The 115,343-nt window shown below is 36.4% G+C and carries 109 protein-coding genes, 1 tRNA gene, 1 pseudogene and 1 riboswitch (1 of these 112 cut by a window edge); of the genes and pseudogenes, 73 read left to right on the forward strand and 38 right to left on the reverse strand.

All coding sequences use genetic code 11. The annotated features are described in order from the left end of the window. Positions 1-205: 205 nt before the first annotated feature. Positions 206-302: transfer RNA gene (locus BTHG_RS26635), tRNA-Sec, on the reverse strand. A 139-nt stretch (positions 303-441) separates the two neighbouring features. Here BTHG_RS26635 and selB point away from each other — a divergent pair. The 4 genes from selB (at position 442) to htpG (ending at position 5,567) form a co-directional block, all read left to right on the forward strand. After that, on the forward strand, positions 442-2,313 hold the full coding sequence (selB, locus tag BTHG_RS02685; protein ID WP_010282022.1) for a selenocysteine-specific translation elongation factor: 1,872 nt from the start codon (positions 442-444) through the stop codon (positions 2,311-2,313). Between the two features lie 11 nt (positions 2,314-2,324). After that, positions 2,325-2,558 carry a SelT/SelW/SelH family (seleno)protein gene (locus BTHG_RS27605; protein ID WP_083849034.1) on the forward strand — a complete coding sequence of 78 codons (234 nt, stop codon included), beginning with the start codon at positions 2,325-2,327 and terminating at the stop codon, positions 2,556-2,558. A gap of 88 nt (positions 2,559-2,646) precedes the next feature. After that, positions 2,647-3,573, forward strand: coding sequence for a CBASS cGAMP-activated phospholipase (locus BTHG_RS02690; protein WP_010282024.1), 927 nt, complete (start codon positions 2,647-2,649; stop codon positions 3,571-3,573). Positions 3,574-3,686: 113 nt separating this feature from the next. After that, entirely contained in the window at positions 3,687-5,567 is a 1,881-nt protein-coding gene (gene htpG / locus BTHG_RS02695; protein ID WP_010282026.1) for a molecular chaperone HtpG, read from the forward strand. Positions 5,568-5,702: 135 nt separating this feature from the next. Here htpG and BTHG_RS02700 read toward each other — a convergent pair whose 3' ends face one another. Next, complete coding sequence (locus BTHG_RS02700; RefSeq protein ID WP_010282028.1) at positions 5,703-6,245, reverse strand: transcription repressor NadR; 543 nt, start codon at positions 6,243-6,245, stop codon at positions 5,703-5,705. A gap of 14 nt (positions 6,246-6,259) precedes the next feature. Next, positions 6,260-7,387 (reverse strand): IscS subfamily cysteine desulfurase, encoded by a 1,128-nt coding sequence (locus tag BTHG_RS02705; RefSeq protein ID WP_010282030.1) that lies wholly within the window; start codon positions 7,385-7,387, stop codon positions 6,260-6,262. Between the two features lie 154 nt (positions 7,388-7,541). Here BTHG_RS02705 and nadB point away from each other — a divergent pair, with 154 nt between their 5' ends. Genes nadB through nadA form a run of 3 tightly spaced genes read left to right on the forward strand, consistent with a single transcriptional unit; the run spans position 7,542 to position 11,074 of the window. Next, a complete protein-coding gene (gene nadB, locus BTHG_RS02710) occupies positions 7,542-9,095 on the forward strand; it encodes an L-aspartate oxidase (protein ID WP_010282032.1) in 1,554 nt (517 codons plus the stop codon). Positions 9,096-9,118: 23 nt separating this feature from the next. After that, entirely contained in the window at positions 9,119-9,946 is an 828-nt protein-coding gene (gene nadC, locus BTHG_RS02715) for a carboxylating nicotinate-nucleotide diphosphorylase (protein ID WP_010282035.1), read from the forward strand. Positions 9,947-9,961: 15 nt separating this feature from the next. After that, a complete protein-coding gene (gene nadA, locus BTHG_RS02720) occupies positions 9,962-11,074 on the forward strand; it encodes a quinolinate synthase NadA (RefSeq protein WP_010282037.1) in 1,113 nt (370 codons plus the stop codon). Between the two features lie 63 nt (positions 11,075-11,137). Here the strand turns inward: nadA and ilvD are convergent, their stop codons facing one another. Next, on the reverse strand, positions 11,138-12,817 hold the full coding sequence (ilvD, locus tag BTHG_RS02725; protein ID WP_010282044.1) for a dihydroxy-acid dehydratase: 1,680 nt from the start codon (positions 12,815-12,817) through the stop codon (positions 11,138-11,140). A 382-nt stretch (positions 12,818-13,199) separates the two neighbouring features. On the opposite strand from ilvD, the gene gndA reads away from it, so the two are divergent. The 9 genes from gndA to BTHG_RS02765 all read left to right on the forward strand — a co-directional run bounded on the left by gndA (position 13,200) and on the right by BTHG_RS02765 (position 22,423). Further along, the gene (gene gndA / locus BTHG_RS02730; protein WP_010282045.1) at positions 13,200-14,612 is read left to right on the forward strand and encodes an NADP-dependent phosphogluconate dehydrogenase; all 1,413 of its coding nucleotides are present in this window, start codon (positions 13,200-13,202) and stop codon (positions 14,610-14,612) included. 172 nt (positions 14,613-14,784) lie between these two features. Next, positions 14,785-16,053 (forward strand): nickel pincer cofactor-dependent isomerase, group 22, encoded by a 1,269-nt coding sequence (locus tag BTHG_RS02735; protein WP_010282047.1) that lies wholly within the window; start codon positions 14,785-14,787, stop codon positions 16,051-16,053. 95 nt (positions 16,054-16,148) lie between these two features. After that, entirely contained in the window at positions 16,149-16,919 is a 771-nt protein-coding gene (locus BTHG_RS02740) for an SDR family oxidoreductase (RefSeq protein ID WP_010282048.1), read from the forward strand. Between the two features lie 131 nt (positions 16,920-17,050). Continuing rightward, positions 17,051-17,851, forward strand: a complete 801-nt coding sequence (gene larE / locus BTHG_RS02745) for an ATP-dependent sacrificial sulfur transferase LarE (protein WP_010282050.1) — start codon at positions 17,051-17,053, stop codon at positions 17,849-17,851. 151 nt (positions 17,852-18,002) lie between these two features. Continuing rightward, on the forward strand, positions 18,003-19,475 hold the full coding sequence (locus BTHG_RS02750) for a gluconokinase (protein ID WP_026021667.1): 1,473 nt from the start codon (positions 18,003-18,005) through the stop codon (positions 19,473-19,475). A gap of 74 nt (positions 19,476-19,549) precedes the next feature. After that, a complete protein-coding gene (gene larB, locus BTHG_RS02755; RefSeq protein ID WP_010282053.1) occupies positions 19,550-20,299 on the forward strand; it encodes a nickel pincer cofactor biosynthesis protein LarB in 750 nt (249 codons plus the stop codon). A gap of 5 nt (positions 20,300-20,304) precedes the next feature. Next, complete coding sequence (gene larC / locus BTHG_RS24145; protein WP_010282054.1) at positions 20,305-21,165, forward strand: nickel pincer cofactor biosynthesis protein LarC; 861 nt, start codon at positions 20,305-20,307, stop codon at positions 21,163-21,165. 10 nt (positions 21,166-21,175) lie between these two features. Continuing rightward, the gene (gene larC, locus BTHG_RS27785; RefSeq protein ID WP_332306425.1) at positions 21,176-21,262 is read left to right on the forward strand and encodes a nickel insertion protein; all 87 of its coding nucleotides are present in this window, start codon (positions 21,176-21,178) and stop codon (positions 21,260-21,262) included. 183 nt (positions 21,263-21,445) lie between these two features. Continuing rightward, complete coding sequence (locus BTHG_RS02765; RefSeq protein WP_010282055.1) at positions 21,446-22,423, forward strand: ring-cleaving dioxygenase; 978 nt, start codon at positions 21,446-21,448, stop codon at positions 22,421-22,423. Positions 22,424-22,530: 107 nt separating this feature from the next. Here BTHG_RS02765 and BTHG_RS02770 read toward each other — a convergent pair whose 3' ends face one another. Beyond that, the gene (locus tag BTHG_RS02770; RefSeq protein WP_010282056.1) at positions 22,531-23,364 is read right to left on the reverse strand and encodes an AraC family transcriptional regulator; all 834 of its coding nucleotides are present in this window, start codon (positions 23,362-23,364) and stop codon (positions 22,531-22,533) included. A gap of 169 nt (positions 23,365-23,533) precedes the next feature. On the opposite strand from BTHG_RS02770, the gene BTHG_RS02775 reads away from it, so the two are divergent. The 9 genes from BTHG_RS02775 to glgA all read left to right on the forward strand — a co-directional run bounded on the left by BTHG_RS02775 (position 23,534) and on the right by glgA (position 34,545). Further along, positions 23,534-24,391, forward strand: a complete 858-nt coding sequence (locus tag BTHG_RS02775; protein ID WP_232284416.1) for a sugar phosphate isomerase/epimerase family protein — start codon at positions 23,534-23,536, stop codon at positions 24,389-24,391. Between the two features lie 53 nt (positions 24,392-24,444). Then, a complete protein-coding gene (locus BTHG_RS02780; RefSeq protein WP_010282058.1) occupies positions 24,445-25,992 on the forward strand; it encodes a glycoside hydrolase family 43 protein in 1,548 nt (515 codons plus the stop codon). A gap of 248 nt (positions 25,993-26,240) precedes the next feature. Continuing rightward, the gene (locus BTHG_RS02785; protein ID WP_052307729.1) at positions 26,241-26,624 is read left to right on the forward strand and encodes a hypothetical protein; all 384 of its coding nucleotides are present in this window, start codon (positions 26,241-26,243) and stop codon (positions 26,622-26,624) included. After that, positions 26,614-27,129, forward strand: coding sequence for a hypothetical protein (locus BTHG_RS02790; protein ID WP_010282062.1), 516 nt, complete (start codon positions 26,614-26,616; stop codon positions 27,127-27,129). Before BTHG_RS02785 ends, BTHG_RS02790 begins: the two co-directional genes overlap by 11 nt. Positions 27,130-27,421: 292 nt before the next feature. Beyond that, positions 27,422-28,435, forward strand: a complete 1,014-nt coding sequence (locus BTHG_RS02795) for a glycoside hydrolase family 15 protein (protein ID WP_010282065.1) — start codon at positions 27,422-27,424, stop codon at positions 28,433-28,435. Positions 28,436-28,870: 435 nt separating this feature from the next. Beyond that, positions 28,871-30,814 carry a 1,4-alpha-glucan branching protein GlgB gene (gene glgB, locus BTHG_RS02800; RefSeq protein ID WP_010282068.1) on the forward strand — a complete coding sequence of 648 codons (1,944 nt, stop codon included), beginning with the start codon at positions 28,871-28,873 and terminating at the stop codon, positions 30,812-30,814. Further along, positions 30,811-31,965: a glucose-1-phosphate adenylyltransferase gene (locus tag BTHG_RS02805; RefSeq protein ID WP_010282071.1), complete on the forward strand. Its 1,155-nt coding sequence runs from the start codon at positions 30,811-30,813 to the stop codon at positions 31,963-31,965. The genes glgB and BTHG_RS02805 overlap by 4 nt, the downstream gene beginning before the upstream one ends. A 24-nt stretch (positions 31,966-31,989) precedes the next feature. After that, complete coding sequence (gene glgD / locus BTHG_RS02810) at positions 31,990-33,096, forward strand: glucose-1-phosphate adenylyltransferase subunit GlgD (RefSeq protein ID WP_010282079.1); 1,107 nt, start codon at positions 31,990-31,992, stop codon at positions 33,094-33,096. Positions 33,097-33,108: 12 nt separating this feature from the next. Further along, positions 33,109-34,545, forward strand: coding sequence for a glycogen synthase GlgA (gene glgA / locus BTHG_RS02815; RefSeq protein WP_010282081.1), 1,437 nt, complete (start codon positions 33,109-33,111; stop codon positions 34,543-34,545). Positions 34,546-34,566: 21 nt separating this feature from the next. Here glgA and BTHG_RS26640 read toward each other — a convergent pair whose 3' ends face one another. Both BTHG_RS26640 and BTHG_RS26645 read right to left on the reverse strand, forming a co-directional pair. Further along, entirely contained in the window at positions 34,567-34,713 is a 147-nt protein-coding gene (locus BTHG_RS26640) for a hypothetical protein (RefSeq protein ID WP_157256109.1), read from the reverse strand. A gap of 51 nt (positions 34,714-34,764) precedes the next feature. Then, the gene (locus BTHG_RS26645) at positions 34,765-34,929 is read right to left on the reverse strand and encodes a hypothetical protein (protein WP_010282083.1); all 165 of its coding nucleotides are present in this window, start codon (positions 34,927-34,929) and stop codon (positions 34,765-34,767) included. Positions 34,930-35,082: 153 nt separating this feature from the next. On the opposite strand from BTHG_RS26645, the gene BTHG_RS02830 reads away from it, so the two are divergent. Beyond that, a complete protein-coding gene (locus BTHG_RS02830; protein WP_010282086.1) occupies positions 35,083-36,012 on the forward strand; it encodes an SDR family oxidoreductase in 930 nt (309 codons plus the stop codon). A 37-nt stretch (positions 36,013-36,049) separates the two neighbouring features. On the opposite strand, the gene BTHG_RS27610 is transcribed toward BTHG_RS02830, so the two are convergent. From BTHG_RS27610 to BTHG_RS26120, 3 genes are read right to left on the reverse strand one after another with little or no spacing between them, the layout of a single operon-like run. Continuing rightward, a complete protein-coding gene (locus BTHG_RS27610; RefSeq protein WP_269719482.1) occupies positions 36,050-36,184 on the reverse strand; it encodes a hypothetical protein in 135 nt (44 codons plus the stop codon). Between the two features lie 58 nt (positions 36,185-36,242). Then, positions 36,243-37,178, reverse strand: coding sequence for a glycosyl hydrolase family 18 protein (locus BTHG_RS24150; protein WP_010282088.1), 936 nt, complete (start codon positions 37,176-37,178; stop codon positions 36,243-36,245). A gap of 8 nt (positions 37,179-37,186) precedes the next feature. Continuing rightward, positions 37,187-37,375, reverse strand: a complete 189-nt coding sequence (locus tag BTHG_RS26120) for a hypothetical protein (protein ID WP_010282089.1) — start codon at positions 37,373-37,375, stop codon at positions 37,187-37,189. Positions 37,376-37,519: 144 nt separating this feature from the next. Between BTHG_RS26120 and BTHG_RS02845 the strand changes: the two genes are divergently transcribed. After that, positions 37,520-40,006: a DEAD/DEAH box helicase gene (locus BTHG_RS02845; protein WP_010282090.1), complete on the forward strand. Its 2,487-nt coding sequence runs from the start codon at positions 37,520-37,522 to the stop codon at positions 40,004-40,006. Positions 40,007-40,062: 56 nt separating this feature from the next. On the opposite strand, the gene BTHG_RS02850 is transcribed toward BTHG_RS02845, so the two are convergent. Beyond that, on the reverse strand, positions 40,063-40,695 hold the full coding sequence (locus BTHG_RS02850) for a LysE family transporter (RefSeq protein ID WP_010282091.1): 633 nt from the start codon (positions 40,693-40,695) through the stop codon (positions 40,063-40,065). 280 nt (positions 40,696-40,975) lie between these two features. Between BTHG_RS02850 and BTHG_RS02855 the strand changes: the two genes are divergently transcribed. The 35 genes and pseudogenes from BTHG_RS02855 to BTHG_RS03035 all read left to right on the forward strand — a co-directional run bounded on the left by BTHG_RS02855 (position 40,976) and on the right by BTHG_RS03035 (position 80,341). Then, entirely contained in the window at positions 40,976-42,250 is a 1,275-nt protein-coding gene (locus BTHG_RS02855) for a biotin/lipoyl-binding protein (RefSeq protein ID WP_042341400.1), read from the forward strand. Continuing rightward, a complete protein-coding gene (locus BTHG_RS02860) occupies positions 42,234-42,914 on the forward strand; it encodes an ABC transporter ATP-binding protein (protein ID WP_010282096.1) in 681 nt (226 codons plus the stop codon). Before BTHG_RS02855 ends, BTHG_RS02860 begins: the two co-directional genes overlap by 17 nt. Next, entirely contained in the window at positions 42,911-44,122 is a 1,212-nt protein-coding gene (locus BTHG_RS02865) for an ABC transporter permease (RefSeq protein WP_010282098.1), read from the forward strand. Before BTHG_RS02860 ends, BTHG_RS02865 begins: the two co-directional genes overlap by 4 nt. Before the next feature lie 131 nt (positions 44,123-44,253). Next, a complete protein-coding gene (locus BTHG_RS02870; protein WP_010282101.1) occupies positions 44,254-44,706 on the forward strand; it encodes a CBS domain-containing protein in 453 nt (150 codons plus the stop codon). 94 nt (positions 44,707-44,800) lie between these two features. Next, entirely contained in the window at positions 44,801-45,616 is an 816-nt protein-coding gene (locus BTHG_RS02875; protein WP_010282104.1) for an alpha/beta hydrolase, read from the forward strand. A gap of 198 nt (positions 45,617-45,814) precedes the next feature. After that, on the forward strand, positions 45,815-47,101 hold the full coding sequence (locus BTHG_RS02880; RefSeq protein WP_010282107.1) for an SPFH domain-containing protein: 1,287 nt from the start codon (positions 45,815-45,817) through the stop codon (positions 47,099-47,101). 35 nt (positions 47,102-47,136) lie between these two features. Beyond that, entirely contained in the window at positions 47,137-48,216 is a 1,080-nt protein-coding gene (locus BTHG_RS02885) for a hypothetical protein (RefSeq protein WP_010282110.1), read from the forward strand. Further along, complete coding sequence (locus BTHG_RS02890) at positions 48,210-49,043, forward strand: TPM domain-containing protein (RefSeq protein WP_010282112.1); 834 nt, start codon at positions 48,210-48,212, stop codon at positions 49,041-49,043. Before BTHG_RS02885 ends, BTHG_RS02890 begins: the two co-directional genes overlap by 7 nt. Positions 49,044-49,239: 196 nt before the next feature. Next, the gene (locus BTHG_RS02895) at positions 49,240-50,127 is read left to right on the forward strand and encodes a phosphotransferase family protein (RefSeq protein ID WP_052307730.1); all 888 of its coding nucleotides are present in this window, start codon (positions 49,240-49,242) and stop codon (positions 50,125-50,127) included. Between the two features lie 35 nt (positions 50,128-50,162). Further along, entirely contained in the window at positions 50,163-50,345 is a 183-nt protein-coding gene (locus BTHG_RS02900) for a hypothetical protein (RefSeq protein WP_010282114.1), read from the forward strand. A gap of 2 nt (positions 50,346-50,347) precedes the next feature. After that, positions 50,348-51,463, forward strand: a complete 1,116-nt coding sequence (locus BTHG_RS02905) for a neutral/alkaline non-lysosomal ceramidase N-terminal domain-containing protein (RefSeq protein WP_010282115.1) — start codon at positions 50,348-50,350, stop codon at positions 51,461-51,463. Between the two features lies 1 nt (position 51,464). Next, on the forward strand, positions 51,465-52,445 hold the full coding sequence (locus BTHG_RS02910; RefSeq protein WP_010282116.1) for a CgeB family protein: 981 nt from the start codon (positions 51,465-51,467) through the stop codon (positions 52,443-52,445). A 16-nt stretch (positions 52,446-52,461) separates the two neighbouring features. Further along, entirely contained in the window at positions 52,462-53,184 is a 723-nt protein-coding gene (locus BTHG_RS02915) for a DapH/DapD/GlmU-related protein (RefSeq protein WP_010282118.1), read from the forward strand. Further along, on the forward strand, positions 53,168-54,280 hold the full coding sequence (locus BTHG_RS02920) for a DegT/DnrJ/EryC1/StrS family aminotransferase (protein ID WP_010282119.1): 1,113 nt from the start codon (positions 53,168-53,170) through the stop codon (positions 54,278-54,280). The genes BTHG_RS02915 and BTHG_RS02920 overlap by 17 nt, the downstream gene beginning before the upstream one ends. Continuing rightward, entirely contained in the window at positions 54,273-55,229 is a 957-nt protein-coding gene (locus tag BTHG_RS02925) for a Gfo/Idh/MocA family protein (RefSeq protein ID WP_010282120.1), read from the forward strand. The genes BTHG_RS02920 and BTHG_RS02925 overlap by 8 nt, the downstream gene beginning before the upstream one ends. Before the next feature lie 1,030 nt (positions 55,230-56,259). Then, positions 56,260-56,418 (forward strand): annotated as a pseudogene (locus tag BTHG_RS27885) (HAMP domain-containing protein); the annotation flags it as partial. Between the two features lie 123 nt (positions 56,419-56,541). Continuing rightward, entirely contained in the window at positions 56,542-57,360 is an 819-nt protein-coding gene (locus BTHG_RS27890; RefSeq protein WP_408605270.1) for a methyl-accepting chemotaxis protein, read from the forward strand. A 364-nt stretch (positions 57,361-57,724) separates the two neighbouring features. Further along, positions 57,725-58,993, forward strand: coding sequence for a Na+/H+ antiporter NhaC family protein (locus BTHG_RS02935; RefSeq protein ID WP_232284429.1), 1,269 nt, complete (start codon positions 57,725-57,727; stop codon positions 58,991-58,993). Positions 58,994-59,669: 676 nt separating this feature from the next. Beyond that, positions 59,670-60,755, forward strand: a complete 1,086-nt coding sequence (locus BTHG_RS02940; RefSeq protein WP_010282123.1) for an AIPR family protein — start codon at positions 59,670-59,672, stop codon at positions 60,753-60,755. Positions 60,756-61,108: 353 nt separating this feature from the next. Then, positions 61,109-61,810 carry a vancomycin resistance response regulator transcription factor, VanR-F/VanR-M family gene (gene vanR / locus BTHG_RS02945; RefSeq protein ID WP_010282128.1) on the forward strand — a complete coding sequence of 234 codons (702 nt, stop codon included), beginning with the start codon at positions 61,109-61,111 and terminating at the stop codon, positions 61,808-61,810. Next, entirely contained in the window at positions 61,803-62,909 is a 1,107-nt protein-coding gene (locus BTHG_RS02950; RefSeq protein WP_010282129.1) for a sensor histidine kinase, read from the forward strand. The genes vanR and BTHG_RS02950 overlap by 8 nt, the downstream gene beginning before the upstream one ends. Before the next feature lie 96 nt (positions 62,910-63,005). Continuing rightward, positions 63,006-63,899, forward strand: coding sequence for a VanY-A/VanY-F/VanY-M family D-Ala-D-Ala carboxypeptidase (vanY, locus tag BTHG_RS02955; protein ID WP_010282130.1), 894 nt, complete (start codon positions 63,006-63,008; stop codon positions 63,897-63,899). A gap of 148 nt (positions 63,900-64,047) precedes the next feature. Then, entirely contained in the window at positions 64,048-64,827 is a 780-nt protein-coding gene (locus BTHG_RS02960) for an SDR family NAD(P)-dependent oxidoreductase (protein ID WP_010282131.1), read from the forward strand. A gap of 2,064 nt (positions 64,828-66,891) precedes the next feature. Further along, positions 66,892-67,305, forward strand: a complete 414-nt coding sequence (locus BTHG_RS02970; protein ID WP_010282133.1) for a hypothetical protein — start codon at positions 66,892-66,894, stop codon at positions 67,303-67,305. Positions 67,306-68,190: 885 nt separating this feature from the next. Then, positions 68,191-68,859: a Type 1 glutamine amidotransferase-like domain-containing protein gene (locus tag BTHG_RS02980; RefSeq protein ID WP_010282134.1), complete on the forward strand. Its 669-nt coding sequence runs from the start codon at positions 68,191-68,193 to the stop codon at positions 68,857-68,859. A 247-nt stretch (positions 68,860-69,106) separates the two neighbouring features. Then, a riboswitch (SAM riboswitch) is annotated at positions 69,107-69,208 on the forward strand. Between the two features lie 226 nt (positions 69,209-69,434). Beyond that, a complete protein-coding gene (locus BTHG_RS02985) occupies positions 69,435-69,764 on the forward strand; it encodes a hypothetical protein (protein WP_010282136.1) in 330 nt (109 codons plus the stop codon). 537 nt (positions 69,765-70,301) lie between these two features. Beyond that, positions 70,302-71,540, forward strand: a complete 1,239-nt coding sequence (locus tag BTHG_RS02990; RefSeq protein ID WP_010282140.1) for an acyl-CoA dehydrogenase family protein — start codon at positions 70,302-70,304, stop codon at positions 71,538-71,540. A 92-nt stretch (positions 71,541-71,632) separates the two neighbouring features. After that, positions 71,633-73,012, forward strand: coding sequence for an LLM class flavin-dependent oxidoreductase (locus BTHG_RS02995; protein WP_010282143.1), 1,380 nt, complete (start codon positions 71,633-71,635; stop codon positions 73,010-73,012). Positions 73,013-73,068: 56 nt separating this feature from the next. Continuing rightward, entirely contained in the window at positions 73,069-74,256 is a 1,188-nt protein-coding gene (locus BTHG_RS03000; protein ID WP_010282145.1) for an acyl-CoA dehydrogenase family protein, read from the forward strand. Between the two features lie 136 nt (positions 74,257-74,392). Then, positions 74,393-75,472: a sugar ABC transporter substrate-binding protein gene (locus BTHG_RS03005; protein ID WP_010282146.1), complete on the forward strand. Its 1,080-nt coding sequence runs from the start codon at positions 74,393-74,395 to the stop codon at positions 75,470-75,472. 90 nt (positions 75,473-75,562) lie between these two features. Next, complete coding sequence (locus tag BTHG_RS03010; RefSeq protein WP_010282149.1) at positions 75,563-77,089, forward strand: sugar ABC transporter ATP-binding protein; 1,527 nt, start codon at positions 75,563-75,565, stop codon at positions 77,087-77,089. Positions 77,090-77,194: 105 nt separating this feature from the next. Next, positions 77,195-78,055: an ABC transporter permease gene (locus BTHG_RS03020; RefSeq protein WP_187370749.1), complete on the forward strand. Its 861-nt coding sequence runs from the start codon at positions 77,195-77,197 to the stop codon at positions 78,053-78,055. Next, a complete protein-coding gene (locus BTHG_RS03025; protein ID WP_010282152.1) occupies positions 78,048-79,064 on the forward strand; it encodes an ABC transporter permease in 1,017 nt (338 codons plus the stop codon). Before BTHG_RS03020 ends, BTHG_RS03025 begins: the two co-directional genes overlap by 8 nt. A 119-nt stretch (positions 79,065-79,183) precedes the next feature. Continuing rightward, entirely contained in the window at positions 79,184-79,474 is a 291-nt protein-coding gene (locus tag BTHG_RS03030) for an FAD-dependent oxidoreductase (protein ID WP_010282154.1), read from the forward strand. Positions 79,475-79,990: 516 nt separating this feature from the next. Then, positions 79,991-80,341 (forward strand): hypothetical protein, encoded by a 351-nt coding sequence (locus BTHG_RS03035; protein WP_010282157.1) that lies wholly within the window; start codon positions 79,991-79,993, stop codon positions 80,339-80,341. Positions 80,342-80,418: 77 nt separating this feature from the next. Here the strand turns inward: BTHG_RS03035 and BTHG_RS03040 are convergent, their stop codons facing one another. After that, positions 80,419-80,676: a hypothetical protein gene (locus BTHG_RS03040; RefSeq protein WP_010282158.1), complete on the reverse strand. Its 258-nt coding sequence runs from the start codon at positions 80,674-80,676 to the stop codon at positions 80,419-80,421. A gap of 137 nt (positions 80,677-80,813) precedes the next feature. On the opposite strand from BTHG_RS03040, the gene BTHG_RS26650 reads away from it, so the two are divergent. Beyond that, positions 80,814-81,041: an alanine--tRNA ligase-related protein gene (locus BTHG_RS26650; RefSeq protein ID WP_010282160.1), complete on the forward strand. Its 228-nt coding sequence runs from the start codon at positions 80,814-80,816 to the stop codon at positions 81,039-81,041. A 49-nt stretch (positions 81,042-81,090) separates the two neighbouring features. After that, positions 81,091-81,996, forward strand: a complete 906-nt coding sequence (locus BTHG_RS24160; protein WP_010282162.1) for a DHHA1 domain-containing protein — start codon at positions 81,091-81,093, stop codon at positions 81,994-81,996. A 40-nt stretch (positions 81,997-82,036) separates the two neighbouring features. On the opposite strand, the gene ytvI is transcribed toward BTHG_RS24160, so the two are convergent. The 4 genes from ytvI to BTHG_RS03065 all read right to left on the reverse strand — a co-directional run bounded on the left by ytvI (position 82,037) and on the right by BTHG_RS03065 (position 88,373). Further along, positions 82,037-83,086, reverse strand: a complete 1,050-nt coding sequence (gene ytvI, locus BTHG_RS03050; protein ID WP_010282164.1) for a sporulation integral membrane protein YtvI — start codon at positions 83,084-83,086, stop codon at positions 82,037-82,039. Between the two features lie 217 nt (positions 83,087-83,303). Further along, positions 83,304-85,751 (reverse strand): DNA topoisomerase IV subunit A, encoded by a 2,448-nt coding sequence (gene parC, locus BTHG_RS03055; protein ID WP_010282166.1) that lies wholly within the window; start codon positions 85,749-85,751, stop codon positions 83,304-83,306. A 6-nt stretch (positions 85,752-85,757) separates the two neighbouring features. Further along, positions 85,758-87,740 carry a DNA topoisomerase IV subunit B gene (gene parE / locus BTHG_RS03060; protein WP_087947059.1) on the reverse strand — a complete coding sequence of 661 codons (1,983 nt, stop codon included), beginning with the start codon at positions 87,738-87,740 and terminating at the stop codon, positions 85,758-85,760. Between the two features lie 219 nt (positions 87,741-87,959). Continuing rightward, positions 87,960-88,373, reverse strand: a complete 414-nt coding sequence (locus BTHG_RS03065; RefSeq protein ID WP_010282174.1) for a CoA-binding protein — start codon at positions 88,371-88,373, stop codon at positions 87,960-87,962. Between the two features lie 288 nt (positions 88,374-88,661). Here BTHG_RS03065 and plsY point away from each other — a divergent pair, with 288 nt between their 5' ends. After that, a complete protein-coding gene (gene plsY / locus BTHG_RS03070) occupies positions 88,662-89,270 on the forward strand; it encodes a glycerol-3-phosphate 1-O-acyltransferase PlsY (RefSeq protein WP_026021674.1) in 609 nt (202 codons plus the stop codon). A gap of 40 nt (positions 89,271-89,310) precedes the next feature. Here plsY and BTHG_RS03075 read toward each other — a convergent pair whose 3' ends face one another. Then, a complete protein-coding gene (locus BTHG_RS03075; protein ID WP_010282183.1) occupies positions 89,311-91,095 on the reverse strand; it encodes a S9 family peptidase in 1,785 nt (594 codons plus the stop codon). 188 nt (positions 91,096-91,283) lie between these two features. Here BTHG_RS03075 and BTHG_RS03080 point away from each other — a divergent pair, with 188 nt between their 5' ends. Continuing rightward, positions 91,284-92,471: a CapA family protein gene (locus BTHG_RS03080; RefSeq protein ID WP_010282184.1), complete on the forward strand. Its 1,188-nt coding sequence runs from the start codon at positions 91,284-91,286 to the stop codon at positions 92,469-92,471. A 28-nt stretch (positions 92,472-92,499) separates the two neighbouring features. Here the strand turns inward: BTHG_RS03080 and BTHG_RS03085 are convergent, their stop codons facing one another. The 6 genes from BTHG_RS03085 to acnA all read right to left on the reverse strand — a co-directional run bounded on the left by BTHG_RS03085 (position 92,500) and on the right by acnA (position 97,581). Continuing rightward, on the reverse strand, positions 92,500-92,931 hold the full coding sequence (locus BTHG_RS03085; RefSeq protein WP_010282190.1) for an acyl-CoA thioesterase: 432 nt from the start codon (positions 92,929-92,931) through the stop codon (positions 92,500-92,502). A gap of 333 nt (positions 92,932-93,264) precedes the next feature. After that, a complete protein-coding gene (gene tlp / locus BTHG_RS03090; RefSeq protein WP_010282191.1) occupies positions 93,265-93,498 on the reverse strand; it encodes a small acid-soluble spore protein Tlp in 234 nt (77 codons plus the stop codon). Between the two features lie 162 nt (positions 93,499-93,660). Further along, positions 93,661-93,798 (reverse strand): acid-soluble spore protein N, encoded by a 138-nt coding sequence (locus BTHG_RS03095; RefSeq protein ID WP_010282192.1) that lies wholly within the window; start codon positions 93,796-93,798, stop codon positions 93,661-93,663. 101 nt (positions 93,799-93,899) lie between these two features. Continuing rightward, positions 93,900-94,031 carry an FbpB family small basic protein gene (locus BTHG_RS03100; RefSeq protein WP_010282194.1) on the reverse strand — a complete coding sequence of 44 codons (132 nt, stop codon included), beginning with the start codon at positions 94,029-94,031 and terminating at the stop codon, positions 93,900-93,902. A 160-nt stretch (positions 94,032-94,191) separates the two neighbouring features. Then, entirely contained in the window at positions 94,192-94,716 is a 525-nt protein-coding gene (locus BTHG_RS03105) for a TlpA disulfide reductase family protein (protein WP_010282195.1), read from the reverse strand. 156 nt (positions 94,717-94,872) lie between these two features. Beyond that, the gene (gene acnA, locus BTHG_RS03110) at positions 94,873-97,581 is read right to left on the reverse strand and encodes an aconitate hydratase AcnA (protein ID WP_010282197.1); all 2,709 of its coding nucleotides are present in this window, start codon (positions 97,579-97,581) and stop codon (positions 94,873-94,875) included. Between the two features lie 220 nt (positions 97,582-97,801). On the opposite strand from acnA, the gene sspO reads away from it, so the two are divergent. Then, a complete protein-coding gene (gene sspO, locus BTHG_RS03115) occupies positions 97,802-97,951 on the forward strand; it encodes a small acid-soluble spore protein O (protein WP_010282199.1) in 150 nt (49 codons plus the stop codon). Positions 97,952-97,990: 39 nt separating this feature from the next. On the opposite strand, the gene BTHG_RS03120 is transcribed toward sspO, so the two are convergent. Continuing rightward, positions 97,991-98,245: a hypothetical protein gene (locus BTHG_RS03120; RefSeq protein ID WP_010282202.1), complete on the reverse strand. Its 255-nt coding sequence runs from the start codon at positions 98,243-98,245 to the stop codon at positions 97,991-97,993. A 125-nt stretch (positions 98,246-98,370) separates the two neighbouring features. On the opposite strand from BTHG_RS03120, the gene BTHG_RS03125 reads away from it, so the two are divergent. Further along, positions 98,371-98,514, forward strand: a complete 144-nt coding sequence (locus BTHG_RS03125; protein ID WP_010282204.1) for a small acid-soluble spore protein P — start codon at positions 98,371-98,373, stop codon at positions 98,512-98,514. A gap of 38 nt (positions 98,515-98,552) precedes the next feature. Here BTHG_RS03125 and selA read toward each other — a convergent pair whose 3' ends face one another. Continuing rightward, complete coding sequence (selA, locus tag BTHG_RS03130) at positions 98,553-99,953, reverse strand: L-seryl-tRNA(Sec) selenium transferase (protein ID WP_010282205.1); 1,401 nt, start codon at positions 99,951-99,953, stop codon at positions 98,553-98,555. Between the two features lie 150 nt (positions 99,954-100,103). On the opposite strand from selA, the gene BTHG_RS26655 reads away from it, so the two are divergent. Further along, on the forward strand, positions 100,104-100,481 hold the full coding sequence (locus BTHG_RS26655; RefSeq protein WP_010282206.1) for an Hsp20/alpha crystallin family protein: 378 nt from the start codon (positions 100,104-100,106) through the stop codon (positions 100,479-100,481). Positions 100,482-100,521: 40 nt separating this feature from the next. Here BTHG_RS26655 and BTHG_RS03140 read toward each other — a convergent pair whose 3' ends face one another. Next, positions 100,522-101,781 (reverse strand): SpoIID/LytB domain-containing protein, encoded by a 1,260-nt coding sequence (locus BTHG_RS03140; RefSeq protein WP_010282207.1) that lies wholly within the window; start codon positions 101,779-101,781, stop codon positions 100,522-100,524. Positions 101,782-101,913: 132 nt separating this feature from the next. Between BTHG_RS03140 and BTHG_RS03145 the strand changes: the two genes are divergently transcribed. Further along, the gene (locus BTHG_RS03145; RefSeq protein WP_010282211.1) at positions 101,914-102,345 is read left to right on the forward strand and encodes a DUF2621 domain-containing protein; all 432 of its coding nucleotides are present in this window, start codon (positions 101,914-101,916) and stop codon (positions 102,343-102,345) included. A gap of 42 nt (positions 102,346-102,387) precedes the next feature. On the opposite strand, the gene BTHG_RS03150 is transcribed toward BTHG_RS03145, so the two are convergent. From BTHG_RS03150 to BTHG_RS03160, 3 genes are read right to left on the reverse strand one after another with little or no spacing between them, the layout of a single operon-like run. Then, positions 102,388-102,903, reverse strand: a complete 516-nt coding sequence (locus tag BTHG_RS03150; RefSeq protein ID WP_010282213.1) for a CcdC family protein — start codon at positions 102,901-102,903, stop codon at positions 102,388-102,390. Positions 102,904-102,928: 25 nt separating this feature from the next. Next, positions 102,929-103,294 (reverse strand): response regulator, encoded by a 366-nt coding sequence (locus BTHG_RS03155; protein ID WP_010282216.1) that lies wholly within the window; start codon positions 103,292-103,294, stop codon positions 102,929-102,931. A 41-nt stretch (positions 103,295-103,335) separates the two neighbouring features. Beyond that, complete coding sequence (locus BTHG_RS03160) at positions 103,336-104,043, reverse strand: cytochrome c biogenesis CcdA family protein (RefSeq protein ID WP_010282217.1); 708 nt, start codon at positions 104,041-104,043, stop codon at positions 103,336-103,338. A 210-nt stretch (positions 104,044-104,253) separates the two neighbouring features. On the opposite strand from BTHG_RS03160, the gene BTHG_RS03165 reads away from it, so the two are divergent. Further along, positions 104,254-104,427 (forward strand): aspartyl-phosphate phosphatase Spo0E family protein, encoded by a 174-nt coding sequence (locus tag BTHG_RS03165; RefSeq protein WP_010282218.1) that lies wholly within the window; start codon positions 104,254-104,256, stop codon positions 104,425-104,427. Positions 104,428-104,435: 8 nt separating this feature from the next. Here the strand turns inward: BTHG_RS03165 and BTHG_RS03170 are convergent, their stop codons facing one another. Then, positions 104,436-106,220: an ABC transporter ATP-binding protein gene (locus BTHG_RS03170; protein ID WP_010282219.1), complete on the reverse strand. Its 1,785-nt coding sequence runs from the start codon at positions 106,218-106,220 to the stop codon at positions 104,436-104,438. Further along, positions 106,217-107,971 (reverse strand): ABC transporter transmembrane domain-containing protein, encoded by a 1,755-nt coding sequence (locus BTHG_RS03175; protein ID WP_010282220.1) that lies wholly within the window; start codon positions 107,969-107,971, stop codon positions 106,217-106,219. The genes BTHG_RS03170 and BTHG_RS03175 overlap by 4 nt, the downstream gene beginning before the upstream one ends. 153 nt (positions 107,972-108,124) lie before the next feature. Here BTHG_RS03175 and BTHG_RS03180 point away from each other — a divergent pair, with 153 nt between their 5' ends. Next, positions 108,125-108,514, forward strand: coding sequence for a VOC family protein (locus tag BTHG_RS03180; protein ID WP_010282221.1), 390 nt, complete (start codon positions 108,125-108,127; stop codon positions 108,512-108,514). 87 nt (positions 108,515-108,601) lie between these two features. Here the strand turns inward: BTHG_RS03180 and BTHG_RS03185 are convergent, their stop codons facing one another. The 4 genes from BTHG_RS03185 to BTHG_RS03200 all read right to left on the reverse strand — a co-directional run bounded on the left by BTHG_RS03185 (position 108,602) and on the right by BTHG_RS03200 (position 111,853). Further along, on the reverse strand, positions 108,602-108,826 hold the full coding sequence (locus BTHG_RS03185; RefSeq protein WP_010282222.1) for a YneF family protein: 225 nt from the start codon (positions 108,824-108,826) through the stop codon (positions 108,602-108,604). A 90-nt stretch (positions 108,827-108,916) separates the two neighbouring features. After that, positions 108,917-109,357 carry a sporulation inhibitor of replication protein SirA gene (sirA, locus tag BTHG_RS03190; RefSeq protein ID WP_010282224.1) on the reverse strand — a complete coding sequence of 147 codons (441 nt, stop codon included), beginning with the start codon at positions 109,355-109,357 and terminating at the stop codon, positions 108,917-108,919. A gap of 145 nt (positions 109,358-109,502) precedes the next feature. After that, complete coding sequence (gene tkt / locus BTHG_RS03195) at positions 109,503-111,506, reverse strand: transketolase (RefSeq protein ID WP_010282225.1); 2,004 nt, start codon at positions 111,504-111,506, stop codon at positions 109,503-109,505. A gap of 116 nt (positions 111,507-111,622) precedes the next feature. Then, positions 111,623-111,853: a DUF896 domain-containing protein gene (locus BTHG_RS03200; RefSeq protein WP_010282226.1), complete on the reverse strand. Its 231-nt coding sequence runs from the start codon at positions 111,851-111,853 to the stop codon at positions 111,623-111,625. Positions 111,854-112,261: 408 nt separating this feature from the next. On the opposite strand from BTHG_RS03200, the gene lexA reads away from it, so the two are divergent. Beyond that, positions 112,262-112,888, forward strand: coding sequence for a transcriptional repressor LexA (gene lexA / locus BTHG_RS03210; protein WP_010282227.1), 627 nt, complete (start codon positions 112,262-112,264; stop codon positions 112,886-112,888). A gap of 182 nt (positions 112,889-113,070) precedes the next feature. Here lexA and glnA read toward each other — a convergent pair whose 3' ends face one another. The 3 genes from glnA to BTHG_RS03225 form a co-directional block, all read right to left on the reverse strand. Then, entirely contained in the window at positions 113,071-114,405 is a 1,335-nt protein-coding gene (glnA, locus tag BTHG_RS03215; protein WP_010282230.1) for a type I glutamate--ammonia ligase, read from the reverse strand. Positions 114,406-114,456: 51 nt separating this feature from the next. Beyond that, positions 114,457-114,858 (reverse strand): MerR family transcriptional regulator, encoded by a 402-nt coding sequence (locus BTHG_RS03220; RefSeq protein ID WP_010282235.1) that lies wholly within the window; start codon positions 114,856-114,858, stop codon positions 114,457-114,459. Positions 114,859-114,972: 114 nt separating this feature from the next. Then, positions 114,973-115,343, reverse strand: partial view of a methionine gamma-lyase family protein gene (locus tag BTHG_RS03225; RefSeq protein ID WP_010282238.1) — the 3' portion only. 910 nt of this gene lie beyond the right edge of the window; only the last 371 of its 1,281 coding nucleotides appear in the window; the start codon falls outside the window, past its right edge — the gene reads right to left on this strand; it ends in the stop codon at positions 114,973-114,975.

The raw sequence follows: 115,343 nt of genomic DNA on the forward strand, positions 1-115,343 counted from the left end.
ATGGACAAAAGAAGCTGACTTAAAAAATGGAATTGCAATAAAAAAACTGGGTAGAAAGGAAGTCTCCTTATTCTACCCAGTTTTATTTTTTGACTTTTATATTTTATTCAGCTAAATCATTCAACGTCTGCAGTTTTACCCATTCAAATAAAAAAACTTCTTTTCATAATCTATTGTTTGAAGAAGAACGAGTACCTAAAAGACTTGGCGGGACTGTGTGGGAATCGAACCCACCGGAGACGACACGCGCCTCCCTCAGGGTTTTGAAGACCCAGGGGGACACCAGTCACCCAGCCAACCCCAAAATAGATTACATTACATTATATACAAGAATCTCTTTTTAAGGCAAATAATAATCTTCTAACTTGTATTTATCACGTGATACCGAGTAAAGTAGAAGGTAGAGTAAACGGGAAAAATGAAAAGTGAGGAGGGAGAAAAATGGCTGATGCCTTTTATACAATCGGAATGGCAGGACATATTGACCATGGAAAGACAACCCTTACAAAAGCATTAACAGGGGTTGACACTGATCGTTTAAAAGAAGAAAAAGAACGGAATATATCCATTGAGCCTGGTTATGCACCACTTCTATTAGATAACGGGATTCACGTATCGATTGTGGATGTCCCTGGACATGAGCGATTTATTAGACAAATGATTGCAGGCGTTGCAGGGATTGACCTTGTCTTACTTGTGATTGCAGCGGATGAAGGTGTCATGCCACAAACAAAGGAACATCTCCAGATTTTGAACTTTTTGGGGATTAAAAAATGCATGGTCGTCGTTTCAAAGATTGGCAGAGTGGAAGAAGATTTACTTGAACTCGCTGTCGATGAAATAAAAGACTTACTTACTGAAACAAATTATCAGGATGCACCGATTCTATTTGTTGATAGTGTAACAAGCAAAGGAATCCCTGAACTAAAGCAATCCATTCAACAAGAAATCATGAGCCTTGAACAAAGAGATAGTAACGGCTCATTTCGCTTGCCAATTGACCAAGCCTTTACTGTTCAAGGACATGGAACAGTTGTTAGAGGAACAGTATTCGAAGGAGTTGTTACGAAAGATCGCCAGTTAACATTATTGCCATCGGGGAAAAAGATAAAAATACGCCAACTCCAAGTACATAATCAAGAAACAGAAAAAGCACAAGCTGGGCAACGTGTTGCACTAAATATTACAGGTGCAACAAAGGACGAAATAAACCGTGGTGATGTGCTTGTTGATTCAGATAACTTTCAAGTGACAAAGACAATTGATATATCACTACAGCTAGTTTCCAAACTATCAATCCCACTTAAGCAGCGCTCACCAGTCAAGTTGCATGTTGGAACGACAGAAGCATACGGCAAAATAATCTTTTTTGATCGCAATGACGTACAAGAATCAGATGAAGAGATATTATGTCAGATACGGCTTAAGGATGATATTGTCGTCCGTCGTGGGGACAGATTTATTTTACGTAGACCTACTCCTATTGAAACACTTGGTGGCGGATGGGTCATTCAGCCCCTTGCGCATAAATACCGCTTTGGCCAAGAAACTATTACAATGCTAAATAGACAAAAGGAACGTTCACCTTCAGAGATCATTGAGGATTTGCTTCATCAGCATAAGCTATTATCCAAACTTCAGCTTATTCAATTATCCTCCCTACATGAGGAGGAGGTTGAAGCGATTTTATCGACTGGAAAATACATCGAAATACATGAGAATGCCTATACTTCAAAACGAATCATTTCAGAACTAAATGAAGCTATCCTTAACAAATTGAAGGAATATCACGAAGAGTATCCTCTACGAATAGGTATGAGTAAAGCTGAACTTCTTCAAATACTTGGACAACAAAAATATCTCGTTGAACATTGTGTAAACGAACTTATACAAACGAACGATATAAAAAAGGATGAGCAATATTTATCGACATCTACTTTCCAGCCGTGTCTTCCAAAAGGGCCAATGGAGAATTTAGTAGAAACACTCCTTAATGATGGTATCCAACCAAAAAAATGGACAGATTATACAAAGGAAGCATCTATTACGAATCGAGAAGCCAATGAACTAAAAACGTACCTACTAAAAACGAATCAAGCATTTTTACTTTCCGAAGAAACATTGATACACAAAATTGCTTTTGACAAAGCTGTTAACCAGTTAAGAGAAAAGACAGCTGACATTTTTAATTTGTCAGAGGCAAAAGAAATACTATCACTCTCACGTAAATATCTCATTCCTTTTTTGGAACTACTCGATAATCAGCATTTTACAACTCGCCAAGAAGGGAAGCGGGTATGGGTAAATAATTAGGAGGTTTTATTATGTACAAGGTATCAGTCGAATTTTGTATGCAGTGAAACTACGCACCAAAAGCCGCAGGTCTTGCGGAAAAACTCTTAACACATTTCAGACAAAACATTTCTACCTTCGAACTCATTCCTTCCTCAGGTGGAGTATTCGAGGTAACTGTTAATGAAGAAAAAATCTTCTCCAAAAAAGAAATAGGTAGGTTCCCAACAACTGAAGAGATTATTACACTAATGGAAACTATGTAAGATGCCCTTTATAGAGGCATCTTTTTTTGCTTATACCTTTATAACAGAAGGGAATACTAGTAAGAAAACTCTTTAAAAGGGGAAAGTTATGAAAATCCTATGCATTGATGGGGGCGGAATTCGCGGAGTGTTTGCTGTTGCCATTTTACGTGCAATTGAAAAAGAATATGATAAACCGATATCAACTATGTTCGATATGATTGCCGGAACAAGTACAGGTGCAATTATCGCAGCTTCTGCCACGCTAGGACTAGGCATGGACGAGGTAGAGGAAAGCTATATTAAATATGGCAAAAAAATCTTCACAAAACAATCGCCATTCGGGTTTCTTAAAAGTGTGTACAGTGATCGGTTTTTACGGCATTATATGCAAGAGACATTCGGTGAAACAACATTGTTTGACATAAAAAAACCTTTGCTCATCCCGACTGTTGATGTCACTCATGGAAATCCATTTGTCCACCGGTCGAATTATGGAAATGCTGAACAGGAGGATCCCTCTATTAAGCTTTGGGATGTTGTACTATCTTCGTGTTCAGCACCCGTCTTTTTTCCACCTAATAATATAAACAATCATTATTTAGCAATCGATGGGGGACTTTGGGCTAATAATCCGTCACTTGTTTGTATTACGGAGGCACAGCACTACTTTAAAAAGAACTTACGAGACATTCATATTATGTCGATTGGAACAGGTTTGCAAAAGATTGATTTTTCCATTGAAGCAAAAAAAGAATGGGGGGTTAGTAAATGGCTACCATTTCATCTTCCATCCTTAAGAATGACACCAAAATTACTTGATCTTGCTTTACACTTATCATCAGAATCTGTAACCTATCATTGTCAACATCTGCTTCGTGATAACTATTTTCGAATCAATGTTGACCTTGGTCAGGAGGTTCCATTCGATGCCCCTGAACACATTGATTTCCTAAGTGAGCTTGGAAGTGATTCTTATCGAAAACATAGAAAAGAAATTGCTTCTTTTTTGACAAAGAAAGAGCCATCTAATTGACAGAGATAAAAATATATGGTATTTAAAAAATGGGCGTTAGCACTTAGGTCCATTGAGTGCTAATTTAATATAGAACAAATAGTCAAAGTTTTTATCGGAAAGGGGAACTAACAATGGCGAAGAAACAATTTAAAGCAGAGTCAAAAAGATTATTAGAGATGATGATCAACTCTATTTATTCGCAGCGCGAAGTATTCTTACGGGAGTTACTCTCAAACTCCAGTGATGCGATTGACAAAATCTACTATAAATCATTAACTGACGACCGCTATCAATTTGACAAGGATAGCTATTTCATTAAAATCACTCCTGATAAGGAGAACAGAACCCTTACAATTTCTGATACAGGAATCGGAATGACAAAGGAAGAACTTGAAACAAATCTTGGGACAATCGCAAAAAGTGGGTCCCTAGCGTTTAAAAAAGAAACTGAAATTAAAGATGGCCATGACATTATTGGACAGTTTGGCGTTGGATTTTATGCTGCTTTTATGGTTGCTGATGTCGTAACTGTTTATAGTAAAGCACTTGGTAGTGAAGAAGCATACAAATGGGAATCAACGGGTGCAGATGGATACACCATTGAAACTGTGGACAAAGACACTGTTGGAACTGATATCATTTTAAAAATCAAGGAAAACACGGAAGACGAATCTTATGACGAGTTCTTAGAGCAATATCGTTTACAATCAATCATTAAAAAATACTCTGATTTCATTCGTTATCCAATTAAGATGGATGTTACAACTAGTAAGTTAAAAGAAGGCACTGAATCTGAATACGAGCAGGTTACAGAGGAACAAGTCATTAACAGTATGGTTCCAATTTGGAGAAAAAACAAAAGCGAACTAACTGATGAAGATTATGAAAAATTCTATAATGAAAAGCACTATGGTTTCGATAAGCCATTAAAACATATTCATATCAGTGTTGACGGTACAATCCGTTACAATGCCATTCTCTATCTTCCTGAAAATATTCCGTTTGATTATTACTCAAAGGAATATGAAAAAGGGCTGGAACTCTATTCGAACGGTGTTCTTATTATGAACAAATGTGCCGACCTACTACCAGATTACTTCAGCTTTGTGAAGGGATTAGTAGATTCTGAGGATTTATCACTTAATATTTCAAGAGAAATGCTTCAGCAGGATCGGCAATTAAAGCTAATTGCGAAAAATATTAATAAGAAAATCAAAAGTGAATTACAAACCATGTTAAAAAATGAACGTGAAAAATATGAAACGTTCTATAATAGCTTTGGTCGACAATTAAAGTTTGGTGTGTATAGTGATTTTGGAAGCAATAAAGATACACTACAAGACTTGTTACTATTCTATTCTTCCAAAGACAAAAAGCTTGTCACATTAGATGAATATGTTTCAAGAATGCCAGAGGATCAAAAGTTCATTTATTATGCTACTGGTGAATCTGTTGAACGTATTGATAAACTTCCACAAACAGAACTTGTTGCTGATAAAGGCTATGAAATTCTTTATTTCACTGAGGATATTGATGAGTTTGCCATTAAAATGCTCATGAAATATAAGGAAAAAGAATTCAAATCTGTTTCTAGTAGTGATTTGGGCTTCGAACCAAATGAAAGTGACAAAGCAACAGAAGAAGAGCAAAATGAAAACAAAGAACTATTTGAGTACATGAAAAATGCTTTGAGTGGTAAGGTAACAGATGTAAGAATCTCAAAACGTTTAAAAACACATCCAGTTTGCCTATCAACTGATGGCGAAATCTCCATTGAAATGGAAAAAGTCTTAAATGCGATGCCAGATAATCAAAATATTAAAGCTGACAAAGTATTGGAAATTAACGTACATCACGAAGTTTTCCATTCATTAAAAAATGCATTTGAAACAGATAAAACAAAACTAGATTTGTACACTCACTTATTATATAACCAAGCGCTTCTAATCGAAGGTTTGCCAATCCAAGACCCAGTTGAGTTTACAAATGATATTTGTAAGATTATGGTTTGATTTTTGGCTGATTATTTATCATTATAGCCAATAGAGGATTTATGGCCGTTAAATAGGAGTTTTTGCAAACTGGCTTTTTAATAACCAAATTAATGAAAATCCGAAAAGAGCAACAAAATTTTTGTTGCTCTTTGCTTACTGTTCACTCAATAAGATATTTACTTCACGTAATGCTTCACACGCTGTATCTAATGTTTCTACTGAATCGGCTTCAATCGTATGCAAATGTACGCCATTCGTTAACAACGAGAGAAGGGAAGCGTTAGTTTCAGATACTTTCTCAATAAACCGTTTGACCTCGAAACGATTTCTAATCATCAGTGACCCAGTTAATTCCCCATATACAGGGTGTTCCACAATAACGTCGCGAACAGTTACACCATGATCGACCAAAATATTTAATTCTTCCGCCGTCTGCTCTGATGTGTGTTTACACGCGATAATGCGTGAAAAGTTTTCCTGCTTTGTTTGTTCCTGTAAATAAATATAACCTTGGCTTGTAGCAACAATTGGTTCATTTTTCGCTTTTAATAACGAAATATCTTGAACAATTACTTGACGACTCACATTGGCTCGCTTAGATAACTCCTCACCAATAATTGGGGTCTGGCTTTCCTTTAACCAATTGACTATGGTTTCTCTCCGTTTTTCCCCTAAAAGCTTTTTATCTCCACTCATAAATTTCACTCCAATTAAAGCTGGCTAGTAATTTTTTGTAAAACTTCAATGACCTTATCAATATCTTCATTTTTCGTCATATGTCCGAAAGATAAACGAATAAGCTGTTTGGCTTCGTCTTCGGATTTTCCAATTGCTAACATCGTTTTAGAAGGACTCTGTTTGCCAATTTGACATGCGCTTCCAGTAGATATTGCAATTCCATAACGATTGCATTCAAGCATGACATATTGCCCTTGTGCGCCCGAAACTGACAATCCAACGATATGAGAAAGTTGATTGGTCGTATGTCCTTCAACAATTATCTCATGTTTCAATTTGGATAAACCCGTTAAAAGCCGTTCACGTAAACCAGAATATTTTCTACTATTTGCTTCCATTTCACTACAAATCACCTGTGCAGCGGTGATAAAGGACGCAATTCCTGGTACATTCACAGTTCCAGGACGGAACCCATTTTCATGTGTAGTACCAGGCACTTGGATTCTCCACATAACAGAAGGGCGTATATAGCAAGCACCAACACCCTTTGGGCCATTTATTTTATGACTTGAAATGGACAAACTATCAATATTTGCTTGTTTTACATCAATTGGAACCTTCCCAAAAGCTTGGACACAGTCAGTATGAAACAAAATATTTCGTTCTTGAAGGAACTTTCCAATTTCTATAATTGGTTGAATCGTCCCAATTTCAGGGTTTGCAAACTGAATAGACACCAGTATGGTTTTATCCGTAATCGCTGATTGCAAATCCTCCAAATGCACCTGTCCATACCGGTCACAAGGGAGGTAGGTAACCTCGAAACCCTCTGTTTCGAGCTGCTTACATACATTATGAACAGATGAATGCTCCGTTGAACTTGTAATCAAGTGATTACCTTTATCTCGATGAGCATCAAGAAGGGAGCGAATGGCTAAGTGATTTGATTCAGAGCCTCCACTTGTAAAATAAACCCCTTCAGCATCACCATTTATTTTATCAGCTAGCTCTTTACGACACAATTCAAGAAGCTGTTTTGCATGTGAACCGATATCATGTAAACTGCTCGGATTTCCAAAATACTTTCTTGAAACCTCTGTATATACCTGTAAAGCTTCCTCGCAAATCGGAGTCGTTGCTGCATTATCTAAGTAAATCATCGTCTCTACCATCCTCTCAATCTATCTAAATCAACTGTAACATAAAAAATATCTTGTCATTAGTCTATATTTGTGTAAATATAGGTGTCAAGACAGTTGTAAACTAAATTTATTTTTGTTGTTAAAATTCCTTGTAGTAAGGAGGCCATATCGTATGGCAAATAGCAGTGTCATTATTATTGGTAGTGGTATTTCAGCCCTGACAGCTGCTTACCAATTAAGTACGGAAAAGAATGTGATAATTATCACAAAATCAAAAATGACAAATAGTAATTCAATTATGGCTCAGGGTGGTATTGCTTCAAGTATAGGAAAAGACGATTCATGGCGTTCTCATTTTAATGATACACTCACTGCTGGTTGTTACCACAATAATGAGAATGCTGTTGAAATTTTAGTTAAAGAGGGACCCCACTATTTGTCGGAGTTAATGAATGGCGGCATGAGATTTGATAGGGACAAGGAACAAAATCTACTACTTGGCAAAGAAGGGGCCCATTCCACAAGACGAATTTTACATGCCGGTGGAGATGCCACGGGTAGAGCATTGGTATTGCATATGCTAGAGAAGGTAAAAGAACGGGTACAAATTATAGAGGGCTTAACAGCAATTGATTTTGTGATTCAGAATCAACATTGTATTGGAGTTAAAGTGAAATCACAAAACAATATGATTCAGGATTTTTTTGCAGAAAATACCATACTAGCGACTGGGGGATGTGGGGGATTATATTCCTTCACTTCAAATGACAAAACAATCACTGGGGACGGGATCGCAATGGGATATCGAGCTGGTTTAGTGTTAAGTGATTTAGAATTTATTCAATTTCATCCAACATTGTTGCATAAAGATGGAAAATCCTGTGGACTTGTTTCGGAAGCAGTGAGGGGAGAAGGCGCCATTCTTGTTGACGAGAATAAAAGACCAATCATGAGCGGAGTCCATCCTTTACAAGATCTTGCACCAAGAGATGTAGTCGCTCGTACTCTTTTCCATGAGATTCTTCAAGGAAAGAAAGTGTTTTTAGATATTTCCATGATAGATGATTTTTCGCATCATTTTCCAACAATCACAAAGCTCTGCAAGGAAAATGAGATTCAAATTGAAAACGGCTTAATACCTGTAACACCAGGAGCCCATTTTTCAATGGGAGGGATAAAAACGGATAAGCGAGGACGAACATCCATTCCTGGATTATATGCCGTTGGGGAAGTCGCCTGTACCGGTGTTCATGGAGCAAATCGTTTAGCTAGTAATTCGTTACTTGAAGGAATCGTATTTGGAAATATAGTTGCGAATGATATTCTCGTAGATTCTCAGCCTATCAGGCTGAATTCACAACCACAAAACGATACCTATAACGAACAAGAACATTTTCTAAATCTACCATCAAAAGCTCAAATACAAATGATGATGATGGAGAATGTTGGAATTGTAAGAAACAAAGAGCGACTTCAATATGCAATGGAATGGTTTGAAAATTTCAAACGTGAATTCGAGGGTATTTCACTATCAAGCTTATCAATTGAACAGCTTGAGTTAGTAAACATGATTACAGTTGGATGGTTAATTGCCAAGTCTGCTTTGATGAGAACGGAAAGCAGAGGTGGTCATTTCCGCGAGGATTATCCATCTGAAGACAATCTGAATTGGCGCAAAAAAGAGATTATCCAAACAAAAGCTTTAGAAAATGTAGTGTATTCATAATCAAGGAAAAAGGGGACATTGGAATGAATGAAGTCAAGCTTAAACAATTATTGCAATCCTATTTCATTGAAGATATCGGTGAAGTAGATATCACAAGTGAGAGTATTTTCCCTGAAGATAAACGAGGAAAAGCAAAGTTTTACGTAAAAGAAGATGGGATATTTGCCGGGTCATCCATTATCAAAAATGCGTATTCTCTTCTCGATTCTTCAGTTGAAGTTTCATTCATTAAAAAAGATGGGGATTTTCTTCAAAAGGGGGATGTATTGGCTATTGTTGAAGGACCCATGGCAAAGCTTTTAACAGGAGAGAGAGTCATTTTAAATTTGATACAACGAATGAGCGGGATTGCCACTACAACAAATCAAGCGGTCACTGCTTTAAACAGCAGCCATACACGAATTTGTGACACAAGAAAAACCGTGCCAGGTCTACGAATGTTGGATAAATATGCCGTTACCTGTGGGGGAGGGTTTAATCACCGTTTCGGACTTTATGATGGTGTAATGATTAAGGACAATCATATTGCATTTTGCGGTTCAATAACAAAAGCTGTGAAAACAGTTCGTGAAAAAGTTGGCCATATGGTGAAAATTGAGGTTGAAACGGAGAGTAGGGAACAGGTCCTTGAAGCAGTTCAAGCAAATGCTGATATTATCATGTTTGATAATCGCACACCAGACGAAATCCGCGAATTTGTCGAGCTGGTACCAAAGCATATTGTGACTGAAGCTTCAGGTGGAATAACATTAGATATTTTACATGAATTTGGTAACACAGGTGTGGATTATATTTCATTAGGTTTTTTAACACATTCAGTAAAGGCATTAGATATTAGTCTTTTAGCATAAGAGGAGAGATTGCAGATGAACATTCTAGAAATGATGAGAAATAGTACAGCTGGAGCTGTCCTTCCAGAAGAATATAAACAATTTTCTGTTCAGGAAATGGAAGAACGCGTTATGGAAATCAAGGCCCGTTTAGGAAAGCGTCTGTTTATACCTGGCCACCATTATCAAAAAGATGAAGTTATTAAGTTTGCTGATGCAACCGGAGATTCTCTAAAACTTGCACAGATTTCCGCAGAAAACAAAGATGCAGAATTCATCGCTTTTTGCGGAGTTCATTTTATGGCAGAAACAGCTGATATTTTAACGACTGAATCCCAAAAAGTGTTTTTACCTGATATGCGAGCTGGATGTTCAATGGCTGATATGGCAGATATTAACCAAACCGAAAAATGTTGGAGCCACTTACAGGAGACCTTTGGCGACACAATCCTACCATTAACTTATGTCAATTCAACAGCCGCCATAAAAGCGTTTGTCGGAAAAAATGGGGGAGCAACTGTTACTTCATCGAACGCAAAAAGAATGCTTCAATGGGCATTTACACAAAAAGAAAGAATATTATTCTTACCTGATCAACATTTAGGTAGAAATACAGCCATTACCCTAGGAATTCCTCTTGATAAGATGGCTGTCTGGGATCCAATAAATAATGATTTGCAATTTGAAGGAAGAGTGGAGGATGTAAAAATCATCCTCTGGAAGGGACATTGTTCTGTACACGAAAACTTTACACCAGCAAATATTGAACATCTTCGTAAATCAAAACCAGATATGAATATTATTGTCCATCCTGAATGCCCGTATGAAACAGTGGTTCTTGCAGATTATGCAGGTTCAACCGCTTATATTATTGATATGATTGAAAAGGCCCCGGCAGGCAGCAAATGGGCTATTGGAACGGAGATGAATCTCGTTCAACGAATCATTGCACAGCACCCAGATAAAGAAATTATTTCACTAAACCCTCATCTTTGTGCTTGTCTGACCATGAATCGAATTGATTTGCCACACTTGACTTGGTCATTAGAGATGATTGAAAAAGGGGAGAACACCCAAATCATTAAGGTTCCAGAAGAAATTGCAAAGGACGCAGTACTAGCCCTTAATAGAATGCTTGAAAGAGCGTAGACCAACATGAACACAAAACAGCCTGATTCAATTGAATCAGGCTGTTTATAATATTCACGAATATTAGATTTTCATAACTCCACCAGTGCTTGCATTTGTTACAAGTTTGGAATAGCGAGCTAGGTAACCTTTTTTCACTTTAGGTTCAAAGCCTTTCCATTCAGCTTTACGTCCTTCGAATTCTTCATCAGAAATCTCAAGAGTTATTTTACGATTATTTAAATCAAGCTCAATTATATCGCCATCTTGAACAAACGCAATTGGACCGCCTTCAGCAGCTTCTGGGGAGATATGTCCAATTGAGATACCTCTTGATGCACCTGAGAAACGTCCATCAGTAATTAAGCCAACTTTTGCACCAAGGCCTCTACCAACAATTTGGGATGTTGGAGCAAGCATTTCTGGCATTCCTGGACCACCTTTAGGACCTTCATAGCGGATGACAACAACATCGCCTTCTTTTACTTTACCAACAATGATAGCAGATAGCGCATCTTCTTGAGAATCAAAGCAAACTGCAGGACCTCTATGGTATCCACCAACAGCTGGATCAACCGCTCCAACCTTAACGACTGCACCCTCAGGAGCTAAGTTTCCAAATAGGATAGCCAATCCTCCTGTTTCAGAATGTGGATTTTCAAGTGGACGGATCACATTGTGATCGGTAATCTCACAGCCTTCTACATTTTCTCGTAATGTTTTACCAGTAACAGTCAAACAATCTCCATTAATTGCACCTGGCTTTTTAAGTAATTCATTAATGATTGCACTAACGCCACCAGCATTGTGAACATCTTCAATATGGTGATCAGATGCAGGAGCAATTTTTGCTAAGTGTGGAACACGAGCAGCAATATCATTAATACGCTCTAATGAATACTCAATTTCTGCTTCATTTGCTAATGCAAGAGTGTGAAGCACAGTATTCGTAGAACCGCCCATTGCCATGTCTAAAGCAAATGCATTATCAATTGTATCGACAGTTACGATATCACGTGGCTTAATATCTTTTTCTATTAAATACATTAATTGTTTCGCTGATTTTTTAACAAATTCTTTTCTTTCTTCCGATACAGCTAGGATTGTACCGTTCCCTGGAAGAGCAAGACCAAGTCCTTCTGCTAAACAGTTCATTGAGTTTGCTGTAAACATACCAGAACAAGAACCACAAGTAGGACAAGCAAATTGTTCGATTTCTGTTAATCTTGCTTCATCGATTTTACCAGACTGATAGGCACCTACACCCTCAAATACGGAGTTTAGATTAAGTGGATTCCCAGCTGCATCACGACCAGCTTTCATCGGACCACCACTAACAAAGATAGTAGGGATATTTAGACGCATTGCAGCCATCATCATTCCAGGGGTGATTTTATCACAGTTTGGAATACATACCATTCCATCAAACCAGTGTGCAGAAACAACCGTTTCTACTGAATCAGCAATTATTTCACGGCTTGGAAGGGAATATCTCATTCCGATGTGACCCATTGCAATTCCATCATCAACACCAATTGTATTCATTTCAAATGGAACACCACCAGCTTCCCGAATTGCATCCTTTACGATTTTTCCAAACTCTTGTAAATGAACATGACCTGGAACAATATCAATATATGAGTTCACTATTGCTATAAAAGGTTTGTTAAAATCCTCATCTTTAACTCCTGCTGCACGTAACAAGCTTCTGTGAGGAGCTCGGTCAATCCCCGATTTAATCATACTACTACGTAAATCTGCCATAAAAGTTTACCTCCAATTCAAAATTACGTTTATTCAGTGAAAAAAGGATATTTTTGCTGAATAAAGTAAAATCAAAAAATTTAAATTATTACTCATTGTAACACTATTTTTAAGATAATCAATTAATAAATTTTGCGGTTTTTAAGAGATTTATGAAATTACTAGTTTCAAAACTTCATGGAATCTACAAATTTCTACAGTTGACGAATTGATTTAAACAGTATATTCTTCTATATATAAATAGTTAGTTTAGAAAACAAATTAATTATTTAACCAAAACAAATCTTTTAAATTAAATGGTAATAATCATTTTAAAAGATACGCAAAATAATATCATGATTTGTTTTCTTAAAATAATACATAACTGGAAAGGTATGATCTTATGTCTAAGCAACAAATTGGTGTAGTTGGATTAGCAGTAATGGGTAAAAATTTAGCGTTAAACATAGAGAGCAGAGGATATTCTGTAGCTGTATTTAACCGTTCCTATGAAAAAACTGAAGAGTTTTTACAAAATGAAGCAGTTGGCAAAAATTTTGTTGGTGCCAAAACAATTGAAGAATTTGTAAACTCTCTTGAAAAGCCACGCAAAATCTTATTAATGGTAAAAGCTGGTCCAGCAACAGATGCTACCATTGATTCTTTAAAACCTTTTCTTGAAGAAAATGATATCCTAATTGATGGTGGTAATACATTCTTCCAAGATACAATCCGTCGTAACAAAGAATTAGAATCTACTGGTATCCACTTTATCGGAACAGGTGTATCTGGTGGTGAAGAGGGGGCATTAAAAGGTCCTTCAATCATGCCTGGTGGACAAAAAGAAGCATATGAACTTGTTGAACCAATCTTAACGGCAATTTCTGCAAAGGTATCTGGTGATCCATGTTGTACGTATATCGGACCAAATGGTGCCGGCCATTACGTAAAAATGGTACACAACGGTATTGAATATGGAGATATGCAATTAATCTGTGAAGCATATTTCATCCTTAAGAATGTTCTAGGTTTAAGCACGGACGAACTTCACGAAGTATTTGCTGAATGGAACAAAGGGGAACTTGACAGCTATTTAATTGAAATTACTGCTGATATCTTCAAGAAAAAAGATGAAGAAACAGGTAAACCACTTGTTGATGTAATTCTTGATACTGCTGGTCAAAAAGGTACTGGTAAATGGACTAGCCAAAATGCACTTGATTTAGGTGTTCCACTACCAATTATTACTGAATCTGTATTTGCTCGTTTTATCTCAGCAATGAAGGACGAGCGTGTAAAAGCGAGCCAAGTTCTTTCTGGTCCATCTGCAGAAGGATTTAACGGAGATAAGCAAGAACTTATTGAAGCAGTACGTAAAGCACTTTACTTAAGTAAAATTATTTCTTACGCACAAGGTTTTGCTCAAATGCGTGTCGCGTCTGAAGAATATGACTGGAATTTAAACTATGGTGAAATCGCAATGATTTTCCGTGGTGGATGTATTATTCGTGCACAATTCCTACAAAAAATCAAAGATGCATATGACCGTGACGGACAATTAGCAAACCTATTATTAGACCCTTACTTCAAGGAAATTGCAGAAGGTTACCAATCTTCATTACGTAAAGTAATTTCAGTTGCTGTTGAAAAAGGAATTCCAGTTCCATGTTTCTCAAGTGCTATTGCGTACTACGATAGCTACCGTACTGAAACATTACCAGCGAATCTTCTTCAAGCACAACGTGATTACTTTGGTGCTCATACTTACCAACGTGTTGACAAAGAAGGTATTTTCCATACTAACTGGATGGAATAAATCATTGTTGGGGTTTCAACATTGAAACCCCTGCTTTTGTTTTGTACAAATTCATCCCTTGATGAAAGGGATTACATACCGGCGTATTTTTTCTATATGTTTGAAACATCGTTTTGAAAAATACGTAAACTATTCCTATAAATGTTTACGCTAATTAGGAGGGCGACTAATCATGGGTATTCTCCAGGAGTTATTACGGGACATTCCTGTTCCAAAAATGGTTAAAATCAAACAACATTTTGATGATTCAAAAGTTGAAAACCTTGTTGAAGATTTAACAAACAAATTACAACGTGAAGAAGTAAAACAAACTATTAAACCAGGTATGGAAATTGCGATTGCAGTAGGAAGTCGTGGAATCGATGCTTTAGTTGACATTACTAAAACCACTGTTCAATTAATTAAAGATCAAGGTGGTACACCTTTTATCGTACCTAGTATGGGTAGTCATGGTGGTGCAACAGGTGAAGGTCAGCGAGAAGTGCTCAAACATCTTGGGGTAACAGAAGAAAGCGTTGGCTGTGAAATCCGTTCTTCAATGGAAGTTGTAAAGCTAGGCGAATTACCAAACGGTCTACCTGTATATATCGATAAATTCGCTTCAAAGGCTGACGGAATAGTTGTTATTAACCGTGTAAAACCACATACTGCTTTCCGCGGTCCTGTAGAAAGTGGCATTCAAAAAATGATTAGCATAGGTCTTGGTAAACAAAAAGGAGCAGAAGCCTGCCATCAATTAGGTTTTAAATACATGGCAGAAAATGTTCCAGCCATGGCACGAATGATCATGGAAAAGACTCCATTTCTATTTGGTGTGGCAACTGTTGAAAACGCCTTTGATAAAGTAGCTAGAATTGAAGTTATGTTACAAAATGAGGTTATTGAAAAAGAACCTGAACTTCAAGCTCAAGCGAAACAATTACTACCAAAGCTATTCTTTGACCAAATTGATGTTCTTGTTATTGATCAAATTGGTAAAAATATCAGTGGTGACGGCATGGATCCTAATATTACAGGTCGATACCCAACCCCATATGCACACGGTGGTCCTGAAGTGAACAAAATGGTTGTTCTTAATCTCACTCCAGAAACCGAAGGTAATGCAAACGGAGTAGGGACAGCTGATTTCACGACACAACGTCTTGTGGACAAAATGGATCTCGAATTCACGTATGCAAATGGATTAACTTCAACTGTTGTTGCACCTACAAAAATTGCAACAACACTTCCAAACGATAAAGAAGCAATCCAAGCAGCAATTAAAACATGTAATATCTTAGATTTTTCAACTGTGAAAATGGTTCGAATTAAAGATACATTGCATGTGAGTGAAATCGAAGTATCAGAAGCCTTGTTAGAATACGTTAAGGAACATCCAAACATTGAACTAATTTCTGAACCTTACGAATTTGACTTCGATGAAAACGGAAACTTATTATAAATTCATTCAACCATATTCAGTCAGGGTTCTAACCCCGACTGAATAACATCTTTGACAGAATAAGACCTAATCACATACAAAAAAGGGGAATAGACATGACTAAATTATTTGACTTAACTGGAAAAACTGCTGTAGCAATCGGTGGAAATAGTGTACTTGGATCTTCTATTTGCAAAGGATTCGCTGAACAAGGTGCGAAAGTAGCAATCGTTGGACGTAATCTTGAAAAAGCAGAAGCTGTCGTAAAAGAAATTGAAGCAGAAGGCGGAGTTGCAAAAGCATTCACAGCCGACGTTCTTTCTCGTGAATCACTTGAAAATGCTGCTCAAGAAATCGAAGCTTGGTCTGGCAGCATTGACATCCTATTAAATGCTCCTGGGATGAACAGTCCAACTCCATTCTTTGAGCTTGACATGGACGAGTACGACAAAATCATGGATGTAAACCTTAAAGGGTATGTTATTGCTACACAAATTTTCGCAAAGAAAATGATTGATAAAGAGCGCAAAGGAAGCATTATTAACATTTCATCTGTATCTTCTACAACACCATTATCTAAAGTATTTACATACTCAGTTTCAAAAGCTGGTGTAAATAGCATGACTCAGTTCTTAGCTAGAGAATTTGCTCCTCATGGAATCCGTGTTAATGCAATCATTCCAGGATTCTTCCCAGCAGAGCAAAACCGTAAAATCTTAAGTGAAGAGCGTGTTGCATCAATCATGGGGCATACTCCAATGAACCGTTTCGGTAACCCTGATGAGCTAAAAGGTGCAGCTGTATTCCTAGCATCAGAAAACGCTTCTAGCTTTGTAACTGGTACATTCATACGTGTTGACGGCGGATTCGGAAGCATGACAATCTAAATTGATAAAAGTGGGAGATCAAATACGCGAATGCGTATTTGATTTAACACTTCTTTTCTTGTTCATGAAATGATATAAATAAAATAGAGAGAAATCAAAATATTAAATGCAGGAGAGAGGGGGAGAAGACAATGATCGATGAAAAATATCAAAAGCTTGTGTCAATTCTCCGAGAGATGGAATCTGTTGTTGTTGCATTTTCTGGTGGTGTTGATAGTACATTTTTACTTAAGGTCGCTGTCGACACGCTAGGAAAGGAAAATGTTTTAGCAGTCACAGCTGATTCGGAAACATATCCCTCAACTGAGCTTAAGGAAGCTCAAATTCTAGCAAAACACATCGGTGCTCATCATCGTGTGATTGAAACATCGGAGCTTGCCATTCCAGGTTATACTGAAAATGACCGAAATCGTTGTTATTTCTGTAAAAGCAGTCTTTTTGATCATTTACTTCCCGTTATGGAACGTGAAGGCTATCACAATGTTGTGTACGGTGTTATTGCAGATGATATGAATGAATTCCGTCCAGGTATGAAGGCCGCAAAGGAAAAAGGTATTCGCGGGCCACTTCAGGAGGCAAATCTTTTTAAAGATGAAATTCGAGAATTGTCGCGAGAATTCGATTTACCAACTTGGAATAAACCGTCATTTGCTTGTCTATCTTCACGGATTGCTTATGGTGAAAAAATCACAATTGAAAAACTAACAAAAGTTGAAAGAGCAGAAGAATTCCTTAAAACTCTACAGATTCGTCAGGTTCGTGTTCGTACACATCAAGATATTGCACGGATTGAGGTTGAACCTAACGATATGAAAATTGTCCTAGAAAATCATGAAGCCATCACAAAAGAATTAAATACTATTGGCTTCAAATATATAACACTAGATTTAGTAGGTTATAAGAGTGGAAGTATGAATAAAGTACTTTCTTAAGGCTTTGGAGTCTTTCCAAAGCTTTTTCTTTGGAAAGAATAATATGGTAACATTAAATCACAAACTAACGAAAATACGAAAGAAGTGCGTGTTCAAAATTTTCACCGGATTTTTTGAACATCCTCAAGAATGTGTAAAGGAAGATGTAGGTATGTCACATGAGTACGTAATTGGTCTCGATCTTGGGACAACCAGTGCAAAAGCAGTTATCTTTACTTTAGAGGGTAAGGTAGTTGCCGAAGCTGAGGATCTAGTTACCTCATACTACCCTAAGCAAGGATGGGTTGAGCAAGACCCTGATGAAATTGAGCGCTCTGCTGTAAAAGCAATCAATATGGCCATTCAACAAGCGAATGTTAACAAAGATCAAATTATTAGCTTGGGTATTTCAGCTGCGATGCATTCCATCATTTGTATGGGGGATAATGGAGAAGCTCTTTCCCAAGCATTGATTTGGGCTGACGGTAGAAGTACAAAACAAGCGAATGAACTTATGGAATCAGATGGTCTAGAAATTTTTTCAAGAACAGGTATGCCAATTCATCCGATGTCACCTTTAGCAAAGCTCATTTGGATGAAAGAAATTGAATATATCCCATATAACCAATCAAGTTATTTTTTATCTATTAAAGAGTATTTGCTTTTAAAATGGTTTAATCAACGCGTAATTGATTATTCCATGGCATCTGCAACTGGAATGTTTAACGGAAATACATTTCAATGGGATAAAGATGTTCTTAAAAAAGCAGGCATTACTGAGGACATGCTTTCAAAAATCGTACCACCAACATATCAGTTAACCGAAATCAATCCAACCATAGCAGATGAAATGGGGATTTCAAGTGAAATGCCATTTATCATCGGAGCGGCTGATGGTCAGTTTGCGAATTTAGGAATTGGTGCCATCTCTCCAGGGGAAGTGGCGGTAACTGTTGGTACAAGCGGAGCGATTCGTCAATTTACAAAAGGGTTCCAATCAAATAAAGAACATGAAACATTCTGTTATGCTTTTTCTGAAGAGTATTTTATTGTAGGTGGACCAACAAATAATGGCGGTATTGCACTCCAATGGCTAAAAGAGACTCTTAATTATCAAGAAAGCTTTGATCATTTTACTGCAGAAGCTGCCAAAGTAACACCTGGTGCGGACGGTTTATTTTTCCATCCCTATATAAATGGGGAAAGAGCACCATTATGGAACCAGCAAGCTCGTGGAAATTTCTTTGGAATGTCTGTTACTCATAAAACAGAACATTTTGTTCGTGCTGTTTTAGAAGGAATTACATTTAATCTATACCAAATCGGGAAAGCACTTGAAAAACAAGCTGGAGAAACAGAAAAACTGTATGTTAACGGTGGTTTGGCACGTTCATCCTTATGGCTTCAAATGCTCGCTGATGTTTTTGGTAAAGAGGTTTATGTCCCAGAAACTCATCATAGTGCAGCATGGGGTGCAGCTTGGACGGCCCTAGTTGGCATTGGCAAAGTGAATTCCTTTGAAGAAATTAAGAACAATATTCCGATGGGAGATCCTGTTGTTCCAAATATGGAAACCCATGAAAATTATAAAGCGATTTATGAAAAATATGTCGCAATTGAAAAAGATATTATCAAGCATTTCTAAAAAATTTTAGCGTCAGTTTACTACTGGCGCTAAAGGCTATACATCGATTCCAAATCGATTAAGGTGTGTGAAACATGGTAGAAGAAATTTTAAAACAAGTGAAGCAAGGAACGTTAAGCATAGCGGATGCAAAGAAACAGCTAGCTACATATGAGAATTTAGGATTTGCAAAAATTGACCATCATCGAAAAAACAGACAAGGCTTTCCGGAAATTGTTTTTGGTGAGGGTAAGACGAAAGAACAAATCCAATCGATTATTAAAGTAATTAAGGAACGTGGAGACAATGTCCTTGTTACGAGAATCTCACTAGACAAAGCAGATTTTATTTTACAATCAAATCCGGAGTTTGTGTACAATGAAACAGCACAACTTTTATACTGGACAGACAAAACGAAAAAAGGCAAACAAAGAAATGGCTATGTAGCTATTGTTTGTGCAGGAACATCTGATTTAAGGGTTGCTGAAGAAGCTGCTATCACAGCAGAAGTATTAGGTAGCGATATTCGTCGTTTTTATGATGTAGGAGTTGCTGGCATTCATCGTTTACTTGATAATATTGAAGAAATTCGTAACGCAAATGTCTCGGTTGTTGTCGCTGGAATGGAAGGCGCCTTGCCAAGTGTAGTTGGAGGACTAGTTTCCCATCCTATTATTGCTGTTCCAACAAGTATAGGATATGGTGCAAATTTTCAAGGACTATCAGCTTTATTAACAATGCTTAATTCCTGTGCATCTGGAATAAGTGTAGTAAATATTGACAATGGTTTTGGCGGTGCTTACAACGCAGTTTTAATTGATCAACTCGCACAAAAGGAGAACTAATATAAATGAATACACTTTATTTTGACTGTTTTTCCGGAATTAGTGGGGATATGGTAATTGGCGCTCTGCTTGATGCAGGCGCTGACCCTCAAAAACTTGTTGAAGAATTAAAGAAACTGAAATTTGAAGATGAATACAAATTAGAATGGAAAAAAGTCGTGAAAAACGGAATTACATCAACAAAATTTGATGTAATCTTAAAAACTGATGGCAATAAGCACTCACATGATCATCACCACGATCACGATCATGACCATAGTCACCTACATCATGAACATGAACATACTCATGAACATGAACACGAACACGAACACGAACATAAACATTCTCATAATCATGAACATGCTCACCACGAACATCATAGCCATGATCATGACCATGACCATGCACATACGCACGAACATAGTCATGACCACCATCACGATAGTCACGATCATGAACATCACCACCATTCACATCGTGCCTATAACGATATTGTTAAGATGATTAAGGATTCTGAGTTAGAGCCAGAAGTAAAGGATATGTCACTTAAGATTTTTAAGAAAATTGGGGAAGCCGAAGGCCTTATTCACGGACTTCCATTAGAAAAGGTACATTTTCATGAGGTTGGTGCTGTTGATTCAATCATTGATATTGTGGGAACGGCTATTTTACTACATCAACTTGAAATCAAAACCATTAAATCATCATCTGTACCGGTGGGTACAGGAAAAATCCATATTGATCATGGTATTTATCCAGTACCGGCACCAGCAACACTTGAGATTTTAAAAGGAGTTCCAATCGAACAAAGTGATATTCGTTTTGAACTAACAACCCCCAACTGGAGCAGGAATTGTTTCTGTCCTCACAGACGAATTTTGTAGCTTTCCATCAATGAAGGTGTCGGCCATTGGTTATGGGGCAGGTACAAAAACATTTAACGATCGCCCAAATGTTCTACGGGTGATGATAGGTGAATAATCATTTCTAGTCCTCACCATTGTGTGAGGACATTTTTTTACAAAGAAATTTATGGCTTATTTTTGACACATATATTATTCCGTAGTATAATTATCTTGAATTAGAGATATATTAATTTAAGACAATTTTATGAGCTGTCTTGGACAAACTTAAGATAAGGCAGATAATTGGAGGCATACAATAATGAGGAACTTAAAGGGTATTCACCATGTCACTGCAATTACAAGTAGTGCGGAAAAAAATTATGAATTTTTCACTTATGTTTTAGGGATGAGATTAGTAAAGAAAACAGTTAACCAAGATGATATACAAACATATCATTTGTTTTTTGCAGATGATACAGGCAGCCCAGGAACCGATATGACCTTTTTCGATTTTCCAGGGATTCCAAAAGGGGTACATGGAACAAATGAAATTTCAAAAACATCCTTCCGTGTTCCAACTGATGCAGCTATTGATTATTGGGTAAAACGTTTTGACCGACTAAATATTAAACATTTTGGTGCAAAAGAACAATTCGGAGTCAAAACTTTATCATTCGTCGATTTTGATGACCAACAATATCAATTAGTCTCAGATGAAAAAAACAAAGGCGTTCCCGCTGGAACACCTTGGCAAAAAGGACCAATTCCATTAGAATATGCAATTACTGGTCTAGGACCATTATTTGTTCGTACCGCACATTTTGATTTCTTTAAAGAAATGCTTGAAAAAGTATTAGACTTTAAAGAATTGAATGCGGAAGGTTCTTTCCACTTGTTTGAAGTAGGTGAAGGTGGGAATGGAGCTCGAGTAATCGTAGAAAATAATACGATTCTTCCACCAGCACAACAAGGATATGGAACAGTCCATCATGCCGCTTTTCGCGTAGAAGATAAATCAGTTCTTGATGAATGGGACAAGCATTTACATGGATTTGGTTTCCAAACTTCTGGCTTTGTTGATCGTTTCTTCTTCGGATCGCTTTACTCAAGAGTAGCTCCTGGAATCCTATTTGAGTTTGCTACAGACGGTCCAGGTTTTATGGGAGATGAACCATATGAAACACTTGGAGAAAAGCTTTCATTACCACCATTTTTAGAGCCAAAGCGTGAAGCCATAGAAAGTTATGTTCGACCAATTGATACGGTTAGAAGTACAAAAGAATTTATTAAAGAATAATCTCTTTACCTTTTTGACTCAAATCGCCCTCACAGGATTGTGGGGCTTCTTTTTATTTCTAGGACATGCATTATTGATAACACTCTTTTAAAAATATAACTATTCGCTCAAGCGCTACAATATTGTCTAGGAGAAATGCCAGTAATCTTTTTGAATGCCTTATAGAAGGTGGAATAATCACTAAATCCAGTTCTATGCGCAACATCAAGTGCAGTAATCCCAGATAACAGTAATTCCATTGCCCACATGATTCGCTTATAGGTTATATACTCCATAATAGTAAAACCAGTGTTTCTTTTAAAGATATGACTTAAATAATATTTGTTAACGAAAAACGTATCCTGTAACAAATCCAATGATATTTTTTTATCAAGATTTTTATTAATAAAGTCCAATATGCTGACGATTTTGTAATCATATTGGTGACGTTCTATCAAAGGATTATGAAATTCTGAAAAAATTTTATTAATCTTAATAAGCAATTGTACAAAATATGTTTTCATCAATATTTGGTTTTCAGGAGCATCCTCTAGAGTAGCCTCTTCAATTTTTTCCCACAGTTTATTTATGCCTGACTTTAGAACATATTCTGCAGATATCTTATTAAAATAACCTAATTTCCTATGCTCGATATAATTCAACAAATTGTATTCTTCTGTTTGATAAGATGTAATGTATTCAGGTCTGAATTGGATAAACTTTCTTTCATATCGGACATCGGAATTGAAAACAATTCGATGAAGCTCTCTTGAATTTGTGATGATAATGTCATTTGGGTATAGTTCATAGGCTTGACCTTCAATGTAATAGGTGAGATCACCAGAGATATAGTAGTAAAGTTCATAGCCATCATGGATGTGCGTATCTATGTCATAGGGGGATTCAATAACCGTGTGGTCCAAAGCAAACGTTTTCGTTTCGTAATGTAAAAGTTGTTTCATTCTCTATCATCCCTTATCTGTAAATACAATCTTCTTCCCCTGTCTACATTAATCCATCATGATAAAGAAAGCAATATTTGCAATGTATTAAGCAATAAAGTCAAAGAAGCATGTAAACGCTTGTAATAAAATACAGGTATATTCGACAGAAGTTCAGAGAGGGTTGACAATGATGGGTAAATTTATAATATCAGCTTTTGCCGACGAAATAGATCAAAATTTAGATACTCAAATGGATGTTTTAGAACAGCATGGTATTAAACATATTGAAATGAGAGGTGTGGATGGGAAACATCTTATTGATTATTCATTAAAAGAAGTTAAAGAAATAAAGAAAAGGATTGATGCTAGAGGTTTTAAGCTTTCAGCAATCGGTTCCCCATTAGGGAAGATTAAAATCACCGATGATTTTGCCCTCCATCTAAATCTGTTTAAGCATACTTTGGAGATTGCTAAAATTATGGATTGTACGTATATAAGGATGTTTAGTTTTTTCATACCAAAAGGCGAAGACCCTGGAAAATACAGGGATGAAGTGATGAGACGGTGGAGGAGTTTTATTGAAGTAGCAGATGGAAGTGGTGTTATCCTACTACACGAAAATGAATCAGGAATTTATGGAGATACCCCTGAAAGATGTTTGGATCTCTTACAAACAATGGATAGTGACCATTTTAAAGCGATTTTCGACTTTGCGAATTTTGTGCAATGTAATGTGAAAAATTATCCAGATGGCTATAACTTACTTCAAAATCATATTGAATATATTCATGTCAAGGATGCAGTTTACAGTGATCATCATGTCGTACCTGCAGGAGAAGGTGACGGAAATGTAAAACAAATTCTGAAAAAATTACATGATAACGGATATCATGGCTTTTTGTCACTTGAACCACATTTATGGGACTATAAAGATTTTTCCTTACTTAAGCCCGGTTCACTAGGGTATGATTTACCAGAGGGTGGAGCAAAGAGTTTTGCCGTTGCGGTACAAGCACTGAAAAATATAGTAGAAGATATAGTGTAAGAGTTCACAAATTTAAGATTGAAGATTAAAAGATAAAAAGGAGTTAAAATATTATGAAATCATTTAATAACCCAATATTGCCAGGCTTTTATCCTGATCCGTCAATTTGTCGAGTAGGTGAAGACTATTATTTAGTGACTTCCTCGTTCGCATATTATCCCGGCGTTCCCATTTTCCATAGCAGAGATTTAGTGAATTGGAAACAGCTTGGACATGTATTGGATAGACCATCCCAGCTTCCACTAGATGGACTACGGCAGTCACAAGGTATATATGCACCAACTATTCGTTATCATGATGGTGTTTTTTATATGATCACAACAAATGTTGGGAAAGGTGGTAACTTTTTTGTAACAGCAACAAACCCAGCAGGACCTTGGTCTGATCCTTATTATTTGGATGCACCTGGTATTGATCCTTCTTTATTTTTTGATGATGACGGAAAAGTCTACTACCACGGTACAAGGCCTGCACCAGAAGGAGAAAAGTATAGTGGCAACTGGGAAGTATGGTTGCAAGAACTAGATTTAGAAACAAAGCAGCTAGTAGGAGAACCCGTTGGATTGTGGCGTGGTGCGTTAAGGGACGTCATATGGCCTGAAGGTCCACATTTATATAAGGTAAATGGCTATTATTATCTGTTAATCTCGGAAGCTGGGACAGGTCATCACCATGCATCGTCCATAGCAAGAAGTGAAAGAGTAACGGGTCCCTATGCTGGAAATCCAGGGAACCCAATTCTAACACATAGACATCTTGGTAAAGATTATCCAGTTGTGAACGTTGGCCACTGTGATTTTGTGGAAACTCAAAATGGAGAGTGGTGGGCTGTCGGACTTGCATCACGTACATATGGGGGATATTACCGAAATCTTGGAAGGGAAACGTTTCTGATGCCAGTTGTTTGGGAAGATGGATGGCCGATTATGAGTCCCGGTACTGGTAAATTAGAAATGTTTTATCAACTACCTGACTTACCTCAGGTGAAGCCACAAATACCTTCTACCTGTGATCATTTCGAAAACACAAAACTGGATTATGCATGGAATTTTATACGGACACCAAAAGAAGAATTTTATAGTTTATCAGACCGCCCTGGTTATTTAACCTTAACACTAAGACCTGACAAGATAACAGAGCTTGGTAATCCTAGCTTCGTTGGAAGAAGACAACAACATATAAATTTCATGGCTTCTACTGTAATGGAGTTTACACCGAAGAAGGACAACGAATCAGCGGGTATCGTGTTGCTTCAGAGCAATGAGTATCACTTTAGCTTTTTATATTCAAAGGTAGCGGATAAAAAGGTAATCAGGTTGGTCCGATGTGCAGGTGGAGAAAACAAAGTAATAAAAGAAATGCCAATAGATGCATCTACATTATATTTAAAGGTAGAGGCACATGGTCAGGACTATAATTTTTATTATGGAGAAAGCACTACGAGTTATCAATTACTTGTAGAAAATGTGGATGGGAGGATTTTAAGTACAGATGTCGCCGGCGGATTTGTAGGTGCCGAGTTAGGCTTATATGCGAGTTCGAATGGCGCAAGTAGTGATAATAAAGCCTATTTTGACTGGTTTGAATATGTAGGTTTATAAATGATGGAAAATGACGCATCCTTTTTAGTTTTTAGAGACTAGTAATTATTGGTTACTTTTTCATTCAAGTCTGTAAAGATTGCCCATTGTACATAGGTCAAAAGGGGGAAAAGCCTGCCTTTCCTTCGTTAAATTCTTCCATTCCTACTGACCATGGAAGGATTTTATCGAAAACAATCGAAATTTGTCTTATTTCATTGTATAATTGTCTGTTGTAAGACAAAAAGCTTTGAAAGGGATGATGTCCAATGATGGAATGGGCGTTAGTCATATTATTTGGAGTAGCAGCAGTGTTGCTCATTTTATCTTATGCACTTACGAAAAAGGCAAAAAAAGCTGAACAACGTGAGCTTGAACTATATTCAATAAGTTTTATGGAAGAGATTAATAAGTTACAGCAACAAATGAGAAAACTAGAATTAGATACTGAAATTCTGAAAAACCAAGTAGGGATTGACACAACAGATTCGGAACAACATGAATTACTCCGTGATATGCTCGATCTATATAAGAGAGGATATTCTGTATCAAGTATCGCCAACGAAAAAAATATAAGTGAAATTGAAGTACAAGGTATGCTTTCTCCTTTTACAAAACAAAAAGAAGGGAGAATTGTTGCCAATGACCGCTAAAACTTTAAGTAGCTTTGCTTCTGGGCTTTTACTTGCTGCCGCGGTATGTGCAATCGTATATTTTACAGGACCTCAACAAGCAACGAGTACAAAAGCTGAAGAAAAACCAACTGTTGAAGAACTAAAGAGCCTACTTGCAGCAGAAGGGTATGTAGTCCACACTGAAGAAGAGTGGAACAACGCGGTTGCTGAAGCCAAGAAATCAAATGAAAAAGTTTCAGAGCAACCAAAAGAAGAAGCAAAACCAGAAGTGAAGGAAGAAAAGAAAGAAGAACCAGCTAAACCAGTTGTCAATAAAACGACTATAACTGTTTCAGAAGGTATGACAAGCTATGAGGTGGGTAAAGCACTTATTTCAGCTAAAATCATTAGTGGCGATGCTTGGGATTTTGCAAATTTAGTTGAGAAAAAAGGAGTAGCTAAATACTTAAAGCTTGGAACATACGAAATTAACAGCGATATGACAACAGACGAAATCATCTCCACTATCTTTAATAAAAAATAAATAAACGAAAAAGACCAAATCCAAGATTAACGGGTTTGGTCTTTTTCGTTTTTGTGAAACTTTGCGTGAAACAAGAAAAGTCGAGCCGTGACATGCACAAAATGTAGGCGTTTCTCACAAAAAGGAGACAATTGTTATCATTTTAGCTTTGCTTACATAGTATAGAATATAAATTAATATTAAAATTAATTTATTAATTTGGTAAATGACCTAAATAAATTAGGTGTGTTTTATAAATATGATTTCTGTCAAGAATGAATGTATAGTAAATAAGCTAATGGGGTGATACGAAATGTATACCAATAAAGCAATTCAGGTTCTTGACCGTATGCGTTTATCAAATGGTGCTTATACAGCAAGTTTATCAAATGATTATAGCTATGTGTGGATTCGAGATATAGTATATACAGTTCTGCCATTTATTAATGAACCATCTGAGAGATATGCAAAGGCCTATCATGCTTTATTTGATATGTTTAAGACTTATGAATGGAAAATTGATATCCATCGGAAAAAGAAGCCAATTTATCTGTTTGAATATATCCATTCACGGTATTCTACAGATTTAAAGGAGATGCCTGTTGAATGGGGGCATGCCCAAAATGATGCGATTGGCGCGTTTTTATGGGGTGTTGGTGAAGGGTATCGCTTAGGACAAAAGGTAATCCGTGACAAAAAAGATATTGAAATTATTCAAAAGCTCGTTGACTATCTTGAATGCTTACAATATTGGCAAGCAAAAGACAATGGCATGTGGGAAGAAAACATGGAAGTCCACGCTTCAAGTATAGGTGCTTGTGTTGCTGGCTTAAACGCGGTAAAAATTTTGGTCAATGTAAAAGATGACCTTATCAAAAAAGGGGAAGAAGCCCTCCGAAATTTATTACCTCGTGAAAGCGAAACAAAAAATACCGACCTTGCACTTCTTTCACTTGTATTCCCATACCGAGTTGTTGACCGTGATACTGCAATTAAGATTGTTGAAACCGTTTCCTCAAAATTAGAGCGCACATATGGTGTCATTCGCTATGAAAACGATCAGTATTATAATGAGGGAAGTGAGGCAGAGTGGTGCTTTGGTTTCCCTTGGCTAGGTCTTTGTTATCTTGAATTAGGTCAATTTAATAAAGCCAGTGAATATATAGAAAAAACGAAGCGTATCGTGCCTGATAATTGGGAGGTTCCTGAGCTCTATGTAGGTGGAACAAATAGGCCAAATGGAAACACCCCATTAGCATGGTCAGTCGCAATGTCCTATATTTTCCTCACGAAGATTGAAGATATGGCACAACAAAAAATATCTTAAAAAGCTGCGTAAGCAGCTTTTTTGCATTTTTATATTCGTTTTTACTAGACCATTTGAATTATGGTGCACAAATTTTTCTAGGATAATAATACAATAGGTATCTGTACCCGAATTTACATTATTTTGCAATATCAAATTTTTGGGCAAAAATGTAAAAATCTTATATAAATCAACACTATTTTGTAAACGGTTACATATTTTTGATAAAAAATATTCTCATTAAAATAACAATTTTCTGTGTATTCTACCTTATTTGACAATAAAAAACATTATTCGCCAAAGGAATATTTCTGCATGGAGACGAATTAAGATAGTAAAGTGAAAAAGTAATACCAGACTATTGTTTTATTCTTATTTTTATCATTTCATACAAACGTCGTAAGTTTTTGGTATTACATATATTCTCTTTACATATAACAAAAGGAGGATAACATCTTGAATTCAATCAGTGAAAAAAAGTCTGAACTTTTGCCAAGTGAATTCGACTTATATTTATTTCACGAAGGAACCTTATTAGAAGGTTATAACATGCTTGGTTCACATGTCTTGTCCTTTCAAGGTAAAGAAGGTGTAAGGTTTTCCGTTTGGGCACCTCATGCCAAATCCGTTTCAGTCGTTGGCGATTTTAATAATTGGGAAGGTAGCTCACACCCCCTTAAAATGATTCCGAATCATGGTGTGTGGGTAGGATTTATCCCAGGTCTAAAAGAAGGTGATCTTTATAAATATGAAATCACAAATGCAAATGGTGATAAGAAATTAAAAGCTGATCCCTACGCATTCTCTTCTGAAGTAAGACCTAATACTGCATCCATAATAACAAGACTTGACCAGTACAAATGGAATGATAAAAAATGGATAAAAAATCGCGACAAAGCGGATTCGTACAATAATCCAATGTTGATTTATGAATTACATACTGGTTCTTGGAAAAAGAAAGAAGATGGTAGCTTTTATACATATCGTGAGCTAGCCGACGAATTGATTGATTATGTTGTTGAACATGGGTTTACACATATTGAATTGATGCCAATAATGGAGCATCCATTTGATTTGTCATGGGGCTACCAAATAACAGGGTTTTATTCGGTAACCAGTAGACATGGTGGTCCTTCAGACTTTATGTATTTTGTGGATCAATGTCATCAAAAAGGCATTGGTGTCATACTTGATTGGGTTCCTGTACATTTCTGCCGTGACGAGCACGGACTCGGCAAATTTGATGGAACTCCTCTTTATGAGCCAACTGACTCAAAACGAGCTGACCGACCATTATGGGGGACGTATAGTTTTGATTTTACAAAAATGGAGATTCATAGTTTTTTATTATCAAATCTTGTTTTTTGGATGGATATGTACCATATTGATGGCTTTCGAATCGACGCCGTATCTTCATTAATTTACCTCAACCACGACAACCCGCAACAAGAAAAGCTATTTAATCAATTTGGTGGCGAAGAAAATTTGGAGGCAATCGAATTTATTAAAAAAGCCAATGAAGCCATTTTCAAACGATATCCAGGTGTGTTAATGATTGCAGAGGAAGCAACTGATTACCCTCTTGTAACTGCACCAACTTCTGAAGGTGGATTAGGCTTTAATTATAAATGGAATATGGGCTGGGTAAATGACGTTCTAACATACATGCGTCTGCACCCGTCTGACAGATGTTATCATCATAATTTATTAACCTTTTCCTTCTTCTATGCATTTTCAGAAAATTTTGTTTTACCTTTTTCACATGATGATGTTGTTCACGGGAAAAAATCCCTCTTAGATAAAATGCCCGGTGATTACTGGCAGAAGTTTGCAAATCTACGATTACTATATGGATACTTGATGACCCATCCTGGAAAAAAACTGCTCTTTATGGGTGGCGAGTTTGGCCAATTTTCCGAATGGAAAGAGCTGGAGGAACTAGATTGGATGCTTCTAGACTATGATTCTCACAGTAAGCTTCAGGCATATTTCAAAGAACTTCAACATTTTTACCTTATGGATTCTAGTCTTTGGAGGCAGGATCATGAACAAGATGGCTTCGAATGGATTGACCCAGATAACCATGAGCAATCTGTCATTACATTTATGAGACATGGAAAACGCAAGGGTGATTATTCAATCATCGTTTGTAACTTTTCAACAGAAGTCTATGACAATTATCGTATTGGTGTCCCATCAACTGGGAGTTATATAGAATTATTTAATAGTGATTCAGTGGAATTTGGGGGATCTGGTCAGATTAACACAGCTGCTATTACCGTTGATAAGACACCAGCACATAACCAACCCTATAGCATGACAATTAAAGTTCCACCTTTAGCAATTAGTATCTATAGAAAAGAGACAAAAAAGAGAAAAAGAGGTGTCGTCAAAAAATGAGGTCAAAGAAGTGGATTGCAGTTGTATTAGCAGGTGGTCAAGGGTCAAGATTGGGGGAATTAACAACAACCCTTGCCAAACCCGCTGTTCCGTTTGGTGGAAAATACCGAATTATTGATTTTCCTTTAAGTAATTGTACTCATTCAGGTATTGATACTGTTGGTGTCATTACTCAATATCGCCCACATGTACTCAATAATTATGTAAGCAATGGGCGTCCTTGGGATCTTGACCGGAACAATGGGGGTGTAACCGTCCTTCCGCCATACCTCGGAAAGAATGGTGGAGATTGGTACAAAGGAACTGCCAACGCAGTCTACCAGAACATCCATTATATTGAGCAATATGACCCGGAATATGTCCTCATTTTATCTGGAGATCATATTTACAAAATGGATTATAGTAAGATGCTCCGTTTCCACTTGGAAAAAGATGCTGCAGCCACAATTGCAGTAATTGAAGTACCATGGGCAGAAGCAAGTCGCTTTGGGATTATGAATACAAATGACGAAAAGAAAATTGTTGAATTTGATGAAAAACCTGCGAATCCAAAAAGCAATTTAGCGTCAATGGGCATTTACTTGTTCAAATGGAAGTTATTAAAAAAATATTTAACCGAAGACGAATTGAACCTTCATTCTTCAAACGATTTTGGGAAGGACATTATCCCTAAATTACTTGAAGACAATAATACTTTATATGCATACCAGTTTGATAGTTATTGGAAGGATGTTGGTACAATCGAAAGTCTATGGGAAGCACATATGGACTTATTAGATGATGCTCCTGGCTTTGATTTACACGATCCTAGCTGGCCATTCTTTACGGGAATCGCGACTCATCCACCACAATATATATCACCAGCGGCAGATATTGCTCAGTCACTGATTAATGAGGGCTGTATTGTACAAGGAACAGTTGACCATTCGGTTCTCTCTTACAATGTAAAGGTTGGAGAAAATTCGAGGATTAAAGACTCTGTTATCATGCCAAATGTTCAAATTGGCAAAAATGTGACTATTCACAAAGCCATTATCGCAAGTGATTTATGTATTCCAGATGGAGCACATATTGGTTCAGATGCCCCGGACGCTGCCATTACATTAGTCGGAGATGAAAGCAGTGTAAGACCTTTAACGGTAAGTAAATAAATATTACACGAGGAGCGATTGAGATTGGAACGAGTAATTGGCGTAATTAATTTAGTTAATGATAAACAATATTTAAAAGAGTTAACACAGCATCGTTGTTTGGCAGCTGTACCATTCGGAGGAAGATATCGATTAATCGACTTTACCATGTCCAATTTTATTAACGCCCAAATTAAAAAAGTAGGGGTTTTCACCAAGGACAAATATCGTTCAATCATGGATCATCTCGGTAATGGGAAGGAGTGGGACCTTGATCGACGAAATGGGGGATTGTTTATTTTGCCTCCAGTCCATCCAGACAAAAGTATTGTTGGTGACGTTCAGCAATTTTATGATCACCTTGAATTTTTCCAGCGTTCCCATGAAGACACTGTGATATTATCACCTGGTCATCATGTCTACAAAATTAATTTTAATGAGGTCATTAAATGCCATAGAGAGAGTGGGGCAGACCTTACAGTCGTGTATAAGGACTATGACGGGGAGCCTGTCGACAAACCCATCTATCACAAATGCATCTTAAATGCTGAAGATACATTAACTAATCTAGAACTCTATACATCTCCAAACCAGGGTGACCCTGTTTGTACGGAAACTTTTGTGTTTTCCAAGAAAGTATTAATTGAACTCATTACAAAATGCTATGAAAATGGGGAATTTAATTTTATTCGAGATGTAGTAAAAGCAAATTTACAACGTCTAAAAGTAAACAGCTATCATTTTAAAGGGTATATGCCATTTATTCATTCTATTTCAAGCTATTATAAAACAAATATGGAATTCTTAAACCCACAGGTTACAAAGGAGTTTTTCTTTGATAACTGGGAGATTTATACAAAAACAAAGCATGAGCCACCTGTTAAATATTCAACAACCTCAAATGTAAGCAACTCATTAATTGCTAACGGCAGTGATATTGAAGGGACGGTTGAAAATAGCATTATCTTCCGGGGTGTAAAAATTCGGAAAGGGGCTACTGTAAAAAACAGCATTATCATGCAAAAAAGCGTTATTGATGAGGGAACATACCTTGAAAATGTGATAACAGATAAACAAGTAAACATCACATCTGAAAAAGTTATCATTGGGGAGTTTACTCCAACAGTGATAAAAAAAGCAGATATCATCTAATGGGGGAAAATCATGAATGTATTATTCGCAGCATCAGAATGTGCACCATTCATTAAAACAGGCGGACTAGGGGATGTAATAGGAGCTTTACCAAATGCCCTGCAACAGGAAGGTATCCATGTAAATGTGGTCCTTCCGAAATATGGTGATTTGGCAAAAAAATACAAAGAACAGTTAGTTTTAGAGCGCATTATTGAGGTACCCTTAGGGTGGCGAAGACAATATTGCGGGATTGAAAAATTAGTTTACAACGGCATTAATTATTATTTTTTAGATAATGAATATTATTTTAAACGGTATGGTAGCTATGGTTTTTATGATGATGGGGAGCGGTTTGCATTCTTCTCGAGAGCGGTGCTGGAAGCAATCCCATATTTAGAGCAAAAGCCAGACATCATTCATTGTCACGACTGGCAAGCAGGACCGATTCCTCTTTTATTAAAAGCACATTATGAAAACCATCCAGATTATAAAGACATGAAAACCGTTTTTACCATTCATAATTTGCGCTATCAAGGTGTATTCCCGAAATCTGTATTAGGAGAATTACTTGATGTAAGTGAGCGTTATTTTCATATAGATGGTGTCGAGTTTTATGGGAATGTCAGTTATATGAAAGCAGGTTTAGCTTTTGCTGACACTATTACGACGGTAAGTCCAACTTATGCAAATGAAATTCAAACCGCCTATTACGGGGAGCAGTTGGATGGATTTTTACAAAAACGTAATTTCGAATTACAAGGAATTGTAAATGGGATTGATGATGAAAATTATAATCCCGCTACTGACAAGGCTATTTTTACCTTTTATGATACGTATGAAGGTAAAATGGAAAATAAACGAGCATTGCAGCAACATCTTGGACTTCCAGTAAACAAAGAAGTCCCGGTTATTTCCATGATTACTCGACTTGTAGAACAAAAGGGGATTGACCTCGTTTTACATGTTTTTGAAGAAATCATGAGTCAAAATGTACAATTTGTCTTACTCGGGACAGGTGAGGGACATTATGAGGATGCATTCCGCGAATTTGCAAGCAGATACCCAACGAAAGTATCAGCGAATATCTTTTTTGATGAAGCTCTTTCTCGAAAAGTATACGCAGGTTCCGATATCTTTTTAATGCCATCCCAGTTTGAACCATGCGGAATTGGCCAATTACTTGCATACCGTTACGGCACACTTCCACTTGTCAGAGAAACAGGTGGACTAAAAGACACGGTTCAACCATACAATGAGTTCACCGAACATGGCAATGGATTTAGCTTTACGAATTACAACGCACATGACATGTTATATACCATTGAACGTGCAATTTGGTTTTACCGTTTCCAGCCAAAGAAATGGAGAGAGCTTTCTGAAAAAGCATTAACGCTCGACTTTAGCTGGGAGGCTTCTTCAAAAGAATATATAAAACTATATGAAAATCTACAATTTTCATTCGTATAAGATTAACGTTAGGGGCACACCCTAACGTTTTTTAGCGTTTCTACTTAATTGTGTCAAGGCAATTCTTCGTAGTGATGAACTACTAAAATCTGTTGGATTTTTCTTTTTCATCCGTTCACGAATGGGATTGGCATTTAAATGTACCTTTTCATCTTCATTTTCCATCACGGGGATTTCCTCCAATCTTTTATAGAGTTATATTCCCCATATTGAATTTTTTTAAATAACAGGATAATAATGTTCATACCGTGGATTGTAATAGTAAGGTGGTCTTGGTCCAATTTGAGGTAACTCAAAGCTTTGATCAAGATACGATACTTCCACAAGTTCCTTTGTTTCATTTATCAGTAAAAATTTCACTTCAGGACTGTAATAATAATTCATCAGTTCATCCCCCTTATAAAAATCTCTGTTTAGTCTATTCAATGTATCGCAAAGATGAGCCCGTACTCCTTTTTAACAGAAAATCAGTCAAGGCACTGTTATGCTTCAACTGACATAGTCTAGAACAAATTGAGTTTTTTAGGAGGTTTGCCTATGTCTCGTTCTAGAGAAGAAGATAGACAAAATCAAAACTATCCAATGTATCCAAATTACGGAAAAATTACACAGTATAAGGATGTCGCACTAACAGTTCCTGAGCAGCGTCAATTTCGGCAGCCTGGTGTCGAAAGCATAATGGTACCAAGACCCATTATTGATAATCCCCAATATAAAGGTAGTGGAAAGCTAAAAGGGAAAGTTGCCTTGATTACGGGTGGTGATAGTGGAATTGGTGCTGCTTGCGCAATTGCCTTCGCAAAAGAGGGGGCAGATGTAGCGATTTCATATTTAGATGAACACGAAGATGCGAATCGAACAAAATCAATAATTGAAGAGCAAGGCCAACGCTGTTTACTCTTACCGGGTGACCTACGTAATAAACAGAAATGCATTGACAATGTTGAGCAGACGGTTCAGACATTTGGTAAACTTGACATTCTTGTAAACCATGTGGGTATTCAATTCCAACAACTGAGCCTTCTTGATATATCAGATGAACAGTTCGATAATACTTTCAAGGTCAATGTATATTCCTATTTTTACACGACAAGAGCAGCGATGAAGCATTTAAAGGCAGGAAGTTCCATTGTCAACACAGCTTCCGTTGTTGCTTATTACGGAAATGAGCAGTTGATTGATTATTCGATGACGAAAGCAGCAATCGTAGGATTTACTCGTGCCCTTGCCAATAATGTTGTTTCAAAAGGGATTCGTGTGAATGCTGTAGCTCCTGGCAGAGTCTGGACACCACTGATTCCAGCAAGCTTTTCTGCAGACCAAGTCCCGCTTGCAGGGAATCCGATGGACCGACAAGCTCAGCCTTTTGAACTTGCCCCAGCCTATGTGTATCTTGCATCTGATGATTCCCGTTTTGTTACTGGCCAAACAATCCATGTTAATGGCGGACAAATAACTTCTTCATAAAAAAAAGTGATTCATGTGAATCACTTTTTTATCATTCTTATTTATCATTTTTTATCGGTACATTTTGGGGACGTTTTGGATGTCCTACTTTCCCTTCATCATCTGGACCTGTTAAGGTATTTCTTTTATCTAACACTTTACCTGTAAATTCAACTGGGTTGCGATTAGCCATGTTATTCACCTCCATTTCGTTAGGATGGTTCCAAAAATGAAATAACATAACAAAAAAATTATTTCTTTACATTTGTAACGGCAATTGATTCATATAGTGTATTAGTCAAACTATTTGGCCCACTTGCATCAAGGCCAAGTTCCCAAATCATCATTCCACCAAATCCGTGATTCAAAGCAAGCTCTGTTTTTCTTGTCATCATCTTCTGGCCGTTATAATAATAGGTTGTTCCATTCATATTAACGATATCTTTGACCGCATTTTCAGGATTAGCTTCTACAATTGCTCCGAACGAAACTTGCTTAATGTTCGGGTCTGTGGGCTGTGCATAAAACGGAACACCTAGGACTAGCTTGTCTTTTTGTATGTTGTGATTGTCAAAAAACTTCGCCCAGTACTTGACAACACTTTTGGTAAATGGATAAGGTGATAAATTCTCAGCATGATAGCCGCCATCCCATTGGCCATCATATGCCATTATGTTGACATAGTCGACATACGTAAAAGTTTTTGGCTCATATTTTACATACGCTAATTCTGTTAAGGTTTGACCATGAATCTTCGAATGAACGGCAATGGATACTACTTTATTTTTCGAATGTAATTTCTCACTTACTTTTTGTATAAATGCATGTAAATTCATAGCATCTGCATCTGTTCTTGGATGTTCAAAGTCAATATCAATACCGTCTAGATTTTCTTGTTCAACAATTGCAACGATCTCATTAACTAGCCTCTCTTGCGATTCCGGCTTTGCTAGTGCGGCAGAAAAATAATCATAGGATTCTCCGCCATTCATATGAAACCAACCGCCAACTGCTAGCATTGCTTTTGTATTATGATTATGGGCATTGGAGACCATTTTCCTAAGATTTTCTAGGGCATGATCACCTGTAAATAAGATTTGACCATCTTTTGTCGGGTGAACAAATGAAAAGATAATATGTGTGAGCTTAGAATAATCGATTTTATTAGGATCCCGAAAATCTTGCACATATCCAACTAATACCTTCGATTGTGTTTTATCAAGTTTTGGTACTTTTTTTGTTCTGGCTTTTTTGATGAACGAGGTACTTCCTTACCTATTTTTGAGCTTTGTTGGTTCGGGCTTGTATACAGAGTACCTGCGATAAATCCACCAACAAATATAATCACGAGCAAAATACTAAGGAAGATAAATCGTTTTTTCATGATGTTGTCCTCCTGAATTTCATTATCTTCAAATTGTAACAAACAGTTGCAGTGAGCGGTTGTGGTAATATCATCCTATAGATAATAATTTTTTATGTCCTATATAAACTAAAAAGAATACGTCATGTTGACAAGGAGAATAAGATGAGTAAGGAACTTGGACAGCTCTATAATCAAGCTGTCACACGAGCAAAACAAATGATTATGGACGATATCAATCATTATTTAGAACAAAAGGAACCCATGCCTTCATATGAACAATATGTACGTGAGCGAGAGTCTTTTATCGAACAAATCTGGCTTAATGCGTGGCTGAATACTGCCACACAGGCACCTATTTCAGAGAAAAAAGCCTATTTATCTCAGCATTGCTTTGAAGTTGAGGGTGTCGGTAAAAAGCTACTAAATAGTTTATTTCGAACAGAAGTTCGCAACATTGAGCCTTTTGACTTTATCAATTGGCTTGAGGTCACCTTTGCAAATCAACCAATTAAGTGGGAACAAAAATATGAAACAGCAAGAGAAGGCTATAAAAATCGCATCAAGAAACAACAAGAACGTGAAGCGAAAAGAAAATTTATGCTTAAACTTAATTTTTATCTGAACGAAATACTTAGTAACCACTATGAAGAACTCTTTTTAAGGATTCGTTATTTGCTTGGTAGTCATTTAGCAATTGAAATTGAGCAAAAGGGGTTGATTTTGTCCTCAGATGATGTAACGTTTGCTTCTTATCTTTATAAAGAAACAGAACTTGCCCATAACCGTTATTTTTATCAAGAAAATTTAATTGAAGAATATGAAGATTTCATTTTACAACAACTCATGGATTTTGGACCTAATTGGTTAAAATCACATATTCCAGAACGTATGTTTGAAGAATGTAAAATTAGCTTTAATGAATCATTATCGAATACCTTTTTACAAGAAGTGGCATATGAATATTTTCTTGATGTGCGTGATGATTTATTTGAGGATATATTAGAGGATTATGTGTCAGACCTTGTTCAGCTTATTGATATTCCTTTTGATCTAGACACTCATAAAGAATTATTTGAAAGAGACATAACCGAGAGAAAAGAACGAGTAGAAAAGGAAAAAGAGGAAATAAGGCGTCAAAAAGAAGAGGAACAAAAAATGATTGAGGATATTTTCGGACATGCCTATCATTTATCACCAGGCCGAAATATCCAATATGTTCTTTATGTTGGGGAAACGAATACAGGTAAGACTTTTCAGGCAATCCAAAGAATGAAAGAGGCAACCAGCGGGATATACTTAGCCCCATTACGATTATTAGCACTTGAAATATATGAGACGTTAAATGAGGATGGAATTCCATGCAATTTAAAAACAGGAGAAGAAGAAAAGGTAGTGGAGGGAGCAAATCACTCTTCCGCAACGGTTGAAATGCTTCGAGAAAAAGATTTTTACGACGTAATTGTGATTGATGAAGCCCAAATGATTGCTGATAAAGACCGAGGCTTCTCATGGTATAAAGCCATCACAAATGCAAATGCAAAAGAGGTTCACATCATTTGCAGCTTTCATGCTAAATGGATGATTCTTCAATTACTTGGAAACTCGAATGTAGAGGTTCATGAATATCATCGGGATGTGCCTTTAGAGGTTGAACCACAATTATTTCGATTAAACCAAACACGTAAAGGTGACGCATTAGTTTGTTTTTCAAGAAGAAGAGTTCTTGAGACTGCTTCTGAGTTACAAAGAAGTGGTCGTCGTGTAAGTATGATATATGGAAGTATGCCACCGGAAACACGAAAAAAGCAAATCCAACGATTCAATAACGGGGAAACAACTGTTATTGTAGCAACCGACGCAATCGGAATGGGTTTAAATCTGCCGATTAGACGAATTGTTTTCTTAGAAAATGATAAATTCGATGGAACAAGAAGAAGATTACTTACCTCACAGGAAGTGAAACAAATCGCTGGAAGGGCTGGAAGACGAGGCATCTATGATATCGGAAAAGTTGCATTTACGAGTGATATTAAAACAATGACACGTTTATTAGAACAAGAGGATGCACCGCTTCAGGGCTTTGCAATTGCACCAACGAATGCGGTCTTAGAACGTTTTCAAAAATACTCTCGAAAAATGAGAATGTTTTTCTATCTATGGGATCAATTTAGAAGTCCAGAAGGAACCAAAAAGGCAAGTCTATATGAGGAACGGATGCTTTATGAACTGGTAGAGGATACAATTATTGAGGCAAAGCTTTCGTTACCTGACCTTTATGGATTTTTACATTTGCCGTTTTCATCAAATGAACCGTCATTACGCTCACAATGGAAGAAAAACCTCGAAGCGATTGTCGACGGAAATCCACTTCCAGATCCAATCCTTAAGGAAACTGGATTAGAGGAGCTCGAACTGTCTTATAAAGCGGTCGGACTTCACTTATTATTTCTTTATAAATTAGGGAAACAGACAGAAGCCCATTATTGGGAAAGGATTCGAGAAGAAATAAGTGACAAAATCCATGAACAATTAAAGAGCGGAATTCAATCAGCCAAACGGGTATGCAAACGATGCGGCAAAAACCTTCCAATTGGCTTCACATTTGCAATCTGTAATGAATGCTATTTCGAGCGGCCAAGAAGAAGGTAGCAGAAATGACTTACTTTAAAAAGTAGCTTTTGGGCTACTTTTTTTATGTATGATTGTTATCCCCACAATGTCATTATGCCTTGATACGCAAAATAAACCCCAAAGCCAACTAGCGACAAACCTGATAAAATGGAAATCCAAATCAGAACGATACTAGTCAGAAATTTACGAAATACTGTTGTAAGTGCAGCCACAAAAAGATCCCACAGAGTCAGCCCTAGAAAAATCATTGAGCTATAAATTAACAAATCGCTTGTACCATTTTCCTGTGCTGTTTTTGCCAAAATCGAGCCATAGATTCCAAGCCAAAATAAAATGGATAGCGGGCTTGTAATGGACATAATGAAACCAGTCAAAAAACATTTTACAAAGGATTCCTTGTTTCGATTATATTCTAATTCAAACGATTGAGCCCCTAGCATACTTTCGATTCCTGAATAGAGAAGAATAAAGCCCCCAAACAACCACAAGAATACTTGTACAGGAGGTATTTCAAGAAAATGAACCAACCCCAGATATACAACAAACATAAAGATGGCATCTGCAATCATTGATCCAAACCCAACCACCCACGCATGCCAAAAGCCATTCTTGATTCCTTTATCCAGCCGCGCCGCATTAACAGGACCAATGGGAGCAGCTAGTGCCAAACCCAAAGCAATATAACTAATTAAAATACTAACATTCAAAAGCACTCACTCCATAAACAAAAATTACAACTTGTACATTTTATGAGGAACTTTTGAACGTATTACTGTATGTCCAAAAAAAATGGAGGACCACTCTTATGCCACTTTCATTTTTTGTAAACTTTTAAAAATTTTTGTAAAAAAATGAAACCTTTTAGCGAACTTTGCCGTCTTAATGATTAGGGTTAATTTTGGAATTTTTTAGTCACCTTCAACTAGACTAATCAAAATGACAGATAGAGAGATTCAAAGTTACCTAATGCAAATTACAGGGGGAAACATGGTGAAGAAAAAGAAGGTTTTGGTATGGATCTTGTCGATTGTCGGACTACTGGTAATCGCAGGAGGGGCAGCAGCCTTTTTCTTGAAGGAAAAAAGCATGGCATCAGTTGGAAACCAAGTTGAAGAAGTAAACGTAACGGTGCAAAAAGCAAAGGAACAGGAATTAATAGAAACAATCCTCGTAACGGGAGAAATTGTGCCAGAAGGAGAACAAAAAGTATTTTTAAATCCTGAGCATGGAGAAATTAGTGAATATAAAGTAGAAGAAAACAAAGCTGTAAAGGCAGGTGATCCTCTATTTGTTTATGATTCTTCAAAGCTAGATACTGAGCTAGCTCGAGCTACTAGAGAAAGGGATTTAATTCAGGTAAGAGCTAAAACCGAACAAAGTCAAATCACAGCACTCAGCAAGCGAATAGAGGCTGCAAAAAAGAATGTGGCAGCACAAAAAGCTAAGCCAAAAAAGGAGACTTCCGAGACTAAAGAGGGTGCAGAGCCGGAACAAGTAGAAGAAGTAGAAGAAGTACCTCAGGAAGATGTAAACCAGCTTACGAACGAAAAAGTACAAATGGAATTACAATATGAAAATACAAAATCTGAAATAACTGCAGCAAATGAAAGAATTACAGAAATAACGAATCAGAAAAAAGATATGACAGTTGTGAGTAAAATGGACGGGATTGTTGTAAAAGTAAATAAAAACCTTGCAACGACGGAAACGGGTGCATCAGAACCAGTCATACATATTATTTCAAACAAACCTTATAAGGTAATTGGTACGATGAGTGAATTTGATGCAGTAAAAATTCAACAGGGGCAAGAGGTTATCGTCCGTCCAAAAGTATACAAAGACCGCGAATGGAAGGGTGTTGTTGAATCCGTCTCACATTTCCCGAATAATGACGGTGGTGGAGGCGAAGAGTTTCCTGGAATGGGTGGGGGCAATGTCACGATGTACCCATTCAAAGTGGGAATTACAGATGATACCTCTGAGCTTCGCCAAGGTTTCCACGTTTCATTAGAAGTCAGAATACCAGGTGCTGAAATACTACCAGTCATACCACATACTGCTATCTTAGATGAAGGCGGAGTTGCAGTTGTGTACGTTTTAGTAGATGGAATCTTACAGAGACGTGAAGTTCAAACAGGTTCGATGAATGATGAGTTTATCCAAGTCACAGAAGGTGTCACAAAGGATGAACTAGTGGTAGTAACACCATACGAAGGATTGCATGATGGAATGGAAGTGACCTCCTTTGATGAAGTTGAGTAAGATTAAAAAAGTTTATGGAAACGGGGCGCTTGAAATACCTGTTCTCCACGGAATTGATTTAACAATTGAGGATGGGGAATTCATTGCCATAATGGGACCATCTGGTTCTGGAAAATCCACTTTAATGAATATTATTGGGTTTCTAGATTCTCCAACTTCGGGTGAATTTGAATTGAACGAGGAAAAAATTGGACTTGTAAAGGATAAAAAGTTAGCTAAATTACGAAATGAACATATCGGATTCGTTTTTCAGCAATTTTTTCTTTTGCCACGCCATAATGCATTAAAAAATGTAGAGTCACCACTCATTTATGCAGGTGTGCCAAAGCGGGAAAGAACAGAGAGAGCTAAGCAAATGTTAGAAAAGGTTGGACTTGGTGATCGAATTAAACATTTGCCAAACCAATTATCAGGTGGACAAAAACAGCGGGTTGCTATTGCAAGGGCTCTTGTAAATAACCCTTCGATTGTATTAGCAGATGAGCCAACTGGTGCCCTTGATTCAAAAACAAGTGAACAAATTATGGAGCTAATGGTTCAGCTAAATAATGAAGGAAGAACCGTTATTATCGTTACCCATGAGGAAGAAGTTGCCGCATATGCAAATAGGGTTATCACTTTAAAGGATGGTATGATAACGGATGATCAGAGGAGAATTTTATGAGTCTAATGGAAAGTTTTAAGGTAGCATTATCCTCGATATGGAATCATAAGGTTCGGTCGGTTTTAACGATGCTCGGAATCATCATTGGTGTGGCAGCTGTAATCATTATTGTTGCAATTGGACAAGGCGCCAAAACAAAAATGACGGAAGAATTATTTAGTCTTGAAAAAAATGTAGTCGATATTTGGTACCAACCGACTCCTCAAGAGGGAGAGGAAGAATCAGAGATGTTTTGGGTGGAACCTGAACTTACTTCAGAAGACGTCGAAACTCTTTCCGAAGTTCCCGGTGTAAAAGCTGTTATCGCCACAAACCAAGGATGGGGACCATTGATTTATAATGATAAACAGGGTGAAATGGAAATTACCGGAGTTGGACCTGAATTCTTTACTGCTCGAAATATTCAAATTGTCGAAGGTCGACCAATCAATGCTCGGGATAATGATGGAAGAAACCGTGTTGTCATGATTGATACTGTTGCTCGCGAGAAATTTTTTAGTGATAAAGAGAATATTATCGGTGAAATTATCGATCTCAACGGGAATCCGTATAAGTTGATCGGTGTCTATGAATCACCTATCCCTGAACAATATCGTTACAATGAATCAGGTGAAATGCTTATGCCTCGAGGAGTCATATCAATGATGTTCGGAAATAGAGAAATCGAACGCTTATCTATCATTGCAGATGACCCAGAACGAATTTCTGAAATTGGACGTTCCGCAGCTGATGCATTAACTAGAGCAAAAAAACTTGAGGACGGGATGTATACGGTTAACGATTTTAGCGAATACGAACAGGAGGTCGATACAGTCATTACCATTATGACACTAGTAATCGGTAGTATTGCCGGGATTTCCTTATTAGTTGGTGGAATCGGTGTTATGAACATCATGCTCGTTTCAGTTACTGAGAGAACAAGAGAAATTGGTTTGCGAAAAGCACTTGGGGCAACTCGTGGTAGAATTTTATTGCAATTCCTAATTGAATCGATGACATTAACGTCATTAGGAGGTTTGTTAGGAATTGGACTTGCAACATTGGGAACAATCATTGTGTCACAATTTGCACCAATCTCAGCAACCGTTAGTCCAATAATTGTCATTATTGGTGTTGGATTCTCTGCATTTATAGGTATCATTTTTGGAATCTTACCAGCAAACAAAGCATCAAAACTTAGTCCAATTGATGCACTTCGATATGAATAGAATTTTAAAGGGTTGTTCGGAAAGTCACTGAAAAGTGAACTTTGTGGACAACCCCTCTTTTATCTTCAAATAATAATTAATAAAACTGGGAAAATAAGACGGGAAGATGTATCACAAAAAGGAGGATTAACTTGCAGGCTCAACATATAATGAAACAGGACGTAATTACGGTTAAAGATTCAGACACTGTCAAAACCGTCATCCAGAAATTTATTACTCATGGAATAAGCGGGCTTCCAATCATCGATAATCATCATCATATCATCGGATACATAAGTGATGGCGATATTATGCGTTATATCGGAAAACATAGAGAAATTATGATAAACACGTTTAACTATATTGCAGTCGTGAAAGATCAAGATGACTATGAAGAACGTACCCAGAAATTACTTGAACTCAATGTAATGACGGTTGCTAAAACATCGGTTTTAAAAATTTCATATAATGAAGATGTAGAAAACATTGCAGCCATTCTTGGAAAAAAGCATATTAAAAAACTTCCTGTTGAAAGAGATGGAAAATTAGTTGGAATCATTAGTCGCGGTGATGTCATTCGAGAATCATTCAAAAGTTTATTATAAAATAAAGGAGACCTGATCTCCTTTATTTTTTTGAAGGAAGTCAAAAATAAATGTCGAAAGTTTATACATAGAAAAATTTAAAAGGTGGGAGCGCATGATTCACGAAAAACATGAACTTATACATCAAAATGAAAAAGCAGATCTATTTACGTATATTCTTGATAATTCACCGAGTATTGACCCAGACAGAAAAAGACCAATGATTATCATTTGTCCAGGTGGCGGGTACGTACATACATCTGACCGTGAGGCAGAACCCGTAGCAATACAAATGCTAAGTAGAGGTTATCACGCAAGTGTTCTCAGATATAGTGTGGAACCAACGGTATTCCCAACTGCCATATGCCAGTTAGCAAGTGCAATCGGCTTCATTCGTGAAAACGCCGATACCTGGAATATTGACCCTAACAAAATCATTGTCATGGGTTTTTCAGCCGGTGGCCATCTATCAGCAAGCTTAGGAGTTTTCTGGAAAGAGAAGTTTTTAACAGAACAACTGACCTATTCAAAGGAGCAAATCAAACCAAATGGTTTAATCCTAAGTTATCCTGTTATTACTTCTGGTCCTCATGCACACGAGGGTAGCTTCCGGGCTTTATTAGGAGATAAGTTCGAAGACGAAAACCAAAGAGAGTTTTTATCGTTAGAAAACCAAGTTTCGGACGAAACCCCACCAACTTTTTTATGGCATACAGCTTCAGACAATGCTGTGCCTGTTGAAAACAGCATGCTCTTTGCACAAAGTTTATTACAACACAAAGTCCCGCTTGAAATGCATATTTATCCTGAAGGAGTTCATGGACTTTCACTTGGAACAGAAGAAACACAATTAAAAGGTAGAGATAATCATATCCAGCCAGAAATAGAGAATTGGATTGAGATGGCTGCTAGATGGGTGAAAGGATTATAAAAACTGAGTGGGTGTTCCTACTCAGTTTTTATTTGTAAAATTTGTCAATTTCCATAAAAACGAAACCAATTGCCTATGATAATCGTATTAAAATAGTAGTTGGCAACAGCAACACTTTTATCTGTTATCATGAATATAGACAGAAAAATTTCATTCAAAAAGTTACAAGGATATTGTTTTTAGCAGGAGGGGTTATAAATGGGCATTATAAAAGCAGCAGTCAGTGCGGTAAAAGGAAACTTAGCCGATCAATGGCATGAGGTTATCGAACCTCAGGCTATGAGTGATACGACCGTCATGTCAATGGGTGTAAAAGTACGAGCAAAAGATCGTCGAAATCAAAATTTTAAAGGAACCGATTCAACTATTTCTAATGGTTCAATCGTTCACGTTTACCCCAATCAATTTATGATTTTAGTAGATAGCGGAAAAATAATTGATTATACAGCTGAAGAAGGCTATTACCAAGTTGTAAATTCTTCACAGCCATCCTTATTCAATGGGCAATTTGAAGAAGCTTTGTACGAAACCTTCAATCGGTTTAAATTTGGAGGTGTCCCATCCACATCGCAAAAAGTATATTTTATCAACCTTCAAGAAATCAAAGGAATTAAATTTGGTACTCGTAACCCTATCAATTACTTCGATAATTTTTATAATGCGGAGTTATTTTTACGTGCTCACGGGACTTATTCCATTAAAATCGTTGACCCTATTAAATTTTTTATGGAAGCCATTCCACGAAACAAATCGAATGTTGATATTAATGACATCAATGGACAATATTTATCTGAATATATGAATGCGATGCAAACAGCAATTAATAAAATGTCCGCAGATGGGATTCGGATTTCACACGTCACATCAAAAGGTATGGAACTTGCAAAATATATGGCTGACGTCCTTGATGAAGATTGGACACGGATGCGCGGAATGCAGATAGAATCCGTCGGAATCAACAGTATTACCTATGATGAGGAATCACAAAAACTCATAAACATGAGAAACCAAGGAGCAATGCTTCAGGACCCCTCTGTTCGTGAAGGTTATGTACAAGGTGCCATAGCAAGAGGTTTAGAGGCGGCTGGATCCAATGAAGCTGGTTCGATGCAAGGGTTTTTAGGCATGGGAATGGGTATGCAAGGCACGAGTGGTTTTATGGGTGCAGCTTCTGAAACAAATCGTCAGCAAATGCAGCAACAAGCAGGACGACAACAGAACCAACGTGCAGCAAACCCAAATCAGTGGATTTGCGCTTGCGGACATACAAACACAGGTAACTTTTGTTCAGAATGTGGTTCACCAAAACAGGATGCTAAAAAAGACACATGGCAATGCGAATGTGGCCAAGAAAATCATGGAAAGTTCTGTTCAAACTGTGGTAGTAAAAAGCCAGAAGAACATACATGTCCAAATTGTGGTTTTAAACCTTCTAATCAAAATGCTAAATTCTGTCCAGAGTGTGGAACACGGTTTGAGCATTAATCAACCATATACAAAAGAATAAGAGGTGATATGGGTTGGGGCTTATAGTCTATAAGTGTATAAACTGTGGGGGACCATTATCATTTAAAGCTGAAACCCAAAACTGGACCTGTGATTACTGTTTAAGTGAATTCACAGAAACAGATGTAAAAAACTTTGTAGATCATGAGAAAGTAGCTGCCGAAGCAGATGCTAGTGAAGAGGCACTACACCAAGCAAAGGAACTAGACCGGGAATTTAATGAAAAAGCAACAGGGTATACTTGCAGTAGTTGTGGAGCTGAAATTGTAACCGATGATACCACCGCCGCTACTTTTTGTTATTATTGTCACAACCCAACGATTATCCCTAGACAATTAGAGGGGGAGTACCGCCCAGAAAAGGTTATTCCTTTTAAAATCGATCGGAAAAAGGCAGAAGAATTATTTAGGAAATGGTGTAAAGGCAAACCTCTTCTTCCAAAGTTCTTCACTTCGAATTCACAGTTAGAAAAACTTTCTGGAATTTATGTCCCATTTTGGTTGTTTGATAGTAAAACAGCCGGAAAAGTTGAAGGTGAAGCTAGAAGAGTTAGAACGTATACAAGAGGAGATACTAGGTACACTGAAACCAAATACTATAAAGTGATGCGGGAAGGAAACGCCAAGTTCCGCGATGTACCAGCTGATGGTTCTAAAAAAATGGATGATCAGCTCATGTCAATTCTTGAGCCGTATGATTATAAGGATTTAACTGATTTTTCAATGTCCTATTTATCTGGTTTTTTTGCCGAAAAGTATGATATGAACCAAAACGACGTCTACGGTAGAATTTCAAGCTTGCTCCGTGATAATCTAGGAACACTACTTGAAGGGACAATCCACGGATATAACACGGTGTCCATTCAGAATACCAATATAAGACTTTCAAACGTAAAGGCTAAATACGTTTTATTACCGGTATGGATGTTTACGTATCAATTTAAAGGGAAAACCTATGTTTTTGCAATGAATGGGCAAACCGGTAAAATCGCTGGGAACTTGCCAATAAGCATTGGAAGAGCCAGCAAATGGTTTGGAATGATTTCAGCAAGTGTATTTGCAATCTTGTCATTAGGAGGGTTATTTTTATGGTGAAGAAAAAGCTGATTTTACTACCATTCTTCCTCCTAATATTACTGACTTTTGCGACAGGTGCATTTGCTAATGGTGAGAGTATTTTTGACCAGGCCAATTTATTTTCGGACACAGAAAAAGTAGAATTACAGGAACAAGCTAGTAGATTAAGTGAACAATTCCAAATGGATATCACAATAGTGACTACTAATGACAGTGAAGGTAAGTCAGCAAGGCAATATGCAAGTGATTTTTATGATAGTCATGAATTCGGGTACGGACAGACAGAGGATGGGGTACTATATCTAATCGACATGGATAACCGTGAAGTATATATCTTCACAAGGGATCGCATTGTTGATTACTTCCCGGACGTTACCGTGGAAGAAATTCTTGATCATGTGTACCCATATCTAACAGAAGAGGCATTTGGTGAAAGTGCAAAAGCTTTTTTGGCGGATTTAGAGATGACGATGGATAAAGGAATTCCAGAAGGTTCATCTTCTTCTGATGGATATGTACCATCTGAGGGAAATACGTCCTATACCGCTAGCGGCGGCTCAGTAGGGTCGAATGATGAACTAATTAAAGAACTATTACTCTATCTTGCGATTGCTGTTGGAATTGGTGTGATTTCGATTGGAATTATGGCAATGTATAACCGTGGGCGGTCCACAACAACAGCCAGCACCTATTTAGAATCTAATTCATTCAACGTTACAAACAAAATGGATCGACATTACAACACAAGGGTGACCCAGCAAAAAATTCAACAAAATACAAATAGTGGCGGAGGATCTTCTTTTTCCGGCGGCAGTAGATCTGGCGGTGGGGGAAGAGGTTTTTAGGAAAGTATGAGGCTATTGGTCTCATGCTTTTTTGTTTATGTTGGTAGTTATTGGCCTCTTTTCAGACAAAGTAACACGTTTTTGGGATGAGAAAAATATTCTAAAAGTAAACCAATTATTCAATCGTTAAGGGAAAGTACGATGTTGTTTGAAACTAGCTTTTTTGTAACTATGAAAATTTTGAAGGAGATTATGTATGATGATTGATTCTGCCGATGCATTGATTCATTTTATTAGGACGAAATATCCCCGGTTCTCTGATGAGCAGATTGTTGAAAATAATCAAGGTTGGTCCAATCGAGTCTTAGTTATTGGCAATAAACTGATATTCCGTTTTCCACGTACAGATGAGGATAAAACTTCAATGAAAATGGAACAGCGAATCTTACCGGAGTTGAAAAAGGCGTTACCTGTAGATATTCCGGATTTCATTTATTCCTCAAGTGAACCTGATGAAATGATGTATGTAGGATATCCCATGATTCCAGGCATCCCACTAAAAAGCATTAAAAATTTATCCGTTACGCAAAGAAGACAGATAGCGGAAGATTTAGGCCATTTTCTAACTGCTCTTCATAATTTTCCGGCTGATTCTTATTTTCCACCTGATGAGGTAAAACCAGATTTTAAAAAAGAGTATTGGGGAAACTTCTACGAAGAAATCCAAGAAAAGGTTTTTCCTTTGATTTCTTCTATTGAAAAAGCAAAGGTAGAGCATTTATTTGAGGGTTTCATTATGAATCCTGACAACTTCCTATTTAAAAGCAGTCTTATACACGGTGATTTGAACTCCAAACACATCCTTCACAATCCCGTAAGTATGCGTATTTCAGGAGTCATTGATTTCGGTGCGATGGAGGTTGGAGATCCTGCATATGACTTTACAGGTATATACAAGACCTATGGAAAGTCCTTTTTCCACGAGGTATTTCAATCTTATGGTGGACCTATAGACAAAACCTTTTATGACAGAATATGTAATTTTTATGTAAAATCCAGTATGTTCTACTCTTTGCTGTATGCATTAAAGACTAAAAATAACAAATCCCTTTTGGTATATCTTGAACGATTACAAGATTTATAATTGCCTATCTTTAACTTTTTAAGGAGATGAATCAAATGAGTAGCGATGGACTAGGCCTTCAACTTGGAACGGCGAAAATAGACATCACTCCCCTTCATCCCGTACCATTAGCGGGATTCGAATCTCGGAAGGATAATTTCGAAGGAGTGTTACATCCTCTATATGCAAGGATTTTATTATTCGAACAAGTACTTTCCAACGGAAAAAAAGAGGGCTGATTGTGAGTGCGGATCTGATTTGGTGGGGGAATGAATACATAGAACTCCTCCAAAAAAAGCTTTATGAAAAATGGAATCTAGCACCAGAATTCGTTGTTTTACATGCTACTCATAATCACTCCGCGCCTCAGACTACCAAACGGTTCACGGAATCCCTCGGAAGATGTGATAATCAGTATTTACTATTCTTAGAGCAAAGGTTATTTGAAGGAATTGAGTTAGCTTTGAATAATGTAGAACCCGTCACGATCGATAAAGGAATCGGTGAATGTCATATCGGGATAAACCGCCGGAAAAAAGTTGAAAATCGGGTGAAACTTGCTTCAAATCCCGCGGGTCCAATTGATCCACAACTTAATTTAATCCGTTTCAGAACGGAAAATGATAAAACAAAGGCCATTTTAACCCATTATACATGTCACCCAGTAACGAGTATGGAAAACTTAGTAACTTCAGAATTTACCGGAGTGGCCATGCAGCGTATTGAAACTGCTCTTGGGGAAAATGTAGTAGCGGCATACTTACAAGGCTGCTGCGGAGATATCCAGCCATCCCTAATAAAGGATAATAGATTTTATTTTGACTCAGGAAAAATAGACGAACTGGCAACTCAACTTGCTCATCAGGTGCTTAAAACATTACGTAGTCCAATGAAATCATTATCACCCTGTATTCTTTCTGCAAAAATGGTAGAACTGAACCTTCCCCTACAATCCATACCCGCTCTAAAATTCTTGGAATCAAAACAAGGACGATCAGGTGTCACAGGAGAATGGAGTAAACTGCTCCTTAATAATCCTGAACGTCTCGTAAATTACGTACCTCTCAAAATACAAATATTAACCATTGCTAATGGGTTAACCCTTTTAACTATGAATGCAGAAGTGGTTGTGGAATATGGCCTCAATATTAAAAAGCAATCTTCAGAAGAAGTGCTGCCAATACCATACAGTAATGGAATGATTGGTTATATTCCTACTGCGAGTCAGATAGCAGAAGGTGGATACGAGGCCTACGAATCCTGTTTTTATTTTGGGTTGCCAGCTCCGTTTGCCCCTGAAATAGAAAATACAATTAACATGAACATCAACTCGTTATTGAATGGAGGTATAAATTAATATGCGGCTTCTTATTGTAATGGGATGGGATGTTTTATACGAATCCTTTGGCAAATCCTTTAAAAACCTTGGCCATAAAATTTATCATCTTGATACCGTTAGTGAGGAACGATTAGAAGAGGTTATTGAGAAGTTTAAGCCAGACATGCTGGTGGATATGGGGTGGGATACAATACATGATGATATGGATTTATTGGGGAAGGTATGCAAACGTCACGGGTTATTTCATCTCTATTTTGCAGAAGAGGATTGGCTTCATTTTGAAAATTGGTCATTGCCATACGCGATGAGATCTTCTGTTGATTTTGTTCTTACTCGAAGTGAGAGATGTATCCCAAAATATGCCGAGGTAGGTATAAAATCGGCTAAATTAGATGTTGGTAGCAATCTGCATCTTCATCGCCGCGTTCCTCCTAAATTAGAGTTTATTTGTGACGTGTCCGTTTTAGTCAACCCACAATTTCAATATGACATTTTTAGGCGTAAAAGCATTGCTGATCTAGTAATTCCATTGTTTGACACACCTTACAATGTGAAAATTTGGGGGAAGGGGTGGGATAACGTTAAAGACTATTATGAAAAATTGCCAAGGCCTGGAATGCTCCAAGGAATACTTCCTTTTCATCATACTCCGCAAGTGTACAATTCATCAAAAATAAATATAAGTGTCCAATCTTTAGAAAATCAAGTCAGTAATCGAACATACGATATCTTGACCTCTGGTGGTTTTTTACTCACATCAGATACACCTGCTATCCGAGAAATTTTACGTCCAGGTCTTCATTGCGAGGTATCAAAGTCCCCTGAAGAAACATTGGAGAAAATATCCTTTTATTTAAAGAATGAAGGGATTCGAAAACGAATTGCCAGAAATGGGTATAAGTTTGCAAGAAAACAATTTGGATATCAATCTACAATACCCCGCGTATGGCCAGAAGTCGAAAATGCTTGGAGAGAACACCAACAAAATAAAAGCCAATAAAAAGGGGGCATAAAACGTGTCTATTCCAGAAAACACAAATATCGGAAACTTTGTTGTGATAGAAGAAGGGGTAAAAATCGGGGATAATGTTACGATTGGCCATCATACGGTCATTTTAAAAGATACAGAAATTGGTGATAACGTAACCATTGGCTGTAATTGTGTACTCGGAATACGGAAAAGTCAAAACAAAAACATGCGAAAATCTGATTCTACTGCACAACATTTAGTTATTCAAGCCAATAGTAGAATTGGAAATCTTGTGTCGATATATAGTGGGACAACAATTGCTCAAGATACATTTATTGCTGATCATGCAAGCATCCGAGAAAATGTTCAGATTGGGAATGGAACAGTAATAGGACGTGGGGCCATTATCGAATTAAATACCCAAATTGGAGCAAATTGTACAATCCAGACAATGGCCTACGTTACAGGTGATACAACAATTGAAGATCATGTTTTCATCGGTCCTTGTGTATCCATGTCCAATGATAAATATATGGGGGCAAAAGAATATATCCTTAAAGGGCCTTACATTCAAGAAGACGCCAAGATAGGGAATAATGCAACCTTATTGCCAGCAATTACGATAGGTAAGTCAGCTATTGTCGGTGCTGGTTCAGTTGTGACGAAAAATGTAGATGATTACCAAACAGTAATCGGATCCCCCGCAAATGTAATAAGCTATGAAAATTCTGTTTCAAAAGGGATGATTGAACGTGATACCACTACTTGACTTAAAAGCGGAGTACCAAGTACTAAAAAATGATATTCTAGCCGAAGTTGAAGAGGTTCTGCAAAGTGGTTCTTATATATTAGGAGAAAAAGGGGCGTTGCTTGAATCAACCATTTCTAGATATATCGGGAGTTCTTTTGCTATAGGAGTCGCTAACGGTACTGATGCATTGTTACTCGCTTTGGAAGCATTGGGAATAACAAAAGGGGATGAGGTCATCACCACCCCATTCACTTTTTTTGCTACGGCCGAGGTAATAGCACGAATCGGAGCAGTTCCTATTTTTGTCGATATTGATCCCGTAACCTATAATATGAATCCAGATTTAATAGAGCGTGCTATTACTCAAAAAACGAAAGCCATTATGGTTGTGCATTTATTCGGACAGGTTGCGGAAATGGATCGCATTATGGACATAGGAAAACGCCATAATCTTTATGTAATTGAAGATGCATGCCAAGCAATGGGTGCCACTTATAAAGGCAAAATGGCAGGTTCATTAGGTGATGTAGGATGCTTTTCTTTTTATCCAACCAAAAATCTAGGAGCATTTGGAGATGGGGGTATGATTGTCACTAATGACCCTATACTCAATGAAACAATTAATTGTTTGCGAAATCACGGTAGCGTTGCAACCTATGTCCATCAAAAAATTGGGATGAACAGCCGACTGGATGAATTACAGGCTGCTATCCTTTTAGTGAAGTTTAAGAGATTATCGGAATGGAATCAAATCCGAAGAAAACTTGCTACAAGATACAACGAGCAATTATCTAACTTCGTTCATTTACCAGTAATACCTAAAGATAGAGAACATATCTTCCACCAATATTGTATTGAGACCGAACAGCGCAACGAACTTGCCTCATATCTCCTCAAAAGACAGATAGTAACGGGAATATACTATCCAGTTCCACTTCATCTTCAGGAAGTTTTTCTTTATCTTCAACATAAAAAAGGGGATTTCCCTGTTTCTGAAAAAGTTTCAACTAATATTTTAGCACTACCGATTCACCCCATGCTAACCGAATTACAGCAGCAAAAGGTTATTAATAGTATTCAGGAATTTTTTGATATGAGTGTTACCAATGGATAAACTCAAGCTAGGAATCGCCGGTGTTGGAAGCATGGGTCTTAATCACTGTCGAATATTACAGATGCTGAAAGAAGTAGAATTTGTCGGTGTGTTCGACATAGATAATGAAAAATGTAGGCAAGTAGCAACAAAATTTCAAGTGAAAGCCTATTTATCGTATCAAGAATTGTTAAGAGACATAGATGCAATTATTATTGCAGTTCCAGCCACCTTTCATTTCCCTCTAATCGTGCAAGCTATTAAGGATAATAAACACATCTTTGTTGAGAAACCTTTTGTGACTGCAATGAGCGAAGCTGCTTACATCGAGGAAAAGCTCACAAACAAAGAACTCATTATACAAGTTGGTCATATTGAAAGATTTAATCAGTCGTTTATACAATTATCTGAAGCTATCGAGCGAAAAAACATCATTTCGATTGAAACAAGGCGTTCTGGTACACCCAGTCGAAAGATTGATGTTGATGTCATTTTGGATATGATGATCCATGATATTGACATTGTTCTGCATCTAATCAATAGTCCAATAACGAAAGTATCGGCTAACGGCATTTCGTTAAATAAGGAGGGGCATTTGGACGCTGTCTACGCTTTGCTTACTTTTGAAAACGGCATGATTGCAAACTTAGCTGCAAATCGAAAGTCTCAAGAAAAAATGCGTGATATCTATATTACAGAAAAGAACAGATTTATAAAAGCGAACCTGTTAACAAAAGATGTATCCATTCATCGTAATATTACCCAAAACACTAAGGGAATAAAGTCCTATGTACCGGAGACTTTTATTGAGAAAATTGCCGTACCATACAGTGATCCGCTCTTTGACGAAATCAACCATTTCGTTTTATGTATTCAATCAGGAAGTAAACCAATCATTAATGTTTCAGAAGCCACAAAAGCGTTGGAGGTGGCTTATAAAATCATCCATCAATGCACCCCACCGCAATAGGTGTTGACTTGACGAAGGAGGGGAGAGGGTTATTGGAAAGCATGAGGATACTATGTCCTCATGCTTTTTTTATGAAAACACATGACTAAATTACTAGAAAAAGGAGAAGGAGCTAAGATATTATCTCGCTATAATACATATTCTAGAGGTGAATAATTTATTTCCCAATAGTTAGTTTGACTTGTAAACTATCTTTCGTTTTTTCAAAAATTGGAGTTTCCAGGTGATAACATATCAAACAATCTAACAACTGATACGAAAAACTCAATTAGACTCGAAAATAACCTGAAAAAATATAGACAGAAATGACGAATTTTGTATATAATTCTGGATATGGTAAAAAAATGAAATAGTTTAGGCACAAAGAATTATGCGGTTGTAATATGAATTGACTAGGGAGAACACTTCTATGAAAAAAAGCGTAAAGTTTAAGATGGTATTCATTTTTTCCGTTTTACTATTAACAGCATGTACGTTAATTAGTTTACTAGTTTACCAATTCTCAATGAATACTGTAAAAACATCAGTTGGACAACAAGCAGCAAAAATTGTTGAAAGTTCTGTTGGTGTCATCAATTTAAACAAGTATAAGGAAATAACCCCTGAGTTAGGTGAGACGGGATATTATAAAGAATTAAGAAAAGAATTAAACACAATACGAGAAATGAACGAGCTTGTATATTTATATACAATGTCTCGTAGCAAAAAGGGCGATAATTACAAGTACTATTATATGGTAGATGGGATGCCTCTTGAATCTGAGGATGCATCAGCGCTTGGGGAAGAAGAAGAGGATGTAGCTGATTTTCCGGCGATGATAAGGGCTTTTGAATCAGGAAAAACGGAATATGAAATTTCAAATGATGAAGAGTATGGTGCTTTAATTTCAGTCTATGTGCCAATGAAAAATGAAAATGGTGGAATTATTGGTATTTTAGGAGCTGATATTGATGCTACACATGTATATGATGCCATTGATTCAAGTAAAGCTAAAATAACTTGGATCACAATTGTAATTTTACTAATAGGTATGGTTATTGTTTATTTATTCGCAGACTATTTAACCAAACCATTGAAACGGTTAACTGAAAATGTAAGACAGGTGGGTAGAGGTGATTTATCGGTCGTTATAGAAACAACTCGAACTGATGAAATTGGGGCATTAACCAAAACCTTTGGTGAAATGGTAAATGAGTTAAAAAAGGTAATCCAGGGAATAGATACTAATTCGAGTCAATTAATCGAAACATCAAACCAATTATTACATAATAGTAATAAAGCCGGTGAAGCGAGTAATCAAATAACAAACTCCATGCAAGAAGTGTCTGCTGGTTCCTATACACAATATAAATCTTCAGAAGAGAGTGCAGAAACACTAGAACAACTTTCAAAAGGAATTCGTGATATTGCGGCTACCTCTTCAAGTGTTGCAGAGTTATCGACAATAAGCTTAAAGTATGCTGAACAGGGAAATAATCGAATTGAAAATGTCATAAATCAAATGACCCTACTAAACGATTCAGTAAAAGTGTCAGCAAGTTCTATAAAAGAACTTGAGGAGCAATCCAATGAAATCTCGGTTATTATTAAAATAATTCGAGATATATCTGCACAAACAAATTTATTAGCACTTAACGCTGCAATTGAAGCTGCAAGAGCAGGAGAAAACGGAAAAGGTTTTGCAGTAGTCGCTGATGAAGTTAGAAAACTAGCAGAGCAATCAGAGGATGCTGCAAAAAACATCTCAACTTTGATTTCAAATATGAAAGAAGACACTAACCGAACTGTACACTCAATGAAAATAGTAAATGATAATGTTACCGAGGGAATCACAGCCGTTGAAGAAGCAGGAGATTCCTTTGTAAGTATTTTAGATTCCATCCAAAATGTTGTTGCTCAAATTAAAGGGGTATCATTAACATCAGAGGAAATGTCAGCTTATTCGGAAGAAATAGCTACAGCTGTTATGGAAACGACCGTTCTTGCCAATCAGGCTGCCGATCGTTCGAAAGATGTTGTGGGATTAACCGTTGAACAAGAAAACTATATCAATGAAATTTTATTTTCTATTACATCATTAAAGGAAATGGCTGCAAACCTAGATGGATTAATAAAAAAATTCGTATTATAAAAGTACACGCGCATACTAAAAGCGACTAAACATTGATATAAATGTTATATAAAACAAGAAAAGGTTAGAAAGAAAGGGTTATCTGTCTTTCTAACCTTTTTTATTGTGTGGGAATACTTGCTAAATAAGCCCTGTCTGGAGCTATCCATATTTACTATTTCCTTCTTTTATCTTCGTCACAAGGTAGGAATGAATTCAATATTGAAATATAATTAGCTTAGAAAATGTCCTTTTTGTTTTTCACCTTCTAAATTAGTTGGTTTGAGGTCAGGAATATTATTGTCTAAATGGAGTGAGTAAACTGAACAACCATCGATTTACACATGTACAAATATCTACTCTTATTATTACTACACTTACAGGTGTGTTATTGTCTGTAAGCTTTCATATTCCATTATTTATCGGCTTTTTACCCGGATTTGTATTTCTCGTTTTATTGATTAAGAGGAAGAGAATATCTTATCTAGAAATATGGGAGATATGTAAGAAGGGCGTAAACAAAACACAAACGGTCATTTTCATTTTATTTCTAGTTAGTTTTGTCCTTCCATCTTGGTATGAAGCAGGAACTATCAAACTATTAGTTTCAGTTGCGTTACACATTATTACACCTGATCATTTCTTTTTGTTATCCTTTATTATTGCTATGCTTTTTTCTATGACCCTTGGTACTTCTATTGGAACATTAAGTGCAGTGGGGATTCCAATAATGAGTACGGCTATTTCAATAGATTTGGCACCTCATATCGTAGCAGGGGCTCTAGTATCTGGTGCATTTGTTGGGGATCGGACTTCACCTTTTTCAAGCGCATTTCAATTATTATCACATACGGTTGAGGTTTCTATTAAAAAGCAATTTAAGGCATTGTTAATCACTACAATACCGGCCATTTTAATAGGTATTGCTTTTTATAGTTTTTTAGATTTTGAAAATGTGCAAATTGGAGAAGTTCAATCGTTTAGTTGGGGAGAATTATCCTTTATAAAGCTTTTACCACCACTTATCTTAATTGGTGTCGTTTTATTTCGGAAGGGAATTATAACAGCTTTTTTAGCGAGTATTATCGTGGCTAGTATCATTTCGATTATCAACGGAAGTACCTTTTCTCAACTTTTACACGCTCTATTCTTTGGCGTAAAAGGAATGGGTGGGGGGCTTATTAATATGTATACACTCCTTGTTTTCTTAGCATTAGCGGGTGCGTATAACGGACTTTTAGAAGAATATAAGGTCATCCAGCCCTTAATTGACGGTTGGCTACTTACATCCAAAACATTAATTGAAGATTCCATGAAAACAATTATCGCTACCTTCGGAATCTCCCTGATTGCTGCTAATCAAACGTTACCGATTATCCTTACAGGAAGAACACTTCTACCTCATTGGATAAATACACGAACAAAGGATGACTTAGCAAGGGTTATGGCAGACTCTACCATGCTATTTCCTGGCATGATTCCATGGAGTGTATTAACAATTATGTGTAGCACTGTTCTGGGACTTCCTGTTACTGCTTATCTGCCATATGCGATATTTTTATGGAGTTTACCTTTGATTACGATTGTCGTTTCTATGTTTAAACAATATAGAAAGAACAATAGAAGTACAGGGATTTTACATCGGGCCACCTAAATAAAGAGGGAAATGATAGTCAGATAAACCGGGATGCATGTGTACCAAAAACCAATCTTTTATTATAGGCACTCTTTTTGTATAGATAGTTAATAATAAGTTGATTTCCACTCCAAGCGGACGCTTTCCGCGGGCGGGCCGTGAGCCTCCTCATCGCTCCGCTCTTGCGGGGTCTCACCTGGCCACGCTAGTCGCCGCCTTCCGTTCCAATCAACAAGAATTTGTATACATAAAACAAGAATATCTTCCCTTTTGAGATATATGAAGTTACCTCACACCATTACTCAGAAAGGAGGATTTTCTTGTATAACAAATTGACAGCACGACTGTTCAATTAGTTCTTCCTATGGCTATTAAAGTTCTTATCCAACACTATCTTAGCAGAATTGTTGGTTTAGCTGTTAGTAGTGTTATCTTTTTTGTTTTTCCCTATATTTACTTTTCATTTAAATAATAAGAAGAGTGTTGAGACAAACAATCCAATAAGTGCAAGCTTTTCTATTTCTTATTTATATTTATTCGTGAAATTAAAATTGTAATATTATATATAAATAATTGACTATAGTCAATGGATTTTTATAATTACATAAATTTACCACTTCCCTATTAACCTATATATCAATTAATATTGTTTTGAATAAGATTTCAAAAAAATTGAGTTAGGGGAAATAATAAAATGAAAAAATTTATGACTGTAAACATAAAAGCTGATTTAAGGGAATTTTGGTTTAATGATAAAAAATGCTTAATAGGTGTTATTTCGGGAAAAGAATTGTTAAATGTCACCTTTCCAAATAACCCTAATAGTCGAGAATACATGGATCGTAAAAATAAAAATGTACCTGAAATGATAAAAACATTAAAAAACGATCCTGAATATTTTCTTTATAAAAATAATGGTATTCGGCTTATAGCAGAAGATTATACGAAAAATGAAAATGGCACATTTTCATTATTTTTTACTCAGGAACAGGGAATATTTAATGGCAGTCATACTTCTATTGTAAATTCAAAATATGGAAGGAGTAATAGTTATGTACTTCTTTTCGTCTTTTTTAATATTCCATTTGATAAAATTCCATTTATTACAATTTCCAACAATTCAACAACTCCAATTAAGGAAATAAGTCGCGGCGAGAAACTTGGAAAATACGAATGGATTAAGAAGATTTTACCAAAGTCAGAATACCAAATAACATACAAGGAAAGTGATACCTTTGAAATTGACGTAGCTACTGTTTTACAAATTGCAGGAATCTATCAAGTTGATAATAAAAAAGTCTCATTCGTAAATAAAGACTATATGAAGTTCAGAAGCTATCTTAGGACTAACATCATAAAAAAACACAACGACGGAAAAGTATCTTTGAATAATACTTCTTTTATCTTAAAAGATTTAGTCGATTTTTACATCAGTATTCGTTCCGATGAGGAATGTATATCTCTAATAAAAAAACAGTTAAAGGGGAAAGGGTGGTTAAACAAGGGGAAAATATGTAATTTTTTAATGATGAATATAATAAATTCATTAAACTTTGCATTTAAGATTTCTCCAAAAACTTTTTACCCATATTATTTAGAAGGATATGATATACAACAATTATTACACATCACTAAAAAAGTATTCCCTAAAATAGTTGATAATTTACAACTATATGAAAATAACGGTTTGAAGGTTACTGAAATTTGTCGTGAAAATAATATTTACTCTGAAATTCAAAATGAAATGTTGCAACACACTATTCATACAAAAACAAACTAGCCCGATTGCTTATCTTTACTAAGGTTAATGTTTGTTTATTTAATTACTGGTAATAGCGAAGATCAAACTACAACTTTAAGTAAAAGTGATGAACGAATGAGTCATCACACATAATATAAAAAACACCGTTTTAACGTAAAACGGTGTTTTTTATTATGCAGATATATTCCAAGCATGTCGTTCTTTAGACTTAATCTGGCAATGGTAAAAATCGATTCAATACAATAGGAACTAACTTTTGGTGGTATTTTTAGAACTTTTTACCGTTTTATCCGTATTAACTATAGGATTTACTAAAAACCCCTTTACAATAGAAAGGGACTTGAATGTTACGATGTCGTAGGAGTGGGAAGATGAGAAATATTTCGGTATTAGTAGCGGATGATGAGAATGAAATTGCTGATTTAATTGCCATTCATTTAGAAAAAGAAGGGTACCATGTAATTAAAGTGGGCGATGGAGAAGAGGCTGTTCGTGTCGTGGAGAATCAATTAATAGATTTACTTATCTTGGATATTATGATGCCGAAAATGGATGGGTATGAAGTAACCCGCCGTATTCGCGAACAACATAATATGCCGATCATTTTTTTAAGTGCGAAAACATCAGATTTTGATAAGGTACAGGGACTGGTAATTGGAGCAGATGACTATATGACGAAGCCCTTCACTCCAATTGAAATGGTTGCTCGTGTTAACGCTCAGCTCAGGCGTTATATGAAGCTAAATCAGCATAAACGCAGTATATATGATACAAACAGTTTGGAATTTGCTGGATTGGTTATTTCTCCTGATCAGCGTACAGTTCGTTTATATGGGAAAAGGGTTGATCTTACCCCGAAAGAGTTTGAGATTTTGCATTTACTAGCGAGTCATCCCAAGAAAGTATTTAGTGTGGAACATATTTTTCAACGGGTATGGGGCGAAACATACTTCGAAGGAGCGAATACCGTTATGGTCCATATACGTACACTTCGGAAAAAACTTGAAGAAGATAAACGGAAGGAGAAATGGATTAAAACCGTTTGGGGAGTAGGGTATACATTCAATGGCTAAAATGACCTCCAAATTTCGTACTCGGATTGTATTGTTACTTGGTGTAAGTATGATTCTTTCGGGTATAATCACGTATCTACTCTTTAAAGGACTGCAATATTATTATCACACATATGTCCTCTTTGGAGATCCTTTGGCTCAGATTCGTATTACGATAGGAAGATACGGAGATTTTCCTCTCTTTTTTATTGTATTTATTTTGCTTTCTCTTCTTTTTTTCTTTTTCCTTACTAAGCCTTATTCTACATATTTTAAAGAGATTTCAAACGGAATTCATTATCTCGCCCGTGGAGACTTTAACCATCAGGTACATATTGGCTCAAATGATGAGTTTGGGGAGATTGCAAGAGATATCAATTTGGCAAGTGAAAAATTACAGGAAGCGATTCAACGAGGAGATTTTTCCGAAACCAGTAAGGATCAATTAGTTGTCAATTTAGCTCATGATCTGCGCACTCCACTTACCTCAATTTTAGGTTATTTGGATTTGCTCCTTAAGGATGATAAGTTGACACAAGAACAAATTAGACACTTTTTAACAATTGCCTTTACAAAATCTCAACGATTAGAGAGATTAATTGAGGAATTATTTGAAATAACAAGAATGAATTATGGAATGCTGCCATTGAATAAAAAGAAAATAAATTTGACGGATCTCCTTCATCAACTAACGGAAGAATTATTTCCCGTTTTTGAAAAGAATCAAATGATTGCTCGGATGAATTGTGCGCCCCATCTACTCATTTTAGGGGATGGAGATTTACTAGCACGTGTATTTGAAAATCTATTAACGAACGCCATTCGATATGGATGTGATGGTCAGTATGTTGATATTCATGGTTTTATTGATGAACATGCAGTGGTCGTTCAAGTTTTAAATTATGGAAGTACTATCCCTTCAGAAGAGTTGCCACATATCTTTGATATGTTCTACACAGGAGATAAAGCACGAACTCATCGTGAAGATAGCACAGGTCTCGGTTTGTTTATTGCAAAAAATATTGTGGAACAGCATGATGGAATGATTACAGCTAACAGCAGCTTGATTCAGACCTGTTTTGAAGTCCGATTACCATTGGAGAATGAGACAAACGACTAATATATATTTAAGAAAAATTTAAGATTTACCCCACTCTTTTTTTAAGCAGTTTTGTCTATTCTTATTAATAGAGAAGAATAGGGAGGAAATTGAAAAATGAAGAAGTGGGGATTTTTATTTTTAATACTACTGTGCTTAAGTTTAACTATTATATTTTATGAACCGTTGAATGAACCTAAGATTGAAATAGAGAAAGAAGGACAACAAGCAATTGTTCCAGTAGAAGGAAATAGGACTTCTGAAAGCATTCAAAGTATAGAGATTACAGAGGAACAAATCTTCGAAGGAAATTTGCTATTGGTGAATAGTGATAATCCTGTTCAGAAAGAAAGTATTAAATCAGATGTTATTAATCTTTCCACCCAGAATGAATTAATCGATGGATTTGGTTTAATAGATAGCGGAGTTGATTTATCAGAGGAAATAGCTCGCAATTTTTCAAGGATGGTTGAATTGGCCGAAAAAGATGGTGTCAGTAATTTTGTGATAACAAGTGGATTTCGAGATTTTGCTGAACAAAGTGTTCTTTATCAAGAAATGGGTTCTGATTATGCTCTTCCAGCTGGTTATAGCGAACATAACTTGGGTTTGTCACTTGACATAGGATCCACTCAAACTAAGATGGCTGAAGCACCTGAAGGAAAATGGATTGAAGAAAATGCTTGGAAATACGGTTTCGTTTTACGTTATCCAAAAGATAAAGTCGAAATAACAGGAATTCAATATGAGCCATGGCATATCCGCTATGTTGGTTTACCACATAGTGCGATTATGAAGGAAAAAAATTTTGTGTTAGAGGAATATTTAGCATACCTTAAAGAGGTAAAGCATATTTCAGCTACTATTGATGGTGAAAAATACAAGATTTCATATTATTCTCTTTCCGAGAATAGGACAATTAACATCCCAAATGATCAATTTGTTGAGATTTCTGGTAACAATATGGATGGAGTTATTGTGACCGTTCAAGATATGTATAGTATGGAATAAGGAATATTGAAATGAAACCGAACACAAATTTCACAGCCCAGAAAAGTCATCACAGAACCTATCTAAATGTGCTTCATCAAAATAAAGTTCCTAGTCTTTTTCCTTTATGCTAAAATTTAGATAATTCTAACGCTAAAGGGTGGATGGTATGAAATTTGAAAATCAAGTGGCACTTATTACCGGGGGGACTTCTGGAATCGGATTAGCTGTAGCAGAACGATTGCTACATGAGGGGGGAAAGGTTGTCATAGTAGGCCGTAATAGAGAAAGGGGTAACTCCGCACTGGAGAAACTGAAACGGATTAGTCCCCATGTTCTTTTTCTTTCAGTTGACGTAAGCAAAGGAATAGAAGTAGAACAGATGGTAAAGGAAACAGTCAACACATTTGGTAGAATCGACTTTGCATTTAATAATGCTGGAAATGCGGAAGGTACGCCTGCATTGACACATGAATTCAGTGAAGAAGACTTCGATCATATGATGGGGTCTACAATTAAAGGAGTTTGGTTGTGTATGAAGTATGAGCTGCAAGCTATGATTGAAAATGGTGTTGGCTCAATCGTTAATACATCATCCCTGGATGCCTTAATTTGTTCGGCATACACGACAGCATATGCAGCTGGCAAAAGTGGAATTCTGGCATTAACTCGCGGAGTCGCCCAAGAATATGGAAATAAGGGAATCCGAGTTAATACCATTACACCTGGTGCAATCAGGACTCCGATGATTGAACGAAAATTTGAAAACTTGAACGAAGAGCAATCAGTATTGCTAGAAGAAAAGTACAACAGCCTGAATGCCCTAGGAAGAATGGGGACTTCTTCCGAAGCGGCAGATGTGGTAACCTGGTTATTTTCCAAAGAATCTTCCTTTGTAACAGGTCAAAATATCATTGTTGATGGTGGAGTTTCCATCGTGACAAAATAAAGCTGTTGGGACATAGAGCCTAGGATAGTCAATATGTAAAGTAAATAAAAAACTAATCCGCTTCTCTTAAAGTTACTTCCAAATGAGAAAAGGTAGATATAAAATCAATATAGATATAGAAGCAGTGGATTTCACATCAGAAGAAATTACACTGCTTTTAACCATATATTAAACTAAAGACTATACTTATGTTTTGTTAGATTTATTTAGTTCACATAATATCTATTAGATTTTGATAAGGCTCGACTTATCGTTATCTTCCTATAAAATCCAATTCAAAATTAATCCAGAAAATGAAGAAAATAAAGACTGTTTTTGTGTTGGAGAGCTATTCGAATTCAGTATAGCTACAGATAGCTCCCACTTAGTGCCAGTTGAACCAACTATCAAAGATCAGTTATTATCTGTTTGGTTTATTAAATCAACAAGGAGATATTATTTTAATTCCTCAAAGAATATTTCATTAGATCAATTATCTATTTTTAGATTGAAAAGTATAAGGATGGAGTACAATGCCCCAGAAATAATTGATACCGAAATTATTGAATCTGAACCAAAGAATAACTACTCAGTTTACAAGGCTATTTTTAAATCCATAGCAAGACATAAAAGACAAAACTTGAATATAGTACAAAAAAAACATTAAAAGTAGCTAAAAAAACTTAACCACTTGGGATGAACCAATTGTTGAGGTTTATTTATTTTGGAGAGCATACATAGAAAATCACAAAAAACTTTACACTGTTGATAATTGTGAATATCGAAGTAAATTTCATAAATATTATTCGTCTAGGTTTTATGAGATAATGGACGAATTAAATCTGTTCTTACTAAGTAAAATTAATATTTCATCTGAACAAAGAGAATACATGCTACACAAGTGTTATGGGCTTCTGGTCTTAAATGTCTATAATCATATTTTAAAAAGAGCAGGAAGTAATAATAAATATTCATTCTATGAAATTTGTATTAATCCATTCATACTTGCTGAAATAGATATTAAAGAAGATAAACAATTAATTACCATATACTATAATATTCATTAGACAAAAAATGAATTATTTGTTTTTTCCTTGTAGTAGCATTATTGTGTTCTTAATATCTTTATGACCTAAAGTCTCCTTTAGAGATACAAGATCACTATGTTCACCCTCAGTCAAGACGGCATAAGTTTGCCTTAGGGTTGAACTTGTAATAGGATTATTTCTAGCCTTAACAAAGTCAATGTTAGTCTTATTAATTTTTTCAGTCAAATAGTTACCAAGATATTTGTAATGATATGATTTACCCGCTGCAGTTGTAAAAAAAGGGCGTTTGTCCGTTGAGTTTAAAGTAATATCAAAACTTCTAAGAGAAATACTAAAAAATAATAATGCCTTTAATGAAAAAGAATATAAAAATCTAATTTATAGGGAAAAAGAAATTAAAGCGGCTTACAATGAGGATCGAAATAAGGTTATAAGTAGATAATTACATTATTAATAACAGGGTTACAAGTCTAGATATAGGATATAGATTATGAGTTTGTGACGGAGATGGATTTGTTCTTTTCCTTTATTATTTACAAATTTATGTGTATTTAACAGCAAATAGAAGGAGGCAAAAGCAGATTTTGCACAAAAATTTTTATCTGTTTTTGCACAAACTTTTCTTGTCCTAATATCGGACTTATAAAATTGGCAAAAAGCTTAATAGATCTACATCATTTATATATTATGGGTAAGATTATGTCTTTTTTCAAGACACAACTTACCCTTTTAAACATATTAGACTCAAATCGGACATGAAAAAGACAAGTAGCGCTAAGTTTATGAGAACATTTACTCAAACCAACGCAATCACTGGGAAATATAAAAACTCGAAACGGAGGGTATTTACTTTGTGGTCCATATACGTTCAATCTTCATTAACAAGGAGTTTATCCACATTACTTTCAGAACATTTTAGCATTTTCTCTGAAAATGATATGTCGGAGCACGAAACCTTTTACTTCACTTCAAAACATCTTGACAATATACCCGAAGGTAGTTTGGTGAGAAACACTACCTTCGAGCATTTTATCGGATGAAAGCACTAATTCGTATTTTAAACGGTATATTATTATTAGAAAGTGATTTAAAGCTTTCATTTAGTCATGATGAAATTTATTATGTAAAGGAACATGATGTTTGGGTGTCAAAAAATATTATCCAGACAGATCATGATCTTGAGTATGAAGAGCTTCAGTCTCCTTTCCAGGAAGATATAGAACTTCCCAAATTCAAAGAGCATCTTGATAAAACTAAAATGCGCAAAAACTACATAGTAGACTTTTTAAATTATGCTTATCAAGATGAATTGGTGCATGAGGTTCTAATTTTATTTATCCTTACAAAAATTGATACATTATTAATACTAATTAATACAAGCAAGATCATAGAAAATATAGAGCATGATTTAGGTCTCGATATTACACCAAAAGAAAGGAAAAAAGGTTAGAAGCTATACGTCCGGATTTGGGCGAAACATTCATGGAGGCGTACAATTTTTTTAAAGTTGGAGATTTCTTTCATTTCAGTAACACCCGAGCAGGTTCTAGGCTTTTTGCAAGACATGGTGCAACCAAGGAGAAATATGAAGGTAAACCTCCTGTATCTTTTGGTGATATTGAGTGGAATATACGACTCTAAATTTATGAATGGATTAATTATAAACTACAGCAAGAAAAAGGGTATCGTCATCCACCAATTAAAAAGTCTAACCATTATGAATCGATGAGAGATGAGGATTACGATATTTTAAGGGAGCGCTTAGAACAAGAAAATTCGCATTAATGGAAAAAGATTTCTTGGCTATTTTATTTACCTTATACATATTTTATTTCTTAGATTGAAAGAATTGTACTTAAACTACCATGAAAAATAACTTATCTGTCCTCGAAAAAAGACAATACCAAATAGAACCCGTCTCATGTGTTTAAAAAAATTGAGAGAGCTGCAAATATGTATATGGATTGGTTGACTGGATCAAGGTCAGTATCAGTATTGACACAAACTAACTATTTTCATTCTCTGTGGTGAAGCGCCGATTTTTGCGCTTCATGGATCGCTATGGGGTGCGTTGATCCAAGAAGGATTAATGCACCTTTTTTTTGAAAGTATTAAAATCAAGGGGAGAATAGTTGAACAAGGATTTATATTAGTTTTGTAGAATTGTAAAGTGTAGTACAGATTGAGCTTCACGAGGTATTCGAATAGACAAATAAGCTGAACATCGGCTTAACAATAATTCAATTGTAGTGTTCTAATCATTCATAAGCTAGGGTTGCTATCTTAGAAGTAAGAACAAACTTGACAGTACCAAACAAAGACAAGGAGTGAAGTTATGAAATTTCTGCTTACATCTGGAGGCATCAATAACAAAAGCATACACGGCGCGCTGGTTGACATGCTGGGCAAGCCGATTGCTGACTCCAACGCCCTGTGCATCCCTACTGCGATGTATGGACACCCTTGGGTTGGCCCTGGCGTCAAAGCCTGGCAGTTCATCAGTGGGAAAGAAGAGACTCCCATGGTCGACCTCGGTTGGAAATCCGTTGGCGTGTTGGAGCTCACAGCGCTTCCAAGCATCGACGAAGACCGCTGGATACCTCTGGTACAGGAGGCCGATGTACTGCTGGTGTCAGGCGGAGACGCCCTTTACCTGTGCCACTGGATGCGTCAATCCGGGCTGGCAGACCTTTTACCGTCACTGAACTCAGTCTATGTGGGAATTAGTGCTGGGAGCATGGTGTTGGCACCTAACATAGGGGAATACTTCGTTGGCTGGACTCCACCAGGCGGTGGTGATGAAACACTGAGACTGGTTAATTTTTCAATCTTTCCGCACTTGGATCACGAGATGCTGCCGGGAAACACCATGGCTACCGCAGAGAGATGGGCAGCCGGGATGCAGGGACCTGCGTATGCGATTGACGATCAAACCGCAATCAAAGTAATCGAAGGAGCGGTAGAAGTTTTATCCGAAGGGCATTGGAAACTGTTTACACCTTGATCATACTATACGCTTTTAATTTCGTAGGTTTACTTAATAAATATCCTTGTGCATACTGTACTCCCAATTTGTAAGCTTTTTCTAGATCCGATTTTCTTTCTATACCTTTTTAAGTCTATTTAGGAAATGTACGCTTTTTATTTTCCTGAAATATGGATATTGCCACTGAATATGTATTTAATTTTTTATGAAAAATGATTGACAATGTATTTGCCATGGCTTATATTATAAAATAATTAAAAATATTTACTTATCTAGAGAGGTGGAGGGACTGGCCCGAAGATACCTCGGCAGCAGACTTTTATAGTACTGTGCCAATTCCAGCAAGCGTATGCTTGAAAGATAAGGAGAGTAAAAAGAACGAATCATTTAACCTCTTCTTATTTTTTGAAGAGGTTTTTTATATTCTGTACTCATTTAAAATGGAAAATTACATATTTAGATTTGCTGATTGGTCAACCAAAAGCACTGTTAGAATTTTTACTTTTTCAGTGCTTTTGGTTTTTTTGTGTAAAAATGACGCTTAATGGTATTTTTTAATAAAAAGTGAGAAAAAACAAAGGAGGATATTCATCATGAAAAATGCATTAGACGCGAATAAGATTCGTATAAAAACAAGAGAAATTCATTCATTTGAGCAAAATGAATATCTTAATTTACCTGATTTACAATTTTATAAATGGTGTAGTAGCCAATATGGAGTAAATAGAGGTGTTTTTAATACGATAGATAACTGGTTTTTTGGAAATGGAATTATCAACATACAACACCGCCGTATCTATCTTTTGGCTTTTCTAGATTACAGTGTAGAAGAAGGAATGAAGGAGGAACATGGTAAATTTATCCGATTTGGAAATGGAGGGCTAACAAGAGAGCTTCAGAAATTTTTTGTGCCGAAAAAGTGAAAATAGGAACATATCATCTACCTATTAACATCAATCTTTTTAGACATTTATATATCTGCCGATTAGACAACTAAAGGCATCTTTCTTTTCAATCTATATTTGGAAAGAGAGGTGTCTTTTTATATGAAGAAAGAGATTCTTTAAAGTATAAAGATAAGCTTCAGTGTGGACTCTTACAAGGATTCGTCTCACTTCAAAACATATTATTCATATGTGATTATAAGTATTTATTTGAATTGTACTAAAAGTTTAAAGAGGAAGTAATCTCATATGTAAGAATGGGAGGTTATGTATTGATGATAACAATCCCTGGCTCCTATGAAGAATTCATAGACAATGTGATGCTTATACGTCGTGAACGTGCTCTATCTAGAATTAGCAGAGTGATCTGGACACTTTAAACAATAAACTTTTTTGGAGGAGGTGATAGATTGAGCCTCATCGAGATGCACGTTATAGAGAAGCAATTGCTTTCTTTAATGCGTTAAGCATTCATCATTGTATTAGTTTACATTAACACATAAGGAGGAATGAGAAATGACATTAACGATAGAAAAAGCAAGAGGTGTATGGGGTAGTGCACCTAGTAATAACTATGAACAATTGGCATTAAGATTCCGAGCTATTTTTCAACAAATACGTGAAGGGGCGGTTCAACGGGAGACTGAGAGAAAACTACCTTTCGAGGAAATACAATTGTTAAAAGACGCAGGTTTCGGAGCTATACGGATTCCACTTGAAGAAGGAGGATTGGGTGCGACAATTCCAGAGTTATTTAATTTACTCATTGAATTAGCAGAGGCAGATTCGAATATACCACAAGCACTTCGAGCACATTTTTCTTTTGTTGAGATGGTTTTAAATTCACCAAAGAGTGAGCAAAGAAGTGCGTGGATAAAGCGTATTTTAAAGGGAGATATTGTTGGGAATGCTTGGTCTGAAGTTGGTGGCGCGAAGGCTGGCAGTTTCTTAACGAAAGTAACAAGAGGAGAAGGAGACCAGTTATTTTTAAACGGTACAAAATATTATTCGACGGGCACCATTTATGCCGATTGGATTCTTGTTTTGGCAACCCAAGAGGAAGCGAATAATGTCTTTGCTGTTATCTCAAGATATGCAAAAGGTGTAGACGTAATTGATGATTGGAATGGCTTTGGACAAAAATTGACTGGTAGTGGAACAACAAGATTCTCTGATGTTCCTATTAAGGAAGATGAAATTCTTATTGAGGAGTTTAATGCGAAATATCAGGCTGCCTTTTTCCAAATGATGCATTTGGCTACTCTAGCTGGAATTGCCCGTGCAGCTGCAAATGACGTTTCGAAAGCTGTAGCTGAGCGCCAGAGAACGTATACACATGCATCAGGTGCTCGTCCAAGTGAAGATGCGCAAGTGCTACAAGTAGTTGGAAAGGTTCATAGTTTAGCTTATTCTTCTGGAGCGATTGTTCTAAAAGCAGCTGAATCTTTACAAAACGCATATGAAGTCCATCTTGCTGGAGACGTTGAAAATGAAGAATGGCTAAATGATGAAGCGGAGATTGAAGTGTCACAAGCTCAAATTGTAGTTAGTAGTTTAACACTTGAAGCAACAGCATTATTGTTCGACGCATTAGGTGCTTCTGCCACATTGCAAACCAAAAGCTATGATAGATATTGGCGTAATGCCCGAACACTCGCTTCTCATAATCCACTAATCTATAAAGAGAGAGTAGTAGGGGATTATGCAGTTAATCAAACACGCCCACCTTATATATGGCATGTCGGGAGGAGTTGATTTCGTGCATGAGTTAAAGAGTGATAGATACTAAGTCACCATAGTATCTTTACTAAAACTATAATTCAAGAACAAATAGGAGGTAAGACGAAATGCCAAAGAAAAGAATCTATTTAAATGCATTTGATATGAATTGTGTTGGTCATCAATCCCCAGGGTTATGGACACATCCAGATGATCAATCTTCAACTTACAAGGATGCGGAGTATTGGGAAAACCTTGCGAGGTTGTTGGAAAAAGGTAAGTTTGATGCCATTTTCTTGGCGGACGTATTAGGGACGTATGATGTGTACCAGGATTCAAGAAATCCTGCTGTACGTCAAGCTGCACAGGTACCAGTCAACGATCCTGCTTTTGTTGTCCCTATTATGGCACAAGTAACAAAGCATCTAGGATTTGGGTTAACAGCATCAACAAGTTATGAGCATCCTTATTCTTTTGCAAGACGCATTTCTACACTGGACCATCTTACAAAAGGAAGAATAGGCTGGAATATTGTCACTTCCTATTTAGAAAGTGCAGCTAAGAATTTAGGTCTTGATCAGCAAATCAATCACGATGAACGCTATAACATAGCCGATGAATACCTCGAGGTTGTTTATAAATTATGGGAAGGAAGCTGGGAAGATGGAGCCGTTCTAATAGATAAAAAACAGAAGATTTATACGGATCCGAACAAAGTTCATGATATTAACCATAATGGCAAGTATTTCAAAGTGCCAGGTGCTCATTTATGTGAGCCATCTCCTCAAAGAACACCTGTTATTTTTCAAGCAGGTGCTTCGAAGAAAGGAAGGCAATTTGCAGCGAAACATGCAGAACTGGTATTTATCAGTGTTCCTACGGCTCCAATTGGTCAAACTTTTGTAAAAGCTTTACGTGAAGAAGCAAAAAATGCGGGGCGGAATCCAAACGAAATTAAAGTTCTATCTTTATTTACCCCAATCGTTGGACGTAATGAAGAAGAAGCGTACTCCAAATTTGAAGAGTATAAAAAACATACTAGTTATGAAGGTGGGTTAGCATTATTTGGTGGTTGGACTGGTGTTGATTTATCTAGTTACGATCCAGATGACAAGATTGAATATATCAAGAATGATGCCATTCATTCAGCCCTTGAGACATTTACAAAAATAGACCCAGAAAAACACTGGACCGTTAAGCAGGTAGCAGAATTTGTAGGAATTGGCGGAATTGGGCCTGTTGCTGTAGGTTCACCTGAACAAGTCGCTGATGAAATGGAAAAATGGATAGAGGAAACGGATGTCGACGGATTTAATATTGCGTACGCTGTTACACCAGGTACGTTTGAGGATTTTGTAGAATTGGTTATTCCAGTATTACAGGAACGCGGACTTGTAAGAAAAGAATATGCGGATGGTGGCTTGCGTAAAAATTTATTTGGATATGAACAACTACCTGACCACCACCCAGCTCGCCAGTACCGTAAGCAATCTACACTTCAAGTGTAGAAATAATTGTAAATATAGATTTTACATGTTGAAAATATGGTGAAAGAGGGAGAGAGATGGTCGAAACAATTACAATTGATGCTACTGATTACCTAAAAACAGCAAAATTACTTGCACAAGAGTTTGAAAAGGATGCTGCTGAACGGGATAAAATTGGAGGCACTGCTAAAGTACAGCGCGATGCATTACGCGAATCTGGGTTGCTGACGATTTTAATTCCAACAGAATATGGAGGGGGAGGTCAGCCTTGGTCTTTGGTTCTTCGCATTGTTCGTGAATTGGCAAAAGCAGATGCGGCACTCGCGCATTTATACGGCTATCATTATTTGCAACTAGTGACTCCACATTTTTCTGGTTCTAAAGAACAGAAGGAATACTTTTATACGGCATCAGCAAAAAATAATTGGTTTTGGGGAAATTCATCAAATCCAATCGAGCCTACCTTAATTGGAAAAAAAGAAGGAAATGGGTTTATTTTAAATGGATATAACACATTTAGCACTGGTTCAAAAGACTCTGACCGTCTATTAATTTATTGGATAGATAAAGAAGAAAGTGAAAAAGTTTATGTTGGTATTATTCCGACTAACCGAATAGGAGTAGTTGTGAATGATGACTGGGACGGAATGGGGCAAAGGCAAACAGATAGCGGATCAGTCACTTTTGAAAATGTTATTGTAAAACCACACGAAATACTGGATAAATCGGAGTCTGCAGGAAAACCTTTCTCAACGTTTGATGCCATTTTGTCACAGATTATCTTAGCAAATGTAATTGTAGGAAGTGCAGAGGGGGCTTTAGAGGTAGCACGTAAATACACAATCAGTAAATCTCGACCGTGGTATTTAACTAGCTATGAAAAAGCCATAGACGATCCTTTTATTCAACGTCTCTATGGTGAGTTTTGGATTGATGTTCAGGCAGCTATTCAATTAGTGGAAAAGGCTGGTGAAAAAGTAGATGACGCCTGGGAGAAGGACCTGTCCTTAACTTACGAAGAACGAGGAGAAACTGTTCTTTTTACAGCTGCAGCAAATGCATTTGGGACAAAAATTGCCTTAGATGTTACAAGTCATATCTTTGAAGTGATGGGAGCTAGATCAGCAACCATCAAAAACAATTATGATCGATTCTGGAGAAATGTAAGAATCCATTCTCTACATAATCCAATTGAATATAAAAGAAAAAATATAGGTCAATGGCTATTACATGGAGAGAACCCTACGCCAAGCAGCTATTCGTAATGTAAGTTCTATGAAAACTAACCTAAAAGGTTAGTAGATTAATGAGAAAACAACAATTCTAAAAAATGAGTGAAATCGTATAAAGCTAAACAATCATCAATGGTGAATGTTCCATATTACCGAGGAGGAAACAAAAGTGACAATCAAAAAAAATATGAAGAAGATTTTTCTGTTTTCATTCATTCTAACGATGTTAGTCGTATCAGCATGCTCGAATCAAACGGTATCTACTAGTGATATAAAGTCTGAGACAACTAGCAGTAATCAAGGGGAAACATCAAAGAATGTTAAGGATTCTGGTGTTAAAGGAGTTATTGATGGTAAGCCTGTACCGTCTCTTGAAGGGAAAACGATTGGAGTAGCGGTTATAGGGACAGATCATAACTGGGATCGCCAAGCATACCAAGGGCAAATTGACAGAATTAAGGAACTGGGAGGGACTCCGGTTGCTGTTGATGGCGAACGGAATGATCAAAAACATATCACGGATATTGAAAATTTGATCATACAGAAGCCAGATGCAATTATTAAGCAGCTAGGTGATACAACTGTATATAAACCTGTACTTAAAAAAGTTCATGATGCTAATATTCCTCTATTTACAGTTGCACACGATAGTGAATATAGCATTTCAAATATTGTTTCTGATGATTATTATGCAGGTGAGGCGTTAGCACGACAAATGTTTGAGGATATGGGCGGAGAAGGAAAAGTAGCCGTTTTTCATGGATTTCCAGGAGTTCGGGTATGTGAAATTCGTTATGACATGATGAAATATGTTGCAAAGGATTATCCGAATATTGAGTTTATTGAACCAGAACTAATTGATGTGATTCCTGGAACGATAGAAGATGCACGTAAAAAGGTGGAAGACCTTCTAGTTAAACATCCTGAAGGAAGTGGCATTAAAGCGATTTGGGCAGCATGGGATATTCCAAGCATTGGTGCAGCTCAAGCTGTTGATGCAGCAGGACGGAAAGATGTTAAAGTCTATGGCGTTGATGGGGATCCAACTGCAGTTGAGATGGTTGCTGATCCAAATAGTTCCTTTGCGGCTGACTTTGCGCAAATCCCATATCAGACTGGTCAATCAGCGATTGATATAGTGGCACGTTCATTAGCTGGGCAAGAGGTTCCAACTAAGCTGTATGACGAAGGTTTTCTTGTGACGAAAGATAATGCCGAAGAATCAAAGAAAATATTATTTAAAGAATAACATTTTCTTAGAATTGAAAAAGAGAGGATAGATGATTCTATCCTCCCATGAAATTTATGCTGGTAATTAATAGAAAGTGAGGTTTGGATCATGATTGATGAGTATGTATTGGAAATGAAGGAGATTCAAAAGGAATTTCCTGGCGTAAAAGCTCTTCAAAATATTCATTTTCAGCTGAGAAAAGGAGAAATCCATGGACTAGTTGGAGAAAATGGTGCTGGTAAATCGACATTAATGAAAATATTAGCTGGAATCTATACTCATGACAGTGGAGAAATACAATTTCTCGGAAATCTACAAAAGGTATTAACACCGAAGATTGTAGAAAAATTGGGAATTCACTTTATTCACCAAGAACGACATGTTGTACCATATTTGACAGTTGCCGAATCCTTATTTTTAGGTATCGAAAATAAGTTTGCTTCCTTTAATTTGTTAAAACGACGCACAATGGAAAAGGAAGCAGAAAAAGTCTTGTTTGAAAAAGTTGGGGTGAATTTATCTGGGAAAAAACTAGTGGGTGATCTTTCTGTAGGAGAAAAACAATTATTGCAGATTTGTCGTGCATTACTTCAAGATCCAAAAGTAATCGTGTTCGATGAACCAACAGCTGTACTTGCTAAACGGGAAGCAGATCAGTTATTCAACATCATTAAGGAATTGAAGAATAAGGGAATTTCGATTATCTATATATCACATTATTTCGGAGAGATACTTGATATTTGCAATCGAATAACAGTATTACGTAATGGAATCAATGTTAAAACGACAGAAACAAAGGGATTAACAATTGAGGATATTGTTTATTTGATGACAGGTAGACGTATAGGTAACGAAATTCCAACAAAGGCCCGTCATATAGGCGATGTTTTATTAAATGTGAAAGATTTCACTCAATCTCAACAGTTTCATGATGTGAATTTTCAAATTCGGAAAGGAGAAATTGTAGGAATTACGGGGCTAATGGGTTCGGGGTATACGGACCTAGGGATGTCAATATATGATAACTCCCGTATTACGAATGGCTTTGTCGAATTTGAAGGGAAGCGTCTAACGAAAAATAATCCTGAAAATGCAGTAGCCTTAGGAATGGGATATATCCCTGAAGATCGTCGGAATCTCGGAATTTTACAAAATATGTCGGTGAGAGAAAATATCACTCTTACAAGTCTGAAAAGTGTGAGTAAGGGAGGAGTGATAAAAAGGAAATTGGAGCGGGAAAAGGTTGATTCGATAATTGATAAATTGGGGATTCGCACACCAAACCAAAAAACTACTATTAACTATCTAAGTGGTGGAAATCAACAAAAAGCAGTATTGGCAAAATGGCTAAGTAGTAATGCTAGTTTGTATATTTTAAATCAGCCAACAGCTGCTGTTGATGTCAGTACAAAAGCAGAAATATATAATCTTATTACTCAAGTAGCAAAAAATGGAGCAGGGGTGCTATTAATCACTCAAGATCTTCAGGAGTTGGTCACTCTAAGTGATCGGATTTTAGTGATGTACCGCGGGAAAGTAGTTAGAGAATTCGAAAGAGATAACGCGACAACAGATCAAATAATGGTTTCCATGATGGGAGGGAGTAACGATGAATCAAGTAGCAGTAACAACTAAAGCAATTAATTGGAATGGTCTACTTAAATATAGCAGTTATGTAGCATTTATACTGATAGCTGTATATTTCTCATTAAGTTCACCTGTTTTTTTACCATACATAACTTGAAAAATATTCTATTGCAATCAAGTGCATTAGGGATTGTGTCTTGTGGCATGACAGCTATCCTAATTGGTGGGGGAAATCATGTCTTAAAAGGAGGAATTGATTTATCATTAGCAAACAATCTTGCACTAAATGTTGCTATCACTGCTGTTCTTATCAATAATGGATTTTCTTTCGTAACGGCTTTTTCAGTTGCATTCTTGTGTAGTTTAATAATAGGGATAATTAATGCTGTTTCAATTATTAAATTGAAAATCATTCCTCTATTAAGTACTTTAGCTATGATGTATTTACTGCAGGGAATCGTTTTATTAATTACAAATAACACCGTTGTAAATGTGACTGATCCAATAATGATCACATTAGCGACTACTGAACTTTTAGGATTACCTATACAGATTTGGATTTTCGCCATTATAGGCGCCGTATTGTACATTCTTTTTCATAAGTCTATTTTTGGGAATTGGGTTCATGCCGTTGGAGGCAATTCACAAGCAGCTATAAATGCCGGTATCAATGTAACTTTAATCGTAGGAATGACTTATGTAATTGCTTCAATAACGGCAGCATTAGCAGGCTTATTAGTTACTGCTCGTTTATCTGGAAGTGTTCCAGGAATAGGTGATTTGATGTTATTAGACGTATTACTTGCAGGTTATATGAGTGCCGTTTTTTCCCGTTTGTCAATTCCCAATATGACGGGAGCCATTTTTAGTGCCATTTTTGTTGGAATGTTATCCAATGGTTTTACATTAATAAATGTTCCTACTTACTGGGTTTATGCAATAAAAGGAGCCTTAATATTGATGGCCGTTTCAATTACAACTATACAGCAAAGGAGAGTAACAGTTCATGGCTAAGCTTGTAGTGAAAAACAGTGTACATCAAAGTCCTCTTCTAAGACTTGGAAGTAATTCGTTACATTATAGCACTCTCATTGCGTTATTATCTATTGTTATCCTATTCTTCTTCACTGTTCCTTCCTTTCTAAGCATGAATAATATAGCAAATATATTGAGTCAATCTGCAGTATTAGCTTTGGTAGCTATTGGTTTATGTTTTATCGTTACTTCAGGAGGGATAGATCTATCCGTAGCTGTATCTTTTGATCTTGGAGCAATGGTCGCTGTTATTGCTTTGCAATCAGGGTTAGGGTGGTTTACAGCCTTACTATTAGGACTTACTGCAGGTGCAGCGGTTGGCCTTTTTAATAGTTTTTTTGTAGTGAAACTGAAAATAAGTGCCTTTTTAGTAACGCTTGGAACCCTTTTTATCGGAGAAAGTATCGAAAAAATTTTTACAAGAGGGGGAGAACCGATTTATTTGCCATGGATGGATGAGGCTTTCCAGTTTCTTGGACGTGGTAGCTTTTTTGTTTTTGAGACAGGTACAGGAGGAGTAACGAATTTTAAATTTTCAATCCTGCTCGCTCTTTTTATAGCAGTAGTGGCCCATTTTATTCTTAAGAGAACTGTGTATGGTCGCAAATTATATGCAATAGGATCCAGTAGAGAAGCGGCGATGCTATCAGGTATACCAGTTGGTAGGTATACAATCTATGCCTTTGTCATAACTGGAATGATTTGCGCATTAGCTGGAATGATCGGTTCCTCTGTATTGACAGCTTTTACTCCTTTAAGTGGCAGATATTATCTTATGGATGCAATCGGTGCTGTTTTTATTAGTAGTACTTTAAGCAGACAAGGTCGGGTCAACATACCTGGAACAATAATTGGCGTATTATTTTTTGGGATTGTAGCGAATGGCTTGAACCTAATGGGAATTAGCTATTATTGGCAAGGTGTTGTACGTGGGCTATTAATATTCCTCATACTTGCAGTAAATTCTATCATTTCAAATAAAAGATAGTAGATAGACTTTCTCTATGCGTAGCCGGTCTATAAATGGAGAACAAAAACTAGCAGAGGATAACAAATTAGAATTCTGAGTAGCTCTTTTTTATTGAACGAAAGGGGTAGTTGTGTTCAATGAGCCGATACTTTAGTTCAATACAAAACAGAAGGATCCGCCGCGGCGGATTCTTCTTACTTTTGACTCAATCATGTTTTGGAAAATCTTTAGGTTGCGAAATAAACCATCTTGGTGGAATCATAACAGATGAGTTAGGCAGGACAAACATTGAAGGTGTCTATGCTGCAGGTGACACCTCCGTTATCGCTCCTTCACAAGTGATTATTGCAGCGGCTCAGGGCAGTAGAGCAGCAATTGGAGTGAATACAGACCCAACTCAAGAGAATTTTAATATTAAAATATTGTGAAACAATGTACTTAAACTAATGAGTGGTTTAGTTATATATGCATTTACTTCAAATAAGGCGTTATATATAAGATTTTATGCAAGACTTGAATATAACGCCTTATTTTTTTAATGCAATAAATATACTGCTATAATCAATGTCTAATGAATGCTAAGTACAGTTAGATTTGCAGATACCAGATAACTATTATTGGTCAAAATAATTAATAAATCTTTGTTCATTTAGATATTTTTGCCAAAAGGGGGAAATACAAAAGATTCTTGTCAATTAAGACAACACTTTTATGTCATTAGTTTACTAAAGACTATACTTATGTTTTGTTAGATTTATTTAGTTTACATAATATCTATTCTAGGAACTTAGTTATTTTCAATAAATTATAGCAAAATCCATGCTATAATTAAAACATCTTTAGGATTGTTAATTTATTTTTAGAAACTATTACTTACAGTTTTATTAGTAAACGGAACTTTATACACTATGCCGTATACATTTAACCCAGGAGTTGATTTACATATGCCGTACGAAAGTAAAATTAGACCTCATAATGCTGATCGTGTAACTAAAAATACAACAATTAGCCGTAGTTTACTCGAACAAATAAAGATAATCGCAAATAATGATCAAGTTCCGCTAAATCAATTACTATCTGAAGCAATTGATTATGTATTGGATACTTATAAGAAACCTAAAGAATTTAAAGCTCCAACTAAACCTAAAGACCGAATTCAAATGGGTACGACATTTAGTAATGCTCAATATGAGTTGCTAAAAGACCGCGCTCGTAGACTCAATACACATGCCAACACATTGATCGAAGTTGGAATAGAATTTATCATTAAAAAATATCAAAATCATTCATTCTAACCCTCCCTCTATTTTCTCTTTATTTTAGTTTACATAATACTATTATGATAAACTTCCGCCGTTTTTAAAAATCTAACTCAATTCAACATCCCGCGAATATTCATAAATATAGCCAGCATCTCTTCCATTTCAGCATGATTAACCCTAACCGGCAATTGATCATTTAACGTAATAAAATTCTCTTGTTCCCCATTTTCTAGTATTTTCAATAAATAATCACAGATTGCCTCAAGCCTCTCCTTGCTGATAACCGACTGAGTATTCATATGCTTGAATTGCGTTAACACAAATGCGTCTTCTTCAATTTCTCCCACAATTAAACGATTTTCCTCCATTATTTATTCCTCCTTTTTTACCTTTAAATTGCTCCTCCTCCCTCTTATTTATTACAACGAATCTGTTTTATTAATTGAATCTTTCGGTCTTTTTTAGTATGTTTTTATTATCTACTTTCGAAAGGATCGAATTCTAAATGACAAAAAAGTTATATTATGAAAATCCCTATTTAACCAACTGGACAACTTCCGTTACAAATATTATTAAAAAAGATGATTTCTATCTGGTTACCCTTGAAGAAACGGCGTTTTACCCTGAGGGTGGTGGGCAGCCATCTGACACAGGACAAATTGATAACATTAAGGTATTAGATGTATATCAAGAAGCTGGTGAAGTGTTCCATAAACTCCCCCCATCCCCCTGAAAACACGACAGTTGAATGTCAAATCGAATGGGAGTTAAGATATGACCATATGCAGCAACATACAGGGCAGCACTTGCTGTCTGCAATCTGTATTGACGAATATGATGCACACACATCAAGCTTCCATTTAGGAAAAGACACCGTTTCAATTGATTTGAGCGTTTCCGAATTTAGTGACAATCAACTCATACATATTGAAAATCAAGTTAATAAAGCTATTTATGAAAATCGTGTAATTAAAACATATTTTGTTTCTAAAGAACAAGCCGGTACACTCCCACTTAGAAAAATGCCTGACGTTGAAGGCGATGAAATGCGCATAGTTGAAATAGACGGTATTGATACATCTGCTTGTGCAGGCACACATGTATCGAGGACTGGTGAATTAGGACTCATGAAGCTGTTAAAAACGGAGAAAAGTAAGGGAAATACACGTGTTTACTTTATTTTCGGTGGTCGTGCATTAAAGGATTATCAACAAACACATAACGTATTAACCACTTTAGCCAATCAACATAGCACAAACCGTGAAGGGCTAATTGACAAAATTGCTAAAATTGAAACGGAAAATAAACAATACCAAAGAGAAATTGAGGAGTTAAAAGGAAAAATTGATCATTTTCTAGCTCAGGAGCTCATTCAAACTCATAACGACCCTATCATTAACAAGACTTTTGAAGATAAATCTTTAAAAGAGCTTCAAGGAATTGCAAGACAAATTAACGCAGCATCCAATCAATGTGTCATTTTTACAACAACCCTAGAAAATAAGCTACTCATTTCACATAATGGATCTATTTCTGTTCAATGTGGTCCCTTATTCAAACAAGAATTGAAAAATTTCAACGGGAAAGGTGGCGGCAATAATACCTCTGCCCAGGCCGCATTCGAAAATGCAAATGATTTGGACACATTTAAAAACTTTTTAGACTCAAAAATAAGGGAATCATTATAACAAAAGAGCTACCTAGTGTTAGGTAGCTCTTTTCTTCTTATTAATCATTTTTAATACTAAAGTTAATAACTCCGGCTTTTGTTAATGAATCATAAAGAATCACCAATAGCGGACCAAGCAGCAGTCCCACAATACCTAGTATCTTAAATCCTAAATACATACTGATGAGGGCTGCTAATGCACTGATACCAAAACTTTGTGAATACACCTTAGGTTCAATGATTTTTCGAATGACTGTTATTAACACGAAAAGAATCAATAACCCTACCCCAAGTTTAGTGTTTCCGTTAATTAAAACAAAAATAGACCACGGAACAATGAATGAACCTGTACCTAATATAGGTAATAAATCGACAACTACAATCAGTAAAGAGACGACTAATAGATACTTAACATCTAAAATCCAAAGCCCAATATACGTGATGATAAACGTTACACCACTGAGAACAATTTGGGCTTTTAAAAAGCCAACAAATATCTTTTTCAATTGAGTTGTGACAATCTTTACTTTTTCAATTGCGCTTTCTTGCAGTGTATCTTTTAGTTTGTTTTTAATTGTTGGAAGATCGTTCATGATAAGAAAAGCTGCAACTAAATACACAATTAGCTCTAATAACAACTGTGGAAGACTTGATACAAAACCAAAAGTACCTTCTGTAATATTCCTAGCTAGGACAATCAATAAATCCTGGAAGGAATACAGAGTATTCATAATTGAATCCATGACTTCCTTTGGCAAGTCCTCAAAATAGGTTTCTAACTTTTCAAAGGTTGCAAGGATTTTGTCAGTATCAATACTTGAGACATAAAACGGAATATTTTTTACAACTGTAATCACTTGATTAATAATCACATTGATTAATAAATATCCTAAAAACAATAAAAACACCATAAAAATCACAAATGTGACTGTAACAGAATAAATACGTTTGAATCGGTATTTGGTAATTAAGAAATTAACAATTGGCTCCAATAAAAGAGCAGTAAGAAAGGCCAAAATCAATGAAATTGACATTGGTAATAAATACAACAGCACTATTGCTGTAACGACAAGGAAAATGTTTCGTTTATTAAAATATTTTTTTACCATTTTTGCAAAATTACCTACTCTCTACTAAATCAAATGCCCTTGGCGTAAATGCGCCTGTTTTTATAGGCCTACAGGAAATAAATCCATTATCCCTATAAAATTATTGTACAGTAAAGCAGGCATATTTAAAATATAAATATTTTTCAAAATTAAAGCTTCTGAGTTGCAACGTTTATTATTCATAGCTAAAAGCAGCTACCTTAAGTAGCTGCTAAGATTATGATTTTATTTCATCAGAATTGTCCTCTTTTGTGACAATCCATGCATCGATTACCTCTCCCGCTTCATCTGTATCAACTACAAACGAACCATTGCTATACCGATCATTTGAACGTAAGGATTTTGTTTCAACAGATTCAATTTTTCCGTTTTGTGTCTTTATGAAAAGTTCATCTACATTAGTCACAAAATATGCTCCAGCAATTCGATGCGGATGATTTTTAAGTTCACGAAGCATTACTAATCCACGTTTTGCGCGTGTTGCTTTTTCAAATTCCGTAATTTTCATTTTCTTGACGGCTCCACGTTGTGTAACAATACTTAGTTCTGCTGGTGTAGATGGTGGTACGACATATCCAGCGACAACATGATCCCCGTCTTTCAGGTTAATTCCTTTCACACCCGCTGCTCTTTGACCAACGATGTTTACTTCTTCTTCTCCAAACCAGAGTCCATACCCAAGCTGGGTAATTAAGAACACATCCATATTTCCGTTCGTGATATGAACATTTACTACTTCATCATCATTTTTCAGATTAACCGCAACGAGTGGTTTTGAATATCGTTGGGCCTTGTATAATGAGAGCTCAGACTTTTTCACCATTCCGTTTTTGGTGACGAAAAATAGATATTCTGGTAACTCAAAATTCGTTACAGGAAGTGCCTCAATAATGAATTCATCACGATCTATGCTAATAATATTGGCAACATGCTGACCAAGGTCCTTCCATCTAATATCAGGCAGCTCATGTACAGGAATGTATAAATAGTTCCCTTTGTTTGTAAAGAGTAGTAATGTATCCGTGGTATTGATTTCAAACTTGTGTAACAGACGGTCTGTATCCTTCATACCGAAATCAAGTCCGTTTGAAGCGGCATAGGACCGTGGGCTAGTCCGCTTTACATAGCCGTCCTGAGTAACTGTTACAATCACATCCTCAGATGGAATCATCACCTCCAGATTAATCTTTATTTCTTCTATTTCTTCTTCAATTTTTGAACGGCGATTATCTGCATATGTTTTTTTCACACGCTTAAGGTCTGTCTTAATAACCTGAAAAAGCTTGCGTTCATTTTGAAGAATCTCCACTAATTCACTGATTTTCTTGTTTAACTCATCAAATTCCTGTTGTAGTGCCGTGATGTCTGTATTCGTTAAACGATATAATTGCAAGGAAACGATTGCTTCAGCCTGTGGTTCTGTAAAGTCAAATTTATTGATTAAATTATTCTTCGCGTCTTTCTTATCCTTTGAAGCACGAATGGTTGCAATAACTTCATCTAAGATGGATAACGCCTTAATAAGACCTTCTACAACATGCTGACGATCACGTGCCTTTTCCAATTCATAATGAGATCGATTGGTAATAACCTCTTTTTGGTGGTTAATGTACGCATCCAGGATTTTCGGTAAACTCATCAATACTGGTCGTCTGTCTAAAATTGCAACCATGTTAAAGTTGTAGTTTATTTGAAGATCAGTATTTTTATAGAGGAAGTTTAACACTCCATGTGCATCTGCATCTTTTTTTAGTTCAATGACAATCCTTAAACCTGTTCGGTCTGTTTCGTCGCGAACTTCATTTATTCCTTCTACTTTTCGGTCTAAACGAATCTCATCAATCTTTTTAACCATATTTGCTTTATTCACTTCATATGGAATTTCAGTTACAACAATTTGCTGTTTTCCACCACGAAGATCCTCAATTTCCGCTTTCCCACGTACAATGATTTTTCCTTTTCCGGTTTCATAGGCTTTCTTAATTCCTTCAATCCCTTGGATAATTCCTCCAGTAGGGAAATCTGGGCCTTTAATCACTTGCATAAGTTCATCGACCGTTGAATGTGGATTGTCGATTCGCATAATAACACCATCAATAACCTCACCGAGATGATGTGGCGGAATATCAGTTGCATACCCTGCAGAAATTCCTGTTGAACCATTAACAAGCAAATTAGGAAAACTAGCTGGTAAAACAACTGGTTCTTTACTTGTATCATCAAAGTTTGGAATAAATTCAACTGTATTTTTGTCAATATCCTGTAACAGCTCAGAAGCTAGTCTTGAAAGACGTGCTTCTGTATAACGCATTGCTGCTGGTGGGTCACCATCGTTACTACCGTTATTTCCATGCATTTCAACTAGAACGTTTCGAACCTTCCAGTCCTGACTTAAACGAACCATTGCATCATATACAGAAGTATCACCATGTGGATGGTAGTTACCAATTACGTTACCAACAGTTTTAGCCGATTTACGAAACCCTTTATCAGCTGTATTTCCTTCGACATGCATCGCATAAAGAATACGTCTTTGAACTGGTTTTAAACCATCTCTTGCATCAGGCAATGCACGATCTTGTATTATATATTTACTATATCTTCCGAAACGATCGCCGATTACCTCCTCTAGAGGCAAATCACGATATCTCTCTGTTTGTACCATCTATTGTTACTCCCCTTCTACGACCGATAAGTTTTCATTGTCCAATATATTCGAATCATCCTCAAGACCAAAAGCAACATTCGTTTCAATCCACTTACGTCTTGGTTCTACCTTATCACCCATAAGTGTTGTTATTCTACGCTCGGCTCTTGCTCCATCATCAATTCGGACTCGAATTAACGTTCTCGTTTCAGGGTTCATAGTTGTATCCCATAATTGATCAGCGTTCATTTCTCCTAAACCTTTGTAGCGCTGAATGATATAGCCTTTTCCAATCTTATTGATAGCACTCTGTAATTCACTATCATCCCAAGCATACTCAATGACTTCTTTCTTTCCCGCTCCCTTACTAACTTTGTACAGGGGTGGAAGTGCAATATAGACCTTGCCTGCTTCAATTAAAGGCTTCATATAACGGTAAAAGAATGTTAAAAGTAAGACTTGAATATGTGCTCCGTCAGTATCGGCATCTGTCATAATGACTATTTTATCATAGTTGATATCTTCAACAGTAAAGTCTGCTCCTACTCCGCCGCCAATTGTATGAATAATTGTATTGATTTCTTCATTTTTAAAAATATCAGCAAGCTTTGCTTTTTCCGTATTGATGACTTTACCTCTTAGAGGAAGAACTGCTTGAAAGCGACGGTCGCGCCCTTGTTTAGCTGAACCTCCAGCAGAATCACCTTCCACTAAATAAAGTTCATTTTTTTCAGGATTTCGAGATTGTGCAGGCGTTAGTTTACCACTTAGCAAGGTTTCGGATTTCTTTCGTTTTTTCCCACTTCTCGCTTCCTCTCTCGCTTTTCGAGCAGCATCTCTTGCTTGAGAAGCTTTAATTGCCTTTTTAACAAGAAGTGTACTAACATCTGGATTTTCCTCAAGAAAATATGCTAGATTTTCTGACACAACTGAATCTACTGCTGAACGAGCTTCACTTGTTCCAAGTTTTCCTTTTGTTTGACCTTCAAATTGCAATAATTCTTCAGGTATACGAACAGATACAATAGCCGTTAATCCCTCACGAATATCCGATCCATCAAGATTTTTATCTTTTTCTTTCAATTGACCAGTTTTACGTGCATATTCATTAAAAGCACGGGTTAATGCAGTTTTTGAACCAACTTCATGTGTTCCCCCGTCCTTTGTTCTTACATTGTTGACAAAAGATAAGATATTTTCAGAATACCCATCATTGAATTGAAAAGCAAAATCTACTTCAATTCGGTTTTGTATACCTTCAAAAGATACAACAGGATGTAACACATCCTTTTCTTCGTTTAAGTATTGTACAAATGCTTCTAGGCCATTTTCATAATGATAAACCTCATGGAAACCATTCCGTTCATCGAGAATTTCAATTTTCAACCCTTTTAACAGAAAAGCTGATTCTCTCAAGCGTTCACTTAATATTTCAAAATTAAAAGTGGTTGTATTGAAAATGGTTGGATCTGGCTTAAAATGGATGGTTGTACCTGTTTGATTTGTCTTCCCTTTATTCTCAAGTGTCGTAGCAGGTTTTCCGCCATTTTCAAAGCGCTGCTCATAAACAAAACCATTACGTTTAATTGTTACAGTTAGCCACTCTGATAATGCATTAACTACAGAAGCTCCAACACCATGAAGGCCACCACTTGCTTTATATCCACCTTGTCCGAATTTTCCACCTGCGTGTAGCACAGTGAAAATAACTTCTGGTGTTGGCTTTCCCATTTTATGCATGCCTGTTGGCATTCCTCGTCCTTTATCTTGAACACTTATACTATTATCTTTATGGATTTTAACAATGATGTGATTCCCATAACCAGACAAAGCTTCATCCACTGAGTTGTCTACAATTTCATAAACAAGATGGTGAAGACCTTTACTATCTGTACTCCCAATATACATACCTGGTCTCTTTCTAACGGCTTCAAGGCCTTCTAAGACCTGTATTGCATCATCATTGTATTCAAATTGTTGCTTTACCAAAAAACATACCCCTTTCATATACAAAACACTTGGAGTTACCCAAGTAAATAAGCTAACAAATAGCCTCTCTCTATATAAGTAGTATCACTAATTTAAGAATTCTTACTTAACAGAACAAACGTTTTGTTTTTTAATGCCCTACCTTTTATTTTATATCTTTATCTAGATTTGGCAAACCGTTTCTCAAGAAAAAGGAGAAAATCCTTGTAATAACAAGGATTTTTGTCTTGTGATCTGTTATTTTGTCAAAGCATGTTCAACCTTAATACAACGATCCATTACAACGGTAATCCCACGTTCCTTTAAATAATTGTATGCTTCTTCACTTACACATCCAAGCTGTGACCAAAACACATCCGCGTCAACTTGACCAAATTCCTTCGCAACATCCATTAAATGCTCTGAGCGTCGAAAAACATTAACAATATCGACATGGCCTTCAATATCCTTAAGAGAATTAACTGCTTTTACACCTAATGACTCATCAATATTTGGATTTACAGGAATAATTTCATATCCAGCATCCTGCATTGCCTTACTTACCATATTGGAGGTTCTGTCCGGATTGTCAGATAAACCTACAACAGCAATCCTTTTACTTTTCTTTAAAATTTCACCAAGTTCAGCACGAGTTGGAATTTCCATTGGCATTTTCGTACAGTCCCCTTTTTTATTTTCTTAACGGCGTCATAATATCTCTCATAGTATTTCGGTCCCAAGCAGAGATATTCCTGCATATATTTTGATTTTCAACACTTTTGATTGTACTTTAAACAAAATTCAATAATTTTTTGTCGAAATTAAAAGAAAAATTCATTATCAGGAAAAATTTCTAGTATAATGAGAATACTTGTACAAGCATGGTATTATTACAACAGAATGGTACCATGTTGCAGGAGCACTTATCTTTATTATTTTATTAAAGGAGTTATGTGTATGATACTAAATATTGTTATTATACTCCTGGCTTATCTTCTTGGCTCGATTCCTTCAGGGCTAATCGTTGGGAAGGTTGGCTATGGTATTGATATTCGGGAACATGGCAGTGGAAATTTAGGTGGAACAAACACATTCCGTACGCTAGGAAAAAAAGCAGGCTTAATCGTAACGACTGCTGATATTTTGAAAGGGACATTAGCAACCCTGCTACCTTTTCTATTATTGGGGGATTCATTTCCTGATTATTTTCCATTATTAGTTGGTATGGTGGCAGTTGTGGGGCACATGTATCCAATTTTTGCAGGCTTTAAAGGTGGAAAAGCAGTCGCAACCTCCGGTGGGGTTCTATTAGGATATAATCCACTCCTATTTGTAACTACCTTATTATGTTTTTTTATTTTCTTAAAATTAACGAAAATGGTTTCATTATCTTCAATGCTAGTAGCAATTTATTGCATCACTTACAGTATTGTATATAGTATTTTCTTTAAAACCGATTATCCTTTAATCATCGTTGTTACATTACTAGCGGTTTTTGTCTTTTATCGTCACCGTGCAAACATTGCCCGAATCAAAAATAAAACAGAACCTAAAATTAAGTGGTTATAATATAGACGTGTGAGCCTTAATGGCCACACGTCCTTCTTTTCTAGATAAAACGATCAAAAAATTCTAGTATTTTTCGGTTTACCTTTATTTCATTTTCTTTTTTCGAAAATCCATGCCCTTCATCTTCAAGCACCACGTATTCAACTTCCCTACCTTTACCTTGCAATGCCTGAACAATCTTATCAGACTCTGCTTTCACAACACGAGGGTCATTTGCCCCTTGAATAACTAACATCGGCTTTATCATACCATCTAAATGTGTGATTGGTGAGAATTCAATTAACTTTTCACGGTCTTTCACTGGATCACCAACCCATTGATTCATGACAGGCTTCCAATGTTCTGGAACTGAATCAATAAATGAGAATAAATCGCTCGGTCCAAAGATATCAATGACAGCTTTAAAGTATTCAGAATGCTTCCCGTGAAGCAAGAGAGACATATATCCACCATAGCTACCACCCAATAGAAGAATTTTTTCACGGTCTGCATATCCATTTTTGATTAACCATTCAAGTCCTTCGATATTATCAAGGCGTGGACCATTTCCCCAGTCACCCTCTACCATTTTCGTAAATTCCAAACCGTAACCTGTTGAGCCTCGGAAATTTGGAGCAAAAACACTATACCCACGGTTTACTAAAAATTGAAACATTGCTCTAAATGATTTCCTTTCAGCAGACTGTGGTCCACCATGTGGCCATAGAATAACATGACCATTTGATACTTCCTCATTGGCCCTAAAGAATAATGCCTCTATATCCAACCCATCAAAGGATGGATATTTAATAACTTCCGGATGAACTAGCTGGGCTTCGCTCACTCCAGGAACTCCAAAATTTGTACATGCTACCCACGTACCTTCAGTAGCTTGGCGCTTATAAATATTAAATGGACTTGTTGAAGATCGCCCTAATATATATAGGTTGTTATCTTCTGAGACGATTAACTTTTCAATCACAGAAGTTGGGAATTCAAGCTTTTTTAATTGGCCTGATTCAATGTGATAGGCATACAGATAATCCTCAACACCTTTTTCACTTACAATGTAAATGGTTTGTGTTTGTTTATTATATGTAATTGACTTAAAATCTTCTTTTTCAAGGGACACAACCCTAGAAAATTCATTCTTTTCCACGTCATATTTTGCTAGATATGAAAAATCATCATCATAATCTGTCAATAAATAGATTATCGTTTCTGTAGTAAATAGGACGTCCGAAACGGTATGTTGTTTATCAGTTTCTGGTGTTAAGCGTGTTTCTTTTCTATCTTGATGTAAAAAGGCCAATGAATAAGTATTTGCAAAGTGTTTTAAATAAATTTGGCCAATTTCCTCTGGACTAAGGGCGATTAAATAGGTTGCTGCATCTTGTCCTTCGTTAATAATCGTTTCCTCGTCCGTTTCTAAGTTATAACAATATGAGCTTAAACACATCGGGTTGTCTTTGGTTGAAGTATAAAACAATTTTTTTCCATCCTTTGATAGGATAGGGTTCATATGTCGATGCCTTTCATGAATACGGACTGGCTTTAACTCCCCACCCTGTGGCTGTATAGCATATAACTGAGTATTTTCGTCGCCATCTTTATCAAAGCCCGCAATTAAAAATTGACCATTTTTATCATAAGAAAGCTCCTGGCAACTTTGATCATTAAAAGTTAGCGGATATGGGAATTGATTCGGCAAATCCATTGCCCAAAGATTATACTTTCCACTGAGATTTGTACTAAATACTAGCTGTTTTTCATCGGGACTGATCGTGAAATTTTGAATCCCAAAGGTTCTAAAAAATTGTTCTACATCTGGCTTTTGAAACTCCATTATATACACCTACTTATCTAGATTTAAGTTCTATTACAATAATTCGACGATTTTTTAGATTCTCCTCCACTATTATTTCGAATCGTGAAATATATAAAAAACTTTGACAATATTCGATAAATTTCTAACATTTTTTCATAATTTTATATTATAGTAGAGTTATCATCTAATATGAGGAGCAATGTTATATGAGAAGTAGCAGAAGAAAAAAAAAGTCGTTACCTTTCACCAAATATCTCATTAGTTTCATCATTCTATTACTCGTTCCAATCGTTATTTATTTCAGTTTAAACAATGTAAAAGCAAATACGAATACGGTAAGCTACATCGCTCATAATCATGAATTTAAAAAAACAGAACAGAACTTTAAACCTTTTACCACTTCTATGACGCTTGCAGCAATTGGAGATATATTAATTCATTCTACTGTTTACAATGACGCGAAAACTGGTGATGGATATGATTTTAAACCTATGATAGCAAATGTGAAGGGATTACTTGAACAGTCAGATCTCACAATTGCAAATCAAGAAACAATCGTTGGCGGAACGGAAATTGGTTTATCGACTTACCCTAGCTTTAATAGCCCTTTTGAGGTTGCTGATGCATTTAAAGATGCTGGCGTAGACATTGTTTCGATCGCGAATAATCATACACTTGACCGCGGTGAAAAGGCAATTTTAAGTGCAACAAATTATTTAAATAAAATTGGCATGGAATATACTGGAGGCTACCAAAGTCCTGAAGACAAAAGTAAAATTCGGGTATTAAATCGAAATGGAATCAGCATTGCATTCCTTTCCTACACATATGGAACAAATGGAATCCCTGTTCCAAAGGGGAAAGATTATCTGGTTAACTTAATTGACATGGAATTCATTAAAAAAGATATAAAAGAGGCAAAAAAGGTAGCTGATGTCGTTTCGGTTAGCATGCACTGGGGAAATGAGTATCAACTATTCCCAAATGATTACCAAAAACAACTAGCACAACAGCTCGCCGACGAGGGTGTAGATCTTATTATTGGTCACCATCCACATGTGTTACAGCCAATGGATTGGCTAACAGGTAAAAATGGTAATCAAACATTTGTAATTTATTCTCTAGGCAATTTCTTATCTGGACAAATGTGGGATTATAAAGATATTGGTGGGGTTTTGCAAATTGAAATTGTGAAAGAAGTAAAATCAAAGGATGAGACCCTCATCCACATTCAAAATCCACAATTCACCCCAACATTTGTATCAAATAGCCATATTAAAAACTTTAAAGTTGTACCACTACAAGATGCGAATTCCTTCGGGTTAAGCAATGCCTCGAGTAAATACGAGGAAATGACCCACCATATGAATCAATGGCTTGAAAAAGAACAATAAACAAGGCATATCATAAGATATGCCTTGTTTATTTTATTCTGCTTGTTTTTTTGTCATTTTCATAGGCCTCATGCCAGTCAGGATAGTGTTTGCGAATTGAGATTGGGCGAAATGAGTCTTTTTTTACACAAACATGTGAAGAGGTGGCATTAACAGAAACTTCTCCATCTGGTCTTTCGATTTCATAGCCATAAATGACTCGAAGACCATCATAATGTTCAATCCATGTCTTTACTACAGCAGTTTCACCATATCTTAATGGTTTTTTGTATGAAACCTGTAAATCAATAACAGGAGAAATTATACCGTCACTTTCCATTGCTGCATAGTTAAAACCCAAATCCTGAATTAGTTTTGTCCGACCAAGTTCCATCCAAACTAAATAATTAGCATGGTAAACTACCCCCATTTGGTCGGTTTCTGCGTATCGTACTTCGACTTCCTTTTTTGATATGAGCAATTCAAACCTCTCCCTCATTTTAAGTAACGTTCCAATTAATATAGTATCACAAATGGATTGGCCCTAAAAATGAAACAACTAACATAAAAATAGAGTATGCCAATAATAGTGGCATACTCTCAGACTGTTGACAAACGCTCGCATATTGCGGTTGCTTGCCTCTCTCATCTACTCATGAAGGCAACTTCTATTCGCGTCTTCGCTCAGCTGCGCTCCTTATCTGACAAGAGTTTTCAAGATAGTCTGGAAATTGAATTAATATTTAGATATCTTTAATAACTCAAGTAGACAAATTCAGTTTTGACTTTGTCTACACTCTGATACTCTTACACTTTATTGATAACCGTTTTCACGATCAGAAGCTTCGTCTTGAATCTCTTCTCTCATCGCAGCTATTGACTCTTCACGTCGTTGGTTCTTCTCCTGAATTCTACTGCGATCTTGTTCATTTGAGAATTCCATTGCCTCATGAGACTCTTCAATATTTTCAATCGTGTTTTGGACCATGTCTTGTAGCTTTTCTACATTATCACTTCGATCGTCTGGCTTTGGACGGTTCTTTGTCATCCTCATTCCTCCTATGTATTAGAATTACAACTTTATTTTGCTTCAGAAGTGACAAATTTATTTCAAGAAGAAAGAGGTTTCGTATGTAAAAATAGGATATTTTTATACAAAAGAAAAAGGACGTTATCAATAACGCCCTTTTTCTTTTGTGTACATAACACTTTATTCACCTTTAGTTTGCATGACTTGAGCATGTTTTCCAGATGTATCCTGCATTTTTTTCCCTTTATTTCCACCAAATCCACGTGGTTGTGTACCTATTTGGTTGTTTTTAAATTGGTTATGATAATTTTTTGGCATATTTAATTCCCCCTCCTCTTTTTCATTATCACCTATAATCGGGATTCTCATGTAAAACGAAGAGAGGAGATTGTATCCATATCAAAGATTTGATGGAAAATCTACTCAGCTTTTTCTAATCTTTTTTGCTCTAGTCTAGCCTCAATACGCTCCATTGCTTCTTGGTCTTTTAACAATTGTTGTTTGTTTTCATTAACCAAATCCGCAAACGAGACCTTTCTTACTTTTCTCAATTTTCTCACCTTCCTCTATATATCATTGTAATAGTAATAATCTCCAAAAAACGCGGAAATTATTACAAATTTTCGAAAATTTATTTAAAAATTTTATAAAAGTATTTTTAAAACAAAAAATGACATAAAAAAAGAACCAAAACGAATTGGTTCATGTTTGTTACTTTAACTTATTTACTTTACTTTCCAACATTTCTAGGTCCATTTGTCCCTTAATAAAGTCATTAATTGTACCATCTGAATTAATAAAAAATGTTTCAGGTAATCCTAAAACTTGGTAATCACTACTTGCTTGATTTTTAGGATCTACTAAGAGTGGAAATGTATAACCTTTTCCTTCAACAAATGTATGTGCATTTTCCGCTTTTACCTCAGAAGCTGTCATATTCACTGCCAGTACTTCAATATCGTCACTTTTTGTTTCATAAAACTTTTGAATTTCTGGCATTTCTTCACGACACGGTTTACACCAAGAAGCCCAAAAGTTTACAACCACTTTTTTACCTTTTAAGTCAGACAAACGAATTGTTTTATTTTCATTATTTAACAGTTGAAGTTCAAAATCAGGTGCTATATTTCCGACTTCAATTCCAGTTTCTTCTCTTTTTTGATCCTGAACAAATTCAAAAACGGCATAGCCTACAAGGCCAACTAAGACAAGTGTAATAATAAATTTTTTTACCATTTGAATCCTCCGTAAAAAATCAACAATTTCAAAAGGTTCCCTAATCATAATTATATCAATTTAATTTTACAATAGGACAAAATTAAAAGGCAGTTTTGTGAAATTCACAAAACTGCCCAAGAAAAGAAGGTTATGTCCAGCCTCAACCTTTCATTCTTAACCCTTCATTTTATCACGAAGTACCATTTGAAGGATACCACCATGACGATAGTAATCAATTTCAACTTCGCTATCGAAACGAACAAGTACTTCAAATTCTTTCTTGTTTCCTTCTTCGTCAGTAGCTGTTACTTTTACATAGTCACGTGGTTTTACATTCTCATCAATTTGAACTTCAATTGCTTCTTTACCAGTTAAACCAAGAGTTTCAGCATTTTCACCTTGCTTGAATTGTAATGGTAATACACCCATTAAAACAAGATTACTACGGTGAATTCGCTCAAAGCTTTCAGCGATAACCGTTTTAATACCAAGAAGATTTGTACCTTTGGCTGCCCAGTCACGTGATGATCCCATACCATAGTCATTACCAGCGATAACAGCTAGGCCAGTTCCATCTTGCTTGTATTTCATACATGCATCATAGATAGACATTACTTCTTCAGTTGGCCAGTAAGTAGTCCATCCACCCTCTGTACCAGGAGCAATTTGGTTACGAATACGAATATTCGCAAACGTTCCTCTTGTCATGACACGGTCATTACCACGGCGTGAACCATAAGAGTTAAAGTCACGTGGTGAAACACCTTTTTCTTGTAAGTATTTACCTGCAGGCGTATCTTTACCAATTGAACCTGCTGGTGAAATGTGGTCTGTTGTTACTGAGTCACCGAATTTACCAACTACACGCAATCCGTTAAGTGGCTTAACTTCACCTGGCTCTTTAGATAGACCTTCAAAGAATGGTGGATTTTGAATATATGTTGACTCTTCATCCCACACATAAAGTGCTTCATCCGTGCTTTCAATTGCGTTCCAACGCTCATTATCATCAAATACACGCTCGTATTCTTTTCTGAATAGCTCAGGTGTAACAGTCTTTTTAACCTCTGCTTTAACTTCTTCTGCAGAAGGCCAGATGTCGTTAAAGAATACATCGTTTCCATCTTTATCCTTACCGATTGGTTCTTTCTGAAGGTCAATATCAACAGTTCCAGCTAAAGCATATGCCACTACAAGTGGTGGTGATGCTAGGTAGTTACCTTTTACAAGTGGATGAATTCGTCCTTCAAAGTTACGGTTACCAGATAGAACAGAAGTAATGACAAGGTCATTTTCAGCGACTGCTTTTTCAATCTCAGGAGCTAATGGACCTGAGTTACCGATACATGTTGTACATCCATAACCAACTGTGCTAAATCCAAGCTTTTCAAGGTATGGTAGTAAACCAGAGTCTTCTAAATAACCCGTAACAACCTTAGAACCAGGTGCTAAAGATGTTTTTACATATTTAGGAACTTCTAAGCCTAATTCAACCGCTTTCTTTGCAACTAGGCCAGCACCTAACATTACGTATGGGTTTGAAGTATTTGTACAGCTAGTGATTGCAGCGATAGCAATATCACCAGTCTTCATTTGTACTTCTTCACCATCGTTGAACGTTACAGTAATTTCCTTATTTATTTCTTCAGGAGTTAAACCATAACCTTGATTACCTGTTGCCGTTAAAGCAGTATGGTAAGCTTCTTTCATTTTTGAAAGTGGAATTAAATCTTGTGGACGCTTAGGACCAGAAAGATTTGCTTCAATTTCAGAAAGATTGATTTCAACAACATCTGTGAAAGTTGGATCTTGCGCATCTGCCGTATAGAATAAGCCGTTAGCTTTACAGTATTCTTCTACAACTTTGACTTGCTCCTCTTCACGACCTGTTAAGCGAAGGTATTCTAGTGCTTCTCCATCTACCGGGAAGAATCCACAAGTAGCACCGTATTCTGGAGCCATGTTAGAAATTGTTGCACGGTCAGCAAGTGGAAGTTGAGATACTCCAGGACCGAAGAATTCAACAAATTTACCAACAACACCTTTTTGACGTAATACTTGAGTTACTTTAAGTGCTAAGTCAGTAGCAGTTGTGCCATTTGGCAATGTGCCAACAAGTTTTACACCAATAACTTCAGGTACTGGGAAATAGGACGGCTGTCCAAGCATTCCTGCTTCAGCTTCAATTCCTCCAACACCCCATCCAAGTACACCGATACCATTGATCATTGTAGTATGAGAGTCAGTACCTACAAGTGTATCAGGGAATGCTTCGAATTCACCGTTTTCACCTTCAACAGCATGAACAACGTTAGCTAAATATTCAAGGTTAACTTGATGCACGATACCAGTTGCTGGTGGAACAGCACGATAGTTGTCAAATGCTTTTTGTGCCCAACTTAGGAACTTATAACGCTCAGCATTACGTTCGAATTCTAAATCCATATTGTATTTTAATGCATCTAGTGTACCCGCTCTATCAACTTGTACAGAGTGGTCAATAACTAGATCAACTGGAATTTCCGGGTTGATTTTTTGTGGATCTCCACCCATGTCAGCCATTGCTTTGCGAAGTGAAGCTAAATCAACTACGGCAGGTACTCCAGTAAAGTCTTGAAGAATTACACGAGAAGGCTTGAATGGAACATCAACCTCTTGTAATTCATCAGTTCCCCATTTTGCTAAGTTTTCAACATGCTCTTTCGTAATGACTCTACCATCAACTTGACGTAGAACAGATTCTAAAAGAACCTTAATGGAATATGGCAATTTTGAAACGTTACCAATTTTAGCATCTTCTAATGCTTGTAAGCTATAATAGTTATACTTTTTGCCGTTTGCTTCGAATGAAGAACGAGCATTAAATACATCATGCTTTGCCATATGTATACCCCCTTTGTTTAAGTAATAACGCAATTTTACAAAATTGTCGAAATTTAAGAGAATCTATACTCTCCAATCCAATTTCCTTGCAATACATATATTAATATAACTATATTCATAAGTAAATAACAAGATTGTTATTACGTTCTATAAGTTTTACTTATGAGGTTAAAGGATAATTTGTAGTAAACTGAATAAAATAAGGTCGGAGGTGAAAAGGATGTCGAAACGCAAAGCGAATCATGTGCAACCTGGAATGAATGATGCAAGTGCCCAAGGTGTTGGAGCGGGATATAATGAAGAATTCTCTAATGAGCCATTAACGGCAGAACAACGTCAAAACAATAAAAAACGCAAGAAAAATCAATAAGTAAAAATAAAAATGGCCCGCACAATTGCGGGCTTGTTTTTATTCATTTACTTCGTTCATAATCGATTGTAAATCGGATTGAAATTGCTGAAGCTGTTCTTTTTGGTGTTCTGAAGCTACCTCTAACGCATTCTCAATTTGTTCATAGGCTTCATTTACTTCATTTTTCAACCTCTTTAGATGTGCTCCATAATCTGGGTCATTACTAATGATATTTGCATATACATCTTTCGCCTGCTCTGTTCCTTGCTGTGCAGCTTGGAAGGCTTGCTGTTTATCTTTATGATATGGCATTTTTTCAACTCCCTTACGGTAATTCGTGCAATTATAGCTTACCTTTTTTCCAAAAAATCATTCGGTTCCCCTCGCATAAAAAAGTGGAAAAACATTATCCTAATACATATGAAGGAGGGATGAACATGGGAGAAAAAAATACATTTAAAGATATAAGAGCAAACGGTGGCCAAAGCACAGGAAGTCAACCACAACCATTAAGTGGTTCGAAAAAAGTGAAAAACCGCAATCACACAAGGCAAAACAATAACCCAGGACACGATATGTAATAAATTGGACAGTAAAAAGCCGCTACTCTTGCGGCTTTTTACCCAATATGTGTAAAAGCTATAACAATTTCTTCAATATCTTCTTTTTCTATCGTACGAAAATCAAGAATTACTTCCTCATTTTTTATCCGTGCAATAATCGGGGTTGAATGCTGGCGAAGGAGTGTTGCAATCTCCATAGCTGTTCTATTTGAATGAGTTAAACAAACTACATATGTTGGTATCTCAACCCCAGGCATTGTTCCACCACCAATTGGTGAAACATCTTCTTTCATTTGAATGTTAAAATGCTTTGTATTCCCCAATAATTTTTCAGTGAAAATCTGACAACGTTCTTTTATTTCCTCTTTAGTAGCTAAAATATCACGAATCGTTGGTATGTCGGAATAATTCCCTTTCACATATGAAAATAAAGTGGCTTCTAATGCGGCATACGTCATTTTATCTACACGTAATACGCGAGCCATTTGATGTCTCTTTAATTGATCAATCCATGCTTTTTTCCCTACGATAATTCCCGCCTGTGGCCCTCCTAAAAGTTTATCACCACTGAAGGAAGCAAGGTCTACACCTTTCGCTATAACATCTTTAATAACGGGTTCATCACCGATTCCATGCTGTTTAAAATCATACAGGACACCACTTCCAAGGTCCTCATAGATAATAAGATTTTCTTTCTTCTTCTTTAATAAGGCTAATGCTGAGGTTTCTACTGTACTTGTAAAACCAATTGTTTTGAAATTGCTTGTGTGAACTTTAAGAACCATCGATGTTTCATCCGTTAGGGCATTCTCATAATCCTCGAGATGTGTTTTATTGGTTGTGCCCACTTCAATTAGTCTTGCTCCACTTTCTTCCATAATTGACGATATACGAAAGGATCCACCGATTTCTACTAATTGTCCGCGTGAAACAATCACCTCTTTGTCCTTAGCCAAAGCTCTTAAAATTAAATAGACAGCTGCTGCATTATTGTTTACGACCATCGCACTTTCAGCACCTGTTAGCTCCTTTAAGAGGGATTCTACAATTGAATGTCGTGAACCTCTAGTACCATCGTTTATATCATATTCAAGATTCGAATATCCCTTTGAGATAGTAATAATATGTTGAATAACTTCATCACTTAGTCTTGCTCGTCCTAAATTTGTATGTAAAACCGTCCCCGTTGCATTTATCGTTTTTGTTAAATAATATTTTGATCTGTTTACTAGCTCTTCTCCAACCTTGTTAATAATAAATGCCACCATTTCTTCCCTTGAGGAAATCGGTTCATTCCATTCTCCACGAATCATTTTATTCCGAACATTCGTGACTACATCCCTTACTACGCTTGTCATATATCCCTTTTCAACTTGTTGAATTTGTAGAAGATGTTCAAATGCTGGAGATGCTTGCAAGTCATGAATCGCTGGAAGCAGTTGAAACAAATTTTTCATCCTAATTCCCCCACTAAAGCTCGTATACGTCTATTTTTACATGATTCCATCCTTCATTACAAACAGATTGTACAAATTTTTTCTTTTTCACTATCACGAACAGCCTCACTTCTGAATATCTTAAATATAGAATTCCATGGAGGTCAAGACATGAATAATTTCGATGATTCAAATCCTTTATCCTTAAATGGCTTGGAGGAATGGATGAGACAGTTTCTTGAAGACCCGTATCTATTAGATGATTATCAATTTAGAATTGATTTATTTGAAACACAAAATGAATATATCATCGAGGCTGAACTCTTTGGATATCAGCCCGAGCAGATTCAGTTAAACGTAAAAAACGATACCTTCCACATCAAATTGACAAATTGCGAAGAACCTCCAGATGAGACAGTATTAACAGAAAGAGTCGTTACACTTCCGTTTGAATTAGAAAAAAGGAAAATTGAAGCACTGTTTCGAAATGAAATCCTTGAAATATATATTAAAAAGAATGGCAAACGTAAAAAAAGAAAAGCAAAATAAATATAAAAGTCCTGTAAAACACTACAGGACCTTTTCTAATTCACTTATTTTCAAAATTTATGATGGTTGTACCCGGAAAATAAAATTGAATAATCTCATCATATTTTTTTCCTTTATCCCCCATAATACTTGCTCCCCATTGACTCATCCCAACTCCATGCCCAAAGCCTCTTCCCCTCATCACATATTTCGTTTCATCCGATTCAAGTGAATCAATATAATAACTTTTAAAAATAGCTCCCCCAATCATTGGCCGAATCCGATTTAAATTCACATTCTCCAATGTCACATTTCCTAAAAGGATTGTACCATCAATTAATCTTTGTAAAAATTCAACTTCAATGGAACCTGTTATGGAGCGATTTGATTGATATTTTTTCGGATGCACCTCGAATTTAGGAATCGAAAGGATGACAATATCCCCAGCATACCCTTGACGATTGATTGATTTCTTCATGACATCAGTTATGTTTTTATCTTTTTCTCGGAGCCCGTCCCAAGCTTTAACATTCTCCCAATCAATGTCCTCAAGATTAATTTGAAGTTTCGACAACGTAAATTCCCACGGGTGGATTGGATCAAATGGGTCTTCTTTAATCGGATAGAATGATTTGCTCGCTCCTCCCCATACATTTTTATTATTTTCGGTCATTCCGCCATTACTTGCTGAATAAAAAGCATCAATTAATTTATTATCATATGTAATAACCTGACCCTTTGTAGCTTCAACAGCCTTTGTTGTACGTACATTCCATGCATAACCACCATATACCTGATAATACGTTGTATCATCCATATCCTCTTTTAAATGAGAAACGGCGTAGGTTCTAGCAGCTAGCGCTTGGGCCTTTAAGGCCTCGATATTCCATGAAGGAAATACCTCAAGCGGGACAACCCCTTTTAAATAATCCTCTAATGGAAGCTGATTAACGGGTCGTACAAAATGATTATTTTCGACTTGAAATTCCATTGCACCTAAATAGGGACGTTCATCTATATAGACACGATACGTCTCATTATAGCTTCGAGGGATTAATGCAAAGCTGTTTTCAACCTGTTGATTAATTTCTCCTCCTTTTAGATACAAGTTCCCATTTTTAACATATAACCGGTAATTCACTCCTTCCTGTAATGATAAAGTCGGGTCTAAAGTGAAATATTCCCCCTTGAATCGAAGTTGAACTTCATCTGCATTCCCGACGAAATTTTCAAGCCGAACACGTACCATCTCTTCTGCATCTCCAGTATAGATGCCAGTTACAAATAAAAATATAAACGTAAAAAATAGTATCTTTTTCATATCCGTATAATTCCCATTTACTATGTTTAATATGAAGTTCTAAAATTTCATAGTTTTTTATTAAAATGATAGTTCTTTCTTTTAAAACACTTGTTATATAAGGTATAATGTTCCATTGAGGTGAACATTTTCATGCAGCAGTTATCTGGATGGTTTTTATGGTTTATTTTATTATGGGTAGTCTTTTTTATCACAATCCTTGGAATTGGCGGCTTTTTTATGTTCAGAAAGTTTTTAAAGAAACTTCCCAAGGAAGATGGAAAGTCAGATTTAGATTGGCAAGATTATTACATAGAACAAACGCGTCATTTATGGCCGAGCGATCAAAAGGCTTTATTAGAGGATTTAGTGAAACCAGTACCAGAGCTTTTCCGCGATGTTGCTAGACAGAAAATTGCTGGTAAAATTGGTGAACTCGCACTTACAGAAAAAGCAAACCAAATTTCACAGGACCTAGTTGTCCGAGGATATATTATAGCCACACCGAAGCGTGACCATAAATTTTTATTAAAAACCTTACAAGAAAAACAAATAGATGTTACTCCTTATAAGGAATTGTTTTAAGTTTATAAAGCAAAAACCTCGGTTTTCAGAACCGGGGTTTTTTTATAATGCCGAAGCAAGTTTTTTATATTTCACAAACATGGCTATCCTCCATGGAACAATCATCGAGAAAGCAAGAATCCAGAACATTCCACTTAATTCTCCAAAATCAATTGTAGAACTTAATACTGACTTCAAAACAATCCGGATTGCCAATAAACCTACTAGAATATAAATAAACGCTTTTGAACGTTTAAGATATATATCATTTTCTCTTATTTCAAATGATGAAGTTTTTATTAAAAGAGTGGAAAAAAGCATTCCAACAATAACAGCTTCAGTAATCTCGATAGGCGTTACACGAAACATTGGATGTACAAACATGAGTGCTCCAGTGCTCATAAATACAGGGGGCAAAATAATCTTTTTTACAGATGCTGGTTTTTGGGATGATTTCGTTCTTAAAAAGGTTACGAAAATCGCCATCATAATTGCGACTATCGAAGATGCTATTACCAAAAGAATCAGTCCTTTTTTCTTATCGTCTGAAAATTGTATTGTATAGCGACTGAAACCCATTTAAGAAATTCTTTCTTAAATGGGTTTACGTTAAATGTAAAACTCTATTAACAGCCTCAACAACTCGACTATCGTCAAATGGTTTCACGATATAATCTTTTGCTCCAGCCGAGATTGCGTCAACGACCATTTTTTGCTGCCCCATAGCAGAACACATAATTATTTTTGCCTTTGGGTCGATTTCTTTGATTGCTTTGAGAGCATCAATGCCATTCATTTCTGGCATGGTTATATCCATTGTAACCAGGTCCGGTTTTGTTTCTTTATATTTATCAATCGCTTCTATTCCATTTTCTGCTTCTGACACAACCTCATGATCTGCATTCATTAATATATCTGTAAGGGTAAGTCTCATAAATTTCGCATCATCAACTACCAAAATCCTAGCCACTGCAAGTCCCCCTTGAAAATATCACTCAGGTACCAATTCGACTAAAAACCTGTAAATCCTCCAAAGATAGCAGTTGCATATGCAATTATTTTTGTCATCCAGTCAAAATATAGTATAATCCCCATAATGATCATTGCATATCCACCAATTTTTACTATTTTTATACTGTTTTTTCGAATCCATTGTAAACGCCCAATAAAAAATGAAAGTATGAGGAACGGAATCGAAAATCCTAATGAATACATTACCATGTAAAGCATTGCAGAATCAGGATTAGTACCCGCGAGCGCAATAACAGACATTAAAATAGGTCCCATACATGGTGTCCAACCAGCGGCGAACGCCATTCCAATAAAGATTGATCCAACATATCCTGCGGGTCGATGTTTGAACTCTATTTTACGATCTTTCATTAAGAATCCAGGCTTAATAATACCAAGTACTACAAGACCAAAGAAAATAATGAGAATCGCACCAATCTGACGAATTAAGTCTTTATAATCGCTAAATATTTGGCCAACAAAAGATGTTCCAAATCCAAGCATAACGAAAATAATGGAAAAACCAACTAAAAAGAAAATCGTATGTAAAATACTCCGTTTTTGTAGCATTGCATTGTCTGACTTTAATTCACTAACAGATGCGCCCGTTATATACGATAAAAATGCTGGATATAAGGGTAAACAACATGGTGAAATAAAGGATAAAAAGCCTGCACCAAAAGCAAGAAACACATTTACATCAGCCATTTTAACAACTCCTAAATTGATCATCATTATCATTCTAGCAAATAATTATACATATTCATAATTATTAATATGAAAGTTTTGTGTCTAACACGAGTCCAGTGTTGAATATATTTCCAAGCAAGTTTTTTACCAAGTATTTACCATATATGATATACTATAATATAACTCGTCCAAGACGGAACTAATTTATCTACGAAAGGGTTATTCCTTGTGTCTAAAGAACAACTTCTACTAAAAATTGAACAAAAAAGAACTGAACTGGTTGAAATTGTCTTGAAACACGGTTTTACTGCGGCCTATACCATTAAAGTGAGCCAGGATTTAGATAGCCTTTTAAATGAATATAATGCAGGAAGAACACAAAAAAGCCTCTCGAATTCTTGAGAGGCTTCTTACATGATTGCATTTTCAACCTTATCTAGACTACCATTCTGTAATAAATACAATTTATAATATAGCCCTTTTTGAGAAAGAAGCTCTTGGTGTGTTCCTCTTTCTACGATTTCTCCTTGATGAAGTACTAAAATTAGATTGGCATCTTGAATCGTTGATAATCTGTGGGCAATTGCGATTGTCGTTCTTCCCCGCCTCATTTTTTTGAGCGCCTTTTGAATTTCTTCCTCTGTTTCTGTATCGATGTTTGCTGTAGCTTCATCCAAAACCAAAATTTTCGGATTCGTCACAATCGTACGTGCAAATGCCAATAGCTGCCTTTGGCCACTTGAGAATGTTGATCCGCGCTCCACTACCTGATAATCATAACCGTCTTCCAACTTTTTAATAAAATTGTCTACCTGAACGAACTTAGCTGCTTCTTCAATATCCTGATCTGTAATATCTGGGTTGTTTAATCGAAGATTTTCCTTTACGGTCCCAACAAATAAAAATGGATCCTGGAGCACTAAACCGATTTTCTGACGAAGCTCCTTATTGTCAAAAGATTTAATCGAGTGTCCATCAATTAATATATCTCCATGTTCAATATCGTAAAATCTCATCAATAGATTTATTATTGAACTTTTCCCACTTCCTGTATGACCGACAAGCGCTACTGTTTCACCTTGTTTTGCTGTAAATGAAATGTTTTTTAAGATATCTCGCTTTCCATCATAAGAAAAGCTCACACCTTTGAATTCGATTTCGCCTTTTTCAATCACGGGATTCTCGCTACCTATTGTTTGTGGAGCTAGCTCATCATGGTCAAGTATTTCAAATACGCGTTGGGATGCAACTACTGCCTGTTGGAGGAGAGATAAACGCATCATCATATTATTAACCGGCTCGAAAAATCGTTCAAGATAATTCACAAATGCATATAGAACACCAATTTCAATCGGACTTTCAAGTGCGGATATACCGAAAAAGCTTAACACCATAATAATTGTTACGATATATATGAAATCAACAGCCGGTCTTAATAACAACCCGTCAAGCTTAATATTTTTTATACCAGCCTGATAATGTGCATCATTAATTTCAGCAAACTCACGACGTAATCTTCTTTCTTGTCGAAATACCTGAATGATTGCCATTCCTTGAAGTGATTCATTTAGCTTTGCATTTAACTGACTGATTCGTTCCCTCATGTCATGATAGTATCTAGAACTGTATTTTCGGTATGTTTGCATCAATATAAACAAAATTGGGATGAGTACTAAGCAAAAAAGGGCAAGCTGCACATTTAAATAGAACATCGCAATAAAAACCCCGACTAAAAACACACCATTTTGTACAAACGTGGCGACAACCTCGACAAACATATCCTTAATGGCTTCGGTATCATTTGTAACTCTTGAAACAATAGTTCCCCCTGGCGTTTTATCAAAATACTTGAGTCCAAGCTTGTGTACCTTTGTAAAAACCTCAATTCGCATTTCCCGAATAATCGTTAAAGCAATTTTTTGAAATTTCACCAACTGGAAATACTGAAGAATCACCTTTGAAAAATGAATAAAAAGATAGATTGTCCCTAGGATTACTAATGGTTCAATCGGAAGATTACGTGGTGTTAGATAATCATCGATAAAAATTTTAATTAAAATTGGGCCAACAATGTCTGCAAGAGTAGCTAGTAATAACAATGCAAATGCAAATACGAATTCACGAGCATGAGGTTTCGTATAGGAAAGCAGTCGTTTTAATGCACGCCTTTGGTCTTTTTTCGTCATTTTGTTCATGAGTTACCCTCCATGCGGGCAAGAGTTTCAAGTTGCTGGCGGTGATACATATCACGATACCACCCTTTCTGTTCCATAAGGTCGTCGTGCGTACCATGCTGAGCGATCCTGCCATCTTCTATTACAAGAATTTGATTTGCGTGCTGGATTGCACTTAAACGATGGGATGTAATTACCGTCGTTTTACCTTCTCGGTTTTCCCGTAACGCACGCAATATCTCCTCTTCTGTCTTGGCATCAACTGCCGACAAAGAATCATCAAGAATTAATATTTCTGGGTTCATCAAAAGAGCTCTAGCAATTGAAATACGCTGTTTTTGCCCTCCTGATAATGAAACTCCACGCTCACCAACAATAGTTTCATAGCCATCTGTGAACTGTAGGATATCATCATGAATAGTAGCAAGTTTCGCAACTTGGATAATTTCATTCATTGAGGCATCTGGTTTTGCAAATGCAATATTATCTGCGACTGTTGCTGAAAAAAGAAAATGATCCTGTGGAACATAACCAATTCCTTTTCGTAAAGCATCAAGTGTAAATGACTTTATTTCCTTATCCCCAATTAAAATCTGACCTTCATAGCCTTCAATTTCACGAATTAACAGTTTTAACAGTGTTGTTTTACCCGCACCCGTTTTTCCAACAATACCGAGTGTATGACCTCGTTCTAAGGTAAAATCAATTTCCTCAAGAGTTTGCTTTTGTTCACCTGGATAAGAAAATGTAGAAATTGTATAAGCTACATCACCTGTTGGTGTTGCTTCACTAGCATTCTCACAATCTGTTATTTCCATAGGTTCAGCAAGCAGCTTTGAAACACGGTCATAGGAGGCTCTTCCCCGCTCCACTATATTAAATAACCAACCGAAAGCTAGTAACGGCCAAATCAACAGACCTAAATATGTTGTAAATGTGACCAACTCTCCAAGTGTCATTTCGCCTGCTAGAACATATCTAGAACCAAACACTAAAGCAAGGAAAAATGAAATACCTACTATTAAAGAGATAGTCGGATCATAGAGTGCATCAACTTTTGCCACGGCAAGATTTTTCTGCACGACATCATCTGATTGCTTTCGAAAAACATTTGTATCCTCGTCCTCTTGACCAAATGTTTTAATAACCTTTATTCCACTTACACTTTCTTGAACTTTATCATTAAGGCTGGAAAAAGCCTCCTGGGCCTTATGAAAACGCTTGTGTAAAAGTGTTCCATAATAGTTTGTAGAAAGTGCCATAAAAGGTAATGGAATAAGACAGATTAACGTAAGCTTCCAGTTTATCGTGATTGCCATCGTTAATAATACAAACCCTCCGGTCGCTAGCGAATCGACCAAAGTTAATACACCCGAGCCAGCTGTTTGTTGAATCGCTTGTAAATCATTTGTCGAATGTGCCATTAGGTCGCCAATCCTTCTCTTTTGGAAGAAGCCCTGTGACATTTTCGTAAAATGTTCATATAGCTGATTCCTTAGTAATCTAGCTAATTTTACAGAAGAGCCAAATATCATGATTCTCCAAAGGAACCGAACAATATAAACGGTACATGCGGTTGCAAATAAAATACTCAACCATTTATATAGTTTTTCTTTTGTAAGTGTTCCTTGAGCAATAAAATCAACCGTCATACCAATAACTTTTGGTGGAACAAGTTCCAATAAAGCAACTATCATTAATAAAAAAATACCAGTGAGATATGATTTTTTCTCTTGATTGAAAAACCACATTAAATCCTTAAAGATTTTCATCCTATAATCCTCCGAAAGACGAATAAGTGCCATAATAGTTTACCAAATTTTTAAAATTTCAGGAAGATATAACCAGACACAAATGAGAAATAAATGCAAAATAGTATATTTTTTATTATAATGACTTTAGATTAAAAATTGAGGTGAATATTCATGATTAAGTATAAGGAACTTCATCATGTGAGCTTATCAGTTACAAATCTCGAAAAAGCAAAGGATTTTTATAGCAATATTCTGTGTTTAAATGAAATAAACCGTCCTGATTTTGATTTTTCAGGTGCTTGGTATGAAATTGGTAATCAACAATTACATTTAATCGTTTTACCTGAATCCCAAACGATTCGAAAGGATAAAAGCATCAGCAGCCGCGAAGGTCATTTTGCACTTAAGGTAGATAATTATTACGACACGTTAAATTGGTTATCAATGCATAATGTAACTGTTCTCGAAAAACCGGACAGCGTCAGCGGTTTTGCACAAATTTTTTGCTTGGACCCTGACGGAAATATCATTGAATTGAACGTGGACCAAAGAGATTTATAATCGTGACAGCAAAAAAGCCACTTTTTTAGTGAGTTCTCACTAGAAAAGTGGCTTTTTATGGGAGTTGGATGTAAACCTTCCAACTTTTTATTGCTTGTCCATTTGACCATTCATTGCTTTTAGCATTTGATTGATCTTCTTTTGAGATGGCTTTTGACCCATTTGCATCATCATTACTTTTAGCATTTGCTCATTGATTGGTGGATTTTTCTTTAAGTAATTCATCATGTATTTACGTGCAATAAAAAATCCTAATGCAACGCCACCAAGTAAAGCTATCACGATTAATAAGATAGCTAACCATATTTGCATCATACAAAAACTTCCTCCTTCATGTTGTCTCATTACAGTGTACTAAACCATTAGTAATTATACAATATTTGTTTTATGTTTTCCTAGCATTTATATTAACTTTCTTTCCTTAATAGGAGTAAGCCACCCATATTTATTCGCAGAAAAATCCATTGCAAGAAAACACCGATCATATTTGCGTAGGATTTCAAAAAAAGCTGTTTCAGCTTCATAGCTACCTGAGGACTGCAGTTGTATGTATTCATTATGTATCGTTAGTTTTGCAAAGCTATTAAATTCATTCCAATCAATAGTGTGTATATGACTTTGATGATTATAGTAGAAATAGTGAGCAAGGCTTGCTTCGATTTTTTGTTGGATGCGTAAGGTTGGTATCGACCTTGTAATAAATTCAATCTGTTTATTAAGTATTTCTTTCCGTTCATGTTTGGATTGGCTATATTCTAAAAATAGATGATAGATTAGTGATTCACGACCAAAGTAATGAGTTGCAAATTCTTCTTCTATTAAATAAATGTAGTACTCTCTCATACCCTTTCCTCCTAATACTATCTGTTAGTGATAGTATATTCGAAAGAGTCTGTGTTTTTTGTCTGAAGCTGGAGTAAGAATCGTCTAGTTTTGTCGAAACCTTTGTTTATATAGAAAAGGGGCCCGATTCGACCCCTTTATTTGCTTATTGAAGCAATTGTTTTACTCGATTTATCACGTTTTCAACTGAGAAGCCATATTCCTTCATAACAATTTCTCCTGGTGCAGAGGCACCGAATCCATGAATACCAAGGATATCCCCTTCATCACCCGTATACCTTTCCCATCCAAGTGGAGTTGCCATTTCAATTGCTAAACGTTTTTTCACATTTTTAGGAAGGACAGATTCTTTGTATTCTTTTGATTGTGCCTCGAAACGATCCCACGAAGGCATACTTATAACTGACACCTCAATATTTTCACTAGCAAGTTGTTTTTGAGCCTCAACCGCAAGACTAACCTCAGATCCTGTTGCTAATAAAAGAGCAGCCGGTTGTCCTGACTTTGCAGGTGATACAACATATGCACCTTTTTGTACACCTTCATATGCATTCTCTGCTGTTCCTTCTAATGTTGGTAAGTTCTGTCTCGTTAAAATGAGCGCTGTTGGCACATCTTTTGACTCGATAGCGGTTCTCCATGCAGCTGCCGTTTCATTTCCATCTGCTGGTCTTATGACAGATAAATTTGGCATTGCACGTAATGCTGGCAGTTGTTCAACCGGCTCATGTGTTGGTCCATCCTCACCTACCGCGATACTATCATGCGTAAACACATAAGTAACTGGAATTTTCATAAGTGCAGCGAGTCTTATCGCCGGTCGTAAATAATCGGAGAACACAAAAAATGTTCCACCAAACACTTTAAGACCTCCATGAAGAGCCATACCATTTAAAGCGGCACCCATTGCAAATTCACGAACCCCGAACCAAATATTGCGGCCACTATAATCATTTGGCATAAAATCGTCAGCATCTTTAATCATCGTTTTATTCGATCCCGCTAAATCTGCAGAACCACCAAAAAATTGAGGCACGCTTTGTGCAATTGCATTTAACGCTTCACCAGATGAAGCACGTGTAGCTAGCGACTTACCTACCTCATAGACTGGCAACGTTTTCTCCCACCCTTCCGGAAGTTTGCAATCGATTGCCATTTCTAACTGATTCCCAAGCTCAGGGTTGCTTTCTTTATAACTATTGAACAATTGAGTCCATTCCTGTTCAATTTTTTCGCCAGCCATTTTCACTGTTTCCTCAAAATGAGCATAAACTTCACTTGGAACATGAAAATCATTTTCAAACGTCCAATTATAAGCCTCTTTAGTTAGTTTTAATTCGTCGGCACCTAGTGGTTCACCATGTGCTTTTGATTTTCCAGCACGATTTGGAGAACCATAGCCAATTGTAGTTCGAACCTCAATAAGAGTTGGGCGATTTACATCACCCTTTGCTTCTTCAATTGCTTTGTCAATTGCTTCAACGTCATTTCCATCCTCGACTCGAAGATACTGCCATCCATATGCCTTATATCGTTGTTCAACTGATTCTGAGAACGCTTGATCCAGGTCACCATCAAGTGAGATATCATTTGAATCATATAACACTATTAGACGCCCTAATTTCAAATGAGCAGCAAGCGATGAAGCTTCTCCAGAAACGCCTTCCATTAGGTCACCATCACCACAGATGGCGTATGTATGATGGTTAATAATTTCAAATGAGTCCTTATTATATACACCTGCTAAATGACGTTCTGCCATTGCCATCCCAACAGCCATTGCGATACCTTGCCCAAGGGGACCTGTTGTTGCATCGACCCCAGACGTATGCCCATATTCAGGATGTCCTGGTGTTTTACTTCCCCACTGACGAAATTGTTTTAAATCATCAATTGTTAAATCATAGCCAGATAGATGAAGCATGCTGTATAAAAGGGCAGATCCATGTCCTGCAGATAAAACAAAACGATCGCGGTTAAACCAATTTGGATTTTTCGGATTATGCTTCATATGTCGTGTCCAAAGAGTATATGTCATTGGTGCTGCACCCATAGGCATTCCCGGGTGTCCTGAATTTGCTTTTTCAACAGCATCGATAGAAAGCGTTCGAATCGACGCTATTGATAAGTCCGTTATTGAATGTGTCATAATACAATTCATCCTTTCAAAAGATTCTAATGAAGAACTAACTTGATGTAAAACAGTTCATTCTTATGTAGTATGCACAAAAAGAAAAGAATACATAGAAATCTATGTATTCTTTGTTAATGTAATCTTTTCCGCTTACTATCTTTTAATTTTTCCGGGGTTACATCATTACCCTCTGGGTCAATAACCTTTACTGAATGTAATGTATTAGTCATTGAATTTCTAAAAACATGTAAATACTCCTGTCTCAGTTCTTTCTGTTCTTCCTTTTCTTTATCCGTCAGGCCCACTGTCTTCGCTTTTTTAGCAAGAATATTGATCCGATCTAATTTATCTTTTGAAAGCATAATTTTACTCCTTGTATAATCTTTTCTAAATCATAGTTCATAGTACTAAATGAAAAGACTATTTACAAGTATTTCACTTTTTTATCTAGTTGGCTGTGATAAAAACCATACCCATACTTAGTAAAACAAATAGTACATAATAGATAAATCCGCCTTGTAATTTCTTTAACATCTAATATTCACTCCTACAGAATGTTTGTTCGTATTTTATGTTTTTATTATATACCGAACAAATGTTTTGTGTCAACAAATATTCGAACTTATGTTTGTATAATCATGTAAAACATGCTATACTCAACTTAAGAAATTCGGTTTTTGTCGAAATCACAAGTAGACAATCCGAAGAGGATGAAATCGAGAATGAGATACATATAAAATGAAATTAAGAATGTAAGGGGATGAGTGCAGATGACAACAAAGCTTTCAAAAAGACAGCAGGATATATTGAATTATATTAAGCAGGAAGTTAAAGATAAGGGCTACCCACCTTCCGTAAGGGAAATTGGTGAAGCTGTCGGACTAGCATCAAGCTCGACAGTCCACGGGCATTTGTCCAGACTTGAAAGCAAAGGCTTAATTCGAAGAGACCCAACAAAACCACGTGCTATTGAAATATTACAAGTAGATGAAAGTGAAGCAATACCTACTGCGAACGTTGTGAATGTACCAGTAATCGGTAAAGTAACAGCGGGTCAACCAATAACAGCAGTGGAAAATATTGAAGAGTACTTTCCATTACCAGATCGTTTCGCGGCCCATGATGACCAAATCTTTATGCTAGAAATCATGGGTGATAGTATGATAGAAGCCGGTATTCTAAATGGAGACTATGTTATTGTTAGACAACAACATTCAGCAAACAATGGGGATATAGTTGTCGCAATGACAGAAGACGATGAAGCCACTGTAAAACGTTTCTTCAAAGAAAAGGATCATATTCGATTACAGCCCGAGAATTCTATGCTCGAACCAATTATCTTAAAAAACGTATCCATCTTAGGGAAAGTCATTGGTGTATACCGCACGATTCACTAAAATCAAAAGGAACATTTCTTACTGAAATGTTCCTTTTTTATGAAGAAGACCCCTAACAAATGTTAAGGGTCTCTTTTATTTAACAAATCTAGACTCATCTGCTCTTTGGTCTGGCCAAATACTACTGAAGGTTGAGCACGTCTGATACTTGTTACATAAGGCTTAATCACCTTACGCTTTTCTTAATACATGGTCATGTACTGTTCTCTTTCCCATGGATGAACTTGTGTTCTAAACATATCCCATTCAATTTCTTTTGCTTCAACAAAATGTTCGAACAAATGTCCACCCAATGCTTTGATTAGCACTTCATCCCCTTTTAATTTTTCTAGGGCAAGCGCTAATGTTGGTGGTAAATCAACAATTCCTGCTTCGTTACGCTCCTCTTTGTTCATAACATAGATGTTTCTATCAACAGGAGCTGGTGGTGTAAGTTTGTTCTTAATACCATCTAAACCTGCGGCTAGCAACACAGCCATAGCCATATAAGGGTTCGCTGATGGGTCAACTGAACGCACCTCAACACGAGTACTTAATCCACGTGAAGCGGGGATACGAACTAGCGGACTTCTATTTTGAGCAGACCAAGCAACATAACAAGGTGCTTCATAACCCGGAACTAAACGTTTATATGAGTTTACAGTTGGGTTTGTAACAGCAGTAAAGTTCGGCGCATGTTTTAAAACACCTGCAATGAAATGTCTTGCATTGTCACTTAATTGTAAGTCTGCATTCGGATCGAAAAATGCATTTTCTCCACCTTTGAACAATGAGAGATTACAGTGCATTCCAGATCCAGCTACACCAAACAACGGTTTTGGCATGAAAGTTGCGTGTAAACCATGTTTACGTGCAATTGTTTTAACAACCAGTTTAAACGTTTGAATTTCATCACAAGCAGTAAGAGCATCTTCGTATTTAAAATCGATTTCATGCTGTCCAGGTGCTACTTCATGGTGAGAAGCTTCAATTTCAAATCCCATTTCCTCAAGCTCTAAAACGATATCACGACGGCAATTTTCACCAAGGTCTGTTGGAGCTAAGTCAAAGTATCCACCGTTATCATTCAACTCAAGTGTTGGTTCTCCTTTTTCATCTAATTTAAATAAGAAAAATTCAGGTTCAGGTCCGAGATTGAAATTCGTAAATCCTAGTTCTTCCATTTCTTTTAAGACTCTCTTTAAGTTATTACGAGGGTCACCTTCAAATGGAGTACCATCAGCATTATGAATATCACAAATTAAACGTGCAACCTTCCCTTTTTCAGCAGTCCACGGGAAAACTACCCATGTATCTAAGTCAGGAAAAAGGTACATATCAGATTCTTCAATACGCACAAAACCTTCGATTGAAGAACCATCAAACATCATCTTGTTACTCAATGCTTTTTCTAATTGACTTACAGGAATTTCAACATTTTTAATTGTTCCAAGAATATCTGTAAATTGTAATCGAATAAATTTTACATTTTCTTCATTTGCTAAACGAAAAATATCATCTTTCGTATATTTGGACATTACGTTTTCCTCCCCAAACCTTGTTGTAAGTATCGTTTTTTAAACCCTTTTTTAATGAAAAAATCTTGACATATCATTATGATGGGGACTCGATTGCTTCTTAAATCTTCCTGCTTGAAGCAATTCATTCCTTAATAGTCTTCTTAGCTCAGAATTAGATATTTCTTGTTTCACAGGTTCCACCGGCTTTTCATCAACAACTGTGTTACGATTTTGGACTACGAAAATTTGTTTAATCCCTGCTAAGTTGACTTTTTGTTCGATTAGGTTTTTTATTTCAAGTAATCGATCAACGTCATTAAATGAATATAGTCTTCGATTTGTTTCAGTTCTTGCAGGAGAGACCAGCCCATTTTCCTCATAATATCGGATTTGCCGAGCGGATAATTCAGTTAATTGCATAACAATTCCAATTGGAAAGAGCGGCATTGAACGTCGAATTTCGTCACTCATATTTGTGGTCCTCCTTTTGCAATGAATAAATTGATTTTAAATGATGTTAGATTATCTGTCAACACCATGTTAGAAAATCTAACATGACTTTTTTAAAAAAATAAACAGAGGAAATTAACCCTCTGTTTGAATGGTAATGAGTTGTTTTGAAAGTAATTGATTTAACGCTAAACAGATTGCAATTTTTACATGTGAATATGTTAAACCACCTTGAACATATGCTACAAATGGTGGACGCGTTGGACCGTCTGCTGTTAATTCAATGCTCGCACCTTGAATAAACGTACCCGCTGCCATTATCACATCATCCTCATAACCGGGCATAGAGCTTGGGTACGGAGTGACATGAGAATTCACTGGAGACGCAAACTGAATAGCTTGGCAAAAAGCAACCATCATGTCTTTATTATCAAATTGAACAGATTGAATTAGATCAGTACGCTCACAATTCCAGCTGGGTTCTGTTTTTAGGCCGATTTTTTCTA

The organism is Bacillus timonensis, from assembly GCF_000285535.1.
GTDB lineage: Bacteria > Bacillota > Bacilli > Bacillales > Bacillaceae_L > Ferdinandcohnia > Ferdinandcohnia timonensis.

Coding starts and splice junctions, on each gene's coding strand:
- BTHG_RS03180 (WP_010282221.1), top strand. CDS start 108,125: ATGATTAAGTATAAGGAACTTCATCATGTGAGCTTATCAGTTACAAAT.
- acnA (WP_010282197.1), bottom strand. CDS start 97,581: ATGGCAAAGCATGATGTATTTAATGCTCGTTCTTCATTCGAAGCAAAC.
- BTHG_RS03120 (WP_010282202.1), bottom strand. CDS start 98,245: ATGCCATATCATAAAGATAAACAGCAAGCCTTCCAAGCTGCACAGCAA.
- tlp (WP_010282191.1), bottom strand. CDS start 93,498: ATGACAAAGAACCGTCCAAAGCCAGACGATCGAAGTGATAATGTAGAA.
- BTHG_RS02750 (WP_026021667.1), top strand. CDS start 18,003: ATGTCACATGAGTACGTAATTGGTCTCGATCTTGGGACAACCAGTGCA.
- BTHG_RS03040 (WP_010282158.1), bottom strand. CDS start 80,676: ATGGAGGAAAATCGTTTAATTGTGGGAGAAATTGAAGAAGACGCATTT.
- BTHG_RS02990 (WP_010282140.1), top strand. CDS start 70,302: ATGACATTAACGATAGAAAAAGCAAGAGGTGTATGGGGTAGTGCACCT.
- BTHG_RS03140 (WP_010282207.1), bottom strand. CDS start 101,781: ATGAAAAAGATACTATTTTTTACGTTTATATTTTTATTTGTAACTGGC.
- BTHG_RS02845 (WP_010282090.1), top strand. CDS start 37,520: ATGAGTAAGGAACTTGGACAGCTCTATAATCAAGCTGTCACACGAGCA.
- BTHG_RS02690 (WP_010282024.1), top strand. CDS start 2,647: ATGAAAATCCTATGCATTGATGGGGGCGGAATTCGCGGAGTGTTTGCT.
- larC (WP_332306425.1), top strand. CDS start 21,176: ATGAAGGTGTCGGCCATTGGTTATGGGGCAGGTACAAAAACATTTAAC.
- sspO (WP_010282199.1), top strand. CDS start 97,802: ATGTCGAAACGCAAAGCGAATCATGTGCAACCTGGAATGAATGATGCA.
- BTHG_RS03220 (WP_010282235.1), bottom strand. CDS start 114,858: ATGAGTGACGAAATTCGACGTTCAATGCCGCTCTTTCCAATTGGAATT.
- BTHG_RS02985 (WP_010282136.1), top strand. CDS start 69,435: ATGAAAAATGCATTAGACGCGAATAAGATTCGTATAAAAACAAGAGAA.
- BTHG_RS02765 (WP_010282055.1), top strand. CDS start 21,446: ATGAGGAACTTAAAGGGTATTCACCATGTCACTGCAATTACAAGTAGT.
- BTHG_RS02960 (WP_010282131.1), top strand. CDS start 64,048: ATGAAATTTGAAAATCAAGTGGCACTTATTACCGGGGGGACTTCTGGA.
- vanR (WP_010282128.1), top strand. CDS start 61,109: ATGAGAAATATTTCGGTATTAGTAGCGGATGATGAGAATGAAATTGCT.
- BTHG_RS03095 (WP_010282192.1), bottom strand. CDS start 93,798: ATGCCAAAAAATTATCATAACCAATTTAAAAACAACCAAATAGGTACA.
- BTHG_RS03010 (WP_010282149.1), top strand. CDS start 75,563: ATGATTGATGAGTATGTATTGGAAATGAAGGAGATTCAAAAGGAATTT.
- BTHG_RS02855 (WP_042341400.1), top strand. CDS start 40,976: ATGGTGAAGAAAAAGAAGGTTTTGGTATGGATCTTGTCGATTGTCGGA.
- BTHG_RS03035 (WP_010282157.1), top strand. CDS start 79,991: ATGCCGTACGAAAGTAAAATTAGACCTCATAATGCTGATCGTGTAACT.
- BTHG_RS02790 (WP_010282062.1), top strand. CDS start 26,614: ATGACCGCTAAAACTTTAAGTAGCTTTGCTTCTGGGCTTTTACTTGCT.
- BTHG_RS03105 (WP_010282195.1), bottom strand. CDS start 94,716: ATGGTAAAAAAATTTATTATTACACTTGTCTTAGTTGGCCTTGTAGGC.
- BTHG_RS03200 (WP_010282226.1), bottom strand. CDS start 111,853: ATGCTTTCAAAAGATAAATTAGATCGGATCAATATTCTTGCTAAAAAA.
- BTHG_RS02770 (WP_010282056.1), bottom strand. CDS start 23,364: ATGAAACAACTTTTACATTACGAAACGAAAACGTTTGCTTTGGACCAC.
- BTHG_RS02795 (WP_010282065.1), top strand. CDS start 27,422: ATGTATACCAATAAAGCAATTCAGGTTCTTGACCGTATGCGTTTATCA.
- BTHG_RS03125 (WP_010282204.1), top strand. CDS start 98,371: ATGGGAGAAAAAAATACATTTAAAGATATAAGAGCAAACGGTGGCCAA.
- BTHG_RS26120 (WP_010282089.1), bottom strand. CDS start 37,375: ATGAAAAAACGATTTATCTTCCTTAGTATTTTGCTCGTGATTATATTT.
- BTHG_RS02950 (WP_010282129.1), top strand. CDS start 61,803: ATGGCTAAAATGACCTCCAAATTTCGTACTCGGATTGTATTGTTACTT.
- htpG (WP_010282026.1), top strand. CDS start 3,687: ATGGCGAAGAAACAATTTAAAGCAGAGTCAAAAAGATTATTAGAGATG.
- BTHG_RS02895 (WP_052307730.1), top strand. CDS start 49,240: ATGATGATTGATTCTGCCGATGCATTGATTCATTTTATTAGGACGAAA.
- BTHG_RS03185 (WP_010282222.1), bottom strand. CDS start 108,826: ATGCAAATATGGTTAGCTATCTTATTAATCGTGATAGCTTTACTTGGT.
- BTHG_RS03075 (WP_010282183.1), bottom strand. CDS start 91,095: ATGGAGTTTCAAAAGCCAGATGTAGAACAATTTTTTAGAACCTTTGGG.
- BTHG_RS03170 (WP_010282219.1), bottom strand. CDS start 106,220: ATGAACAAAATGACGAAAAAAGACCAAAGGCGTGCATTAAAACGACTG.
- BTHG_RS02780 (WP_010282058.1), top strand. CDS start 24,445: ATGAAATCATTTAATAACCCAATATTGCCAGGCTTTTATCCTGATCCG.
- BTHG_RS02705 (WP_010282030.1), bottom strand. CDS start 7,387: ATGATTTACTTAGATAATGCAGCAACGACTCCGATTTGCGAGGAAGCT.
- BTHG_RS02910 (WP_010282116.1), top strand. CDS start 51,465: ATGCGGCTTCTTATTGTAATGGGATGGGATGTTTTATACGAATCCTTT.
- sirA (WP_010282224.1), bottom strand. CDS start 109,357: ATGAGAGAGTACTACATTTATTTAATAGAAGAAGAATTTGCAACTCAT.
- vanY (WP_010282130.1), top strand. CDS start 63,006: ATGAAGAAGTGGGGATTTTTATTTTTAATACTACTGTGCTTAAGTTTA.
- parE (WP_087947059.1), bottom strand. CDS start 87,740: ATGAAAGGGGTATGTTTTTTGGTAAAGCAACAATTTGAATACAATGAT.
- larC (WP_010282054.1), top strand. CDS start 20,305: ATGAATACACTTTATTTTGACTGTTTTTCCGGAATTAGTGGGGATATG.
- BTHG_RS26655 (WP_010282206.1), top strand. CDS start 100,104: ATGAATAATTTCGATGATTCAAATCCTTTATCCTTAAATGGCTTGGAG.
- BTHG_RS27890 (WP_408605270.1), top strand. CDS start 56,542: ATGCAAGAAGTGTCTGCTGGTTCCTATACACAATATAAATCTTCAGAA.
- BTHG_RS03030 (WP_010282154.1), top strand. CDS start 79,184: ATGAGCCGATACTTTAGTTCAATACAAAACAGAAGGATCCGCCGCGGC.
- BTHG_RS03025 (WP_010282152.1), top strand. CDS start 78,048: ATGGCTAAGCTTGTAGTGAAAAACAGTGTACATCAAAGTCCTCTTCTA.
- ilvD (WP_010282044.1), bottom strand. CDS start 12,817: ATGGCAGATTTACGTAGTAGTATGATTAAATCGGGGATTGACCGAGCT.
- BTHG_RS02900 (WP_010282114.1), top strand. CDS start 50,163: ATGAGTAGCGATGGACTAGGCCTTCAACTTGGAACGGCGAAAATAGAC.
- glgA (WP_010282081.1), top strand. CDS start 33,109: ATGAATGTATTATTCGCAGCATCAGAATGTGCACCATTCATTAAAACA.
- BTHG_RS02880 (WP_010282107.1), top strand. CDS start 45,815: ATGGGCATTATAAAAGCAGCAGTCAGTGCGGTAAAAGGAAACTTAGCC.
- BTHG_RS02735 (WP_010282047.1), top strand. CDS start 14,785: ATGGGTATTCTCCAGGAGTTATTACGGGACATTCCTGTTCCAAAAATG.
- BTHG_RS26645 (WP_010282083.1), bottom strand. CDS start 34,929: ATGAATTATTATTACAGTCCTGAAGTGAAATTTTTACTGATAAATGAA.
- selA (WP_010282205.1), bottom strand. CDS start 99,953: ATGAAAAATTTGTTTCAACTGCTTCCAGCGATTCATGACTTGCAAGCA.
- BTHG_RS02970 (WP_010282133.1), top strand. CDS start 66,892: ATGAAAGCACTAATTCGTATTTTAAACGGTATATTATTATTAGAAAGT.
- BTHG_RS02980 (WP_010282134.1), top strand. CDS start 68,191: ATGAAATTTCTGCTTACATCTGGAGGCATCAATAACAAAAGCATACAC.
- tkt (WP_010282225.1), bottom strand. CDS start 111,506: ATGACACATTCAATAACGGACTTATCAATAGCGTCGATTCGAACGCTT.
- BTHG_RS02995 (WP_010282143.1), top strand. CDS start 71,633: ATGCCAAAGAAAAGAATCTATTTAAATGCATTTGATATGAATTGTGTT.
- larB (WP_010282053.1), top strand. CDS start 19,550: ATGGTAGAAGAAATTTTAAAACAAGTGAAGCAAGGAACGTTAAGCATA.
- BTHG_RS03065 (WP_010282174.1), bottom strand. CDS start 88,373: ATGCCAATGGAAATTCCAACTCGTGCTGAACTTGGTGAAATTTTAAAG.
- BTHG_RS02865 (WP_010282098.1), top strand. CDS start 42,911: ATGAGTCTAATGGAAAGTTTTAAGGTAGCATTATCCTCGATATGGAAT.
- glnA (WP_010282230.1), bottom strand. CDS start 114,405: ATGTCCAAATATACGAAAGATGATATTTTTCGTTTAGCAAATGAAGAA.
- BTHG_RS24160 (WP_010282162.1), top strand. CDS start 81,091: ATGCAGCAACATACAGGGCAGCACTTGCTGTCTGCAATCTGTATTGAC.
- BTHG_RS02805 (WP_010282071.1), top strand. CDS start 30,811: ATGAGGTCAAAGAAGTGGATTGCAGTTGTATTAGCAGGTGGTCAAGGG.
- BTHG_RS27610 (WP_269719482.1), bottom strand. CDS start 36,184: ATGGCTAATCGCAACCCAGTTGAATTTACAGGTAAAGTGTTAGATAAA.
- ytvI (WP_010282164.1), bottom strand. CDS start 83,086: ATGGTAAAAAAATATTTTAATAAACGAAACATTTTCCTTGTCGTTACA.
- BTHG_RS03000 (WP_010282145.1), top strand. CDS start 73,069: ATGGTCGAAACAATTACAATTGATGCTACTGATTACCTAAAAACAGCA.
- nadC (WP_010282035.1), top strand. CDS start 9,119: ATGAATGAAGTCAAGCTTAAACAATTATTGCAATCCTATTTCATTGAA.
- BTHG_RS02740 (WP_010282048.1), top strand. CDS start 16,149: ATGACTAAATTATTTGACTTAACTGGAAAAACTGCTGTAGCAATCGGT.
- BTHG_RS03080 (WP_010282184.1), top strand. CDS start 91,284: ATGAGAAGTAGCAGAAGAAAAAAAAAGTCGTTACCTTTCACCAAATAT.
- BTHG_RS02940 (WP_010282123.1), top strand. CDS start 59,670: ATGAAAAAATTTATGACTGTAAACATAAAAGCTGATTTAAGGGAATTT.
- BTHG_RS02785 (WP_052307729.1), top strand. CDS start 26,241: ATGATGGAATGGGCGTTAGTCATATTATTTGGAGTAGCAGCAGTGTTG.
- lexA (WP_010282227.1), top strand. CDS start 112,262: ATGACAACAAAGCTTTCAAAAAGACAGCAGGATATATTGAATTATATT.
- BTHG_RS02890 (WP_010282112.1), top strand. CDS start 48,210: ATGGTGAAGAAAAAGCTGATTTTACTACCATTCTTCCTCCTAATATTA.
- nadB (WP_010282032.1), top strand. CDS start 7,542: ATGGCAAATAGCAGTGTCATTATTATTGGTAGTGGTATTTCAGCCCTG.
- selB (WP_010282022.1), top strand. CDS start 442: ATGGCTGATGCCTTTTATACAATCGGAATGGCAGGACATATTGACCAT.
- parC (WP_010282166.1), bottom strand. CDS start 85,751: ATGGTACAAACAGAGAGATATCGTGATTTGCCTCTAGAGGAGGTAATC.
- larE (WP_010282050.1), top strand. CDS start 17,051: ATGATCGATGAAAAATATCAAAAGCTTGTGTCAATTCTCCGAGAGATG.
- gndA (WP_010282045.1), top strand. CDS start 13,200: ATGTCTAAGCAACAAATTGGTGTAGTTGGATTAGCAGTAATGGGTAAA.
- BTHG_RS02925 (WP_010282120.1), top strand. CDS start 54,273: ATGGATAAACTCAAGCTAGGAATCGCCGGTGTTGGAAGCATGGGTCTT.
- BTHG_RS03160 (WP_010282217.1), bottom strand. CDS start 104,043: ATGGCTGATGTAAATGTGTTTCTTGCTTTTGGTGCAGGCTTTTTATCC.
- BTHG_RS03145 (WP_010282211.1), top strand. CDS start 101,914: ATGCAGCAGTTATCTGGATGGTTTTTATGGTTTATTTTATTATGGGTA.
- BTHG_RS02700 (WP_010282028.1), bottom strand. CDS start 6,245: ATGAGTGGAGATAAAAAGCTTTTAGGGGAAAAACGGAGAGAAACCATA.
- BTHG_RS02875 (WP_010282104.1), top strand. CDS start 44,801: ATGATTCACGAAAAACATGAACTTATACATCAAAATGAAAAAGCAGAT.
- BTHG_RS02830 (WP_010282086.1), top strand. CDS start 35,083: ATGTCTCGTTCTAGAGAAGAAGATAGACAAAATCAAAACTATCCAATG.
- BTHG_RS03150 (WP_010282213.1), bottom strand. CDS start 102,903: ATGGGTTTCAGTCGCTATACAATACAATTTTCAGACGATAAGAAAAAA.
- nadA (WP_010282037.1), top strand. CDS start 9,962: ATGAACATTCTAGAAATGATGAGAAATAGTACAGCTGGAGCTGTCCTT.
- BTHG_RS02775 (WP_232284416.1), top strand. CDS start 23,534: ATGATGGGTAAATTTATAATATCAGCTTTTGCCGACGAAATAGATCAA.
- BTHG_RS26650 (WP_010282160.1), top strand. CDS start 80,814: ATGACAAAAAAGTTATATTATGAAAATCCCTATTTAACCAACTGGACA.
- BTHG_RS03175 (WP_010282220.1), bottom strand. CDS start 107,971: ATGAAAATCTTTAAGGATTTAATGTGGTTTTTCAATCAAGAGAAAAAA.